Origin of the sequence: Gordonia sp. PvP123, from assembly GCF_040547295.1 — a bacterium.
GTDB classification, from domain to species: Bacteria; Actinomycetota; Actinomycetes; order Mycobacteriales; family Mycobacteriaceae; genus Gordonia; species Gordonia terrae.
Map to the genome: position 1 here is coordinate 1 of NZ_JBEPPN010000013.1, position 112748 is coordinate 112748.

Sequence of the window (112748 nt, forward strand, 5' to 3'; positions counted from 1 at the left end):
AAGCGGTTCCTAGACAGCTCCACACCTCACTCGGAGGTCTTCCCTATGTCACGCCGACTCGCCGAACGCCGTACCTAACGTCCCGGGTCAGTACACCTAGTCGTCGGTGAGTTTCGCGCCAAAATCCGCTGCTACGCAATTGGTTGACAGTCCCGAATGATATTTACATGAGGCGTCACGAACCAAAATAGGAGCGCGCTGGCACCCGTCGGTATCCGTCTAGTCCAGTAGACGGGTCGAACCCCGCTGCGTCAACCGATACGCGAAACTCAGGGCCGGTGGATCTTCACATAAAAACACCATCCTGTCCATCGCCGGGAGTGCCGGTGCGCTGACCGACATCTTTGAAGGGTCGCATTGCACATACTGACGCCCGGTTCGCCACTCGACGTGGGTCACGGGATGCATCCGTCAGTCGCCCTTAGACGTGAAGAGACTGCGACGGCGATCGTCGTTGCGCTTCTTTGCGTGCTCGACCGGACTGCGACGGTCATGGTGGGGAAGTACGACAGCGAATGCATCGCAGAATGCAATGAGTCGGCGACAGCCGCGTTCAAGCTGACCGAACGCTGACGGACGCGGGAACCGATGCCGCCTGACCTCGAGGTCACTGGGGGGCGTTCGGGGGCTGCCGCGGCCGATCCGTTCTGCATGGCTCATAGCTCTCGCCGAATGGCTCCCGGATGCTGACTTGTTGCCGAGTTTCACGCCGGCCGCAGGACCGCCACGAGGAACTCTGACTTCTCGGTGAACGGCCGGACGTCCCAGGACTCCAGAAGCAAGTCCTGAACGAAACCGGCGGTGGCGGCGTTCTCGAGGAACTCTTCGAACGCATAGTCACGGCCGGCGCCGAATCCAATGACCGCGCGACCATCGTCGCGGAGGTGTGCGCGAAGTCGCTCGAGGACTGTGACGCGAGTGCTCGGTGCGAGGAACGCCATCACGTTTCCGGCCGAGACGATGAAGCCGAACGGTTCATAGATGCCGCGGGTGGGGAGATCGAGTTCGGCGAGGTCGTTCACCAGCCAGCGCGGGCCAGGATGGTCCTCTTCGGCAGCCTGGATGAGTACTGGATCGACGTCCACGCCGACAACGTCATGTCCGACCTCGGCGAGGTAGGCACCTACGCGGCCCGGGCCGCATCCGGCATCGAGAATGCGAGATCCGCGTGCGGCCATCGCGTCGACGAGTCTCGCCTCTCCGACCAGGTCGTTGCCCTCCCGAGCGAGGTCACGGAAACGTTCGACATACCGGCTCGAGTGGTTGGGATCCTCGGCGACCTTCTGCATCCAGATGCTCTGTTCGACCATGCCCGCATTCTGCCAAACGAAACATAGGAATCGACCGTACTAGTGGCGGCGGAGCACTGGTATGGATCGTGTTCGACGAACTGTAAAGAGCAAGTCCATGCGTAACGGCCAGCAGCGTGCTCGGAGGCTCCGGATCTACTTCGGAATCTGGTCGATTGTGGCGCGTAGGACCGCTTCGGCGTCGCCACACACTTGCGCAGTAGGAGGCGGGGTTGAGTCGACCAACGACACACTGGTGGACACGATCGCGCGGCCAGACTCGACAAGAACAGCACATTCTCCTTGACCGAACGAGTTCACTAGAACGGGGCGACCGTCAATCTCTATATCTGGAAGCCAAGTCGCGGCCGCCGAGTTCGACTCGCGATAGCCATTCAGGCCTTCGTTTGGGCGCTGCATGTTCCCTACATACTGGGAGACGGCGGACAGTTCGTCGTCGATGAACTCCCATTCGCAACCCCTGACCGTCTGAAAGTCAGACCCTGCTGCGTCTTGCACCGATTCCGGGTTCAGTCCGAATCGAACGAGAATTTTCTTTGACAGGGCGGTGCACGGTTCATAGGTCGTACCGTCGTTGTTAATACTCCACCGGTTCGGAAATTTGTTCTCGAACGGAAGTTTGCGCCCCACATCATCTGTCTGCCTAATGCTCGGACCGGCCGTGGACGAAGATGACTGATGGACCGTCGGGATAGGTGAACCGGACGTGGCGCAACCACCCACCGTCAGACTGACGACTATTACCGCCGCCAGCGACGCCGCACTTGTCCGCATACTCACGCTTCGAGTGTCTTAGCGCTCCGGTTGTCCGTACCTTCTAGCAGATCGGCAGCGCGTTGACACTGATCGCTAAGGTCTGCCGCGGTTGCGGCGTTGAGACGCCACTGTTCAGCCAGGGTCGAGACTGCCAGTTCGAGGGACGCTGCGAACCGCTGGCCTTCCACGCATTCGCCAAAGTAGTTAAATCGACTCGTTTTCGAAAGCAGGCGGAACGCTGTCGCCAGCTCGGTCGCGGCGTCTGCGGCAGCGGCTGAGCGTCGTTCCCACTGCGCGCGCTCCGAATGAAGGACATGTTGGTTACTTGTGGAGCTGACGGGGCCGGGCGCGCGAGAGCCCAGCAACAAAGAGTCGCCCCCAGGCAATGGTGTGGTCAACAGTCTCCCTCCCGACGGCGGTACCGACCAGCCATCCCCGTTCGGACAGACTAGTACGGCGCGACAGCTTCGCAAGGCAACTGTCAGCGGAAGACTCCCCTGTGCACACCAACGCGAGAACTCCCGCTTCATGATCTAGCATCAACCGGCACGGTGATGACTGCGGGGGAGTCCGGTGATGACGACATATGTCGGTGAGGTGCGGGCGTTTTTGTCCGGTTTCGGTGATCCACCTCGGCTCTATGATGCCCTCCGCGATGACACCCTCGCCGTTCCGCTCGATCTCGACGGGCGACTGTTCACGCTGGTCGAAGCCGGTATCCCGTGGATGCTGGCGTTCACGACACCGGAGCGTCTGCGAGATTTCGCCGAACTCACCGACAGGAACCCAGACGAGGTCCGCTACCTCGACGTTCCCGGTCACGCGCTCATCGACCGCGTCCTCGACCAGGCGCCCGAACCCACTGGCCTCGTCGTCGACCCCGCGACGCCGTCGACGATGACGTTCCCGCCGAGCCGCGAGCTGACGCCTCACTGCTACTACGACGACGAGGGCGAGGTAGTCCGATGACCGACAATCTGAGAGTCGACCCCGCCGACCTCACCAAGGCCAGCACCGGCATCAACGGCGTGATCGACGGGCTCGCCGACACCGGCGTCGGTTCGGACTACAGCGCCGCGCTCGGTCGGGGATACGGCGACCTCGACCTCGACGGCCGCACGATCGGGCACGCCGACCCGAAGAGCGGCCTCGAAGAGTACTGCGACCGCTGGGAATGGGGTGTGCGGGCGCTGGTCACCGGCGCGGCCGAGATCTCGAAAGGCCTCGGACTCGGAGCAAGCCACTACGAGCGTGAAGAGAAGTGGGCGGGCGACCAGATCAAGAACTACGCGATGGACATATTCGGCGACCCCAGCCTCACGCCAGACGAGATCAAAGACATGTCGTGGGGTGATCTGTGGGAGCACAACAAGAACGCCATCACCGACCCGCAGTGGGCCCTGACGCCTGAGGAGATGGCAGAACACCAGAGGTTGGGCCAGGAACTCAGAGGCACATTGATCGAGGACCTCGAGACCATCGCCCGTCACCAGGTCGACCCGTCGACACTCGTCACCGACACGATGGACGGGTTCGAGCGGGACGGATTCACCGCCGACTCGCCGGACACGGGGCCTCAGACCAGGCCGGGTGCACGGCCTGAGGCCAACTGAATGGGCCTCTTCGACGCCTTCGAAGACGGCAAGGAGTTCGTCGGGGGACTGGTCGACGGTGCTACCGAGATACTCGGCGGCGGTTTGCGCGCCGTTGGCCTCGACAGCATCGCAACCGGCGTCGAGGATTTCGGCGACGACGTCGCAAACTCGCTCGGCGCCATGCCCGACGAAAAGAACCTCGACCAGACCAAAGACCCGAAAGAACTGATCCTTGGCGACCCTCCGGGCATCACCGCCCTCGCCGACAAGTTCACGGGTTTCGCCAGGCAACTTTGTCGCTGCCGGTGAGGGTCTGCGTGGCATCTCAGTGGGCACCTGGTCGGGCACCGGCGCGGTGGAGTTCCGTGACGCCTCAGGCCGCCAGGTTCCACAGTGGTTCGCCGCTGGCGACGCAGCTTCGAAAGCTGCTGCAGCGCTCACTGGTTGGGCTGGCGTTGTGACCTTTGCGCAACAGAAGGCCGCCGAGGCCGTACGCATCTGGGAAGAGGGCGAGCGCAAACGGGACGAGTGGGTCACCAAGGCCAACATCTACAACGACGAGCTCGACGATTACAAGAACGATCGCCGCGACACCCCGCCCACACATCCGGGGCCCGATCCATGGCCCGCATACAAGGCCGAGGCGGAGCGGGTCCTGAAAGTCGGACGTGACCACCGCAACTCGTCGGCGCCGGGGGTCAAGGCCGAACTCAGCGGCGCCGCGAACATGGCACCACCCATGCCGTCGGCGTTCGACCAGGCGCGCATGACGGCCAGCGACGTCGGGACTGCCGGGCTCACCGGCTTCAACCACTTCGAAGCCGGTGTCATCGGGTCGGTCACCGAGGTCGTGAAGGGGCTCAACGCGCTGAGCCCGCAGAATCCGTACAACATCGCCAATCCTCATCAGTACATGCGCAATTCGGCAACCATGGTGGCGGGGATCGTGCACCAGGTCGCCCATCCCGACGAGGTCGTGCGGAACTTCGCAGGGGCCGGATGGTCGACGGATCCGTCGCAGGCGCTGGGCAACGTCATCGGCAATACGGTGATGATGATCGCGCCGGGGCCTAAGGGCGGCGGCGCGTTGACCAGCTTGCTGAAAAACACCCGCCACGTCCCGACCCCGTCGCCATCTCCGCACGTCGGCCCGACTTCGTTTCGCCCCGACGCCCCGCCCGCGCCACCACACCCGCCGACTGCCCCGCACGGATCGTCGCCCAACACACCTGGTGCCAGTCCCAGCGCCGAGCTGCCTGGGCGGCACGGTCCCGACATCCCCGTCGATCACGACGCACCTCCAGTCCCTCGAGCTGACGGCCCCACCCCGGAGGCCCCGGCGGCCAACCCTCCGTCGCCCGACGGCTCGCCGAATCCGGCTCCCGCGCCCGACGCCGGTGCACCACCGTCAGGCGTCGTCGACCCGCCGCCCACCGGGGGAACACCGGAACCTCCTGCACCGCGTCCCGACGCAGCCTCGCCGGATCAGCCCGTCGCCGGCGGACCTGTCGATGGCCCCGGCCCACACGCCCCCAATCCCGACGCCCCGGCCGCCGCGCCCAAACCCGAGCCGGCGCCGTCGCCTGTTTCAGACGGGCCGGGATCGCCGACGCCGGGCCCCGCGGACACTCCGACGGGGCCACGAAACCCGGGCGACGACGACCCGCCCGGACCCGACCGCGGCGACACCACCACGCCCGCGGCCGCGCCCGGTGGCGACCACTCACCCGGCCAGTCCACCCCCGGCACCAACGCCGTCGACCGCGACGGCGCACCGAGCCCGACGCACCACGAACCGTCGCCGGCCAAACCCGACGAGCCCGTCGTCGACCGGGCCCCGACAAAACACGACGAGCCGACGGGCGGACACCCACCCAGGCCCGACGAACCCACCACTCCCGCAACACCTCACGTGCGACCCGACGCAGACGCGCCTGGCCCACGTCCACTCGGTCCGCTGCATCCCGATGCGCCCACTACTCGACCCGACGCCGTCGAGACCCCCACGCGTACGCCCGACCATGCCGACACACCCGCAACCGGACCCGTCGCGCCGGTCGCCGGCCACCACCCGGTGTCGACGCCGCATGCCACACCGGATGCTGCGCAACCGAAGCCGGGCGCGACGCCGACCACTCCCGGCGCTCCGAGCCGGGCGGATGCCCCAGCGGCACCTCCGCGCACTCCCGACCACACCCCGGACCGCACGCCTCCTGCGCGCACCACGCCAGAATCCACCACACCGCGCGACGTCGACCGCGGTCGTCCGGTGCCGACAAACACCCATCATGTGCCCGAACCCGCCGTTCGGAACGCGCCGGACTCTGCGCCTCACCCGCCTCGCACCGGCCCCGACGATCGGCCGATCCCACCGACCGTGGTCCCGGACCGCCCGTTCACACCGGATCGCCCCTCGGCGGCCAACCCGCGCCCGGCGAGTCCGGACTCGACGTCATCACCGCGCGACCCCGGTCCGTCGAACCGACCTGACGGCGACAACTCGGACGGCTCCAACTCCACTCCCGACAACGACTCCGGCCAACCACACGACGCCGGGCAACCCGACCGCACCGACTCGGGCTCGACCGAACGCGCCGACACCAGCGAAGGCAACGAAACTCCCGAGCAGTGTCGCAGCAACGGTGAGCCGGTCAACGTTGCCACCGGCGAGTACTTCCTTCCGCTGACCGACGTTGACCTCCCGGGTGTACTGCCGCTCCGCCTCACCCATCGCCATCGCTCGCGGTACCGGTGGGGACGCTGGCTCGGACCGACGACACCGTCCACGTTCGACGCCCGCGCCATCGTCGCCGACGACCTGGTGACCATCGTCGACGCCGACGGCACCATGACGAATTTCCCCAAGCCGCAGGCGGACTCCGTGTCGCGAAGCGTGAAAGACACCGACTGGGAACTGCGCGCAACGGCGACAGACGGCTACCAGTTGACCCATGTTCGCACGCTCATCAGCTGGTTCTTCATCCCGGTTCCGAAGCTGGACGGCGTCGACGTCGCGGCCGGGAGCATCGCTGTCTCCGCCATGACGGACCGGCATCACAACCGCATCCGTTTCGTATTTGACGAGCACGGAAGGCCCTCGGCAGTCGAGCATTCCGCCGGCTATCGCGTCGATGTGCAGTGCGACGGCGCTCGAATCCTCGGGTACCGCCTGGTCGCGGGGGTCGACGGCGTCCCCGTCGACCACCAGCTGTGCACCTTCACCTACCACCGCGGCCATCTCGCCGCGTCGACCAACGCCGTCGGTGCGACAACGCATTTCGGCTACGACGCCGCGGGGCGAATGACCTGGTGGCGGGACTCGATCGGGATGGAGTACTGGAACCGATACGACGACCTCGGCCGTGTGACCATCCAGTCCGGCATGAACGGAGTCTGGTCCGGGCGGTTCGATTACCAGCTCCGGACGGCGGGTTCCGGGTCGATGACGACCTACACCGACGCCGTCGGCGCGACGACGCTGTACGGCATCGATGCAGACGATCGGGTGCGGCAGGAGATCGATCCGCTGGGCCGGATCATCCGGACCGATTACAACGACAGTCGGCAGCCGTTGGTGCTCACCGATGCGGACGGCGTCTCGACGCGGTTGCACTACAACGCCTTCGGTGATGTAGAGCGGATCGTCGGTCCGGACGGCGCGGCGACCGAGGTGAACTACGCGGGTCCGGGTCGCCCGGACAGGATCGTCGAACCGGGACCGATGACGACGCGTATCACCTATACCGACAGCGGAAATCCGCTGACGGTGACCGACAATGCCGGCGCGGTCACGTCGTACACCTACGACGAACATGGCGCGCTGACGTCGCATACGGATCCCGACGGCGTGGTGGTGCGGTACCGCAACAACGCCGCGGGATTGCCCACCGAGATCATCGACGTGCTGGGCAACTCGATGGGGATTGCGTACGACGCGTTTGGACGGCCGGTCGAGGTCGTCGACGCCGAGGGTGCCAGAACCGTTGTCGCGTACGACGCGATGGGGAACCGGACCAGGCTCGTCGCTCCCGATGGTGGACAGTCGCGGTGGGAGTACGACGGCGAAGGTAACTGCATCGCTTATTTCGATCCCGTTGGTGCGACGACTCGTTGGGAGTACGGCCACTATGACCTGCCGGTGGCGCGGGTCGATGCGGACGGATCGCGAACCGCGTTCACCTACGACACCGCCCGCCGGCTCGTCGCGGTCACCAACCCCGACGGTCTGGTGTGGAGCTACTCCTACAACGCCGACGGTTCGTTGCAGTCCGAGACCGACTTCAACAACGCGACAACGACGTACACCTACGACGCGGGCCGACGACTCGCCACGCGAACAAACGCGGCCGGACAGACTGTGGCGTTCGAGTACGACGCAGCCGGTCGCGTTGTCGCCGAACGCAGTTCCGACCCGCTGAACCCTGACTTCGACGGCGAGATCACAGAGTACAGCTACGATTCCGCCGGCCGGCCAGAGAGTGTCGTGGGTGTGTTCGGGCGGTGGCACTCGACGTACACCGCGGCGGGTATGCCGCAACTGACCGGCGTGAACGACGGCTTCACCGACTGGGTGATCGAGTCGGGGTGGACCGGCGCGGGCCGCATGGCGTCGGTGACGACGCCCACCGCAGTGCGTACGCGTTACGGCTACGACCCGCGCGGCGTGCTGGACTTCATCTCGTCGGCGGGTCGTACCTGCGACATCACCACCAGCGCCACAGGGCGCGAACAGCGTCGGCGCTTCGAGGGCACGGCGATCGACTCGGTGTGGGACCCGGTCGGTCGGCTCATCGGCCGGTCGGTTGCGACGGTCTCGGCCAATCCGGCGACGCTGAACTTCGGGTCTGGCGGCGCGGCTGGCGGGGGACCGGAACGAACTGTCGCACGAGCTGAGTACACGTACCGCCCTGATGGCATCCTGACCGCTTCTACGACGACGCTTGCCGATCGCGGCCGGACTGACTATCAGGTCGATGTGCTTGGACGGATCACCGCGGCGGTCGGTGTCTCCGGCTCGGAGCAACTGACCTATGACGCAACCGGCAACATCACCGTATACGGGATCTCAGCGGCCACGTCTCCTGATGCGCAAGATGCCAGCCAACCTCCGTCCCCTGAGGTGCGAAACGGCAGTCAGTCTCCGTTCCCTGAGGTGCGAGGCGCTAGCCAGTCTCCGCTCCCTGAGGTGCGAGGCGGCAGTGAGCCTCCGTTCCCTGAGGTGCGAGGCGGCAGTGAGTCTCCGTTCCGTGAGGTGCGAGGCGCTAGCCGAGCCTCGAAGGGTCCCCGCTGGCGATACTCCGGCACACTTCTTGTCGACGGCGGCCGGACGTCGTACCGGTACGACCCCGCGGGTCGCCTCACTTCGATGAGTCGCAGGCGACTGTCGCGGAAACCCGATGTGTGGCATCACGTCTGGGACGCTCACGACCGACTGCGCAGCGTGACCACTCCCGACGGGACAACGTGGACTTACACCTACGACCACTTGGGACGGCGACTCAGCAAGACCAACACGGCAAGCGGGGCGGTCACCCGGTTCCATTGGCACGGCGAGCAGATGGTCGAGCAGACGGAGTCGGCGCCTGGTACGTGGGCAGCCGCGTCTAACGCTGGCCTCGCGGTAACTACCTGGGCGTTCGCGCCCCACGCGTACACGCCTTTAGCTCAAACTCGCAGCACCGAATCAATCACGGCGTCGGACAGCGTTGACTTCGAGGACGGCGCACCTGATGGGGAAGTGAGCCTCAACCTGGGTACACGGGCGCCCACGCCGCATGCACCGCGCGACTGGACGCAGGCCGAAGTCGACCGAGAGTTCTTCGCGATCGTCACTGATCAGATTGCGTCTCCTACAGCACTCGTAGACCCAATCACCGCCGAGATTGCCGGGCACTCGGCGAGGACTTTATACGGCGGGAGCACGTGGGTCGGCTCCTCGACGCCGTGGGCGTTTCCCGGTCAATACGTGGACCCCGAAAGCGGTCTCCACTACAACCGCTACCGGTACTACCAACCGGGGACCGGAAGGTACCTGAGTTCGGACCCGCTGGGACTGGCACCCGCGCCGAACCCGCATACCTATCCGGACAATCCGGCGGTGGGCGCGGATCCTTTGGGGCTCGCGCCAACCGATTGTTCGACCGTCAACGACAACGGACCTGCGAACGACAGACCGCGGTTCGTGGTCAGCTCGGACGGTACGGTTATGCCGACCAGCCGGGCTGACCTCGAAGACGGATTCAGACGAGCCGGTTTCCCGGCAAGCCCGACGAGAAACTACGACGGCATGGAGTACGTGATGCCCGATGGCAGCAGAGTCCGAGTCATGGACGCCCAGACCACCCAAGGGGGTGCCGGTCAGAGGGCGTCTTTCGAGAATGCAAACGGGCAGGCAGTCGGAATCGACGGCAAACCCGTTCAGCCTCCCCGCGGACTGACCAAACCTGAGCGTAAGGCGTTTGTCCGCGAACGAACTCACGTGGAGCTGCACTGATGTCCACACTCGCAATCGCGCGCCATGCACTGCCATTGCTTGTTTCGAGCTGCGAATTGATGGAGTTCAACATGAACTTCGCCGGCGAGGGCTGGCATCTGAACGCCACGTGCGACTTTCAAATCGAGGTCGCCGGTCACATCTTCACTGACGAGTCCGCACCGGAAGAGTTGCGGGAAATAGAGCGCAACGCAGTAGGCAGATCGATCATCTCTATCGAGTCGAACCCCGATATGGACGACCCGACGTTCTACCTAGACGACGGCACCCGGATATCGCTCAAGGCCGATCCGGACGACCCATACGAACCCTGGACAATGCGTATCCCGAACATTACGTTGCTGGGGAGTTCACCAGCCCAGGTCGACGCCGCTAAGTCAGATCAGGCTGCACTCGCACCCGGGGAATTGACACACCTGGGCGACGTGATCAGCGTCCAGACCTTCCCGCCCGGATGGTCCATGTCGGGCCGCAAGTGGCACCTCGTCGTATCGTGCCCATGGCAACGCAGCTTCGACGGTACAGCGTCTGACGTCCAGTCAGGTGACGTTCCTGAGCTATACCTAGGGAGGCGACTCGATCGCTTCGAGTACGAAACCCACCGATGCGCACTAGAATTCGACGACGGATCGCGAATTGATGTAACCGCTGACGACGGTAGACAGCCCTGGTTCTTGAAGTTCGGCGACGACAACCTTTTGATCGTGGGACAGCCTATACAGCGCGAGTCTTGACCGAGGCGGCTGTCGTGTCGCCCCGTACGACTCATCCTGACGCTCAAACGATGTCCGGCGAAGCAGGTTTCGACGAACCCGCCTCGCCGGATGTCGCTTCAGACAAGGCCCCGCCTACGCAGGCAGCGCAGTCCTGCTGGTCTCACGAATGGCGAGGAGCGTGACTGTGCCGATCAGGCATACGCCGACGACCCAGTAGGCGGGCGACATGGCGTTCCCGGTCGATTCGACGAGCTGGGCCGCCACGTACGGCGCGGTCCCGCCTGCGGCGATGGTGCCGATGTTGAACCCGAGCGAGACACCGGTGTAACGGGTGGCCCTGGGGAACAGCTCGGTGAACAGCGGGAACGCAGGCACCTGTACGACACCGTTGAGCGTCATGTAGACGAAGTAGACGAGTCCGACGACCACGATGCTGCCGGTGGCGCCGAGGATCATGAACGCGGGGAACGCGATCACGATGTAGGTGAGGTACCCGAAGAGCAACACGGGTCGGCGCCCGAAGCGGTCGGTCATCATGCCGCTGATCGGGAACGTGGCGCACGCCAACGCGATGGCGATCGCCGAGGTCCAGTAGACGGAGTCCTTGCTGAAGCCGAGGTCGTTGATCAGGTAGACGTTGAAGTACGTCAGTCCGATGTACCCCGACCCGTTCATGGCGATCGCGATGCCGACCACCTTGAGGACCGACCTCGGGTTGTTGCGCACGACGTCGAGCAGCGGGCTCTTGGCGACCTCCTGCTTCTCGGCCATTTCCTCGAACTCCGGTGTGTCCTCGAGCTTCATGCGCACCCGGAGGCAGATCAGGGCGAGCGGGAGTGCGAGGAGGAACGGGATCCGCCATCCCCACGACTCCATCTGCTCGTCGGTCGTCAGGAGGGTGACGAGACCGACGACAGCTGCGGCGACGGCAAATCCGAGCGTCGAACCGATCGGGGTGAAGGAGCCGAAGAAGCCGCGACGGTGCGCCGGGGCCGACTCGGCGATGTAGGTGGCGGCGCCGCCCACCTCACCGCCGGCGGAGAATCCCTGAGCCAGACGCACCAGGACCAACAGGATGGGCGCCAGGACTCCGATCGACGAATGGGTCGGCAGCAGACCGAGAATGCCGCACGCAATACCCATGCACACGACGGTTGCCACCAGGGCCGAGCGCCGCCCGCGGCGGTCGCCGAGACGGCCGAAGAAGATGCCGCCCAAGGGCCGCGCCACGTACGCGACACCGAACACCGCAAGCGTTGCGAGGATCGACGTACCAGGACTGTCCGACGGGAAGAACAGTGGCGCGATCACCACGGCGAGGAAGCCGTAGACGGCGAAGTCGTAGTACTCGATCAGGGTTCCGACGCCGCCAGCGATCGCGGCCCGCCACGCCATGGCCGGCGACTTCTGCGGCTCCCCGGCTCGATGCGGTTCCGGCATCGGGGCGCCGGCGGGTCGGTCGTCGGCCCGGATGGGCTTCTCCACGTTGGTCATCAGGGCTGTCCTTGTCGTGCGGGGGAGTGTTCGGCGAGCAGGAGCTGGTAGGAGCCACCCGCTTCGATGATTTGAATCGTGCGGGGGTTGGGTGGGGTGCCCACGAGTTCCTCACCGGCGGGGGTGCGCAAAGTTGCGGCACGCCAGTCGAGAACGATCGGCTCGTCGACCGATACGGCCGACGACACCCCGGGAATCGTGATCAGCGGCATGCCGTTGAACGTCTCGCCCCGCCAGAAGCCGGGGGAGAACGATTCGGCGACGATTGCCGAGATCCCGGCATTGCGCAGTGCCACCATCGGCGGGTAGTGCGGATGCCCGTACCCGAAATTGCGTCCGCCGACGATGATGTCGCCAGGGCTCACCCGATCCGCGAAGCCGGGATCGTACGCGCTCATACACACCGAGCGAAGGTGGTCGGGATCGTAGGACTTGATGTTGGAGACGCCGACCACCAGATCGATGTCGAAGTCGTCGCCGAAGATCCACGCAACCTTGCCCTCGATCAGCTCGGGTGGCGGCGGGTAGCTGCTCATCGGACCGACTCCGCGATCGAACCGCTGACGGCACTGGCGGCGACGGTGTACGGCGAACCCATGTAGATGTTCGCCTCCGGGCTGCCCATGCGCCCGTTGATGTTGAGAACGCCTGTCGAGATGCAGTTCTCACCGGGTTGCAGCGGCTGCTGATAACCGAAGCAGAAGTCGCAACTCGACATGGCGATCGTTGCGCCCGCCGCGCGGAGGACGTCCAGCAGGCCCTCCTTCTCGGCCTGGTCCAGGACCTCGCGTGACGTGGGAACCACGTTGAGTTCGACGGTGGGCGCGACCTTCCGACCGTCGAGGACCAGTGCGGCCGCGCGAAGATCCTCGATCCGGCCGCTGGCACACGAACCGATGAACGCGCGTGTGATCGGCGTGCCTTCCAGTTCGCGGGCGGTGGCGGTGTTGGCAACCCGCGCCGATCCCGGTCGAACCACCTTGGGCACGAGTGCATTCAGATCGATGGTGTGCCGAGCGGCATAGACGGCATCGGGATCGGGGTGGACGGGTTCGAAATCCGTTCGCGCGACCTTCCGCGCGTAGTTGAGAGACAACTCGTCGGGCTCGAACACCGCCGAGACCGCACCCGTGAACATCGCCATCCCACACAGGCCTTGGCGATGGTCGATCTTCATGGCCCGGGCTCCTGGCCCGCCGAACTCCATGACCTGGTGGGCGCAACCGTCGGCCCCGACCATCTCGATGATGGTGTGGACGAGGTCGCGGCTGTCGACGCCCTCGGGGAACTCCCCGACGAGGTCGAATCGGGTGGTCGCCGGAATGTCGAGGTGGATCTGCCCGGTCACCCACGCCTCGATCAGGTCCCGTCGGATGCCCCAGCCGAGTGCGTTGAACGCTCCGACGCCACTGATGTGACCGTCGAAGTGGACGAGGAAATCACCGGGGATCGCGAGCCCCAGCTCTGCTGTGAGCTGGTGCCCGATGCCCTGCGCCTCGTGCAGCTCGATGCCGTAGAACGCACACCAGTCGCGCGTCACCTGATGGACCTCGGCCTCGCGTTCGTTGCCCTTCGTCAGCATGTGATCGATGAACACGACATATCTGCTCGGGTCCTCGAGCTCGGTGATCCCGAAGTCGTCGCGCATCTGCTTGAACATGACGTCGGTGTACCCGGGGAAGTCGTAGGCGATCATGCGTGACGGCCGAACCGCGTGATTCTCTCCGGCGCGCGCGGACTCGAGACCGGTGGCGCGGGCGAGGATCTTCTCGGTGATCGTGTGGCCCATCGTCATCACCGCGCTGCCGGGAGGTATTTGCGCTGCATCGCCTCGACCTCGCCGAACCCGATCAGATCGACGAACTCGTGGTGCGGAAGCGCGTCGGCACTGACGTCGGCGGGAGCTTCGCCGGCGGCGAGTCGTCGCAGCGTGTTCTGGGCGGCGCCGGTGACCGCCATCAGAACCTGGGTGGGCAACAGTGCAAGTCGAACACCGATCTGGCCGAGCACTTCTGGGGTGAACTCGCGTTCGGTCCAGGTCGACGCGGTGAGAGTTGCCATCAGCGGCACACCGACTTCGGAATGGCACCGCTCCCATTCTTCGACGGTCTCGAACGTCTTGGTGACCGGCATGATCATGTCGGCGCCGGCCTCGACGTAGGCGTGCGCGCGACGCATCGCTTCGTCACCGCGCGCGTCGGTGCGTGCGATGAGCAAGACGTCTGCCGGACTCGCGTCGCGTACCGCCCGGATCTTCCCGGTGGCCTCCTCGACGCTGATGAGGTCGACCGGGTCGCCGACGCAGATCGGGCACGACTTCGGCGAGACCTGGTCTTCCATGAACATCCCGCCGACACCGGCGTCGACGAACTTCGACGCCGTGCGCGCTGCGTTGACCGCATTGCCGTAGCCGGTGTCGATGTCGGCGACCAGCGGGAGCGTCGAGGCCGAGCGAATCGTCCGGACGGCCTGAAGGTTCTCGGTCATCGTGTAGAGCTCGGCGTCGGGCAGACCCAATGCGGCCGAGACAGCGAAGCCCGACGCACAGAGCGCGTTGAATCCAGCCTGCTCGGCCAGGCGTGCGGTCAGACCATCCCAGACACCGGGGGCATAGACGAGACCGCGTGACGTGAGTTCCTTGAGCGAGGGTGCGCTCATGCAAATCATCTCCGTTTCGTTATGCGGAATGCATATCGTAATACGTAACGAGACGCTAAGGTGGTCTGAGTCACATGTCAAGAAGCCTGTACAGAGTTGTCTTCGTAAGATGTCGGAGACGGTCGCCCTACTACCCGGAAGCGAGACACCGTTCGTGGCAACGTTCGCCGATTCCGAGACCCCCTCGAGCCGGGAGGTCGTCGGTGCCGTGCTGAAGGCCTGCACCCTGCTCGAACACTTCAGTGCCGACCGGCCGTCGTGGACCCTGAACGAGCTCACCTCGGCCAGCGGGATGAACAAGACGACCGTCCACCGGCTCATGGCCACCCTCATTCACGCCGGGTGGATCGAGCGCACCGACGGCGGCGCCTACCGCGTCGGCCTGCGGGTCTTCGAAGTCGGCTCAGCCGCCTTGAGTGACCTCGACATTCGCTCCGCGGCAAAGCCGTTCATGACCGAACTCGCCGGCGACTTCGGAGACACCGCCTACCTCATGGTGCCCGCGGAGCAGGGCGCGGTCTGTATCGACCTCGTGGAGGGGAACAGCTCACTCGTGGTCGCCGGCATCTCGGTGGGCACCGTCCTGCCGTATCACGCGGCAGCTGGACCCACGGTGATGCTCGCGATGTCGGATACGTTGCGCGCCAGATGGATCAACGATCGGCTGCCCGCATTCACCGATCGGACCCTGACCGACGCGGCGGCATTGACTCGCCACCTCGATCGCATTCGCGAAATCGGCTACTCCGTGAGCGACTCGGACTACCTCGATGGGGTGGCAGCCGTCGCCGCGCCGATCACGGACCGATCGGGTGATCTGATCGCCTCGATCAGCATCGGCGGTCGGATCGAGGGTTTCGCCGGAGATGCGCTGGCAGCAAAAGTCAATCGAGTCTGCGACGCCGCAGCTCGGATATCCACAGTGCTGCAATCCGTTCCGCGATGAATGTGGTGCCATCTCGGACAACGACAACGATCCCACCGGCAAGAGCCGGTGGGATCGTGTGTGCTGCAGGGTCAGGCAACCGTCACGGATGCACGCCGCGCTTGTTGAGCCACGCCTGCGGATTGATTTTGGTGCCGTTGGCATCCCAGACCTCGTAATGGAGGTGGGGACCGGTGGACTGGCCGCGGTTGCCGACGGTCGCGATCTTCTCACCGGCGCGGACCTTCTGGCCTGGGTGCACGAAGCTTTCGTTGACGTGTCCGAAGACGCCGACGGTGCCGTCGTCCTGCTTCACGCGGACCCACTGGCCGAAGCCGGAGGCCGGGCCGGACTCGAGGACGACGCCGTCGGTCACGGCGTAGATGGGGGTTCCGACTTTGTTGGCGATGTCGACTCCGTTGTGGTGGGTGCCCCAGCGCGGGCCGTAGCCCGAGGTCACGGTGCCACTGACCGGCTTCACTGCCTTCTTGAATCCGGGGAGGTCGGAGCTGCCCGGGCCGAATGCCGACGGCGGCAGGACGTCGCGAGCGAGGTCGTCGATCTCCGGCGGCAGGACCAGACCGGCCGGGAGCTTCACGTTGTCGGGCAGAGCGATCTTCGGCGCAGGCGGGGGAGCGGGCTGCGCCGTCGCCTGCGCGGCGGTTCCGGCAGTCAGGCCGACCGCGCCGACGAACGCGGCCAGAGCGCCCGTGTGCAGCGCTGTGCGGGTGGCAGAACGCGAGGTGGCACGATGGCGTCCGGGGCGCCGAGTGCTCGACGTCGAGTCGAACAGTGCGCGGGTGGCGGGGCGCGTCGCAGAGTCGGTGTTCAGTCGGTGAAGAGGCAAAGCGTTGTCCATCTCAGTTTGGGTAACAGTTCGGTATCGGCAAGGACACGGCGAGGTTACCCACGGCGACTTAAGCAGACCCTGAGAAGTCACGATCAGTGCGTACAGAACCACTGCTCACACGGCCTGAGAGATCCGGGTCACAGCACCCGAGATGGTCGTGGCACGGTGGAAACATGCCCGAACCCGAGCACACCCCGGACGGCCACCACATCATCGTCAACGGCCGGAAGTGGCGAGCGACGGATCCACTGATCCCGGACGACCGCCGGTCCGAACTCCAGTCGATCCTCATGGCGTGGCGTCGGGACGTGAAGCGGACGAACGGCGCACCCGAGTCACGTCGGGGCGTCCAGGCGGCGAAGGTCGCGCTCGGGGAGCGCGGAACCCCGTGGTGGGAGCAGACCGACGAGGAGCGTCGCGAGCGGTGGGAGGCCGACGTCGCGCGACCTGAGGACTGAGTCCTATCGCGGCAGCAGCGACTCCGCGGCATAGCGGCCGGCCCGCTCGAAGCTCTCGCTCACCTCGAAGCCGGGATCGATCTGCCAGTACCGCATGCTCGACACATAGATGGCAGCCACCATCTGGGCGAGGAACTCCGGCGGGTGGTCGGTGCGTACATCCTGCTGTTCGACGCCGCGCTCGATGAGCCGCAGTACCTCCGAGGTGAATACATGGCTGCGTTCGCCGAGTGTCCCGGACATCGACGAGATCCGTTCGATCTCGCTCGTCACCGTCCGCATGTAGTCCGGGTCGGCGACCGACGACCGCGCGAAGTCGACGAACACACCCACCACGCGCTCATACGTGCTGAGCGGCTTGCCGAGCATGGCGTCGACGACATGCGAGAACGTCCCCATCAGCTGCCCGTACAGCTCGGTGAGCAGATCGTCCTTGCTCGGGAAGTAGTTGAAGAACGTCGCCCGCGACACCTCGGCCCGCTCGGCGATCAACTCCACTGTTGCGGCGCTCCCGTCGGACGCCAGCAGTTCGCGCGCAGCGATCAGCAGGCGCTCACGCGTCTGCTGCTTGTTGCGTTCCCGGCGGCCGATGGCCGGAGCTTCGGTCAATGTGGTGCCTTCCGTACGAGCGGGGCGACCCCGACCGACCAATTCTTGCATTCCGCCACCAAAGTTTGGATGGTCGTCTAACTTTTGCCTCTGAGTCCAGAGTGAGTTCGCCGGCAGCACGTCGACGAGGCCACGCGAGTCGACCGCGGGGGGTCTTCCGGTGCCGGACCGACGATCGATGCTGCCGTGCGCATGGATCGCCTCGAAGGCCGAGACTCATTGCAGGACAGATTATTTCGAAACCATCCAGCGACGACGACCCGACGGTTACAGTCGCCACCGAGTCATCAAATCCGACATTTCGTCCCATCTCCACACCAGGGGACGGCGTCGTGTCGAATCACGATCGAAGGGGATCGCATGAAATCACCCAGTTCACTCAGGCGTGTGCTTCGGACCGCGACGGTGATCGGCTGTTCCGGGGTGCTCGCGCTCGGAGCGCTCACGGCCTGCGCCGACGACAGCTCGGAGAGCTCGACTGCGGGCGAGACCAGCCAACTCCCCAGCAATCCGGCGACGGGCGACCCGGTCAAGGTCGGCCTGATCGTCCCCGAGGGCGGTGCGGTGACGACGCCGATGGTGCGCGAGGGCAGCGAAGCCGCCGTCGAATACCTGAACAACAACGGTGGCGGCATCGGCGGCCATCAGATCGAACTGGTGGTGTGCAAGCAGCAAGAAGAGCCCGCCTCGGCCACCAAGTGCGCGAATCAGATGGTGGAGCAGCAGGTTTCGGTTGTGGTCTCGCCGCTGGGCGCGCAGGGTGCGGTCATGCTGCCGATCATCGCGGGCGCCAAGATCCCGTTCGTCGCGCAGGCTCCGGTGTCACAGGCCGAGATGGCGACCCCCGGCTCGTTCATGCTGTCCGGCGGGATCGTCGCCGTTCTCGCGGGACAAGCCGCCACCGCGGCCAAGGACGGACTCAAGAAGGTCACCCTGATCATCGGCGACTCCGGTGACGCAGCCGCATCGGTGAAAGCGCTCGGCGACCCGATGTTCCAGCGTGCCGGTGTTGCTCTCAACGTCGTCACCGTGCCGGTCGGCGCCGCCGACCTGACACCGCAGATCACCGCCGGTCTCGCCGACAACCCGGATGCGGTCAGCATCCTCGGCGACACCCGCCAGTGCATCTCGGTCCTCAAGACGCTGCAGACCGTCGCCCCCGACGCCTCGAAGTACCTCATCGCCAGCTGCCTCGACAAGCCCGTTCTCGACGCCGTCGGCAACGAAGCGGTCTCCGGCGCCAAGGCGTTCACCACGGTCAACCTCAGCTCCGACGACCCGAGCGTCACCCAATACCGCAGCGTGATGGCGCAATACGCGCCCGACACCGACCCGGCGGGCCTCGCCTACATCGGGTACCAGGTCATGACCGCTCTCGGCGAACTGACCGGGCTCGAGGGCACCGTCAGCGCCCAGACGTTCACCACCGCACTGTCGCAGGCGAAGAACGTCCCGCTGCCGGCCGCACCCGGCATCACCTTCACCTGCGACGGCAAGGCCTTCCCGCCGCTGACGTCGCTGTGCAGCAAGGCGATCCTGGTCAGTGACGTGACCTCCGACGCCAAGCTCGAGAACACCGTCGTCACCAACAACTAGTTCCTCTCCAGATCGGGGGTCGCGTCCGCGCGACCCCCGATCCCCGCACTTCCCAGTGGGAGTTCCATGACTGACCATCTCGCGTTCCTGGTCCTCGGCCTCGGCAACGGCGCCGTCTTCGCCGCCCTCGGCCTGGCGCTGGTGATGACGTTCAAGAGTTCCGGCGTCGTCAACTTCGCCACCGGAGCCGTCGCCCTGTACGCCGCGTACACGTATGCGTTTCTGCGCCAGGGGGAACTCCTCAACCCGATACCCGGTTTCCCGGCGACCATCTCCCTCGGCTCCGACCTGGGAGTTGCTGGGGCGCTGCTCATCTCCGTCGTCGTCGCAGCGATCCTCGGAGTCATCCTCTACCTGCTGGTGTTCCGCCCGATGCGCGCCGCCCCGGCCCTGGCCAAGGCCGTCGCCGCGATCGGTCTGATGCTCGTCATCCAGGCACTCATCGCGCTTCGGGTCGGCGAGAACGCACCGAGTGTCGGCCCCATCTTCAAGGTCGACACGTTCACGATCGGCTCCAGCGCGGTTCCGACGGACCGTCTGATGCTCGCCGTGGTCATCGTCGGCCTTGCCGTCTGTGCGGGACTCGTCCTGCGCTACACACGCTTCGGCGTCGCGACCGAGGCTGCCGCCGAATCCGAGAAGGGCGCACTGGTCACCGGACTCTCGCCGGGCCGCATTGCCGTCGCCAACTGGGCGCTGTCGTCCGCCACCGCGGGACTCGGCGGTGTACTGATCGCACCGATTGTTCCGCTGAACCCGGTGGCCTACACCATGTTCATCGTGCCGGCCCTCGCGGCGGCGCTGGTCGGCAACTTCACCGCGATCTCGATCACCGTCGGCGCCGGACTCATCATCGGCATGCTGCAGTCGGAAGCCACCAAGCTCCAGACCACCTGGGACTGGATGCCCGACGCCGGTGTGGCCGAGGCAGTCCCGCTCATCCTCATCATCGGGTTCCTGCTCATCCGTGGACGTCCACTTCCCGGTCGGGGAGCGGTGACCCGCAACGACCTCGGCCGGTCGCCGCGTCCCGATCACCTGCTGATCCCGGGAATCGTCGGTGTCGTCGTCGCGGTCCTGGCGCTCGTCACCACTTCCGGCAGTCTCCGCCTGGCAGTCATCGCCACGATGATCTACGCGATCATCGCGCTGTCTCAGGTCGTCGTCACCGGGTACGCGGGCCAGGTGTCCCTCGCGCAGCTGACCCTCGCCGGTGTCGGCGCCTACGCGCTCAGCCGACTCACCGACGACCTGAACATCCCGTTCCCGCTCGCACCGCTGCTCGCCGCCTGCGCTGCGATGGTCATCGGCGTCATCGTGGGCCTGCCCGCGCTTCGGGTCCGCGGGCTACCGCTCATGGTCGCGACCCTCGCGCTCGCCGTCTTCTGCGAAGCGTTCTGGTTCCGCAACCCGTCACTCAACGGCGGACTACAGGGTGCGCCAGTCGACGCGCCGTCGATGTTCGGCATCGATCTGGGAATCGGTGCGGGCGAGGGCTATCCGCGCATCGCGTTCGGCGTCCTGTGCCTCGTCGTGCTGATCCTGGTCGCGTATGCGGTGGCAGTTCTGCGCCGCAGCGGACTCGGCGCGTCGATGTTGGCCGTCCGCGCCAACGAACGGTCCGCGGCCGCGGCCGGGATCAACGTCGGCGCAACCAAACTCATCGCCTTCGCGATTGCGTCCTTCCTCGCCGGCCTCGGCGGATCGCTGCTGGCCTACCAGCAGACCCTCGCCACCGCGGGCAGTTACGCCGTCTTCGCCGGGATCGGACTCTTCGCGGTCTTCTACATCGCAGGCGTGACGTCGATCTCCGGAGCGATCCTCGCCGGGATCATCGCCCCGGGCGGGGTCATGTATTTCGCCGCCGACAAGTACGCCTCCTTCGGCGACTACTACATGTTGATCAGCGGAATCCTGCTGGTACTCACCGTGGTCACCAGTCCCGACGGCATCATCGGATACCTGCACAAGATCCCGCTGCCGGGTCGACGCCGCCGCCCGTCACCGACGCAGGTCGACGATCAGTCCGTCGCGACTGCGCCGGTACCTTCGCCGACCAACGGCAAGGTGCTCCTCTCGGCCCGCGACGTCACGGTGCGCTACGGGGCGGTGACCGCTGTCGACAACGTCAGCTTCGACCTGCGTTCCGGCGAGATCGTCGGCCTCATCGGTCCCAATGGTGCCGGCAAGACGACCCTGATCGACGCCATCAGCGGTTTCGCGACCGCGGACGGAACCGTGACCCTCGGCGGCACAACCCTCAACGGCCTTGCACCGCATCGTCGCAGCAGGGCGGGGCTCGGTCGGACATTCCAGGACATCGAGCTCTACGGCGAGCTGTCGGTCGCCGAGAATCTGGCGATCGCCGCACGTCGCGCACCGGGCGACACTGCGGACAACGTCCGCGACGTCCTGGCGATGCTGGAGATCGGTCACCTCAGTGAGGTTGCCGCGGCCGACCTCTCGCAGGGACAGCGTCAACTCGTCGCAGTCGCGCGGGTGCTCGCCGGCCAACCCGAGGTCGCGTTGCTCGACGAGCCGGCCGCCGGGCTCGACAGCACCGAGAGTCGGTGGCTGGGGGACAGGTTGCGCGCTGCCCGGGCGCACGGTGTCTCGATGGTCCTCGTCGATCACGACATGGATCTCGTACTCAGCCTCTGTGATCGGGTCATCGTTCTCGACCTCGGCGCCGTCATAACTGAAGGCACCCCCGACGAGATCCGACGGTCACCGGCGGTCGTCACCGCCTACCTGGGCACGCCGTCATCGGCGGCTGCGGGAATCGGCGAGCCCGATGAGCTCTCGCCATCGAACGGCGCTGGCTCCGAACCTCATTCGACGACCAAGGAGATGACGCCGTGACTGTGCTCGAATGTCGCGGGCTCGACGCCGGGTACGCGCGCGGCAAGGCCTGCGTCCACGGTCTCGATCTGTCTGTCGAGGCGGGCGAGATCGTCGCGCTGCTCGGTCCGAACGGAGCCGGAAAGACGACACTGCTCACGACGCTGGCCGGTCTTCTGCCGCGCCTCGGCGGCGAGGTCAGCGTCGCCGACCAGTCCGTACGTGCGGGGGAGGCACGCGCAGCGGTTCGCGCCGGGCTCGTCCTGGTGCCCGACGACCGGTCGCTGTTCAAGCAGCTGACGACACGACAGAACCTGCAATTGGCCATTCGACGACGCGGCGCGGCTCGGACCGAAGCGATCGACCGGGTGCTCGACCATTTCCCCGCCCTGCGTGCGCGATTGAAGGTCGCAGCCGGGGAGCTGTCCGGGGGAGAGCAGCAGATGCTCGCGATTGGTCGCGCCCTGTTGCAGCAACCCAAAGTGCTGCTCATCGACGAACTGAGCATGGGCCTGGCGCCCATCATCGTCGAATCGATTCTGCCGGTCCTGCGGAAGGTCGCCGACACCGACGGCGCCGCAGTCGTTTTGGTTGAACAGCACGTCCGGCTGGCGCTGGACGTCGCCGACCGGGCGGTCGTCCTCGTCCACGGCGAAATCGCGCTCGCGGATTCCGCCGCCGCCCTCGCGAATGACATCGGACGGATCGAGGAGGCGTACCTCGGGACTGCCCGGGCATAGGTGGCACCTCAATCGATCACACCCGGTGACGATGGACCACGGTCGCGAGTCGTTCGAGGGTGTCGGTCATGCCCGCCCGGAGATCGGACTTCCGATCCGGCAGACCATACAGCGGGCCTATCACGAACCATCCGAGCAAGCTCAGCGGCCGGGTCACCTCGTACGATTCGGTGACTCTTGTGCCGCCCGCCTCGGCCTCGAACCGATACCTCCATCGAAGCGTGCCGGCGATCTTCTCAGTGCGTTCGAAGGTGAATTCGCGGCCGCGGTCCGCCACCGTGACAACGGGTTCGTTGTGCCAGTCCGGTCCACGGCCCGCGGAGTTCCGGGCACGGAACCGCGCTCCCACCGCTGGACCCGTGGCTCCATCGAGCCACTCCACATGCGCGATCTCCGCCGACAGCTCGGGCGTCCGCGTGACGTCAGCGACGATGTCGTAGAGGTCTTCCGGGTTCGCGTCGATGTGACGCGACACCGAATCACTCGTGAGTTCTTGCCGCATGACAGTTCCTTTCCTGGTGCCCGAGGCCGGCTCAGGGCGAGTGGTGATGCACCCACATTCGTAGGGCGTCGTCGAGTAGTCGGGAGAAAACACCCGACTCGAAGGTCGCGTCGGGTTCATTCGACATCTGCTGCGAACCGATGCCCGACACGACTGCGGTGAGGAGGCGGAAGGCGTCCTCGGAGTCGGCGGTCGGGCCCAATTCGCCGGCCGAGACCGCGGTCGCCAAATCCGCACGGGCTTGGTCGACGATGGCCCGAGCGGGAGCGAAAGCTGCCTCGCTCGGCTCGAATCCCGGTATGGGACGCCAGAACAGCAGCGCCGCCAGCCCCGGTTCCTGCACCGACCACCGGACTATTGCCCTCGATTGTTCGAGGAGGCGGTCGAGGCCGGGGTCGCGGTCGACGCGGGCGGCGTCCACATACCGGATCAGTTCCAAATTCCCCGTCTCGAATAGACGGTCGTACAGGGCATTCAGCGACGGGAAGTACTTGTACAGCGATGGTGGTCGCATTCGCATGCGCCGCGCGATCTCCGATATCGACACGGCACCGGCGCCCTGCTCCGCGACGATATCGCGGGCGTGACCGATGGCCTCGTCGATGGTGGTCTGTCGACGGTCAAGCCGTCGAGAGGAGCTATAACCCGTAGCCATGGCTAAATGGTATAGCTTTCGCTCATCGAGGGACAAGAGGTTGTTCGATCCTTGTCTCGGCTTTCTGGCGACGCGTCAAGTCGGCAGGCTCCCGATCGTTGACATGCAAGCAGCCGCTTGCCTATCGTCAGGTGTGGCCGATGTGTTCCATGCGCTCGATGACTCGACGAGGCGGGCAATCCTCGACGAACTCGTCGAGCGTGACGGTCAGACGCTGTTCGAGATCTGCGGACGTCTCACATCTCGGCGTGGGCTGAACCTGAGCCGGCAGGCGATCTCGCAGCACCTGGGCGTGCTGGAGACGGCTGGACTCGTCCACACCGAGAAACGTGGACGCTCCAAGTACCACTACTTCGACCCCGCACCGCTCGACGAGATCGCCGACCGGTGGCCCGCCCATCGAAAGGACCTCCCATGAGGCTCACATTGATGTCCGTCTTCGTCGACGACCAGCGCAAGGCGCACGAGTTCTACACCGAGATACTGGGATTCACTACGCGGCACGACATTCCGATGGGGGAGGACACGTGGTGGCTGACGGTCGTCTCCCCTCAAGACCCAGAGGGGATGGAACTCCTCCTCGAACCGTCCGGCCACCCCGCGGTGAAACCCTACCGGGATGCGCTCATCGAAGACGGAATCCCGCTGGCGCAGTTCGCTGTCGACGATGTGCAGGCTGAGTACGAGAGGCTGCGCGGACTCGGCGTCGAGTTCACCCAGGAACCCACCGACATCGGCCCCGCGGTCGTCGCGGTGTTCGACGACACGTGCGGCAACCTGATCCAGATCGCCGCTACGAAAGACGCGGCCCCGCAGTGACTATCGCGGGGTGACCAGCGGCGGTGCCGTGGGGACCGACGCAGCCGGAGGTTTCGGCGCGGTGACCGGTCGCTCGAGCGGAGGAATCTCAACCGCGCGGACCGACAAGTCCTTGATCAGCTCTTCCCACGCGCCGATGTTCGTCGCCCTCTTCTTGCGCGACCCGACATCGTCATTCCACCGAGTGAGCGCAGGCGCGGCTATATACAGCGGCCTTGCAGGATCATTCTTGTCCGCCTCGAGCAATCGCGACTGACCCTTGTGACGCACGGTTTCTCCGCGCATCCGCAGCGGGCCGAAGGCGAGCTTGACGATGTTGACGATGCGGTACGCGGCGTTCATCGACTTGTTGGTCGTGTACCTCTCGTTCGACGGGTCGATGGGGAAGCTGATGGGCGTGAATCGCTTGTAGCAGAACTGCAGGCCGGCAAGGTCCGCCTCGCGCACCATCCAGGACAGACTCAGTTCCGAGGGTTCAGTGACCACCAGACCACCGCCGATGTCGGAGTGGACCCCCTCGAACCACACCTGTTTGACGTCGATCTTGCCCTCATCTGCCTTGTCGACTTCCCAGACGCAGGGATCGAATGTCAGCCGACGTTCGTCGATGGCGAGCGCCTGTCTGGCCACTGCGACGTTCTTGCCGAGCTTCACGTCGTGGAACTTGTGCTTGACGCGGGTGATGCCGGGAACGCCGAGGGCACCGACGGTGTCGAACACACCGATGAACTTGACCGGCACCGGGGCGCCTGGGGTCTTCGCCGGACGATCTTCCCGCTTCATCCGGTAGTACCGCAGGACGGTTTCGAAGAGGTTCTCGGTCGGATGCTGCGCGAGTTCGAGCGGTGAAACCAGCCCGACCTGCCAGATCATGCCCCCAAGACTCCGTGCGGTGTACGCGCCGCGACTGAACCCGAAGACGAAGATCTCATCGCCGGGCTCGTAGTTCAGAGCGAGGAATCGGTAGGCATCGACCAGGTTGGCATCGAGGCCGCGACCGAACGCCCCGCCGATGATCCGGTCCGACCAGCCGGATCCGGTTCCGACTCCGTTGACATAGTGAACGAGTTGGACCGTCCCGTCGTCGGCATCAGTGGTGACGGCCCGGGCGATCTTCTCCACGTTCGAAATTCTCGGGTCCTTCGACGACTTCCACGTACCGTCGCAACAAACCACCAGACGCTTCTTCATTTTTTCGACCCTCCACAGGCTCGCACGCGGCCCACCCGACGATGACGATAGTCGCTTCGCGCAGACGGGTGCAGCAGTTGTCGGTCGTACGGTTTACTGCGGTCATGAGCTTTCTGGACGTTCTACCGCGCCGATTCGCGATCGTCTGTGCCACCGTCCTCGGGGTCCTGGTCGTCGCAGCGTTCGGCGCCGCGCCGGCCACCGCCGCTCCGCCGACAACGGGCCTCGACCCGGTCCTGGCGACGGCCTATCAGCAGGCGTCGAATGCTGCTCGTGCACAGGGGGTTCCGTTGTGGATCACCTCCGGCAAGAGAACTCACGCCGAGCAACGTCAGATGTGGCGGGATGCGATCGCGACCTACGGAAGCCCCGAAGCCGCCCGACGGTGGGTCCTGCCACCGGAGCAGTCGAGCCACGTGCACGGTCGGGCCATCGACGTCGGACCGCGGGAAGGCGCTGCCTGGCTGGAACGCACCGGGTACCGATGGGGACTGTGCCGGACGTTCGCGAACGAGTGGTGGCACTTCGAGATCGCGACCGTGCCCGGCCTGACGTGTCCGGCGATGTGGCCCGATGCCGCTGTTCGCGCCGATCGCGGCGGCGACCCTTCGTGACGGCCCTCCGCAAGCTCCGGGCCTCCTCAGGGAGCAGTACAACCGCCCTCCGCAAGCTCCGGGCCTCCTCAGGGAGCAGTACAACCGCCCCCCCCGCAAGCTTCCGGGCCTCCTCAGGCGAGAACGACCGAAAGATCTCTGCCGAAGATGTCGAATGGCGCACCGCGAGGTCGTCATCACTGCACACGGACCGATGAGCGGCCCGACGAACGAGAGGTCAGACCATGCATTACTCACTGCTCCTGCACTACCCGGAGATGGACGCGTCGACCCTCGGTGACGAGGCCATCGCACAGGGAGAAGCTGCGTTCGCGGCCTACACCACTGCCCTCCAGAAGGCAGGCGTGCTCGTGAGCGCCGAAGTGCTGCAACACTCGGACGTCACCACGACACTGCGCAAGGTCGACGGTCAACTCGTGGTTCAGGACGGTCCGTTCGCCGACACCAAAGAGCAACTCGGCGGAACCGTCGTCATCGATGTCGGCAACCTCGACGCCGCCATCGAGTGGGCGCGTCAGGCGCCACCGATCGAGTGGGGAGTCGTCGAGATCAGGCCCGGCGCCACTTACACCGTCGACGGTGCCTGGACGCCCAACGCATGACCCGACGAGAAGCGCACACCGCCGCCGAACATGCCGCCCGAGCGTCATATTCGCGGTTGGTGGCGCTTCTCGCAGCTTCCTCGGGCGACCTCGCTCTGGCCGAGGACGCTCTGGCAGCCGCCTTCGAACGGGCGCTCGTCACCTGGTCCGCCGACGGGGTGCCCGCGAAACCCGAGGGATGGCTACTCACGGTCGCGCGCAATGAGCAGCGCGACGCCTGGAAGTCGGCGGCGCACCGCACGTCGACCGTTCTCGACGACACCCTTTCGCCAGGAGCCACCGCCGTGACCCCCTTCGACGATGTGGACCCGGACGCCATCCCCGACAGGCGACTCGAGCTCCTGTTCACTTGTGCGCATCCGGCCATCGACGCAGCAGCCCGAACCCCGCTCATGATGCAGTCGGTGCTCGGCTTCGAAGCGACCGACATCGCTGGTGCGTTCGCAGTCGCGCCGTCGGCGATGTCGCAACGTCTGGTTCGTGCGAAACGTCGCATCCGCGACGCACGCATACCGTTCGTCGTTCCCGACCGCGCGTCGATGCCCGGACGCCTACCCGCAGTCCTCGAGGCCGTCTACGGATGTTTCGCGATCACGTGGAACGACGCGGACGGCGCCGACCCCGACACCGTCGAATCGATGGCGGGGGAGTCACTGTACCTGGCCGTCACGCTGGCCTCGCTGCTCGACGACCCGGAGGCCTGGGGTCTCGCCGCGCTCATCGCGCTGTCGCTGTCGCGGGCTCCGGCGCGAATCGGGCCTTTCGTTCCGCTCGAGGAGCAGGATCCGTCGACCTGGGATGAAGCGCTGATCCGCGATGGCGAGGTGATGCTTCGACGCGCCTCGTCGTTCGGCCGACCACACGGCCGATTCCAGCTCGAAGCGGCCATGCAGTCCGTTCACGCCGACCGCGCACGCACCGGTGTCGTCGACTGGGCTGCACTGCGGTCGCTGTCGTCCGCGCTGGTGTCCGTGTCGCCGACGCTCGGTGCACGGGTTGCTCACGCCGGGATCGTCGGGCGTGCGAGTTCTGCTCTGGGCGGACTGTCCCTGCTCGACGAATTGAGCAGTGATGCAGCGGATTTCGGACCGTTCCACGCTGCGAAAGCGGATCTTCTGGTACGGGCCGGGCACTGCGACGCGGCGCGCGAGCACTTCGAACGTGCGGCGGTGCTCACCGGCGACGAGCGCGCACAGGACTACCTTCGACGCCGTGCGGGTGAGGTGTCGCAGGACCGTCGCGAGTGAGCCGCAGGGTGCTGTCGGGCGACGCAGAGGGAATCACGACCGACCAGCGGAGAATTCTCCGCTCGCTGAGCTCGGACCCCAGTCGACGGGTCGCCGGCGGGTCTCACCCAAACCGCGGGAATGCCTGAATCTGGCAACACGGACGACCTAATGTGTGACGCGAGACACAACAGTGCCGACCCCTCGACGAGGGAGTTCACAACGGGTCGAGTCCGCTCGACGAATGGGAGGCAGTCATGACTGCAAGTGCCGACGTCACCAGCAATCTGACGACGGAACCGTACCGCTCGCGCCGCAATCACTGGAACAACCAGGTGCGCCGGCACGCCATGATGACCCCGGAGAAGACAGCGATCACCTACCTCGACAAGAACACCAGCTGGAAAGAACTCGACGACCGGTCGCACGCCTTCGGCGCGGCCCTCCATCGGCGTGGCGTCCAGTTCGGGGATCGGATCCTGATGGCCTTGCTCAATCGCACCGAGTACATCGAGGCGATCCTCGGGGCCACCCTCATCGGTGCCATCCCGGTGCCGGTGAACATCCGCATGAGTCCGGCCGAAGTCGCGTACCTCGTCACCGACAGCGGGGCGAAGGTCGTCGTCACCGAAACGCTGCTCGCGCCGATAGCCGACGCAGTCGCCGGATCGACCGGCCAGATCGACACCATCATCGTCGTCGACGGCAGCGACAACGACGCCCACCTCGACTTCGAGACCCTCCTCGCCGAGGATGCATCGGACCTGCCGGAGGTCGACGTTCCGGAGGACACCGTCGCCGCCATCATGTACACGTCGGGCACCACGGGAAAGCCCAAGGGCGCCATGCTCACCCACCAGAACATCCAGGCGCAGGCCGTGACGACGATCGCCACGGCCGGGGCACAGTCCGGTTCCGATGACGTCGCGTCGATCGTGCCGCCGCTGTTCCACATCGCGGGGATCGGCGGCTTCGCACCGATCTTCTACCGCGGGGTGCGCGCGGTACTGCACCCGCTCGGCGCCTTCGATCCCGACACGATGCTCGACACCCTCGAACGCGAAGGCGTCACCTCGGTGTTCATGGTGCCTGCGCAGTGGCAAGCGGTATCTGCGGCACAGAAGGCGCGACCCCGGGACCTCAAGCTGCGCACCATGAGCTGGGGCGCAGCGCCGGCCTCGGACACTGTGCTCAATGCCATGAACGAGTCCTTCCCGGGAGCCGCGAACATGACCGCGTTCGGGCAGACCGAGATGTCGCCGGTGACGACGATCCTGGAGGGCAAGGACGCGCTACGCAAGCTGGGTTCCATCGGCAAGGTCGTCCCGGCGGTCACCGCACGGATCGTCGACCCGCTCATGAACGACGTCAAGCCCGGTGAGGTCGGGGAGATCGTCTACCGCGGACCCAACATGATGATCGGCTACTGGAACAAACCCGAGGCGACCGCAGAAGCGTTCCGCGGCGGGTGGTTCCACTCGGGCGACCTCGTCCGACAGGACGAGGAGGGGTTCCTCTACGTCGTCGACCGTGCCAAGGACATGATCATCTCGGGTGGCGAGAACATCTACTGCGCCGAGGTCGAGAACGCGCTGTACGGGCACCCGAGCATCGCCGAGGCGGCCATCATCGGTCGTGCGGACGAGAAGTGGGGCGAGGTACCGGTCGCGGTGGTGGTGCTCGCCGAGGGCGTCGATGATCTCACCCTCGCCGAACTCGAACCGCACCTCAACGAGAACCTCGCCCGGTTCAAGCACCCGAAGGACCTGGTGATCATCGACGAGTTGCCCCGCAATGCGGGCGGCAAGGTCGTGAAGCCGAGACTTCGGGAAGCCTACGGCAGCAAGGACGCCGGCCTGTCCAACTGATCCGATGCCGGCCCGGGCGGGCTACAAAAGACTCCGCACCCGAATCCGAAACAAGCGTCCCCCCTGCTCCCTGAGGAGCGCCCGGAGCTTGCGGAGGGCGCGTCACGAAGGGTCGTGGCGAGATGCGTCGCCGACCCTTCGTGGCAGTGAGAATGGGTGTGGTGGTCGTCATGGGTTGAGGCCTGACCTGCTTCGTGGCTGACGGTGCTGTCATGGACGAGATCTGTCGGCCTCACTGCGCTGGCGATCACCGCAACACAACGACCTTGGGAGACCGGGGCGGGTGTGACCTAATAAGGGCCGTGTTCGGGCTTGAGCCCGTGACTCCTCACTGTCGTGTCCACCCGCCCCGGCGAGGTCATCCATCACCGCAGTGAAGGAGACACCGCCAGAATGACCGAGACAGCAACGGCTACGCAAGTGGTCGTACTCGGGGTTGATACCCATCAGCAAACCCACCACGCAGCGATCATCGACACCCTCGGCCTGCCGTTGGCCGATCTCGAATTCCCCGCCTCGGCTGCCGGCTACCAGCAGCTGCTGGACTGGGCCCGCACCCACGGTCGCCTCGAACAAGCCGGGGTCGAATCCAGCGCCTCATACGGCGCCGGACTCACCCGAGAGTTGACCGCCGCCGGTATCGAGGTGATCGAGGTCAACGCCCCGGACGTACGGGCCCGCCGAGCCCAGGGCAAGTCCGACCAGCTCGATGCTTACGCCGCGGCGATGGCTGTACTCACCGGGCGGGCCACTGGCCACGCCAAAGACACCACAGGCGTTGTCGAGTCGATCCGAATGCTGTACGTGGCACGGAGAATGGCGGTCGATCACCGCACCGAACTCGGTGACCAACTCCGTGACCTGTGCACCACCGCACCCGATGAGTTCGCTGATCAACTCAAAACCCGCACCACCACGCCTCAACGACTCGCACTGGTCGAATCACTCACGGCCCCGGCATCGTTGACCGATCCGCGCGCGGCGTTTGTGTTCGCGGCGAAGTCCATCGCCGGGCGGTACCGGCAGACCCACCGCGAGGTCACCACGTTGACCCGCGAACTCAACAAGCTGTTGAAACCATTGGTGCCTACCGTGCTGGGCCTGCCTCAGGTCGGCCCGATCACCAGCGCACGGCTATTGATCACGATCGGGCACAATGCCGAACGCATGCGCACCGAAGCCACCTTCGCCAAACTCGTCGGTGTCGCGCCGTTACCGGCATCGTCGGGCAAGACCGTGCGTCACCGCCTCAACCGTGGCGGTGACCGGGCGGCTAACAGCGCATTGCACATGATCGTCGTCGGACGGATGAAATCCCACGACCCCACCCGCGCCTACCTCGCCCGACGCGGCAACGAGAAAACGAAGAAGGAAATCATCCGATGCCTCAAACGCTACGTCGCCCGCGAACTCTACAAAGCCTTCACCACCGACCTCGGAGCGCTTGACAATCTATAGGACCATCTCGTCGCTAGCGCTCCTCGCACCTCAGGGACCAGGGGTCATACGGTTCCTTCGGATCAGGGACCAGTGCTTTTGCGGTTTCTTCGAATTGGGGAGCTTAGATTGACACAGGGCCGGGGTCCGGTCACTCCGGGTCGGCGAAGCTCGGCTCGCGCCGCGCCATCCCAGCGTGGACGGCCTCCATCTGATTGGGCGAGCCCATCAGGCCGACCTGGAGTTCACTCTCCAGCATCAGGGCCGCAGCCGGATCCGTGCCCGCCCACGACTCGTCGTAGAGACGTTTGGCGGCGCGGACCGCGTGCGGCGACTTCGACGCGATCTCGTGGGCCAGCTCGAGCGCAGCGGTGAGCGGATCATCGACGACGCGCGTGACCAGGCCGAGCCGCTGGGCCTCCGCGCCGTCGATGATGCGCCCGGTGAACGTCAGTTCCTTTGCGACGTCCGCGGACAAGAGTCGCGGCAGCGTCTGCGTGATGCCCATGTCGGGCACCAGACCCCACTTGACCTCCATGATGGACAGGCGCGCATCAGGGGTCGAGTAGCGGATGTCGGCGCCCAGCGCGATCTGCAGGCCACCGCCGAAACAGTTTCCGGTGATGGCCGCGATCACCGGCGCGGGGATCCGGCCCCAGTCCAGCGACACCCGCTGCGCGTGGTTGCCGAGCACACCCGGTTCGCGGTCCAGCAGCGAGTTCACGCCGCCACCTTGACCCAGGCTCGACACGTCGAGTCCGGAGCAGAAGCTCTTGCCCGAACCGTGCACGACCACGGCCCGGACGCGCTTGTCGGCGGCCAGGCTGCCCGTCACGTCGATGAGGGCTTGAAACATCGCCGGGTCGAGCGCGTTGTGCTTGTCGGCTCGATTGAGGGTTGCGGTGGCAACGCCCGCATCGTCGATGTTCACGATGATCCGCTGCTCGGTCATGAGGTCATTTCCCATCTGTTGCAGGGTGTTTGATCTGGTCGAGTTGACGACCGCGGCGCCGGTAGCGCCAGATGAAGTAACCGACCCCGATCGCCAGAACGATTCCGATGACCACGCCCCATGCGGTGGCGGCTCGAAAGCCGGGCGCGTCGACGTCGAAGATCCGTTCACCGGCGTGTGCGCCGTTTCCGCCGCCGGCGACCACGGTGAGGGTGAGCAGATTGGGGATCGCGATGATCACGCCGAGAACGGCGAACATGATCGTCGGGACGTTCTTCATCCGGCTGCGGTTGACGAACGCCAGGGTGAAGAACAGCACGGGCAGGAAGGTGCAGACGATCCCCAGCACCAGCCCGGTGCCGATGCCGCGGCTGAACGATCCCTCGACGCGCTGTCCGATCTGACCGGCCCACCAGCGCGGGAGGAACGCCTCGAGGATGAAGTACGTGACCACGAGCAGGGCGGCGATGACGAGACCGATCACCACCTTCTTCACGACGGCGTTCGCACGCTCGCCGGCCGTCGGTCTGGCCGGCGGCGCGTCCGTCGTCGATCCATCCGGTGGCACCGCACCCGGGGTCTCGACGGGATACGAGGTGGCCGGCGGAGTTGTCCCGGGTGGCGTATGTCCCGGTGGGAACGCACCTGACGGAGTCTGTCCCGGCCCGCCCGGCGTCGGGTGGCCGGAGGGATTCGCAGAGAACGGTTCGTTGCTCATGCGCCGAGTCTATGCGCGGTCGCCACCCTGTCCGCCGGGATGAGCGACACGGTCACCGGGGCTTCCGGATGCCGCCGTAGATCCCGCGCCGGACGATCCACGGTTGCAGGATCGTGTCGACCGACCACGCCGGAAAGCGGAACGGACGACCGTTGGGCGCGAAGACCTGGAGTCCGTCGGCCTGCACCCCGAGCACCGAACCCCACCGACGCCGTGGGGGAACGTAGCGTCGCGCCCGGTCGGGCCGCCCGCCGAGGTCGGCGCGGATGTTGTGTGCGAGCAGACGATCGGCACGATTGCGAGCCGAACTGCGCAGATCGTCGGTCGCCGCGACGTCGCCGATGGCGTACACGGAATCGACCCCGGGCACCCGCAGTTGAGCAGACACACGGACGAATCCCGATTCGTCGAGCACGTCCGCAGGCAGCCAGTCCGTGTTCGGCGCGACCCGGCCGATGGCCCACAGCACGGCGTCCGCCCCGACCGCCGACTGGCCGGTCGAGAAACTCACCGGACCGGGCGTGATCTCGTCGCAGCTGAATCCGTCGGGCACGACAGCGCGATGGCCGCCGTGGACACCGACCCCGAGCCGACACAGTCGGGCGCGGACCGTGGCCCAGGTACGTGGATGATGCTGCGGCAGGGCGCGATCGCCCGGGTGGTAGAGGTCGATCTGCTTGTCCCGCCAGGTGGCGGCCAGGTTGGCGGCGGCGCTCACCGCCGCCGCACCGCCACCGATCACGGCAATGGAGTCGGCGTCGGCGAATCGCCGATGCGCAGAACGCAAGTCAGCCTCGATGTCGGCCGCGGACTGTAACCCGGGTTGTCGCCAGAAGCCGTTCCGTACCCCGGTGGAGATGACCAGCGCGTCGAAGCCCTCGACGGTCGCGGCGCCGGCGGCATCGACAACGGAGACGGTGCGGTTGTCGAGATCGGCGGCCGTCAGCGTGCCGTGGACGGTCCGGATGCCGTCGAGTTTGCGGAAGCGCCCGAACGGGATCCGATAGTCCCGGGCCCACTCATCGGGCCGGCTGATCCGGAGGCCGAGTTCCTGACCGCTGACGAGTCCCGGCTTCGACGAGATGCCGACGACATCGGCATGCGGAGCGAGGTGGATCGCGGTCAGCAATCCGGAATCACCGAGACCGGCGACGACGACGCGGGGTCGGCTCACGCAGTGACCTGATCCGGTGGATGGGCGGCCGAACGCGGCGGCCGGGGGATGAACCGCGGCACCCGGTCGATGACGTCCTGGTAGCCGGGACGTCGCTCGAGGCTTCGCTTCTCCATCATGGGGATGCTGGCGCCGAGGAACATGGCGAGCATCAGCACCGCGCCGACGAACAGCCACCACCAGTCACCGGGTGAGGCGGCGAGACCGAACAGGGCCATCGACACCCAGAACATGACCTCGCCGAAGTAGTTCGGGTGCCGCGACCACGCCCAGACGCCGGTGTCGAGGACGGCGCCCGGCGTTCGGTGTGCGGCGAACCGGCGCAACTGTCCGTCGGCGATGTACTCGAGCGCCGTGGCGGCCAGTCCCACGACAGCAGCGACCGCCGTCAACCATGCCACCGCGCCGGTGTGGGTGACGGCGACGTAGATCGGGATCATGCCGAGGAACACCTGGAAGGTGGGGAAGACGTGGATGGCCATCAGATCGACGGGCAGCTCGGCGCGCCCGGCACCGGACTTCAGCATCGGGTAGCGCCAGTCCTCGTGCTGCAGTCCCGGCCAGCCGATCGCCCAGTTCGCGGTGAGTCGGATCGCCCAGGCGCCGATGACGACGGCGATGACCCAACAGTGCACTGCGTCTATCCCGACGTCGCCCGCCGCCCACCAGTAGAGGAATAGTGCGGGCGGTACCACACTCCAATAAGCGTCGTAAAAGCTGGAATTGGCGTAGTACCGGCTGAACCCGAAGATGACCAACGTGGCCAGCAGGTCGGCGATGAGGGTGTCCAACCACAGGTACGCGGTGGTCGGACCCCAGATCAGCCAGGCGGCAGCGACTGCGAAGGCCAGCAAGTACGCGATCGTGATCCGGGCGAACGAACCGGTCCGACTGTAGGTGCGCTCGGTGTTCACAGGGTCACCCATCTCGTCACAGCTGTTCTTCGATGGACCCGGCGAGCTTCTCCGGCTTCGTGGTCGGCGCATACCGCGCGACCACCGAACCGTCCCGCCCGATCAAGAACTTGGTGAAGTTCCACTTGATGCGGCCGCCGAGCACGCCGGACTTCTGGTCCCGCAACCAGGCGAACAACGGGTGTGCCTCCGGCCCGTTCACGTCGACCTTCGCGAACATCGGGAACGTCACGTCGTAGGTCAGCGAACAGAAGTTCTTGATCTCCTCCTCGTCGCCCGGTTCCTGATGTCCGAACTGATCGCACGGGAAGCCGAGTACACGCAGCCCCTTGTCGGCGTAGTCCCGGTGCAGGGCTTCCAGACCGCGGTACTGCGGGGTGAATCCGCACTGCGAGGCGGTGTTCACGATGAGCAGGGGACTGCCCTGGAAGTCCGAGAGTTCGACGGGTGTGCCGTCGATGCCGGTGGCGGTGAAGTCGTACGCGGAGGTCATGCCGCTACGCTACTTCCCAATCAAGCACTTGCTCGGGAGAATCGGCGAAGGATCCGCCGATCACTCCCCGAACCGCTCCGTCCGGATGCGGGTGCGATCGTGTCCGGCGTCGACCATCCATTGAGCGCAGCTCTCGACGAACCGATTGGGACCGCAGATGAACACGGTCGGCGACGTCGCGGGATCGAGTGTCAATCCGGCGAGCTCCTCGGCGGTGAGACGTCCCGCAGGTCGTGTCGCATCGTCGGGCGCCACCCGGGTGTGGATCAGGTGGACGTCCATGCGCCGGTGTTCGATCAACTGCCGCAGCTCGTCCCGGTAGTAGACGCGGTCGGGGCTCCGGACCGAGTACACGAGGGAGAACGGCGTCTGCGGGGCCTCGACCTCGCGGCCGCGGATCATCGACATGAGCGGCGCGATGCCGGAGCCGCCGCCGATCAGCTGCACGGGCCGGTCGTCTCCGGACGGCCAGGTGAACCAGTATCCGTGCGGATCGCTGATCTCCAGCGGGTCGCCCACCTCGACGACGTCGACGAGGTACGGCGACACCTCACCGTCCTCCAGGCGTTCGACGGTGACCTCGACCGAACGCGTCTCGCGGACATCGGACAGCGAGTAGGCGCGTGCGGTGGAGTACCCGTCCTCCGCGGTCAGCCGGATGTCGACGTGCTGACCGGGTAGCGCGTGGACGGCCTCGGGGAGAGCGAGACGCAACGTACGCGCGGTCGGGGTGATGTCGACGACCGAGGTGACCGTCGTGAGATGCCAGGTCGTCACGAGTAGCGCTGCTCGCGCCAGGGATCGCCGTACATGTGGTATCCGCGTTCCTCCCAGAACCCAGGCGCGTCCTCGGTCATGAAGCGAAGTCGCCGAACCCATTTCGCGCTTTTCCAGAAGTACAGGTGCGGCACCAGGAGTCGGGCGGGGCCGCCGTGCTCGGCGGCGAGCGGCTCGCCGTCGTAGGTGTCGGCGATCCAGCCGCGGCCGTCGACGAGATCGGCGAGCGGCACATTGGCGGTGTACCCGCCGTGGCAGTGCGCCATCACGAACGGCGCCGGCTCCCACGGCAACGCACGTAGCAGCGTGTCGAAGGAGACCCCACGCCACCGGGTGTCGAACTTCGACCACCGTGTGACGCAATGGATATCGGTGGTGATGTCCTCGTGGGGCAGATCCTGGAACTGCTCCCACGTGAACGTGGCCGCCTTGTGGTCTGCCGACTGCACGGCCAGCATCCAGCCCTCCGGGGCGACCGCGGGCGTCGGCTCCGACGAGAGGACCGGGAAATCGAGGGTCGTGTACTGGCCGGGAGGGAGACGCCGCGCGTCGCGGTCGCGGCGCCCCACGAACCCTCGGTTGACGATCGCCATGATCGCGGAGTCTACGCGGCAGGTCATCATTCGGCCCGCTCGCTCCGCTCCCGGCGCCGGCGCATCATTCGGCCCGCTCGCTCCGCTCCCGGCGCCGGTGCATCATTCGGCCCGCTCGCTTCGCTCCCGGCGCCGGTCCGGTCAGGCGAAGTCGAACAGCGGCGGCACCGCGACGACGACCGCGGCCGCCCAGAGTCCGAACACCGGCAGGTAATCCGTCTGCCACCGCTCCGTTGCGTCGAACCCGCGGCGCCGACGCACGAAGCCGAAGAGCAGATACGCAGCCCACGACAAGTTGACCAGCAGAACGAGGTTGAGACCCAGGGCCACGGTCTTGTTGGCGGTGAATCCGAACTCGGCGATCCGCGAGGCCATGATCGTCAGCATGACCGCGTCGACCGCGAGCGCGGTGACCACCAACACCAGCTGCAGCCGGTCGAAGAGTTCCGGTCGCAGATGCGGATCGCGCGCCGAGATCGCGTACAACAGCAGGCCGAGGACGACGACGAGGATCAGGTCGATCAGGATCAACAGCTCACGATCGACGTCCACGACGTCGCCACTGGTCACCATGGCGACCAGCAACACGACGAGCATCACCGCGGTGACCGGGGTGAACACCTTGGTCAGCACCGGCGCGATGTTCTCGACCACGCTCTGCTTCGCCTCGACCAGCCACGCGGCGAGCAGCACGATGCCGGTCGCTGCGATCGGCGCCAGCCACTGACTGATCACGGTGTCCACGTTGATGTCGAGGGCACTGAAGGCGCCGGCGGTCAGCCCCGTGAGCACCGCCGCGCCGAGACCGAGAAGCGTTGCGTACACGACCCACTCACCGGTGAAACGGATGAAGTCCATGCGTCTGGGTCCCGACCGCCACCGACCGCCGACGTACGTCACGCCCACCAGGAACCACAGCACGATCGGCGCGTGGATCGCGACGATGGCCTGGGTGGGCCCGTCGGCGACGAACGGGTACATGTTGACGATCACTGCGGTCCCGACGAACGCGGTGGCCACCGCGACCGCGATGCGTGGCGTGATCCCACGCTTCCATCCGAAATACACCGCCAGGAACGGCAACACGAGAATCGTCGCGTTGCGGACGAGGACCCATTCGGGCATGACTTCCAGCGCGATGCGGACCGTCGCGGCCGCTGCGACGACGAGACCGATCACCACACCGAGTTCGTGACGCCGCCGGCCCAGGCCGTCGGTCGGTTCCGCGGTCAGAACCAGCTGTTTCCACAACCTGTCGGAATGCTCGCGGGCGAACTCGCGCGAGAGCGCATCGACCCGTCCCATCCGCTTGACGGCGACCAGGAACGCCTCGTCGTCGTCGAGACCGCCGGCGGCGAGGTCGGCGATCTGACCGCGCAGGTGATCTTCCATCTCGTCGGCATCGGTGGTGGCGATGGCCTGATGGCGCAGCACATAACCGCGCCACCGGTCGATCTGGTTCTCGAGTTCGGTGCCCGCGTTCACGTCAGGCCCTCCGCAGCCGGCGGCAGGGCGACCGTCCGCCACACCTGATCGAGCGCGTCGGCCACGACCTCCCACTGCGACCTCCGCTCGGCGAGCGCGGCCAGCCCCGCGGCGGTGATCGTGTAGTGCTTGCGACGCCGTCCGGTGTCGGCCCTGCCCCACGACGCCTCGACGTGACCGGCGCGTTCGAGACGATGAAGAAGTGGATAGAGCATCCCGTCGGTCCACTCCATCCGACCGCCGGACATCTCCCGGACGCGCTTCAGGATCGCGTAGCCGTACGACTCGCCCTCGGCGAGAATCCCGAGCACCAGCGGGGTGGCAGAAGCGGCCACCAGGTCTTTCTCGATATACATAGAACCCCTATACCTAGAGCTGCTAGTAGCATAGCAGTTCTAGGTATAGAGGTGGTCGAGCCAGGGGAGAGCTACTTCTTCGAGAGGGACGACTCCTTGTGGGCTGCCTTCGAGCCCGTCTTCGACGACTTGACGATCCAATACGGCTCGTCCTCACTCGCCTTGAACTTCTGCCCCTCGAAGGTGAATTCCTTCGTCCGCTTCTCCTCAGCGGTCCCTTCGGTCTCGCCCTGAGAGGTGTTCCAGCGCACGGTGTCGTTCTTCTTGATCGCCATGTCGGCAGTGTGCCCCGCCGATGTCGACGGTCAAACCTCCTCCGCCCCATCGGTCGCTGTGGAACGATCAGCACGTCGTGTCGAGCCGGAGGTACGTCATAAGCGTCGAACGTTCCGACAGTCGTCGGGGGGCCGATCCGGCCATCGATGTCCGGAACCTGCGAAAGTCCTTCGGCAAGTTCGAAGCACTCCGCGGACTCGACCTCGAGGTCGCCCGCGGCGAGGTCCACGGCTTCCTCGGACCCAACGGCGCGGGCAAGTCGACGACGATCCGGGTCCTCCTGGGTCTACTGAAGGCGGACGGGGGAGAGGTCCGGCTCCTGGGCGGCGGCGATCCCTGGCGTGATGTCGTGGAACTGCACCGTCGACTGGCGTATGTGCCCGGTGACGTGGCGCTGTGGCCGACGATGACCGGCGGCGAGATGATCGACCTGCTCGGCTCGATGCGGGGCGGACTCGACGACGCGAGACGCGCCGATCTCGTGGCCCGATTCGAACTCGACACCACCAAGCGTGGCCGGCAGTACTCCAAGGGCAACCGGCAGAAGGTCGCGATCGTGGCAGCCCTGGCATCGGATGTCGAGTTGCTCATCCTCGACGAGCCGACGTCGGGCCTGGACCCGTTGATGGAGAACGTCTTCCAAGAGGTCGTGGGCGAGGCGACCGCCCGCGGTACCACCGTGCTGTTGTCGAGTCACATCCTCGCCGAGGCCGAGACCCTCGCCAACCGGCTCAGCATCATCCGCGACGGGGCCGTCGTGGCGACCGGGACGTTGGCGGAACTGCGCGGCCACACCCGCACTTCTGTTCGCGCCGAACTGGATTCGCTGCCGGGTTCGGATCTGCTGGCGCAGTTGCACGACGTCGACGTCCAGGGCCTCGACGTGCACGACACCGGTTCCGGTGGTCATCGCCTGAGCGCGACGGTCGATTCGGCTCGGATCGGTCCGGTGATGTCGGTGCTGTCCTCCTGTGGCCTACGCTCACTCACGGTCGAACCACCATCGCTGGAGAGTCTCTTTCTCTCGCTGTACGAGGGGGCCGACCAGCCCGCGGGAGAACGGTGAGGTCATGACGGCGTCGACGATCGGCACCGCCCCGCTGGTACGGGTCTCCCTCCGCCACGAAGGTCGCGGCTTCGCCCCGTGGATCGTATTGCCGACCGCGCTCACCGTGTCGTCGGTCATCGCCTATCCGCTCCTGTTCCCCGACGCCGCGGAGCGCGCCGCCTTCGCCGCGACGATCGGCTCGAACCCGGCGCTCGGGTTGATCTTCGGACCCGCCTACGACCTGTCCACGGTCGACGGGTTCGTCGCCTGGCGCAGCCTTGCGCTCGGTGGATTCATCGCTGCCCTCGGCGCGATCTTCATCGTGGTCAAAGCCGCTCGTGGTCAGGAGGATTCCGGCCAGGCCGAACTCCTCGCCGCCGGGGTACTCGGACGCGCCGCACGGTTGTCGACCGCGCTGATCATGGCCGGAGTGTGCGCGATCGCGATCGGACTCGTGGCGGGCCTGGCGACGTCCCTGTGCGGTGGGGAGTGGGAATCGTCGTTTCTGCTGGGAGCCGGGTTCACGGTCACCGGTTGGATGTTCGGCGCCGTCGCGGCGGTGAGTGCCCAGGTGGGTTCCGACGCACGGGCCGCCACGACGATGGCCGTGTCGCTTCTCGGTGTGCTGTTCGTGTTGCGCGGCTTCCTGTTCTCGGTGGAGGCGCCCGCGTGGACCACGTGGATCAACCCACTCGGGTGGGTTCAGGAGACCCGCCCGGCAACCGGCGATCACTGGTGGCCTCTGCTTCTCGGGCTCACCTTCACGGTCGTCGTCGGAGCGGCCGCCTTCGTGTTGCAGCGCGCGCGGGACTTCGGTCAGGGTCTCGTGCCGGCACGTCCGGGGCCGGCACGGGGTGGCATCGGCTCGCCGCTGGCCCTGGCCATCCGCCTCAACCGGGCTCCGATCGGCTCGTGGGTACTCGCGTTCGTCGGACTCGGCATCATCTTCGGCTACTTCACCAGGTCGGTTCGCGGCCTGCTGACCGCGAATCCGGCGATGGCCCAGATCTTCGCCTCCGGTGCGGCGTCACCTGCAGACCTGGTGTCGGCCTTCGTCACGACGATCCTCGGCCTGGTGGGGATCATCGCGTCTGTCGCCGGGGTGCAGATCGTCAACCGTATCCGCACCGAGGAACTGGAGGATCGCGCGGAAGCGGTGCTCGCCACCGCGGTCAGCCGTCCGAGTTATTTCGGTGCCGTCACCGCAGTCGCCCTCGTCGTCCCTGCGGCGCTCGTCGCCGTTGCCGGGCTGGTCATCGGCATTTTCGCCACGACGGCCGATCTCGGCCTCGGCTTCGGCGACGTCGTCCTCCAGTCGATCGCCACCATCCCCGCGGTGTGGGCCGTCGTCGGGATCGCCGTCGCCGTCATCGGCGCCCGACCCCGCGTGCGGCCCGCGATCTGGCTGGGAGTCCTCGTGTCGTTCGTGCTGACGATCCTCGGCCCCAGCTTCAAACTCCCGGAGTGGGCGTTGGGATTCAGTCCGTTCCACCACGTGCCCGATGTGTCTGCCGCGCAGCACGATTGGTGGGGACTCGGCGGAGTGGGGGTGGTCGTGGTGGTGCTCATCGCACTCGGATTCGCCGGCTTCCGCAGACGGGACATCCCGTAGGCACATCGCGCCCGGAGAAGTGAGCTTGCGAGCCCGACCCTCCTCAGGGAGCGACAGGGCGGCGACCCCCGCAAGCTCCGGCCGCTCGGCGAGGAGCAGAAACTCAGCCCAGGGCTGCCGCGAGGCGGCGCCACTGCTCGCGCGGGAAGCCCCGGTGGTCCGCCTGCAGGACCTGCACGCACACATGGTCGGCGCCGGCGGCTCGATGCTCGTCGATCCGCTTCAGGATCGCGGTCTCGTCACCCCAGACGATCAGGGCGTCGAAGAGTCGATCGCTCACCGACGTCAGGTCGTCCTCGGAAAACCCGAGGCGGCGGAGATTGTTGGCGTAGTTGGGCATTGCGAGGTAGCCCGTGAGCCACTTCGTGCCGACCGCCCGTGCTTCGTCGCGGTCGGCGGCGATGATCGCGGTCTGCTCGGGCGCGAGGAGCGGCCCGTCGCCGAGGGTTTCGCGCGCGATCTTGGTGTGGTCCGGGGTCACCAGGTAGGGATGGGCGCCTGCGGTCCGGTCGGCCGACAACTGGAGCATCTTCGGTCCGAGCGCGGCCAGCACTCGAGCATCGCTCGGCACCGGTTGCGGCGCGTCGTCCAGTCCGTCGAGGAACGCCTTGGTGGTCGCCAGCGGCTTCTTGTAGCGTCCCGCTTCCTGGGCGTCGATCAGCGGCGCGTGGCTGATGCCGAGGCCGAGGAGGAAACGTGCACCGTGCTGCTCGGTGAGGCGGGCGTGTGCCGCCGCGACGTCGTGCGGCTCGTGCATCCACATGTTGAGAATTCCGGTGGCGACGACGGCGTTCTGAGTCGCGCCGAGCAGGTTCTCGACCGAGTCGAGGACCGGACCACCCACGTCGGGGATCCACAGTGCCGTGTAACCCAATTCGTCCAGCTCGGCCGCGGCTTCGGCGGCCTCCCCGGTGTCTCCGTACCGTAGCGGTGAACTCCAGATTCCTACGCCGTCGAGGTTCATGCCGTCGACACTACCGATCGAGCGATCGGGCCGCGCCGACTGCCGGGTCCGCTCAGCCGTGTGCCGGTCGGCCCGACTGGGCCTCCAACCGCGCGTCCATGGCGGCCGTCATGCGCTTGAACACAGTGATCGCGACCACGCCCGCGACGATCAGAGCGACTCCGGCGACCGAACCGAGGGAGTCGGTGACCAGTCCGGAGATGCCGATCGCGAGAACGTAGATCGGCACCCACCCGAACAGGTGCAGGATGCTCTCGGGCTTCTCGTCGGTGGCCCAGCCCTCTCGAACCGCAGCCCGATAGGTGGCGTAGTCGGGATAGAACTCGGTGAACGCGATCGCGAAGATCGTGCCGCCGATCTGGATGATCCATCCGGTCCAGAAGTTGTTCGGGTCGTCGAGCACCAGATCGCCGAACGCGCCGGAGATCGCGGCGACGCCGAATCCGGCGACCCACGCCCAGGTGATGACGTAGTTGATGTGGATGAACAGCGGGCTGTCCCAGAATTCCTTCTCGGTGGTCTCCCGCGCGTACTGGAGGGTGAACGGCTGGCGCACGAGGATCGACCCGAGCGCGAAGGCGACCAGCGCGATGTTGGTCATCTCCCCGCCCCAGCGCTCCAGCCAGTCGATGACGCCGTCGGAGGCGAACAGGGCGATGATCGCCATCGTGCCGAAGTAGGTGACGTCGAAGACTTCGAGGAGTTTGACGCTCGTGCCCCGCTTGTGACCGCCGATCACCAGCAGGAGTGACAGCGCGAACGCCGACGCCGCGGCCTCTTCGAATCTGCCGGGCCCCGCGAGGAGCGCCATCAGGATCCACGGGGACATGCCCGCGAACGGAGAGTTGAGGAACAGCGTCAGTGCGTGCCGTGCGCCCGACGTCGGTGGTGGGTCGGTCCGCGTCGAGTCGGCCACCGGCGGATTCGGGTCATCGCTCATGGCTGAATTGTGAGGCGCGCGGCGGCATTCCGCAGCAGACTGCGACAATCCGGACGATCTCGAGCAACCGGGCGGTGCGTGCCGGAGATGGTCGGCAGGTGCGTACCCGGTGCGATGCGGCCCCGGCGGGTCGGCCGAGGCCGCATCGCCTCATCAGGTCGTCAAGACCCTCACGCATGGGGCGCGAGAACGACCGCCGCGTTGTGTCCGCCCATTCCGAGTGAGGTCTTCAACGTCAGCCCGTGCTCGAGATGGGTACGCCCGTCGAGCAATTGCGGGATGACCGCGTCGGCGACCCGCGGTGTCGCGGGGACCTCGCCGCGTTCGTAACCGAGCAGCGACGCCGCGAGTTCCACGGCCCCGGCAGCGCCCTGGCAGTGCCCGGCGAGCGGCTTCACCGAGAACACCTCGGCATTGGGCAGCATGGTGTCGGCGATCGCCGCCTCGGCGCGGTCGCACTGCCGGGTTCCCGGGCCGTGCGCGTTGAGATACCGGATGCGCTCGCCGCTGACGCCGGACATCGTGAGCGCCTGCTCCACACACGACCGCACGCTTGTCAGTTCCGGATCGATCGACGTGACGTGGAAGGCGTCATGAGACATCGCCCCGCCCAGCACATCCGCATACCCGTCGGCGCGACGGTTGGTCATCGTGAACGCGATCGCCGCCTCGCCGAATGTGAAGCCGCGGCTGCCCTCCTGGAACGGTCTGCACGCATTGAGCGCATCGGTGTCGGTGATCGCGACTCCGAGTTGAACGAACATCGTGACCACTTCCGGTTTCGCCGAGAGATCTGTCGCCACCACCACGACGTCGTCGACGAGGTCGGAGTCGAGCCACGATTTCGCGGTGACGATGGCCGCCGATCCCGAGGTGCACATCGCCGACACGTTGATCGCGGGCCCGTGGAATCCGTATTCCTGCATGAGCAGCGACACCGGGGTCGACGGGGTCACCGAGAGGTACTGCCGTCCGCTGTACCGTCCGACCCCCGACGTCACCATCGGATACATGTCGAGGTCACCGAGGACGCAGGCGTGTACGAGGCCCACCCGTGCGCCCGGCGTCCGGCCCCGTGCCATCGCGTCTTCGATGGCCTCCCGTGCCGCGGCACGCATCGCCCGAGAGAAGCGTGTGCGTCCGTCGGACTGTTCGCCGCCCTCGGGTACCCGCACGATCCACCCGGGTCCGTCCGACGCGGGCAGTCCGGCCCCGCCGGCATCCTGGCCGACCGACGGCCCGCCGCCGAAGCCGAAGCCGTGGTGCAGCGCGGCTGCGGACTTGCCGGACGCCAGACCGTTCCACAAGGCCTCTCGGCCCCAGCCGTAACCGGTGACAGCTCCCAGGCCGGAGATGGTCGAACGCTGAATAGTCATGATCGTGAACTTTCTGTGGGATATGCGATGACGGAGGGGTCATCGCGGCCACCCAGGTGGGTGGTCCGCCCTCAGGATCCCGCGCAAACCCGACATTCGGCCAGTTCACGCGGGTATTCGTCGGGTGCAATATCCGTTTTGGCGCACTCTTGCATCTCGCAGCGCGCCCTTTTCGATGACTCGTAGGGGAGGATGAACGGTGGGGGATGACGGTTCGAGGGGGTGACGCAGTGGGACGACCGAAGGACGACGGCGACGACCGCCCCGGACTCGTGGCACCGGACGCCGAGCCGATGGCCCGTCCCAGCGACGCCGCGGTTGCCGAACGCTATCGCCTTCTCCTCGAGCTGAGCCCGGACGCCATCGCGGTCCACCAGGACGGTCTGATCGTCTATGTGAACTCCGCCGCGCTCGCATTCGCGCGTGTCGAGGACCGCAACGCGATGCTCGGTCGTTCGATCGCCGAATTCGTCCATCCCGACGAACTGCCGCAGATGATCGAGCGGATCATCGGGATGGGCGACGAGGCCGGTGCCTCGACCACACCCGAAGAGGTCGTGATGGTCGACGCGCAGGGCGTCGCCCGCCCCATGGAGGTGACCTCGGTCCGCACGGTCTGGCACGACCTGCCCGCGTATCAGGTGATCCTGCGCGACATCACCGCACAGAAAGCCGTCGAATCCGCTCTGCGTCGACAGGCGGCGCTGTTGGATCATGTGAGCAACGCGGTGATCGCGGTCGACGACCAGATGACGGTGCGCTCGTGGAATCCGGCCGCGGAACAGATGTACGGCAGGGGAGCGGCCGACGCGATCGGACGGAATCTCGACGAGGTCGTCGGAGCGCACGTCGACCCGCATGCGGCGGTCTCGCTGGGCGGCACCGTCGATCAGCTCCACCGCCGTTCCGACAACGGACGATCATTTCTGGCGCACACGTCGGTGACGACCATGGACGACGGCTTTCTCGTCGTCGCCGAGCCGACCCGTCGCCCCCTGATCGAACGGCTGGGAACGATCCTCGCTGCACTCCATCAGGCGGTGATCGTCGTTCGGGAGGACGGCGACATCGAACTCGCCAACCCGGCAGCCGGAACCATGCTCGGTCCCGAGGCGATCCCCGGCGCCAGTGTCCACCAGCTGCCGCTCGACTTCGTCGGTGACGAATCACCGATCGCGCGCTGCCTGCGCACCCGTGAAGCGGTCACCGACACGACCGCGACGATCACCACGCCGACCGGCGAACGCTGGCTGTCGTGCAGTTGCCGCCCGATCGACGACGACGGCACCGACGTGGTCGTCCTGGTGTCCTTCGTCGACATCACCGATCGCTACCGGGAGCGCACCCAGCTCGCGTGGGAGGCCGTGCACGACCCGTTGACCGGTCTGTACAACCGATCCGGCATCATCCGCGAACTCGAATCCCACATGGCCCGGCTCGACGCGGAGCACGACGCCTGCTGCGTCGCGATCTTCTACATCGACCTCGACAACTTCAAGCTCGTCAACGACTCGCTCGGCCATGCCGTGGGTGACGAGGTGTTGCACGCCGTCGCACAACGATTGGCCGCGGCGACGCCCGCCGAGGCGGCGGTGGGCCGGATCGGCGGCGACGAGTTCGTTCTCGTCGCGACCCTCGGTATCGCCTGTTCGGCCGAGGAGATCGAGCAGCAGATCGACGGTATCCGCGGCACGGTCTACGAGCCGATCACGGTCAGCACCCGCAGCGAACCGCTCAAGGTCGAGGCGAGTATCGGTGTCGCCACGGTGAAAGCCGGTGACGAGTACACCGCCACCGACCTGCTGCGCGACGCCGACATCGCCCTCTACCAGGCCCGCAAGGCTTCTCGCGCACGCTACGTCCGGTTCCAGACGCAGCACCGCGAAGAACTCCAGCGCCGCCAACGCATCGAGGAAGAGCTCCGGCGCGTCCTCGACACCGACACCGAGCAGCTGGAGATCCACTACCAACCCATCGTGTCGACCGGCGACGGCACGCTTGTGGGCCTGGAGAGCCTGTTGCGCTGGCGTCACCCGGAGTTGGGATCCATCTCACCGACCGAGTTCATCCCGCTCGCAGAAGGATCCAATCTCATCGACCGGGTGGGAAACTACGTCCTGGAGACCGCCACCGCCGAGGTGGCCGCCATTCCCGAACTGCGTCGGGTGATGTTGTGCATCAACGTCTCCCGGCGAGAACTCACCAACGGTCAGTTCCCCGAACGGCTCCTGGACACGATGACCCGGTCCGGGATGGACCCCGCCGCGTTCTGCCTGGAGATCACCGAAAGCGCGCTCGACCCGCTCGACGGGGACCTGCTGACCCTCTTGGGCAACGTGCGCGACCTCGGAACACAGGTGTCACTCGACGATTTCGGCACCGGAGCGTCGTCGCTCAGTGAGTTCTACCGCCTTCCGGTGAGCGTGCTGAAGACCGCCAAATCCTTCGTCGACGCCCTCGAGGAACACCCCAGTGCGAAGTCGATCCTCGCCGGCATCGTGACGATGGCCCACGCCGCCGGGATGCGGGTGGTCGCCGAGGGAGTCGAGACCGAGTCGCAGGCCGCCATCGTCGCCGAGGTGGGGTGCGACCTCGCGCAGGGGTATCACTACGGCCGCCCCGCCCCGCTGGCGGAGGTGATCGCGTCCGGAGTCCGGATCCAGGCGAATCCCGGTGTCTGGGAGACCGCCTGACCGGTGCCCGGATCCGTCGACCGCCGCGGCCACCCGACACGACGCCTCCCGGCGCGTGCCTGCGATCCCAGCTCGGCTGTGTCCGATAGCGTCAGGCTCGGCGGCTCACGCGAGTAGATTGAGCGCCACGTCGATTACCCGGCGTCCATGCAACCGGACAGCGAGGTCACGGACATGACACACATTCTGCGGTGGACTCCTCCGACGGTCAGGACGACGCCATGACCGACGCGCAGCGCGAAGTCGCCGAACAGCACACGGCAAAGGTCATCGGGGTCACGGTCGCCGCCGCGGTCGGCGGATTCCTGTTCGGTTTCGACAGTTCGGTCGTCAACGGCGCGGTCGACTCGATCGAGGCGGACTTCGGACTCGGCAAGCTCATGACCGGCTTCGCCGTCGCGATCGCGTTGCTGGGCTGCGCGCTCGGCGCGTGGTTCGCCGGCCGGTTGGCCGACGTCTGGGGCCGCAAGCGCGTGATGTTGCTCGGCTCGGCGCTTTTCATCATCTCCGCGATCGGGACCGGCTTCACCCAGACGATCCCCGACTTGCTCCTGTGGCGCGTCCTCGGCGGCATCGGCATCGGCATCGCGTCCGTCATCGCGCCCGCCTACATCTCCGAGATCGCCCCGGCCCGGTATCGCGGGGCGCTCGCCTCGATGCAGCAGCTGGCCATCACACTCGGCATCTTCGCGGCACTGCTCTCCGACGCCCTGCTCGCCGACAGTGCCGGCAGCGCCTCGAGCGACTTCTGGTGGGGACTGGAGGCGTGGCGGTGGATGTTCCTCGTCGGCGTCGTGCCCGCGATCGTCTACGGCGTGCTGGCCCTGCTGATCCCTGAGTCGCCGCGATACCTGGTGGGCCGCAACCGCGACGCCGAGGCGGCGCGGATCCTGCAGGAGGTCACCGGCGAGGAGAACCCGCTCGAACGGGTCAAAGAGATCAAGCTGACGGTCAAGCGTGAGGCGAAGTCGTCGATCAAGGACATCACCGGGCCCTCGTTCGGCCTCCACCCGCTCGTCTGGGTGGGTATCTGGCTGGCCATCTTCCAGCAATTCGTCGGCATCAACGCGATCTTCTACTATTCGACGACGCTCTGGCAGTCGGTCGGTTTCTCCGAGGCCGACTCCTTCAAGACATCGGTGATCACCGCCGTCATCAACGTCGCGATGACCTTCGTGGCCATCCTGTTCGTCGACCGCATCGGACGCCGGAAGCTGTTGCTCGGCGGATCGGTGGGCATGTTCATCGGCCTGCTCATGGCGTGTATCGCGTTCACCCAGCAGATCGGTGAGGGCGAGAACATCACGCTTCCCGACCCCTGGGGCGTGGTGGCGCTGATCGGCGCCAACCTGTTCGTGGTCGCGTTCGCCGCGACCTGGGGCCCGGTGATGTGGGTGATGCTCGGTGAGATGTTCCCCAACCGAATCCGCGGTGTCGCGCTGGGCGTCTGTACCGCGGTGAACTGGGTCGCCAATTTCACCATCTCGATGCTGTTCCCACCGATGACGGAGGCCGTGGGACTGGGGATCATCTACGGCTTCTTCGCCTTCTGCGCCGCGGCGTCGTTCTTCTACGTGCTCCGCAAGGTGGAGGAGACGAAGGGAATGGAGCTCGAGCAGATGGACTCGGTGGCAGAGGCGAGACTTTCGCAGTTCACCGCCGTCCGCGCGGCGAAGGACAAGGCCTGAATGTTCGACCTGCGTGAGCTGTCCAGACGCGTCGTCGCCGCTCCCATGGCCGGTGGTCCGACCACCCCGGAACTCGTGGTGGCGGCGGCGTCGGCCGGCGGCGTCGGCCAGCTCGCCGCCGGGTACCTGACGCCCGACAAGGTGCGCGCCGACATCGCGGCCGTGCGGGCGTCGCGCACCGAGGCCTTCGGCGTCAACATCTTCGTCCCGGAGTCCGAGCCGATCGATCGAGACGCCGTCGCCCGCTACCGCGCCGAACTCGTGCCGTACGCCCGTGGTCTCGGGGTGACCCTCCCGGAAGTGGACGACCTGGGGGAGGACGACGACCACTTCGACGCCAAGATCCGGCTGATGTGCGACGAGCGAATCCCGCTCGTCTCCTTCGCCTTCGGGTGTCCGGCGGCCGATGTCTTCGACGAGCTGCACCGGCACGGGTGCAGTGTCGGGGTCACGGTGACCACTGCCGCCGACGCCGACATCGCACAGCAGGCCGGCGCCGACTGGCTCTGCGTGCAGGGCCCGGACGCCGGCGGACACCGCTCGGTCTTCGACCGCCGGACCAGCCCTCCCACGCTTCCGCTCGACGAGCTGATCGGCGAGGTCGTCGAGCGGGTGCCGCTGCCGGTCGTCGCCGCGGGCGGGATCTCGACCCCGGCCCGTGCCGAGGAGGTCCGCTCGCTGGGACCCGTTGCAGTGCAAGTGGGTACCGTGCTCCTGCGGACCGACGAGGCCGGTACCAAACCCGCGCACGCGGCGGCTCTCGCCGATCCGGACCGAACCGAGACAGTGGTCACGTGGGCATTCAGCGGGCGGCCGGCACGAGCGCTGCGCAATCTGTTCACCGACAGGTTCTCCGCAGCGGCGGTGGCCGAGTACCCCGCCGTCAACACGCTGACGGGCGGCATCCGACGCGCCGCCGCCAACGATCCCGACGGCATCAATCTCTGGGCCGGAAGCGGATACGGCGACGCGGTGGAGGAATCCGCGGTGGAGACCATTCACAGGCTCGGTTGACGGCACCCTTCGTGGCTCGTCGCTAGCGCTCCTCGCACCTCAGGGAGCATAGGGGGGCGCTTCTTTCGGATTAGGGAGCAGAGGGGTCACGCTCCTCGCACCTCAGGGAGCAGAGTGGTCGCGCTCCTCGCACCTCAGTGCGGGTCATGGTCGTTCAGCGTGGCCACGACGCCGGCGTAGTCGCCGCGCGCCTCGCCCCAGCGCAGGAACTTCACCCGCTCGACGAGTAGCTCGGTGGCGTCGGGTTGCGTGCCGACGAGGTCGATCACCTCGTCGGCGAACTCGTCGAGCGGCATGGCGAAGTCGCTGTCGCGCTGTCCCGGCATCAGATCGGTGCGTACCGCCGGCGGCACGAGTTCGATGACCTCGACCGAGGTACCGGCGAACTGCAGCCGCAATGACTCGCTCAGCATGTGGATGGCGGCCTTGGTGGCGTTGTAGGTCGGTGTCACCCGCAGCGGGGCGAACGCCAGGCCCGAGGACACGGTCATGATCGTGGCGGCTGGTCGCGTCTGCAGATGGTCGATGAATGCCGCGACGAGCCGAATGGGACCGAGAAGGTTGGTCGTGATGGTCGCTTCGGCGGTGTCGAGAAACCCTGCCGGGGACGACCAGTCCTCGGCGCGCATGATCCCCGCCATCGCGATGAGGACGTCGAGGTCCGGATGCTCGGCGATGACCTGTCGGGCCGCCGCGTCGACACCCGCCGGGTCGGCGATGTCGATCGCGACGGTGTGCAGACCGGGGTGGTCCTCTCGAATCCGGTCGAGGAGTTCGGTGCGCCGCCCGCCGACGATGACGGTGTTGCCCTTGTCGTGCAGGCGGGTGGCGAGCGCCAGGCCGATCCCGCTGGTCGCGCCGGGGATGAAAATGGTGTTTCCGGTGAGGTTCATGCCTTCGAGTCTCCGATTTGCTGGCAAGCCGATCCAGAGTGCGGTCATCGGGGGATCGCCGATCCCTGGCAACGTGGTTTCCGTGCCGCGATACTGGCCAGATGGATCGTGATGCGCTGGCCGGTTTCCTCGTGAGCCGACGCAACGGGCTGCAACCGTCGGATGTGGGTATCCCGACAGGCGCCCGCCGGCGGACAACCGGTCTTCGTCGCGAAGAGGTGGCACAGCTGGCAATGATGTCGACCGATTACTACACCCGGCTCGAGCAGCGGCGTGGACCCCAGCCCAGTACCCAGATGCTCGCGGCGCTGGCCCGCGCCCTGCGGCTCACCGCCGATGAGCGCGACTACCTGTTCCGCGTCGCCGGGCACAGCGCACCGGATCGGATGGTTGCGTCGGACCACATCGCTCCCGGGCTTCTGCGCGTTCTGGACCGCTTGGCCGGGACGCCTGCCCTCATCCTCTCCGCCCTCGGCGAGACCTTGATCCAGAACGACTGCGCGCGAGCGCTGTTCGGCGACAACGGCCATCTCACCGGAATGGATCGCAGCGCCATCTACCGGTGGTTCGTGCACCCCGACGACGAGCGCAGCCGCTATCCGGCCGACGACCACGAGCGGCAGAGCCGGGCACAGGTCGCCTCACTGCGGGCCGCGTACGGCGTGATGGGCGCACAATCGCGTGCCGGGGCGATGGTCGCCGAACTCCTCCGCCGGAGCAGCGAATTCGCCGTGCTCTGGGACACCCACATGGTGAGTCGACGCTTCGAGGACCACAAGATCCTGCTCCACCCCGAGGTCGGCGCGATCGAGGTCGATTGTCAGGCCTTGTTCACCGAGGACGAGACCCAGGTGCTGCTCGTGCTGACGGCGGCACCACGGACCGATGCGGCCGGCAAGATCGAGTTGCTCAACGTACTCGGAACACAGCAGCTCGGACTCGGCCCGCGCTGACGGTCCGGCAGATCCGGACTACGCCGTCCCGGCGGGCCGGGTGTTGATCCGACGCCCGATCGCCGACACCTGCCGGAGCTGCGCACGCGTCAGCCGATCGACGACGAGTTCGCGCACATTGGCGAGATATCCGGGGGCGGTGGCGACCACCTTCTCCCAACCCGACTCGGTGAGAACGGCATTCGTGAACCGTCCGTTCTCCGGGCACGGGTGACGTCGAACCCAACCCCGCTTCTCGAGCCTGGAAACCACGTGTGACAGCCGCGACAACGAGCCATAGGACAGCTCCGCGAGCTGGCTCATCCGCAGAGTGCGCTCGGAAGCTTCGGACAGCGCAGACATCACCTCGTACTCGAAATGGGTGATCTGGGCGTCGCGGAGGAGCTGGGCGTCGAGCGCGTGGGGCAGGTGGGCGAGCGCCGTTGCCACCTGAATCCAGGCGTCCATCTCCTCGTCGTCGAGCCAGTTCGGCTCGGGGGCAGTGGACATCTGCGCAGTGTATACGAAGTGAACACGTCCGCGATCAGGTTGACGCATCAAGTGTGACCACCTAGCCTTCACTTGATACTTCAAGTCAAACCCACCTAGTAAGGCGGCTCAGTCATGACCAACCCCATCGTCCGCAGCGCGGGCATCCTCATCGGACGCGTCGCTCTCGGCGTGATCTTCCTGGCTCACGGCCTGCAGAAGTTCCAGCAGAACGGCTGGACGGGACCGCAGACCGGGTTCGACATGATGGGTGTGCCGGCCGCGTCGTTCTCGGCGTTCGTGGTCACGTGGCTCGAGATCCTCGGCGGCATCGCCCTGATCGTCGGGGTGCTGACCCCGATCATCGCCGCGCTGTTCGTCATCGACATGGTCGGCGCGCTGTTCATCGCCCACGTCGACAGCGGGATCTGGGTCTCCGACGGCGGATACGAGTTCGTCCTCGCACTCGCGGCCGGTTCGCTGCTGCTGGCGGTCGTCGGCGCCGGCCGGTTCAGCGTCGACGCCGCGCTGGGCTCGAAGGTGAATTGGCTCGCCACCGACGATTCCCGCTCGGGTGAGCTCGCCGGCACCTCTCGCTGACGCCCGCATGACGCCACGCCCTGGTCCATCGGCCAGGGCGTGGCGTCGTTCGCCTAGAGTCGCCATAGACCCCGAGCGGAACGAGAGACATGACCTGGCTGATGCTGATCGCGGCGATCGCCTCGGAGGTGGCGGCGACGTTGTCGCTGAAGGGTTCAGAGACCGAACCGGCGCTGTATGCGGTCGTCGCCGTGGGCTACACGATCGCGTTTGCACTCCTCGCCGGAGTCCTCAAGCGCGGCATGGGGATCGGCGTCGCCTACGGGATCTGGTCGGCGTCGGGGGTAGCCCTCACCGCGATTCTGGCGACCTGGATCTTCGACGAACCCTTCGGGATCGTGATGGGGATCGGCATCGTGTGCATCATGGTCGGGGTGGTGCTGGTCGAGACCGGCCACCGGCGACCTGTCGACGCCGGCGCACCGGAGGCCTGACCGTGGGCTATCTCTTCATCGTCGCGGCCATCATCGCCGAGGTCACCGGCACTCTCGCACTACGCGCCGCAGCCACCGGAAGTCGGCGTTTCTACGGACTGGTCGTGGCCGGGTACCTGACCGCGTTCGTCGCATTGACACTCGGACTGAGACACGGTGTGCCCCTTGGTGTCGCCTATGGCATCTGGGCGGCCGCCGGGGTCGCGGCCACGGCGGTCGCCGCACACTTCCTGTTCCGCGAACGCCTCAACCGCCGGATGGTCACCGGAATCGGCGTGATCATCGTGGGTGTGCTTCTCATCGAGTTGGGTGCGCTGCACTGACATCCGGGCTTCGTTCACGAGGCCGGGTCACCGGGTGGCTTCGACTCGACGCCTCGACCTCGACACGCTCCTTCGTCGCTCGCTCGGCCCGGCGGCTGCGCTCGGTGTCGGCTCGATCAGCGGGTGGGCGCGCGCACGTGACGCGTGAGCGGTCGTCTCACTCACGCGTCCGCGGGTCCTCCAATTCGGCGTCGGAGTCGACGTCGCGCGGGTTGTCGAAGGAGACATCGATCTCCTGGAAGCCCTTGTTGCGCTGCGCGAGAACCTGTGCGGCGTATGCCGCCTCATCACCCTTCGTCAAGCTGACGTTGTCGGTGAAGGGGGTCAGCAGCGACCGCGGGTAGAGGCGATCGACACGGACCGCATTGGTCTCGAGACAGAACACGATCACGATCGACGACACGTACAGAAACGCCAGCAGGCCGAGCACGATCGCGAAGACCCCGTTGGTCGAACTCGCGTTCCCGATGACGTGCTGCACGTAGACCGCGCCGAAGGTCTGGATGATCTGCCAGCAGACCGCTGCGCCGAAAGCTCCTGGCAGAACGTTCCGTACCGACACGTCACGGGCGGTGCCGATCCGGAACGCAATCGTGAACACCAACGTACTCAGCGCCACCGACGCCAGGATGGCAAGCCAACGGCCCACGATCCCCAGCTCGAATGCCGCCGAGACGCCGTTGACAATGGTCAGGCCGATCACCGCGACGCCGATGGTGGACAGCAACAACAGCCCACGCAGACGGGCGAAGATCGGATCGGGGCGCTCATTGCGCGGGACCGCCCAGATCGTGTTCATCGCGTTCTGGGCGGCGACGGCGACACCGAGGCCGCCGTACAGCGACACCACGATCCCGATGACGATCGCAGTGACCCCGCCACTGAGTTTCTCGGGTTCCTCGAGTTGCCCGCCGATGACCGGGATCTGACTCATCGCCGAGTCGAGGATTCGTTCCTGCAGGTCGGGGTTGTCGGCCAAGACGATCCCCAGCACGGTCGCGAACAGCAGGAGCAGCGGGAACAGCGAGATGAACGCGTAATAGGCGCACAGCGCAGCGAGATACGCGCCCTGATCGTCGACGAACTTGTAGATGACCGCGAGCGGAAAGCCCGTCGCGGGATGACGCCGCTGGAACCGGTCGACCCGCTCGGTCAACGACACCCGATCATCCCCTTCCTCGACGGATCGTCATTCGTCACCCGCTCCGTCGAACGAGTCGCTCACCGGGGGTTACCACGGTGCTGCCGACTCTAACCCGGGGGCTGACGAATCCATCGCTACGTCATCGGATCGGCGGTTCACCGAAGTGGATCAGCGCCGGGGATGCCGAGTGCGCGAAAAGGTCGGCCGAGACGCCAGAACGCGAGGCCGGCGAGACCGCGCGGAAAGAACCGCTCCGTGGTCGTGATCTCCACGACGCCGGCCGTCCCGGCCGCATCATCGATCTGATGCTCCCGATACGATCTGCCGAATCGATTGTCGCGGAGTCGTACTCGAAGGAGATCGGGACGTCGGGCGAGCGCGATCTCGCCTCCGTGCCGCGCCTGCCGTTCGAGCCGGTCCCAGACCGTCGTGGTGCTGGCGCGCTCGCTGGTGCGGGTGACCCGCTCGAAGATCTCCTCACCGGCCCAGTCCGGGTCGGTGGGAAGGGGTTCGGCCGGAGACACGTCGGCGGAGGCATTGGCCCACGAGGCCCGGCCGTCACCGCGCGCAGACCGCTCGAGGGTGCGGGCCACCGCCTCCGAGTAGGGGGTCAGGCCGCCCTCCGGCCGATCGATGATCGCGTCGACCGCCCGGTCGCGACACACGGCGTCGCATTCGAGAGATTCGATCAGCGGCCGAGCGATCTTGCCGCGAATGGGCGTGACGAACCGGACCCATCGACTGGCCAGTGCCGGAGTGAGATAGGGAAGCACCACCATGATGCGGGGACGGAGGCCGGCGACCTCGGCGTACACCTGCATCATGCCGCCGTACTCCAGGACGTCCGGTCCACCGATGTCCCACGTTCGTGACGACGGGACCATGGCGGTGGCCGCCTCGACGAGGTAGTGCAGCGCATCGTCGACCGCGATCGGCTGGATCTTGTTGTGGACCCATCGAGGAGTGGTCATCGCGGGCAAGCGCTCGGTGAGGTGCCGGATGAGTTCGAACGACGCCGATCCCGAGCCGATCAGCGTGCCCGCCTGCAATGCGACGGTCTCGATCGGCGAGTCGATCAGGATGTCACCGACCTCGGCTCGGGACGCGAGATGTTCGGAGAGATCGGTGCCGGTGGGGTGCAGGCCACCCAGATACACGATCCGGGCGACCCCGTTCTGCTGGGCCGCCGCGACCACGTTCTCCGCAGCGCGCCGCTCCTCCGCGGCGAAGTCGGCGTCGGTGCTCATCGAATGCACCAGGTGGTAGACGACGTCGACTCCGGCGAACGCCTTCACCAGTGAGTCACGGTCGGAGAGGTCGCCTTCGACCACCTCGGCACCCGGATCGGACAGCCACGGTGCACCGGACAGCTTGTCCGGCGTCCGCGCCAGCGCGCGGACGCTGTGTCCGCGTGCCAGCAACCGCGGCGCCAACCGACCTCCGACGTAGCCGGTTGCTCCGGTGACCAGACAGGTTCGCGACTCGTCCACCTGACTCCTCTGCTCGGGGTTTGTCCCCAGGTTAGGAGCGCGTTGGTGTCATGTCGTCCGGTCGGAGCGGTCGGTGCACGATCGTTCTCTGCGGCCACGATTCAGTAACGACAAGGCGGACCGGCGCAGCTCACCGCGCTCGATCGGCGCTGCTCGTCGACTCCCGAACCCGGTTCGGACGAGGCAGACCAAGATGGTCGCGCAAGGTAGTTCCTTCGTAGCCCTCGCGGAACAGGCCCCGTGTGCGCAGGATCGGCACCACGGTCTCGGCGAACGTGTCGAACCCACCGGGGAGGTACGGAGGCATGACGTTGAAGCCGTCCGCGGCACCGGCATCGAGCCACTCGACCATCGTGTCGGCGATCTGTTCGGGCGTGCCCGCCACGACCCGGTGTCCGCGCGCCCCGGCGAGGCGGTGCAACAACTGCCGCAAGGTGGGGCGTTCGCGGCGGACGATGTCGGCGTAGACCTGGGTGCGCGATTTCTTGTTGTTCGTAACGTCCCCCGCATCGCCGAAGGCCTCGATCGGCACCGGTGCGTCGAGTTCGAGGTCATCGAGGTCGACGTAGGCGAAGTCCTTCAGCTGCATCAGTCCGAAGGCCGGGATGGTCAGCTCGTTGAATTCGGTCTCGAGTCTGCGTGCCTCGGCTTCGGTTCCGCCGATGAACGGACTGAGACCGGGCAGGATCTTGATGTGCTCGGGGTCGCGACCGAGCGCGGCCGCCTTGCCCTTGACGTCGGCGTAGAACGCCTGCGCGTCGTCGATGCGCTGCTGGGCGGTGAAGATCGCCTCGGCGTGACGCGCCGCGAACTCCCGGCCGTGATCGGAGGACCCGGCTTGCACCAACACCGGGTGTCCCTGCGGCGGACGCGGAGTGGTCAACGGCCCGGCCACGTTGACGTGTGGACCGCTGATGCGAGGCGCCGTGATGCGGGTGGGATCGGCGTACTGTCCTGCCTCCCGATCGATCCGGACTGCATCGTCGTCCCACGAATCCCACAGCGTGAGAACTGCTTCGACGAACGCATCCGCTCGTTCGTACCGCGTGCCGGCATCCGGATTACCGGGTAGTCCGAAATTGCGGGCCGCGTCCGGGGAGTCGGTGGTGACGATGTTCCACGCCGCGCGCCCCCGGGACAGATGGTCGAGGCTCGAGAGCGCGCGGGCGAGGTGCCACGCGTAGGAGTACGTGGTCGACGCGGTGGCGATGAGGCCGATGCGCTCGGTGGCACCGGCGATCGTGGCCAACGTCAGCAACGGGTCGAGTCGGCCGGCAGCGTTGAACTCGATGTTCGCGTCGAGTTTCGGGATGTCGGCGAGGAACACCGCGTCGAAGGCTGCTGCCTCGGCCGATCGAGCCAACTCGGTGTAGAAAGCGGGGTCGAACATCCGCTCCGGCGTCGAACTGGGGTGACGCCAGGCCGCCTCGTGATGCCCGGAAGACAGAATGAACAGATTGAGATGGAGTTGGCGACGATCAGCCATGGGGGACGCGGTGTTCCTTTTCGGAAGTGATGACTTGGTCAGAAGTACGTGTTGTCGGGCAGGGTCGTGTCGTTGACCAGCAGGTCACCGATCGCGCGGTTCTTGAATCGAGTGGGGTTGTGCGACGCGACTGTCCGGATGTTGCGCCAGTGGCGGTCGAGATTGACCGATCGTTTGACGGCCGACGCACCGCCCACGTCGAACAGCAACGTCGCGGCGCGAAGGGCCAGGTCGTCGACGACGACCTGGGCCTGTGAGGCGCGCAGCGCTGCTTCGTGCACCACGGCATCGTCGGTTCGACCGTCGACAACCGTGCCGGGGATCCGGGCGAGATCATCGGCGACGTCGAGGACAACCGAACGCGTGGCCTGTGCCAGCGACGAGATCTCACCGACGACCTCGAGCAGCACCGGATCCTCTCTCGGTACATCTGCGGACCCGTGGGTGAAGCTGCGTGTGCGACCTCTGAGGAGGTTCACCGCGTCATCAACGACCGCAAGGGCGTTCCCGGCGACGACGGCGTTGAGGTAGTGCTGGTAGAAGGGACCGAGGTGCCAGCGTGGGATCGTGCTCAGGTCCTCCGGAGGGAGGGTCACCTCGTCGGCGAGAACACTGACTCCCTCGAAACGGGTTGTGCCGGTACCGGTCAGGGACTGGCCGAAGCCGTCCCAATCGTCCTCGACGATGATCCCGGGCCGATCGAGCGGTATCAGTGCCTGCACGGGCACGCCGCCCGGGGTGACACCGGTGACGAAGGTGTGCTCGGAGTACAGCGTGCCCGTCGAGTAGTACTTGACGCCGTCCAGCCGATAGCCGTCGCCGTCGGGCGTGAACGTGGTCGACTTGGCGAAGTCCCCGGCATCCCTGCTGCTCAGTTCGTTGTTCCCGTTGCCGATCAGCTCGCCGGCCGCGACCCGCTGTAACCACAGCTCACGGCGCGGAGAATGCGGCCACAGCAAGATGTCCTCGACGGTGCCGTAGTGCGCCCGGAGCAGATGGCCGAGGTTGGAGTCCGCGCGACTGAGCCGGATGACGAGATCGAAGAGTTCGCGGACGGTGGCACCCCCGCCGCCGTCGGCGGGCGTGAGCCGATAGGCGCCCAGTTTTGCTGCCTTCAGCCACCGCACCTGTTCGTGGGGTGCGGTCCCGGTGTGCTCGCGCTCGAAACTGCCGTCCGCGATCCGGTCCAGCAGGGCGTCGAGTTCGATCGAGCCCGGGCGGACCGGGACCTGGGTGGGATCTGCGGAGATGGTCATCGGACGTCTCCCGCCCGCGCCAGGAGGTCGACCACGCCGTCCGCGATGGCCTGTGGCTGTTCCTCCTGGACGAAATGCACACCCTGGCCGGCGGCCCGGACCTCGAGATCGGCGATATGTGCGGTCGCCCAGGACAGGATGTCCGGCGTCAGAAGGAATCCCGGCTCGAAGGTCAACAACAGCTTGGGAACTCCGGAGCTGCTCTCCAGCCATTCGACACTGCGGTCGAGGAACTCGACGGTCCCGACAGGGTTCCCGTCGATCGGCAGATTCCGGGGGAACCGGATGAGGTGCGCGCGGCCTTCCACGGTGGGGAAGGGAGCGAGGTACACGTCGAGATCTTCCTGGGCAGGCCGTTCCAGGAACGCGCCGGGGAAGACCTGGGTGAGGAACTGGTTGTCCTCGACCACGAACTTCTCCCCGTCACCCGGGGTCCGGATGAGTTGCTGCGCCTGCACGAAGGGCTGGGGCAGATCGGCCGAAGCGATGTCACGAAGCACCGGCTCGGCGAGAAGCACCGCCTTCACACGATCAGGATGCCGTGCCGCCCAATCGATCCCGAATGCGGCGCCGTAGTCCTGCAGAACGAGCGTCACCCGGCTCAGGTCCAGGGCCTCGAACCAGGCGTCGAGGTATCGAACGTGGTCGTCGAGCTCGTAGGCGATGTCCGGTCGGCCGGAATCACCGAAGCCGATGAGGTCGGCGGCGATCAGACGTCCGCGTCCGGTGAGGCGGGTGAAGACGTGACGCCACAGGTACGAGCTCGTCGGGCTGCCGTGGAGGAACACGATGGGGTCGCCGTCACCGTGCTCGACATGGTGGATGTGGGAATCCAGGACCGGGGTGTCGACGCTACGGGCGTCGGGTCCGAAGGCGCCGAGCGGAATCGCTCGAGAAGTCTGGGTCATCGAAGATCCTTGTCGAGATGTGGCATTGCTGCCGATGGGGGTCGTCGGCACAAGTTACCCAGCGCGAGACATGCCCAGATCGTTGCGCGATGCGGGTGACGACGGTCTCCCTCCGAACCGAGGACGAGAACCCGCGCGCGGGATGAGGGCGCACCGGTCGACGGATCAGTGAACTGGGACAACACAAGTGAGGCACGCATGTGACACGCGGCCGGACGCCCCGTTGCCGACATCGTCAAGGTCCACGAAAGATAAACCTCTACAGGTTTTAAGTCCCGGAGATCGGCGACCCGACGCCCTCGGCACCGCGACTCGGCCGCGCGTCAGCTACCTTCTGTGCCCGCGGGGGAGTTCTCGAACCACAGGCACTCTTCCACGAGCCCGGAGCTCTTCCAGCCGTCGGGTGTTCGGACCATCGTGTGGTGGTAGTTACCACCGCAGGTGCTGAGTTCGGGCATCCCCACGAAACGCATCGGGTTGTAGAACATCGCCCGCACGCCGGCACGGTCACCCGTGCCGTCGTGGTCGAAGGTGCACTCGATGTTGGTGATGAAGTGCTGGCTCACCGACACGAATGCGAAACTCTCCTCGAGCCAGGCCGCGATCTCGTCGCGCGTGCCCGCCTGACCGAACGGCGTCGACGAGTAGTCGACCACCGCCTCCGGGGTGAACACCGAGCGCCACAATTCCCAGTCCTTGGTGTCGACGGCGCGTGAGTACCGGTACAGCGTGTCCGCGATGCCGAACCGGTCGCTGATCTCCTGCAGGTCCATCGTTCTCCAGTCCGTCGAACTGCGGTCCGGGGCGGCCGTGACGCAGCGTCCCATGGCCGCGATCCGCCTCGTCGCCGACTATAGACACCGGTCCAGACGAGTGTCAGGGATTTCGGGACTGCGCGGCGTCGGGTCGCGGTCCCCGGATGCCCGGGCTCAGCCCGGCGCCACGGTGTCTCCCAATCCGAGTCATCGAGAAACCGTCGAAGCGAGCGAAGGATCAGGCAGTGGGCCGCGCCGTGGACGCACCGGAAACCGAGATCGCCCCCGCGGACGGTGCGGTGCGAGCAGACCGGTGGTTCGCGAAGGGGTGCGCGACGGGGTGTAGAAAAGGACCCGAGTCCAGGAAGGCCACGGGAGGAGATCGTGATGTCGGTGGTGTCGTATGTGATCGCCGGGTCGGAGGCCAGCGGGGGAGCGGGCATCCAAGCCGACCTGCGCACGTTCGCGCAGCTCGGCACCTACGGGGTCGGGACCATCACCTGCATCGTGTCCTTCGACCCGAACAACGGGTGGGCACATCGATTCGTACCCGTCGAGTCCGCGGTGATCGCCGATCAGATCGAGGTGGCCACCGTCGCGCATGAACCCGACGTCGTGAAGATCGGCATGCTGGGCACGCCGGCCACCATCTCGACCGTCGCGAAGGCCTTGGCCGCGCGTGCGTGGCGCGACGTCGTCGTCGACCCGGTGCTCATCTGCAAGGGCCAGGAACCCGGGGCGGCCCTCGACACCGACAACGCGCTGCGTTCGGAGATCCTGCCGCTGGCCACCGTGGTGACCCCCAATCTGTTCGAGGCAGCAACCCTGGCCGGCATGGACGAGCTGGCGTCGATCGATGACCTCGCCGAAGCGGCGCGTCGAATCCACGACCTGGGGCCTCGGGTGGTCGTCGTCAAGGGCGGGGTCGGGCTGCCCGGCGACGAGGCGGTCGATGTGGTCTTCGACGGCACCGAGGTCACTGTCTTGCGCGCCCCGAAGGTGGGTAACGAGCGCGTCTCCGGGGCCGGTTGCGTGTTCGCCGCCGCCACGACCGCCGAACTCACCAAGGGCGTCGAGGTTCTCGACGCGATCCGGACCGCCAAGCAGTTCACCCACGACGGCATCGTCGGTCGTCTCGCCTCGCGTGCGCCGTTCGACGCCGTGTGGCACGGCTCGAAGTAGTCCCGGTAGCGCGCCCGCGGGGAACGCCCGCACGACGCATCCGGTCGGTGCGCGCGATCGTTGGTCCCGAGCCGTCTCGCTTCCCGTAATCTGACGCGCATGAGCGGCGAGGACGTGTTCACCACGGTCGCGGTCGGGTTCGAGGCTGTCGGCGCATTCGCGATGATCGTCGGCGCGATCATCGCCTGCGTGCTGGGGGTCCGGTCACTCCGCCGCGGGGAGGGCGGAGGGACCGCCTTCTCCGTCCTCCGCAACACGCTCGGGGCGGCCATACTTCTCGGCTTGGAGGTACTGGTCGCGGCCGACCTCATCCGGACGATCACCTCCAAACCCTCGATCGAGGACGCACTCATCCTCGGGATCATCGTCCTCATCCGGACCGTGCTGTCCATGTCCATCCAGATCGAGATCGAAGGTGTGGCACCGTGGCGTCGTGCGCTCGTGACCAGCGGCGGACGCCTGCTGGGCGCGGCGGTCGCCCAGGACTCGGCAGCGGCGCGTCCAACGGCCGAAACACCAACTCACCCGGCTGACAGGTGAGTCCAGCACACCAGCACAGCGGAACGACGGATGTGCGGCATCCTGGATGGGCACCGTACGGGGAGTATGACCGAAGGAGAATCGGGTGACGACCACGCCACACGAAGTCGATGTCCTCATCGTCGGGGCCGGGATCTCGGGCATCGGCGCGGCGCGCTGGGTGCGGACCGAGCATCCCGGCAAGTCGATCGTCGTCGTGGAGGCCCGGGAAAAGGCCGGCGGCACGTGGGACCTGTTCCGCTATCCGGGTATTCGGTCTGACTCGGACTTGCACACCTTCGGTTACGACTTCAAGCCCTGGACTGATCGACAGGCCATCGCCGATGCCCCGCGCATTCTCGACTACCTCCACGAGACGATCGACGAGAACGACCTGGGATCTCTGGTCCGGTACGGACATCGAGTCGTGTCCGCCGCCTGGTCGTCCGATGCGGCTCGGTGGCTCGTCGACATCGAACGCGCCGGCACCGCCGAACGGGTGCAGATCAGTGCCCGGTGGATCTTCTGCGGCTCAGGCTATTACGACTATGACGAGGGATTCTCGCCGGAGTTCAACGGGACCGAGCGGTTTCGCGGCGAGATCGTTCATCCGCAGCACTGGCCCGAGGACCTCGACTACACGGACAAGCGAGTCGTGGTCATCGGCAGCGGCGCCACGGCGGTCACACTGCTGCCCGCGATGGCCGGTCAGGCGGCACACGTCACCATGCTGCAGCGAACCCCGACCTACATCATCCCGCTGCCGCGCGAAGACGCGATCGCCAACGCCCTGAAGAAGGTCTTCGGCACCGAACGCGGTTACGCACTGACCCGGCACAAGAACGTCGCGCAGCAACGGGTGTTGTTCGAACTGTGTCAACGGTTTCCATCGGTCGCACGCCGGATGATCCGCAAGATCAACGAATCACAACTGCCTGACGGTTATCCGGTGGACACCCATTTCAATCCGCCCTACAACCCATGGGATCAGCGGTTGTGTGTGGTCCCCGACGCCGACCTCTTCCGGACCATCCGTGCGGGGGAGGCCTCGATCGTCACCGATCGGGTCGACACCTTCACCGAGACCGGCATCCGGACCGCCGGCGGCGAAGAACTCGAGGCCGACATCGTCGTCACCGCAACAGGATTGAACATCAAGATCATCGGCGGCATCGAGCTGACGGTCGACGGTCAACCGGTGTCGCTTCCCGACACCGTCGTCTATCGCGGGATGATGCTGTCCGGGGTCCCGAACTTCGCGCTGGCGATCGGCTACACCAATGCGTCGTGGACCCTCAAGATCGGCTTGCTGTGCGAGTACTTCTGCAAGCTGCTCGCACACATGGACTCCCAGGGATACGACAGCGTGTGGGCGGTGGCCGACCCGGAGATGCCGACGCGGCCGCTGCTCGACTTCGGGGCCGGATATGTGCAACGGGCGTTGGACACCCTGCCCAAGCAGGGCCCCGAGGAACCGTGGGTCATGTCGATGAGTTACTACGCCGACCGCCGGTTGTTCCGGGGCGAGGTCGACGACGACAGACTGCGTTTCGCACGGGCCAGAGATCGGGCGAGGCCGGGAATCGGGGAGTCGGCCGGACGCACCACGAGTCACACACCCCGGAACTGCCGCCGATAGTTGGCCGGTGACGTCGCGAACGCGGCGGCGAAGTTCTGGCGCATCGTGACCGCGCTGCCGAAACCGCAACGGCGAGCGACCGTGTCGACCGCGAGATCAGTCGTCTCCAGGAGGACACGGGCCGCATCGAGGCGTTGGGACAGCACCCACTGCGCGGGGGTCGTTCCGGTTGCGACCTTGAACTTGCGGACGAAGCCGCGCGTACTCATACAGGCCTGCGCCGCGAGTCGGTCGACGGTCAGCGTCTCGTCGAGATGCTCCAGCGCCCAATCGATCACATCGCCGAGCGGGTTGCCCGTGTGCGTCTCCGGAACGGGACGGCGCGTGTACTGGGCCTGGCCACCGTCGCGGTGCGGGGCGACGACCAGGCGCCGCGCGACGTCGTTGGCGATGTCGGCGCCCAGCCGGTTCCGCACCAGATGCAAACAGGCATCGACTGCGGAGACCGTGCCGGACGACGTCATCACGTCACCGTGATCCACGTAGAGAACCAGCGAGTCGACCTCGATGTCGGCGTGCCGCTCCCTGAGGGCGTCCATGGCCGCCCAATGCGTCACCGCGGGCCGTCCGGCGAGCAGACCGGAGTCCGCGACGGCGACCGCGCCCAGGCACAACCCGACGATCGTCGCACCCCGCTCGTGCGCACCGCGCAGGACTTCTCGAAGAGCGTCATCGAGCGCGGGAAGATGTTCAGGCCACGAGGGCACGACGACGATGGTCGACATCCAGAACACGTACTTCGACGGCCCGCTCGCCATCCAGTACCCGCCGAGAGACACGAGTCTGTCGAACATCACCCGGATCATCGACCACGCCGAAGCCAATGGCATCCCGGTGGCCGTTGTCCAACACACACTGCCGGCAGAAGCTCCGGTCTTCGCCGAAGGCAGTCCGGCGTGGGAACTTCATCCCGACGTGGCCGGCCGCGTCACGCCGTCGTGGAAGTCGGTGCACAAGAGCGTCGGCAGCGTCTTCGGCGGTACCGACCTGGCGGACTGGTTGCGAACTCGGGACGTGGACACGATCACGCTCGTCGGTTACATGACCAACAACTGCGATCTGGCATCGGCGGCGGGCGCGGAGGAACTCGGCTTCGGCGTGGAGATCATCTCCGACGCCACCGGTGCCATCCACCTTGCGAACGCTGCCGGGAAGGTATCTGCCGAAGACGTCCACAACACCCTCATGGCACTGCTGAACTCGAATTTCGCCGCGGTGGCCACGACCGACGCGTGGATCGAGGCCATCACCTCCGGCACCGGGCTGGACCGGGACAACCTCGTGAACTCGGCGATCGAGGGACGAAACGCGTTCGGCGCGTGAGTGATCGGCGGTGCGATTCGCGGGGACTCACATCCGCGCGAATCGCACCAGCCAGTAGCAGTACACGCCGTAGGCGGCGATACCCACTGCCGCCAGCACCATCAACACCTGACCGGCAGGCAGTCCGGACAGCGATTTGACCGCGCCGTCGATTCCCGTGGCCTTGGATGGGTCCGCGGTCACGACCGCCACGATGACCAGGATGCCCGTACCGGCGAGGACGACGCCTTTACCGCAGTAGCCGATCACGCCCGCGATGGTCGCAGCCTTGTCGTCGGAGATCTTGAGATCGTCGAGGAACGAACGGCTGGCACCCTTGTACACGTGATAGATCCCGACTCCGATGATGATCAGACCGGCTGCCACGAGAACGACCTTGCCGCCACCGGACTGCAGAAGCCGCGCCGTCAGACCCGCGTTCTCCTGACCACTCGACTTTCCCTGGCCGGTGGCGAAACGGATTGCCGACCACGCGAAACCGACGTAGACGACGGCCAGCGACAGTGCTTTTCCGCGGTCGAACCACTGCTCGGCGCCGTCACTGTCCTCACCCGGCTCGGTGGCATGAGGGCCCACGATGGCCTCGGCGAGTCGCCACAGTGCGAGAGCGGCGAACGCGACCGCGGCGACCCACAGCACGAACCGGCCGCCTGCTGAGTCGGCGAAGATGCCCAGCGCCCCCGATTGATCGGCGTTTCCACCCCCGCCGAACGCGAGGCGCAGAATGATATAGGCGATCAGCAGATGGAGCAGACCGCTGACCCCGTGTCCGGCACGCGCAAGACGCTCGAACCATGGGCTGTCGGTGGCGCGGTCCACCGCGCCGGTCACTTGATTTCGGCTCATCGTGCCACGTTCCTTCCGCCGATCGACCGAGCTCGTGCCAGGTCGGTTGTACTGACGTTACGGGGTACCGCCCCGCAGCTCAGTTCCCTTGCGACTCGCGAAGCGCGCGCGCCTGTTCGATGAACTTCTGATCCTTCTCGTCGTTCTTGTCCGACGCGGTGGTGTCCCGCGGCGGCAGCTGCAGGTGCTCCTCGGCGGGCATGCCCGCCTGGAGTTGCCGGCCGCGTTCGAGTTCCGAATCGAATTCGGCGCCGAAGAGCAGTGCGAGGTTGGTCAACCACAGCCAGAGCAGGAAGACGATGACCCCGGCGAGGGCTCCGTAGGTCTTGTTGTAACTGCCGAAGTTCGAGACGTACAACGCAAACGCTGCCGACGCGACGATCCAGGTGATGATGGCGAGGACCGCACCGGCGCTGATCCAGCGGAACTTCGGCTGCTGCACGTTCGGCGTTGCCCAGTACAGGATCGCGACGATCAGGACGACGAACAGCAGCAGGATCGGCCAGCGGACGATGTTCCACACGGTGAGTGCGGTGTCACCGAATCCGACGACGTCACCGATGGACTTCGCGATCGGCCCACTGATCGCGAGCATCAGTGCCACCGCCGCCGCGAGGACGAGAGCGACCAGTGTCACCAGCAGCATGATGGGCCGGAGCTTCCAGATGGGTCGGCCCTCGTCGATCTCATACATCCGGTTCATCGCACGGCCGAATGCTCCGACGTAACCGGACGCCGACCACAGGGCGCCGACCAGACCGAGGACGAGCGCGAAACCGGCGCTGGGGGCGGACACCAGCTGTTCGACGGGGCCCCGCAGGGTGTCCACTGCCGAGGACGGTCCGAGGTCGTCGACCATCTGCAGGACGGCGTCGGTCGTCTTCTCGCCCTGGCCGAACACACCGAGCAGGGACACCAGCGCGAGGAGGGCCGGGAACAGCGACAGCACCGAGTAATAGGTCAACGCGGCAGCCAGGTCCGTGCACTGGTCCCGCGAGAACTCGCGCGCCGTCTTCTTCAGGACGAAGACGATCGACGGCTTGGTCAGATCTGTCGGCGAGTCCGGCTTCCTCGGGTCGTCGGGATCGGCGGAATCCGGATCGTCGCGGACGTCCCGGTCAGATACGGCCGTGTCTCGTTCAGCTGGATCGGCGGCGTCATCTCGTTGCATCTCCTGCGCTTAACCCTGGGGCGCGCAAGCCAAACCCGATCGGCGTCGTCACCCGGGCGGACCCTGAGTCAACGGACCTGGCTGCACGCGTCGTCGACCACCCCTTGCAGATCCCGCTGGATCCATCGGGTGACCGCCGCAGGCGTGTCGTCCCGCCGCGCAGCGAGGTCCACCGGATCACCCAACGCGACGACGGGGCGCCCGCCTCCGTCCGGATAGGCGATCCCCGCGGAGATCAACCACACCCCGACGTCGTCGCGAAGCGCCCGATGGGCGATGTGGCCGATCCCGGTGCCGAGTCGTTGCACCTGTGTGGGGTCGCCCTCGTTGCACGTGCCTTCCGGAAACACGGCGATGCTGTCACCGCGCGCCATCCGTTCGACGCACACGCCGATCATCTGACGACCCGCATCCGCGGCGGCGCGCACCCCATGGTCCTTCCCGCGGAAGACGGGGATCCCCCCGAGGGCGTCGATCTTCCTGCGTTGCTCGGCATCGGCGAACAGCTCGTCCTTCGCGAGGACCCGCAGATTGCCGATCCGCCTCCGCAGGGGCGACCGGAATCCGGCCGCGGCGAGCACCAACGGATCCCGTTCGGAGACGTGGTTGGCCGCGATCAGCAACGGTGCACCGCTGCGGACAACGCGCGTGAGACGGTCCCGGGAACGGAGGCGCACGACCGGTCGAATCCGGGCGGCCAGCACTCCATACATCAGCCGCGCCCGGGTTCGATCCTGCTGATGCGTCAGGTAGTGCTCGTACACAGCCTGGGATTCGGACAGGTCGACCTTCACCTAAGTTACGGTACCGTAGGTTAGGTGGGCGCGGGACGGTTGGGGAATTCTCGCCGACGGCTCGATGTGCGTCCTGCGGACGTCAGTCGGGAATCACGACCGCCCGTCCGCGCAGCTCGTTCGCAGCGAGCCGGCGATACGCCTCGAGCCCGTCGTCGAGGGAGAACTTCTCGACGGCGACCTCCAGGACGCCGTCACGGGCGAGGTCGAGGACCTCGATGAGTTCGTCCCGGGCACCCCAGTACGGTGCGCGTACCGACACCTCATACGGCTGCGAGAAGAACCCGACCTTGGCGGCCGCGACCCCGTCACCGATGCCGACGATCACGACATCGCCCATGGTGCCGACGACTCCCATCGCGGTGTCGATCGTCGGCTGCAGTCCGACGAAGTCGAATACGGCTGTGGCCCCGTCATTTCCGGTGATCTTCCGAACATTCGCGACGGCGTCGGCATCGCTGAGGACCGTCTCGTGAGCGCCCACTTCGCGCGCGAACGCGAGCTTGTCCTCGCTGACATCGAGGGCGATGATCCGCGCCGGGGTCAGGTGCCTCAGCAGCTGAATCCCGATGTGCCCGAGACCACCTGCGCCGATCACGACCGCGGTGGTGCCGCCGACGAGCTTTGGCAGCGACGGTTTGATCGCATGGTAAGGAGTGAGTCCGGCATCGGTGAGCGGTACCGCCGCAACCGGGTCGAGATCACCGAGCGGCACGAGATGCCGAGCATCGTCGACGATCATGTACTCGGCCATCGCACCCTCGTTGCCGAGTCCGGGCGGGGCGATGCCGAGTTCGGCGGCGCGGGTGCAGTAGTTCTCGAGGCCCCGCGAGCAGAAATGACAGACGCCGCAGCCCCACGGGCCGTAGACCGCGACCGCGGTTCCCTCGGTGAGTGATGTGACGCCGCTACCGATCTCGGCGACCACGCCTGCGCCCTCGTGCCCGAGCGTCATCGGCAGCGGATAGGGAAAGCCCTCGGCGGGCATGTTGAGCACGAAATCGTCGGAGTGGCACGCACCGGCGGCGGTCACCTTCAGCAGCACCTGCCCCGGTCCGGGTGTCGGCTTGTCGACCTCGCGGAGTTCGGGCGGATTTCCTGGCTTGACGATCTGGATGGCTTTCATGCCGGACACCTCTCGGTTCGAGTCGTTGCGTGCTCTACCGCCCTCCGGTCTACCCGCGTATGGCCACACGCGCATATGTCGGAGGCGAACCGGACACGAATTCCTGGTCCCTCCTCACCACCGTCTCGACGGACTCCGCGCCGCGCATCGCACGCACTGCCGGGCGGCCGGTAGCACTTCGAGTCGCTCCGCACCGATTGGCGAACCGCAGGTTTCGCACCGGCCGTACGAGCCGGAACCGACTCGATCCAGGGCAGCACCGATCTCGTCGAGCCGGACCCGTGAGCGTTCCAGCTGGGCGACCAGATGTCCGCGTTCGACCGCCAGGGTCGACCCCTCCGGGTCGTGCTCGTCGTCGGCCGCGGCGTCACTCGTCGCCTCGACGACAGCGGCCAGGCGGCTCGACAAGGACTCGATCAGTGCGGCGGTGCGTTCCCTCTCGGCGAGCAGTGCCTCGCGGGAGTCGACGTCCTCACCGGGGTTCACGAGTCCTCATCCGACGGTCTCGCTAGGTGCCGCAGAAGGTCTGGAAGGAATCGCTGAAGGCCTGCGGGGCCGGCGCCGCGTAGTGCGCCCACTGGGTGCGACGTTCGAACGGATGCGTGACGGCCGCCAGCAGCCGACCGAAGGGTTCCAGATCTCCCTCGGTCGCTGCGCGCAGGGCTGCGTCGACCTGGTGATTGCGCGGGATGTACACGGGATTGACCCGATCCATCGTCGAGGCGACCGCCGCGGGTTCGCGGCCGGCTGCGGCCAGCGCGGCTCGCCACCGGTCGAGCCACGGACCGATGTACTCCCGCGGTAGGAGACTGGTGATCGGGACCTGATCCCCGCGGAGCTCATCCGCGAGCGCGCGGAAGGTACCCGTCCAGTCGGCGCGATGCTCGCGCATCAGGGTCAGGAGGTCGGCGATCAGGTCGGGGTCGGCGGACGCATCTTCCAGACCGATCTTCGACGCCATGCCGGTCGCGAAGTGGCGCTCGTACCGCGCCTCGTAGGAGTCCAGCACCTCGGTCGCCGCAGTGATCGCCTCATCGGGCGTCTCGGCCATGAACCTGAGGAGGGTCTCGGCGAACCGGGCCAGATTCCACTTGAGGACGGCCGGCTGATTTCCGTAGGCGTACCGACCCGCGTGGTCGATCGAACTGAACACTGCCGACGGGTCGAACGCGTCGAGGAAGGCGCAGGGCCCGTAGTCGATGGTCTCACCCGAGATCGTGGTGTTGTCGGTGTTCATCACCCCGTGCACGAAGCCGACCAACATCCACTGGGCCACCAGAGCGGCCTGACGTTCGAGGACGGCTTCGAAGAACTCGAGGTAGCGGTTGCGACCGGACTCCGAGTCCCGCGCGAGCTCCGGATAGTGACGATCGATCGCATAATCGGCGAGCTGCTGGGTCAGATCGGTGTTGCGCACCGCGTACTCGAAGGTTCCGACGCGGAGATGGCTCGCGGCGATCCGGGCGAGCACCGCGCCCGGTTCGGCACCGGTCCGCTGGATGTCGCGGCCGGTCGCCACGACCGACAGCGAACGCGTCGTCGGAATCCCGAGCGCGTGCATGGCCTCGCTGATCAGATACTCACGCAACATCGGCCCGACGACTGCGAACCCGTCGCCGCCCCGGGAGAACGGCGTGCGCCCGGATCCCTTGAGTTGCAGATCGACTCGCCCGCCATTGCGGTCGACCAGCTCGCCCAGCAGCAAGGCCCGCCCATCGCCGAGAAGTGGGGAGTAGCCGCCGAATTGATGACCGGAGTAGGCGGTTGCGACGGGAACCGCGTCGGCCGGGGCGGCCGCACCCGACAGGAGCGCGACGCCGTCGTCGGTTCGGAGCGCCTCGACGTCGAGCTGCAGGTCGGCGGCGAGTGACTCGTTGACGACGAGCAGCCGCGGGGCGGGCGCGTCGGCCCCCTGCCACGGCACCGTCAGGGGCGTCAACGCATCGACGAAGGTGCGCTCGAAGCCGGTGATCGCAGCACTGGTGCGTGCGGGGGAATCGGGGGAGGCGGACACCCTTCCGAGGGTAACCAGTTTCGCCCTCGGCAAACCGGGTGCGCATCCGGCACGAGACGGAGACTCCCCGAGTCACCCCGGATGGCGCTCAGACAGCCACTGCCGCGCCGCAGATCCCGCAGGCCTCGAAGTTGCGCCGATTCCACCGGGCGATCGGGATGAAGAAGACGGAGAACTGCGAGTACTCGCGCATCCGCGCCCACTGGGTGGTGTTGTGGCAGCGGGGACACGCGCGGGTCTGACCCGCCCCGAGATGCTTCTGTCTACGGCCATATCCGAACAAGAAGAACACGCCGCCATGGTAGAGATCCCGGCACGGCCGACCGCCCGGCATCGTTCGTCGCTGTCACCGGCGTGGGATCATGAGGTCGTTGTCCATACCGAAACCGCATCGCTCGTAGAGGCCCACTGACCGTTCGGTTGGTGAAAGGACCGTCTTGGCGTATCCGCGATCGTCGGCAGTGCCGGTGGCATGCCGGATCAGGTCCCGTCCGATCCCGGATCCGCGGAACGCGGGGCGCACGTAGAGGTGGCCGAGATAGCCCCAACGGCCACCGGCGGCGCGGCGAGGACTGGGCATCCGGACGTGTTCGGTCAAACACACCATTCCGACAGCGAGATCACCGGCACCGGCGGTCCAGACCGTTCGGCGATCGTCGTCGAGCCAGGCCGTGACCGCTGCGATGAACGCACCATCGGCCCGCCACGGCCCGACGCCGGGATCGGCCTCACGCGCCCATTCCCAGCGGAGCTCGGCCACGCGCGTCCCGCTGTGACTGCCCAGTATCCGGATTCCGCTGCCATCGGTCACCTCACAAGGGTGACCGACGGCTGCGTCGGCCGTGCAGCGCGGCATCGATCGTGATGGTCACCTGCATTCGTCACCGGGTCGAACACGCAATCGCGGATTCAGGTCCTCGACGAGAATGGTCAGCGCGTCGGCGCCGCTCGTCGACCGGGCAGCGGCCCGATGGTCATCGGTACGCTCGGTGGTGTCCGAATTGTCGGTTGGTGACGACCGGCATGCCGCGGACACGCGAAACCGGAGGGAAGCATGGAAGCACTGATCTTGATCGCCGTCATCGTCGTGGTCGTCGTCGGGGTGGTGGTCTTTGCCCAGCAGCGTTCCGGCGCCAACGCGGCCCGCACCCTCGACGACGCGAAGGCCGATGCGCGACAAGCCATCGAACGACTCGGGGGACAGGTGTTCATGCTGGTCGGCGACGGACCGGCGTCGAAGCAGGCGCTGGCCGACGCGGGGGAGCGGTACACCGCGGCCGGCTCGCAGATCGAGCAGGCCAACTCCCCGACGCAGGCCCGACTGGCGAAGCAGACCGCCATCGAAGGTCTGTACTACATCCGGGCGGCCCGCGCCGCGATGAACCTCGACCCCGGACCGGCGATTCCCGAACTCGATGGCCAGAAGAGCGCCGGCGCGGTCACCGAAGACCGCACCGTGGAGTTCGAAGGACGGCAGGTCGCAGCCTCGCCGAACCCGTCCGAGCAGACCCCGAACTACTACCCGGGCGGTCGTGTCGCAGGGCGACCGGTGCCCGCAGGCTGGTACTCGGAGCCATGGTGGAAGCCGGCATTGGTCGCCGGCGCGTGGGGACTCGGTTCGATGTTCCTGTTCTCGGCGATGTTCTCCGGCATGGCAGGCGTGCCCTACGACGCGCAGGGATTCGAGAGCGGCGCCGGTGACGGCTCCGACACCGGCGCGCTCGACGGCGGGGACTCCGGGGACTTCGGCGGCGGCGATTCGGGAGACTTCGGCGGTGGGGGAGACTTCGGCGGTGGGGGAGACTTCGGCGGTGGCGGCGATTTCGGCGGTGGCGGCGACTTCGGCGGCGGGTTCGACTTCTGACCGTCCCCCGAACTCACCCCGTGCAGCCCACGGACTCGATCAGAGCGCCGACGGCGCTGCGACGACAGAAAGCAGTCGGAGTTTCTCCGAACTCGCGCTGCCAGGGGTCGCGGTGTAGGCGAGCAGCGAGTGCGAACACCGCGGGTCGACAAGGATCTGGCAATTCAACTCCAGGAACCCGACTTCCGGATGCACGTACCTCTTGAGGTCTCGCGGGGCGATTCCCACCTCGTGCCGGGCCCAGATGTCGCGGAATTCCGGACTCTCCCCGCGGAGTCGTTCCGCCAGCGAGGCCGCGTGGGATTCCGGGCCACGGAGCGCCAGCACACCTCTCAGGCCCGAAACGTACATGCGCGAGTAGAACTCGTGGTCCTCGACAGGATGCAACCGGCGAGAACCGGAATCGGTGAACCACCGGTACCCGATACTTCGCGCGGGACCATCGAAGCGCATGAGGTCGCCGACAAGGGCGACACCGAGTCTGTTCTGGCGCAACGTCTCACCGAGTTCGGTGACTATCTCGGCAGGAGTGTCGGTGAGACGGTCGAAGATGCGCATCATGCCCGGAGAGACGTGCTCACCCTCGGTTCCCCGCACCGGCGGCTGGTGGCCGGCGAGAAGGAACAAATGATCTCGCTCCTCGCGCGAGAGGTGCAGTCCTTGCGCTATGGCCGCGATCATCTGCGGCGACGGCTGCGGGCCGCGCTCGCGCTCCAACCGGGAGTAGTAGTCGGTGGACATGTGGCTCAACGCGGCGACCTCCTCGCGCCGGAGTCCGCCCGTGCGACGGCGTTTCCCGCGCGGCAGCCCCACGTCCTCTGGCTGCAGGGCGCCACGCCGCACCCGGAGGAAGTCGGCGAGGCCGGCACGATCGATCATGCGGGTCATTCTTCCGCGGACGGGTGGCGCGCAGCCACGGATCGACAGGTCGTGGTTAAAGGTTCGACACCACGCGACACTCGGAACACGTGGGAACGAACCCGACCCGACGAGGAGCTCCGATGTCACGAGGCAGCAGGTATGACCTGACCATCCCAGATCTCACCGGTCGACGAACGGTGGTGACCGGCGCGAGCGACGGTGTCGGGTGGGAGATCGCGGCAGCTCTGGCCGGCGCCGGCGCCGAAGTGGTCATGCCGGTGCGCAATCCCGGCAAAGGTGCGGCGGCTGCCGAGCGTATCCGGGAACGTCATCCCGCGGCCACGCTCGCTGTCGAAGAAGTCGACCTGGCTGTCTTGTCTTCCGTGGAGGCATTGGGCGCGCGGCTCCGGACCGACGGCACACCGATCAGCATCCTCGTCAACAACGCCGGCGTCATGACCCCGCCGGAGCGCATGACCACTGCCGACGGATTCGAGCTCCAGTTCGGCACCAATCACCTTGGGCATTTCGCTCTCACCATCGCCGTCCTCCCACTGCTCCAGGCAGGGAAGGCGCGGGTCACCTCGCAGACCAGCATCGCGGCGAGACGCGGCGCAGTGCGGTGGAACGATCTCAACTGGGAGCGCGACTACGACGGGATGAGCGCATACCGCCAGTCGAAGATCGCTTGCGCCCTGTTCGGGCTCGAGCTGGGACGCCGAAGTCGCGCCGCCGGCTGGGAGGTGACGAGTACGATCTCGCACCCTGGCGTCGCTCCGACGAATCTCCTCGCGGCGCGACCGGAGGTCGGCAGGACGGTGCCGACCGGTGGCCGCCGGGTGGTCGAGTGGTTGTCGAGACATGGTGTCGGTGTGGGCACCGTCCAGACGGCGTCTCTCCCCGCACTGATGGCTGCCACGACGCCGGGTGCGGTCGACGGCGCGTTCTATGGGCCTCAGTGGCCTGGCCATGCGGGCGGACCGCCCGGCGCGCAGACACCGTGGATGCCGTTCCGCGACCGCGAAGCGGCAGAACGTCTCTGGGATGTGTCCGAGCAGCTGACCGGGGTGCGAGCGGGCTGACCGTCAGACATCGGCTGCCGAGCCGGCCGATTCAGTGGTGTGTGCCACCTGCGGACCGAAGTCAACGCAGGTGACACACCGGCAAGGAGCACTTGTGGTGCTTTCCACTCGAAGTCTGGCGGCGTACGAATCAGGGGAAGAGCGTGAGGAATGTGGCGGCCGAGGTCACGCACAGCAGCGCGGCGATCGTCATCCCGGCGTACGCGTGGTCGGCGATCGGGACCTCACGCGCGGAGGTCGACGTGTGTGCCGGGGTGTTCGCCTGAGTCACTGGTTTTCCCTCCGAAGGCCCGTTACCGTCCCTCAGAACATTAGGGCCGCGAACGATCTCGATCGTCCCGCCATTCACCATCGAGGCCAGTCCGATGCTTTAGGTCACGAAAAAGTAACGGTCGGCTTCTCAATGGTTTGACCCGCGTCGAAGCGCCTCACCCCCATTCCGGGCTCTGCCGCACTGTCGATGACCGTTCGCACGCATGTGCGACAATGGCGCGGTGAGTTCACAGACAAAGGCCGGACTGACTCCCGGCGACCTCGAGTCGCTGTCCGCTGCACTCGCTTCCGGAAAGCGGGTCACCGTGTACCTGCGGGACGCGATGCCGTCGTTGAATCTGGAGGCCGGCGCCTCGGCACGGGTCGTGTCGATCGATGGTTCGACAGTGACAGTGAGCCCCAGGGGCGTCGACGATCAGTTGCCGTTCGAGGCCGACGAGTTGCGGCGGAATCGAACGGCGCCCGCGTCGGCCGCCGGCGGACGAACCTCGAAACGGCAGCCCGCGCAGGACGTTCCCGTCCCGGTCGCCAAGCCCGCCACCACCGAATCGAGTCCGCGCCAGACACCCAAGAGGGCGCAACCCGTCGCCGACACTCAGTCCAGAGCCGGGGAGCCGGCGCCCTCGCCCGCCACGAGCAAACCGCCGCGAAAGACGAAGGCGCCGACCGCTCCGACGACCGTGACCATCACCGCGGCCGGAGAGAGCACCTGGACGGTGGCAGTGTCACACGGCACCAGGAAGCAGGGGAGACCCACCGAGGTGACCGCCGACCGAGTGGCCAGGGCCATGCGCGAACTGGGCGACGAGACCGCGATCACCGCGGTCGACACCGTCATCGAGTCGGCACGCTCGGCCGCTCAGCGTCGCATCGAGGAACTCAGTCAGGAGCTCGAAGCCGCGCGGGCCGCCCTGGCGCACCTGGACGGTCCCGTCGGCGACGACTGACCAGTGGGCTGAGTCCGCTCAGCCCTGTCGGTCCCGAAACCGATACATCGCGCGTATGTCCCGCGTGATGGCCTTGTCCCGCTTGCTTCGCTTGCTCGCCTGGCGGGCATCGCCCCGGGCCGCCGACCATTCGCTTTCGCGAAGCAGTTTGCGGTAGCGCTCCAATCGACCCTCATCAATCCGACCGTCTCGAATTGCTTCCTGCACCGCACATCTGGGCTCGCTACGGTGCTCACAGTCGCGGAATGCGCAGTCGTGTGCCAGCTCCTCGATCTCGGCGAAGGTCTGACCGGCCGCGTCCGCGACATCCTGGACCCCGATCCCGCGCAGACCAGGAGTGTCGATGAGGGCTTTGCCTCCGGGAAGAATCAACAGCTCACGGTGCGCCGTGGTGTGTCGTCCCTTACCGTCGACGGAACGGATCTCGTTGGCCGCCATGTGATCACGTCCCAGCAGCGCATTGGCCAGGCTCGACTTGCCGGCACCAGACGAGCCCAGCAGAACGGCGGTGCCGGTCATGGTGGCCGCGAGCGCGTCGACACCGACACCGCTGACCGTGCTCGTCACCACCATCTCGGCGCCCGGGGCCACCGCGGTGACCGCGGCTTCGCCGGCGACGATGTCGTCGACCAGGTCCGACTTGGTCAACGCGATCACCGGTCGCGTGCCGGCGTCGTAGGCCAGCGTCAGCAGGCGTTCGATCCGGCCGAGGTTCACCCGGTTCGCCACCGACACCGCGATGATCACCGTGTCGACGTTGGCAGCGAGCACCTGCCGTTCGGACGTCCGATCCGAACTCGCCCGCGTGATCGCCGTCCGGCGCGGCAACACGTCGACGATGTGGGCCGGCTCGTCATCGCGGCGCAGCACGACCCAGTCGCCGGTGCAGACCGTCCGCTCGCGGTCGGTGCCGAGTCCGGAGCCGCGGATCGCGCGAACCGGACCCGTTGCGGTCAGGGTGTCGCACCCGCCGCGATCCACCCGCGCGACGCGCGCGGGCACGTCGCCGTCACGGGCGTGATCGGCGAACAGAGTCGAAAAATAGTCGTCCCAGCCGAGCGTGGTCAGCTCGATACGGCAGGACGAATGATCTGGAGAATTCACTGTTGAGACCTTCGGATGTGCCCGCCGCCCCGGAAGCGCAGCCGATCCGCGACTCAGTCGCATGCACGGGAACAGCTTTCGAGGGTCAGAGACGGGCTGGAGGAATGGGGATGGTTCGGATGCTGTGGGCGACAGCGATCTCGACGGCAACCATCGACTCACCTCCAGGTCTCGCGCTGTCCATCATCGAACAGCGCGGCTCACGCTAGCACCGGCCGAAAGGGCCCGCCACTTCTTTTTCCGACGAGGCACGGCCACCCGGCACTATCTCAGCCCCAACTCGACGCCCTGCGCCAGGATCTCACGACGCGAGGTCATCCCCAGTTTGGACAGCACCGCCGAGACGTGGTGGTCCGCGGTCTTCGACGAGATGTACAGGCGCCCGGCGATCTCGGTGTTCGACAACCCCTCGGCCACCAGACGTGCGACTTCCAATTGCCGGTTCGTCAGGCCGCCGGGATTCACCCGCGTCGCCGGCCTGGGTCGCTGGGGGACAGAGGCGCAACCTCGTTCGCGCAGCATCGCCCGTGCTCGATCCGCGGTACGCACGGCGCCGAGTCCGTCGAGCATCGTCACACCGCGTCCGGGATCGTCGGAGTCCAACCAACACAGCGCCGACGAGAACGGATCACCCGCGTCCGACCACCATCGCGCGGCGTCGGCGTGCCGGCCGTCGAGCGACAGCCGATACGGTTCCGCGATCCGGCCGGTCTGTGTCGGCAGACCCAGCCGGGACCGCCACACGGCGAGACTTCCCGACCCCCACTCGGTTCCGTCGTCGTCGAGGGTGTCCGACGCGACGACCCGAGCATCCTCGATCCCGGTCATCCAGCTGATCTCCGCGAGCGCGGTCAGAACCGCGAGTCGCCGTAGGGGTTCGTCGATCTGGCTGGCCAGCGTCCACGCGTTCTCGATCTCGGCGGCATCGAACGGGGCACCACGGCGAAGTGGCACCAACACCGTGACCAGGAGCGGCCACAGCGTGGCGATCGGCATCCCGTCGGCCTCGATGACCGCACCGGCGTCCTCGAGGGCACCGTTCCAGTGGCCGCGCGTCAACTGCAGCCGGCTCCGGACCGCCGTCTGCCAGTGGCGACAGATCTGGATGTCCCGTTCGACCGTGAACGGGAGTCCGACGTCGAGAATCCGGTCGGCAGCACGGTATCTGCCCTGTTCGACGTCGAGGCTGGCCACTTGTGAATAGACGGTCGACGCCAGTTCGTCGAAGCCGCGTGCGCGCGCGGTCTCCATGTGCGCGAGAAGCCTGCGGCGCGAATCCTCCTCACCACCGGACAGCGCGGCCGATTCCGAGACGACCCGAGTCCACATCTGGAGTTCCTCATCGGGAGCCGAGGCGGTGTCGGCCAGTAGGGATGCGGTACCCGTCACGTCGCCGCGCATGAACGCCAGGAACGCGCGCTGGATCTGGGCCTGGCTGTACACCGTCGTGGCGCCCGTGCCGTACGCGATCTCCGCCGCACGGGTCAGGTGCGACTCGGCACGCTGCCGGTTGGCGCTGTAGTACTCGTAGACCCCGACGGCCACATGCGCTGTCGCCAAACCGGCGTCGTCGCCGAGCTCGGCCCACAACGGGAACGTCTCGTCGACGCTGGCTATCGCATCGCGCAGTCGGCTGACCATGTACTGCTCGTTGGCCAGCGCAAGCAGCAACTCCGCACGCTCGCGCGCAGAAGCGTTGCGCTGATGCTGCTTCGCGATCTCGTAGTAGGCGACGGCCTCCGTGTGTGCGCCACCGCGGATGGCGTCCTCGGCCGCCGCGAACGCATGACGGATGGCTCGGCCGGAGTCTCGGGCTGCGACGGCGTGATGGGTCAGCACCGACGGGTGCACGGTACCCAACTGTTCCAGCGCGTCCAGGAGCTGCGCGTGCAGATGTGCGACCCCACCCGGTGGGATCGTGGATTCGATTGCCCGCCGGGCCAACTCATGTCGAAAGACGATGCCATCGGGTCGCCACTCCAGCAGCCCGGTGTCGGCGAGCCGCTGGAGTGTGGGGTAGTCGATGCGCAAGGCGGGCAACGCGCTGTCGGCGACGCGTTCCGGCGAAGCAGCTATCAGCTGGAGCGCCTCGAAATCTGTCGCGCTGACCTTCGTCGTCCGTGCCAGCACCGCGTCACGCACCGAGGACGGGATCGGCAGATCGGGTTCACGAGAGACCTCGGTCGCGAAATAGGGGTTGCCGCCGGTCGCGGCATGCACACGCGCGGGATCGAGACCTGTGCCCTCGACCAGCTCTGCGATCGCCGCGACGCTGAGCGGCGGCAGTTCGATCCGACAGACGTCTTCGGCGAGAAGTGCACGCGCCGCCGCCTGCGGTTCGAGATCTCGATGAGTCAGCAGCAAGAGCAGCGGCACCGACTCGATCCGGCGACACAAGAACCGCAGCACATCGGTCGAGGCGGCGTCGACCCAGTGCAGATCTTCCACCACCAGCAGCGTCGGCTCGGCGCCGAGATGGGCGAAGGCGGCCTCGCAGACGTCGGCCAGCATCATCGGCTCGCGGCCGATCCCGAGATCCTTCACCGGTCCCAGTGGTCGCGGGGTGTCGAGCGGATCGCAGGCCACCCGCAGGACGCGCACATCTGCAGCGGTCGCACAGATCTGCGCGACCAGCGTCGTCTTGCCCGCGCCGCTCTCGCCCGTGATCGAGAACGCCGAGCCGGTCGGGAACCGGGCAAATGCCGCGCTGATCTGCGACAACTGCTCGGTTCTCTCCAACAGACGCACCGTCCGAGTGTAGGCCGCGAGACGGCCGAATAGGTGGGTCTACCCATTCAAGGGCAGGACGCTCGACGAAAGATGGGAGGTCCTCACCGATGTGGCCCGCATGCCCGGTGACCGACTGTTGTGGTGCGCCGGTACCGACATCGGTCACCGACGGCCAGTCGTCCCACCACACAGAATGGACAATCCAATGACGACATCCCTCTCCCCGGACCTCGTCTCGTTGCGCGACAAGCAGCAGAAGGTCTGGAGCAGCGGCGATTACAACCGTATCGCCGCGCTGACCGTGCCGGTCAACGAAGCGACCGTCGCCGCGGCGTCGGTCATCCCCGGCGACCGTGTTCTCGACGTCGCGACCGGCACCGGCCACTCGGCACTCGCCGCAGCCCGGCAGGGCGGCGACGTCACCGCGATCGACTATGTGCCTGCGCTTCTCGACATCGCCCGCAGTCGTGCAGCCGCAGAGCATCTCGACGTCGAGTTCATCGAGGCCCCCGCCGAGATTCTGCCGTTCGGCAACGGGGCCTTCGACACCGGCATCTCGACGATCGGCATCATGTTCGCCGCCGATCACGAACAGGCGGCCCGCGAGCTGACCCGCGTCGTCCGACCGGGTGGGCGGATCGTCGTCACGAGCTGGACTGCGGACGGTTTCGTCGGCGGGATGCTCGCCGCCGTCGGCCGCCACGTGACGCCACCTCCCGGAGCTCGTCCCGCCACTCGTTGGGGCGACCAGGAGTACGTCGCCTCGCTGCTCGGTGACCGTGTGCAGTCGCTGGACTCGCACACTGCCGCGCTGACCGTGAGGTTCGTCGACGCGTCCGCGTTCGCGGACTTGTTCCTGAGCCATTACGGGCCGACGTTCACCGCCGCGTCGAAGCTCGACGACGACGGTGAGCAGGCACTGCGAGCCGATCTCATCGCACTCGCAGAGTCCCACGAGCAGCCGGTCCCCGGCGGGATCTCGATCGACTGGGAGTACCGCGTGGTCGAGGCGGTGCGGTCGTGAACGCTTCTCGCAGACACCGCAAGGTCATCACCCGCCTGGCTTCGGCGGTGGCGATCGCCGCTGCCGTCGGGGTGGCGGCACCGCTGGCGACGACGGCATCGGCAGCGCCCGCCCGCACACCGGGCGCGACTCTGACGATCGTCGATCAGAACATCACCGGCGCCGGCAAGAACCGCATCATCATCCAGGGTCTGTATCCGATGACCCGTGCGGACGCCGTCGGGTTCGTCACCCACATCAACGATCGGGGCTGTGGTGGCATGCACTACATCGTGCTGGGAGACGACGGGAAGGAGCACTACCTCTACGATCGCAACTTCCCGGGCACCTCGGTGAGCACCGACGGATTCCTGCGTGCATCGGACCGTGGACTCGAATATCTTCGCCAATTCGTGGTTCCCAGTTCGGTTCTCGATGAGGACCGGGACGGTGCCGACGAGGTGTTCGTCCGGGTCCGGTTCACCGACGGTGACTGCCGGGCGCGCGTCCAGACCACCAACGTGGTGGTCGGCAGGTTCTGACCCGGCAGCGCCCACCCGGCAGCGCCCACCCGGGCTCGACCGGGTGGGCGAGTGCCGGACTACGTGCGATCTGCGGGTTCGAGGTCGGTGTCGATACGCATGGCGGCCACCAGCTCGCGATAGAGCTCGTCCGTGGCGAGCAGGCTTCGATGGTTGCCGACAGCGCGCACCCGACCGGCCTCGAGGACGACGATCTGGTCGGCGTCCATGATGGTCGAGAGCCGGTGGGCGATCGTGACGACGGCTCCGCGGGTCGCCTGTCGTCGGATCCCCTCGGCCACCGAGGCCTCGGTGAGCCCGTCGAGCTGGGCGGTCACCTCGTCGAGCAGGAGGAGTTCGGGGTCCACGACCAGCGCCCGGGCGAGTGCGATCCGCTGCCGTTCCCCGCCGGACAGGGTGGACGTGGTGACGTCGGTGAGGAGACCGTCCGGCATCGCACGGACCCGGTCATCCATCCGAACAGCCGCGAGTGCGCGCCAGACCTCGTCGTCCGAGGCCTCGGGTGCCGCATAGACGAGGTTGTCGCGCACGGTTCCGGGTACGAGCGGGGTGTCCTGTTCGACGTAGGCGATCCGGGCTCGTAGATCGTGGAGTGTCCACTGATCCAACGGTCGGCCGTCGAGCACGATCTCGCCGCGATCCGGCCGCAGGAACTTCAGGAAGAGGGAGAAGATCGTCGTCTTCCCGGCACCCGACGGTCCGACGATGGCGGTGTGCCCTCGGCGTGGAATCGTCAGGTCGATTCCGTCGAGCGCGGCGGGAGCATCGGGCGCGTAGCGGTACACCACATCGCGAAGTTCGAGCGCGGCAGCTTTCCGGTCGACACGGGCCGGCGCGGGCTCGGTCACCGCGTCGTCCGATTCCGTTCTGAGATCCGAGATCTCGGAGATCCGAGCGGCAGCGGCCAGTCCGGACTGCAGTGCGGTTACACTCATGGTGAGCAGCGAGACCGGCATCATCAGCTGGAACCCGTAGAGCAGGAAGGCGATCAGGGTACTGACGGTCATCGAGCCGTCCGCGACGCGCCAGGCACCGAACGCCAGCACGATCATCACCGCGAGGTTGATCCCGGCACCGGTGATCGTCCAGGCCCACGCCTCGATACGGACGGCCCGGATGCCTTTCCTCGCCGACCGATGCGCGAACTCGCCGATCCGGTCGGACTCACGTGCCTCGGCGCGACTCGCCTTGACGGTGCGGATCGATCGGAGAATCCCTTCCAATCGTCCACCCAGGTAACCGATCTCGGCCTGCGCGTCTTGCTGCGCCTTGGCGAGACCGGGCATCAGGACTGCTGCGGCGACACCGACCATGATGATGACGACCATCGTGGTCGCGAAGAGCGGGAGGTCCAGAACCGCCATGAGTACCAGCGCGCCGGCCATCCCCACGAAGCCGTTGACCCCGTTGACGATGCTCGATGTCGTCGCTTCCCGGATCAGTAGAGTGTCGGCGGTGACGCGGGCGACCATCTCGCCGCTCGATCTGCGAGCGAGTTCGGGGACCTCGACGCGGAGCAGGTGGCCGATCAATCCGGTTCGGGTGGCCAGGATGATGCGTTCGGCCAGCGTGCCCAACATGATCGTCTGGATCAGACCGATCACGGATCCGGCGACGAGCAGCACGGCCAGAACCGTGATCGGCGCCGTAAGGGACTCGGACACCGCGAGACCGTCGAGTACCCACTTCGTGACCAGAGGAGTGGCGAGTTCGGCGGCGGTGCCGAGTAAACCGAGGAAGACACCCAGGGCGAGGAGTCCCCGGTACGGGCGCATGTACCCCCACAGAATCGCCAATTCGGTGCGCATCGGCATGTCCGGGGTCTGCCCGGGGTCGGCCGTGGATACCGAAGTCGTCATCGAGTCAGCCCTCCCGAGCGGAACATTCAAGATCTAGAATGACACATCAATGTCTCATTTTCAACGCATGATGTTGCTGTGGTCACCGCGCGGTGGATAGTCTCGGCCATGTGAACAAAGCGCCGGAGCCGGCCGCCGTCTCGGGCGTGCGCCTGCGCACCCGACAGGCCATAGTGTCAGCCGCCGTCGCGGCATGGGCAAGTGATTTCTCGACGTCGCTCGGCGACATCGCCGACCGGGCCGATGTCAGCCGGAGCACTCTGCACCGGCATTTTCCCGACCGTCAGTCATTGGTCGATGCCGCCCTGGTGGAAGCGAGCACCATCCTCGATCGACAGTCAAAGGAAGCAGTGGACGGCTGCGAATCAGCTCGCGCAGAACTGGAGTCGTTGATGCGCGTCATTCTCGGCATCGGCGACATCATCATGTTCCTGTTCTCCGACCCGAACCGATTCGAGGGCAACCCGGAATGGTCTGAGGAAGAGGACCAGATGCTCCCCGAGATCCTCACCCGGGCACAGAAGGAGGGAGCCATTGCCGACGACCTCGAGACGCGATGGTTGGTCGGGGTGTTCTATTCGCTGTGCTTCGTGGGTGCGGTCTCGATCGCGACCGAGGGGATGTCACGGCGTCGCGCCGCCGATGTCGCCCTCCGGACGTTCTTCTCCGGAGTCTCTGCCGACTGATTTCGTCCGGTGTCTGCGTGTTCGTCACCGCCCGGGGAGTCGGCGTCGGCGATGACTTTCGTCCCGTGGTGTGGTCACACTTCGCACAGACACACGATCGGATGAGACATGAGCAATGTGAATGTATGGGCTTGTGCGGTGGCAGTTGTCGCGGCATTCGCGGCGAGCGCCGTGTACTACGGCATTCTCGGCGCACCTGCTGCCACGGAGGTTCGCCGACCGGCTTGGGCGACGCCGATTGTGGAGTTGGCGCGTAACGCGTTGCTCGTCGTGCTCGTCGCCGCCCTGGTCTCGCGCCTCGATCCGGGTTTCACCGGCGCACTGCTGCTCGCCGCGGGACTGTTCCTCGTCCCGCTCGTGCTGCTCGCGGGTGCCGTTTTCCACGAGGGAACAGCGATGTCGGCGGCGGCGGTACACCTGGGGGACTGGCCACCGGCGGTGATGCCGCTACGACCGGTCACAGGTGACCCTCAGTCGGTCGGCCTAGCTGTACTAACCACGGACGTTAGGTACGGCGTGGCGGGATGACATGACGAAGACCTCCGAGTGAGAGTGCGAACTGCCTAAGAAGCGCACCCGCTCAACCGGAGGTCTTCGTGTCCCACCGTAACGCCCCACTGACCGAAACAGGTCGTCTGCGTCTGGCCAAGTGCATCGTTGAGGACGGTTGGTCGATCCGCCGTGCCGCTGAACGCTTTCAGGTCGCCCCAGCGACCGCCCAACGCTGGGCCCGCCGCTACCGCGGCCACGGGCCGGCCGGGATGGTCGATCGCAGCAGCCGCCCCCATCGCAACCCCAATCGCACACCGACCCGCACCGAACGACGCATCATCAAAGTCCGCGTCCTGCGCCGCTGGGGACCCGCACGCATCGCCTACCTGCTCGGCCTGAACCCCTCGACTGTGCACCGAGTGCTGTCTCGCTATGGCCTGGCTCGTTTGCGCTGGCTGGATCGCCCCACCGGGCGGGTTATCCGTCGGATGGAGTCGGCAACCCCAGGTGAACTGGTGCATGTTGATGTCAAGAAACTCGGCAAGATCCCTGCCGGCGGTGGCTGGCGCAAACTCGGCCGCACCGCCGGCCGCCGTAACAGTCGCGCCGACAAGAGCAGCGGGAAGCAGAACAAGTACCGCAACCCCGTGCGCGGTTATCACTTCCTGCACACCGCCATCGATGCCCACTCACGGTTGGCGTACTCGGAGATTCTGGCTGATGAACGCAAAGAGACGGCCGCTGAGTTCTGGCTGCGTGCCCAGCACTGGTTTGTCGAGCGCGGTATCGAGGTTCGGAAAGTGTTGACCGACAACGGTTCCTGCTACAAGTCGTATGCATTCGCCGATGCGCTCGGGCCATCGATCATCCACCGCCGAACCCGGCCGTATCGGCCGCAAACCAACGGTAAGGTCGAACGGTTTCACCGCACCCTGGCCGACGAATGGGCCTACGACCGGCTCTACACCAGCGACACCGAACGCTGCGCACAGTTCCCGATCTGGCTGCACCACTACAATCACCACCGCGGTCACACAGCACTCGGAGGAAAACCACCAGCCAGCCGCGTACCCAACCTCTCAGGTCAGTACACCTAGCCCGCCTAGCGCGGCTAGCCATCGCGACTGCCTCAGCGATCGCTTCGGCGTCGGTGAACTCACCGCGCGCGGCGCGGGTCAGAAACTCGATGTCCTCGCGTTGCGGGTCCCACCCCTCGAGGACGTTGTTGTCGATTGCCTGGACCACTCCGCGGACCTGGGTGTCGGTGAGGCCGGCGAACAACTCGGGCCAGCGCTTGATCCACCTCGAATCGGTCATCGAAAGCACTCCATTCCTTGGGCCTCGCGTCAGAACCCGTTGGGGATCGTCGCGCTCAGACCGACGAGAGGATGGCGGCGTAGATGAATGCGAGAACGCCGAGACCGGCCGCAGCCCGGTAGATGGGTTGCGGGTCACGAACTTTGCTCTGCCACTGTCCGAGCAGCGTGAGTCCGACCGCGATGAGCAACAGCACAATCGTGGGGCCAAGGATCATCAGTGTGGGCATGAACCTCTCTCTATCAGGGAGGTCTGTCAGAACAGGGCGATCTGGTCGCGGGCCGCGAGTTCAGCGGCACGCTGGTGGGCTTGGTCGGCGGCTCGTTTGACGACGACTTCGGGTAGGGCGAGGTCGTGGGCGATGTCGGCCCAGCTGCGCCCGTGCTCGCGCATCTCGGCGGCGAGGTCCTGGACTTCGCGGTCCTGCGCGTCAGGATCGTCGTCTGTCATCACGATGGCCGTGCCTTTCCGTTCAGATGCGGGCGAGGGTGTCGCGGATGGCCAGCCACCGGGTCTCGGCGGCTTGTTGATGTCCGGTGAGAGCCGTCCAGTGGCCGGCGAGTTCGGCGGTCGGGCGCTCGGCGGTCACTTGGGTCATGCGGGCCAGCAGCGCGCGGTAGCCGCGGCGGTACCAGCCGTCGATGAGGGCCGCGGCCAGGTGAGGCAAGTCGGCGCTGTCGGCGACGGGGCGACCGTGCCGCGGCGAGGCGATCTCGAGCATGACGCTACGGGTGCGGGTGGTCAGTCCTCGATCGGCAAAACGTGCATTGACCAGAACCGGTGTGGCGGGGCTACCTTCGTCGAGCAACGTCACCGCGGTGTTGAACACGTCCTGATGCACGGCACTGAGGAACACCACACTGCTGGCGGGAAGCACAGTGCTGGTGGTGCCTGCGTCACGGTCGGCGCGCGACCCGATCAGCGCCTCGACGACCTGGCGGGCCCGGGCCGGTGGCGCCCACAACAACGCGGTGAGCATGTCCAGCTCCAGGGCCAGGGTGTTGTCGACCTCGGCGGTGTCCTCACCGACAGCGCCGGTGAGGGTGAGGTCATCTGCGGCTGTGACGGTTTCTAGCTCCGGCAGCGGCTCGATCGCGGTGGCCGGCGGCTGCGGCACATCAGGGGGTGCGACCTCGGGGTTCTCGGCCATGACGATCACCTGCTGTCTCCTAGTTGGTATCGGCGGTGTCAGGCGACGTCGCTACGGACGCCGGTGAGGTCGTCGTACGCCCACTGTTCGTTCTGGGCGGCCAGTTCGGCGAGCTCGTCGCCGTAGCGAGGATCACCCTCGGCATAGGCCTGTTCGGACTTCACCCAGTAGGCCACGGCACGCTGTGCGTAGTCGGTGGAAGGCATTGGTCTCGTGGTCCTTTCGGGTCAGGCGGCCGCAGCGCCGAGCGCCTTGATGTGGTCGGGTCGGAAACCCGACCAGTGCTTGTCGCCGGCCACCACGACGGGGGCTTGCAGGTAGCCCAAGCTCATCACGTAGTCACGGGCCTCGGGGTCCTGCGTGATGTCGACGATCTCGTAGGACAGTCCCGCTCTATCGAGAGCCTTGTAGGTGGCGTTGCACTGCACGCACGCGGGCTTGGTGTAGACGGTGATCGTGGTGTTCTCGCTCATCTTCCAACCTTTCTTTCATCCGCATCGCGAGCGGTGTTTCTTGCTTCCATTGTAGGCTGTATTATGTTGCCGCGCAACCTATTTCGGCTGTTCAACGCCGTTTCGGCGAGTGAGTTTAGGCGCGGTGGGGGCGGTGGCGTTCGATGTCGGTCCAGCGTCCTGGGGTTAGTCCTTCGGCGGCGTCACCGGGTTGGCAGGCGAGTTCGGCTGCGGCGGCGAAGATCTCCCAGAGTTTGGGGCCGGGGTGATGGTGGTGGTCGCGTTCGTGGGCGATGACGGCTTGCTGCCAGCTCATCCATGCTCCAGGGGAACCGTGGCGTTCAGGGGTGAGTAGGGGATTGCTGGCTGCTGCTGCTCGGCGGGCGGCCGCGCCGGCGGCGTGGTGGGTCTTGATGAGGGTGCGTTCGCGGCGGGGGTGGTGCTCGATGAGGGTGTCGAGTGTCCAGGTGAGCAGGTCGACGTCCAGGAGCATCCGGTGGCCCGCGCGGCGGCGGGTGTCTGCTGCGAGGTTCGCAGCGGTCCAGAGAAAGCCGGCTCGGGTGGCGGCGTAGTCGGCGGGCACGGCGGCGGGGGTGTAGATGTTCGGCGCTGTGAGTGTTGCGGTCATGTCGGGTTGCCCTTTCGTGGGTGGGGGAGGTCAGTGGTCGCGGGCTTCGCGCCCCGGCTGGCGGCGCGGTCCTGGCGGTTGGCCTGGCGCTTGGCGGCGCGGATGGTGTGCGGGCTCTGGTGGCTGCGGCTGGCGCGGCTAAACACGTCGCGCTGGGTGCCGTTGCGGGTCTGACGTGCCATCGGGGTTCCTCCCGCGGCCGGGTGGTTTGTTTGACACCTGCCATCTCGTCGCCGGCGGGAGGTCGGTGCAAGGGTGTTCACAGCGAAAAAGTCATCCGGGGCGCAGCCCTGCAAACCCGTAGGGCGGATTAGTTTTTCGCGGCCCTTGTCGCCGGGCCGACCAGAGGTACGAGACTGGAAGGGGGCAACAAACAAACCCCTGCCTGTGCGGCGGCAGCCGCACAGGATTCGAGTCCGGCCCGTGGGCCGGTCCTTTGGGGTCGCCGGGCGCCAGCTCGGCCAACAGGTCTGTTCGGCGTAGCCGATCCGCTGGCCTGGCCGTTACCGTGAGGTATGTCTTCTTCGGTTGAGCGTGCTTTGGCTGATCTGTGGGTGCCGTTGGCGTCTGAGGTGCGGGCGGTGGTTGATGGTCGTTCTCGCGCTGCGGCTCCGCGGGTTGATCTGTGGTGGCGGGAGGCCATGCCCGAGGGTGTGGAGGCTCAGATCTTCTGACCTGAGCCTCCTGCCCTGCCAGGCTTAGGCGAAGTCCTCGGGGGTGGGGAAGTGGCCGCGGAACAGTTCGTCGGCGAGTTCGGCGGTCGGGATGATGGTGCGGAGCTCGTCGGGGGAGATGCCTGCCCGGATTGACTGGTCGAGTAGGCGGGCGAAGCTGGGGAGCTCGGTGTCCTCGGCGATGTGGTCGAGGATCACGTTGACCACCGATCCGTTCCCGGCGAAGTAGTAGCAGGCGGCGGCGAGGGTGAGCACGTTCGCACGGTCAGTGTCGCGCAGGGGTCGGGCGAGTTCGGTGAACACGGCGGCGGCGGCGGCCGGATCGTAGGCGGCGGTGCGCACGAAGGCGTCTCGGTAGACCAAGTGGCGGCCGATCATCGCGGCGACCTGGGCGGACAGCTCGCGCGGGATCTCGGTGGGCCAATTCACCATTGCCGATACGACAGCCTTGGCGGCGACGTCGGGCTGTAGCTCGACACCTGTGGTGTCGAGGGCGGGTTCGGTGGTGGCGGCGATGCTGGCCCGCAGGTCGGATCGCTGCTCTTGGATGGGCTGTCCGTCCATGACGCGACGGGTTGAGGCGAAGCTGTCGCGGTAGTCGCCGCTGATGCCGGTGTCTCCGGTGATGAGGTCACGGTAGGGTGCGGGCTGGTCACACCGGGTGACTACGGCACGGTGGTCGGTTTCGATGCCGTAGCTGGTGAGTGCATCGCTCATGAGGCGGACGGCGGCGCCGCCGGTCTCGTCGTCTGGGGTGATCGCGATGACTGCGGCGCGTGGGGTGTTGTGGGTGTTGAGGATGTTGGCGAAGTAGTTGGCGAAGTTGGCGTCTGCGGCGGCGATGTCGTGGCGTCCGGTGATGCCGATCTTGAGGCCGCGCTCGTGATCGGAGATACCGATGACTACGAGGGAGTCGGCGGGCACGAATCCGAGCAGGCCGGGGATTGCGGCGATGACGTCGGCGGTGGTGAGGATGCGCTGCATGGGTGTGGGTGTCCCTCCTGTGTCGGCCCTGGCGGGCCGGTGCTTTGCTTGACACCTGCCATCTCTTGCCGGCGGGAGTGCGTGGCAAGGGTGTTCACAGCGAAAAAGTCATCCGGGGCGCAGCCCTGAAACCCGTAGGGCGGATTAGTTTTTCGCGACCCTTGCTGCGCGCGACCAGAGGCGGGAGAATGGAAGGGGTCAGCAAAGCAGACCTGCGAAATACCGTGCGGCGTAGCCGCTCCGATCAGGTGACAGCGCAGCTGGCAGTCGATGACGGCGGATGCCGGCACCTCACACGAGACCGACCGTTGACGGCCAGCTCGACGGGACCACACCGGACGCACGTGGCAGTCGGGGATCTCAATGCGGGAACGCAAGTGCGCTCCCGGGTATCGGAGGGCCTTGTCCCGTTGAATCGATGTATGTCAATATTGACGGGTGTCGAATAAGAACTTGCTTCTCTTGCCAGGCCGCGGCCTGAGTGGTGACGAGACCGGAGCGGTTACCCCGCTGCTGAAGGCGCTCGCGGATCCGGTTCGGCTGCGGTTGCTGTCGGAGGTCGCCGCGCATCCGGGAGGTGAGGCGTGCGTGTGCGACATCTCCGGGCCGTTCGAGCTGTCGCAGCCGACGATCTCGCATCATCTCAAGGTGCTGCGTCAGGCGGGTCTGGTGACGAGCGAACGCCGCGCGACCTGGGTGTACTACCGTGTGAACACCGAAGCACTGCAACAACTGTCGGTCCTGCTGGGCGATCTCGCCATGGTTGTGGGGGAAACTCGTTCGTGCGAGGCCGACCAGTGACCACCACCGACACCGCGGTCGCGGCGAAGTTGTCGATGCTCGACCGGTTCCTGCCGGTGTGGATCGGCGCAGCAATGGTCGCGGGCCTGATGCTGGGCCGCACCGTTCCCGGCCTGGGTGACGCCCTGGCGGCCGTGGAGATCGACGGCATCTCGCTGCCAATCGCTCTCGGACTGCTGATCATGATGTATCCGGTGCTGGCCAAGGTGCGCTACGACCGACTCGACTCGGTCACTGGCGATCGTCGCCTGCTCCTGGGATCGCTCCTGCTGAACTGGATCGTCGGACCCGCGTTGATGTTCGCGCTGGCCTGGCTTCTGCTCCCGGACCTACCGGAATACCGGACCGGACTGATCATCGTCGGTCTGGCGCGCTGTATCGCGATGGTCATCATCTGGAACGACCTGGCGTGCGGCGACCGCGAGGCGGCTGCCGTCCTCGTCGCACTGAACTCGGTGTTCCAGGTGATCATGTTCGCCGTGCTGGGCTGGTTCTACCTTTCGGTGCTACCCGGATGGCTCGGCCTGGAACAGACGACCATCGACACCTCGCCGTGGCAGATCGCGAAGTCGGTGCTGATCTTCCTCGGAATCCCGTTGATCGCCGGCTATCTCACCCGCCGCATCGGCGAACGGGCCAGAGGCCGCGAATGGTACGAATCCTCGTTCCTCCCGCGATTGGGGCCGTGGGCCCTCTACGGTCTGCTGTTCACCATCGTCATCCTGTTCGCCTTGCAGGGGGAGCAGATCACCTCTCACCCGTGGGACGTCGTGCGGATCGCGCTGCCGCTGCTGATCTACTTCGCGGTGATGTGGGGTGGCGGATTCGTCCTCGGCGCCGCGATGGGGCTGGGTTACGCACGGACCACCACGCTGGCGTTCACCGCCGCCGGCAACAACTTCGAACTCGCCATCGCCGTCGCGATCGCGACCTATGGTGCGACCTCCGGCCAGGCTCTCGCCGGGGTCATCGGGCCACTGATCGAGGTCCCGGTTCTCGTCGCCCTCGTCTATGTGTCCCTGGCATTGCGGAAACGCTTCACAACTCCCACTGCTTCTAGCCTAGATGTGTCGAAGGAGCCTGCTCGCGATGTCTGAGAATGCGTTGGACGAACACCTACGTCGCGGTGAACACCGCGAGCAGCCCGAACTGTTGATGCCTCATACCGTGTTGGCCCGTACCGCCGCCGACTTGGCCGCCAAGTACGAAGGGGTGGTGTCTCGCCAGACGGTAGAACGCTGTGTCTTCGAGTCCTACACCGTGTTACGGCGTACCTCCCGGGTGCATACGCATCTGACGACCTTGGCGGGCCGGTTCGCGGCTGATCGGTTACGCGCCCTCGCCCAGGCTGAGGGCGCGGTGCCCAAGGATGTGCCCGAGGTTCTCTTCATCTGCGTGCAGAACGCCGGCCGCTCGCAGATGGCCGCAGGATTGTTGACCCATCACGCCGCTGGGCGGGTACACGTGCGCTCAGCCGGGTCAACACCCGCGCACTCGATCAACCCGACCGTCGTCGAAGCAATGAGCGAGATCGGCGTCGACTTGGGTACGCAGTACCCCAAACCGCTAACCGACGATGTGGTCGCCGCCGCCGACGTGGTCGTAGCGATGGGTTGCGGCGACGCGTGTCCGATCTATCCCGGTAAGCGGTATCTCGACTGGACGGTCTCCGATCCTGAAGGCCGTCCACTAGGCGAGGTTCGCGCCATCCGCGATGACCTTGATGCCCGGGTTCGCGAGCTCCTTGCCGAGCTCACGGCCGACCGTGTGTGACTTTCCGAGCTTTCCTCCACAGCTGAAAGGGCCTGTGTTTCATGTCTTCCTCTCGACCTAGCGTGCTGTTCGTGTGCGTCCACAATGCTGGCCGCTCACAGATGGCCGCGGGGTTCCTCACCGCTCTGAGCCAGGGCAGTGTCGAGGTCCGCTCCGCCGGATCTGCTCCCGCCGACTCAATCAATCCCGCCGCTGTCGCGGCGATGGCCGAAGTCGGTATCGACATCTCCGCGCAGTCACCGAAGATCCTCACCCCCGACACGGTCGAATCCTCCGACGTGGTGATCACCATGGGCTGTGGCGATGCATGTCCAGTATTCCCCGGCGTCAGGTACCGCGACTGGGCCCTCGACGACCCAGCCGGCCAAGGCATTGACGCGGTCCGCCCGATCCGCGATCAGATCCGCGGACTCGTCGAGGACCTCCTCGACGAACTCGTACCCGCCGACCAGCAGGTCGGCCGGTGAGCACGACACCGCAGGTGCTGTTCGTGTGCGTGTCCAATCGCGGCAAATCGGTGATGGCCGAACATCTCACACCGACAGTCACCGCCCGGATCACCCCATCCTCGGCCGGCACCAGCGCGAAGATCGGCGGCCAGGTCAACGACCTGTCCGCCCAGGTGCTCGCCGAAGTCGGCGCCACCGTGGACGGACATCAGCCGCGCCAACTCACCGACGAACTGATGCAAACTGCAGATCTCGTCGTGGTGGTCGGCACCGCCGACGTCACCCCACCCGACGGCGTCGCCCTCGAGGTGTGGAACACCGACGAACCCTCCGAACGGGGCATCGACGGCATCGAACGGATGCGGTTGACCCGCGACGACATCACCGCGCGGATCCGCGCCCTCGCCGACCGCATCGCGCGGTAGGCGGGAGCGCGGGCTGAACGTCGGGCTCAGCAGCAGGCCGTGCGCGCTTCGGCCGGTTCGGCGGCGCTGCCACCGCAGCACACCGAACCCTGCTCGGCGTCGTCGGCGGCGGCGTTCTGTTCCAACAGTTTCGGGCTGGTGCCGAAGGTGTCGGAGTCGGCGAGCACGGTGTAGACCTCCCACTTCTCGTTCGCCGGGCCGGTCACCCAGACCTTGTCCTGGGTTGCGAAACAACAGGTGGAGTTGATCTCCTCCTGCGTGAACAGGCCCTCCCCGGACAGCCTGGCGATCTCGGCGTGCACCTTCTCGCTCGATTCGACCTCGACGCCGAGGTGGTTGATCGTGCCGCCCTGGCCGGGGTTCTCTAGCAGCACCAGTTTCAGCGGCGGCTCGACGACCGCGAAATTGGCGTATCCCGGCTTGCGTTTGGCCGGGGTGGTGTTGAACAGCTTGGAGTAGAACTCGATCGCGGTATCGAGATCATCGACGTTGAGCGCCAACTGCATACGGGACATGACCATCACCTTCACCTGTGAGACATATATCGAACTGCGGTCACTCTGCAGCGTGCCCACCTTTTCGACATATGTCAAGTAGGGGCGTACGATCTGGTCATGCCGAAGCCCTTGCCGATGGTCGACATCAGCGCCCCGATCTGCTGCGCACCGGTATCGGCGGCACCGCTCGATGACGACACCGCGCTGCAGATCGCGTTGCGGCTCAAGGCGCTTGCCGATCCCGTTCGGATCAAGCTCGTCTCAATCCTGCTTACCGACACCGGTGACGGGACCTGCACCTGCGACCTCGCGACCGCGGTCGGCCTCACCGAAGCCACCACCAGTCACCACCTGGGGCAGCTCCGCAAAGCCGGCATGGTCACCCCCGAGCGCCGCGGCATGAACGTCTACTACCGAGCGCAACCGGACTCGTTGGAAGCACTACGCAACGTTCTCAGCGCTACGACGGGTTGCTGTTGAACGGCGACGGCACGAACTGAGCGAGCCTTATCCGGGTGTCCTTTTGGCAGGCCAACTCCGGTGTCTTTCAGCAGGTCAGCGAGCATGGCGAGCAATCCAGCTCGGCTGGTGGCGGGCAGATCGGATCGGTGATCACGGCGTGGCCGGCGCCAGCGAGGGCGGTGATGCGGGCGGCGACGCTGACCGCGTGCCCGAACAGGTCTCCGTCGCGGACGACTGCGCTGCCGTAGTGGATCGATCCCGGCGCGTAGGGCGATGAATCCGTCTTGACCGGCGGCCGCGGCCGCGGGGGCGGTGATCGTGGCGAGGATCACTTGGGGGGCGTCGGCGGTGAGCATCACCGCATCGCCGATGGCCTTGACCAGCCGCGTGCCCGGTCGTAGAGCCTGCCTGCCAGGTCTGAGAGGCCAACCGTATGGCCAGTTCTGCGGCTTCCTGGTCGCCGCAGAACTCGGTGAACACGCTGTATCCGGCGAGGTCGACGAACGCCACCGCGACGTCACGCTGCTCGAGCTCGGCGAGCTCGTCCGAGGGAGGGCCATGGTGATGCCCGTGCAGTGGTGGCGTGGTCATCGGTCACCGGCACGGCGGGCACGGAACCGGGCGAGCGCAGGGTTCTCGCGGACCGTGATGTCGGTCAGAGGCAAAGACGTCAGGCGCAGGCGGAGTTCGCCACGGGGGATGAACCGGTGCGGTGCCCCTTCGAGGTTGTGCAGCAGCCGCGCCGGTGCGCTGCCGAGCAGGTCGTAGCCGACCAGCATTCCGCCGGGCGCGAGCACTCGGGCGGCCTCGGCGAGTGCGCGTTCCCAGTCGATGACGTGGTGCAACATGATGAACGAGACGACGGTGTCGAAGCTTCCGTCCTCGAACGGCAGGGCTGTGGCGTCGGCGACCTGGGCGTGAGCGCGGGCCCCGAAACCCTGCAGCCGATCGCTGGCGGCGGCGACCATGACCGGGTCGAAGTCGGTGACGGTCACATCCACGAGTTCGTCGGGGTTGGTGGTGAGGATCTGTTCGGTCATCGCGCCGGCGCCGCCACCGATTTCAAGGACCCGGCCTCGGGGATGGATGCCTTGCAGCGCCCACGGGAGTACCCACCTGCCGGTGGCCGCCTGCCACGGTGCGCTGCGGCAGAACAGAGACTCGATCGTCGACATCGACGGCATACCAACAGCTCCCACCATCTCGCCCGGCCGCGCCTGCTGCCACTTCTTCGTGATGATTCGATTACAGCACACAATGCCGCTATCATCGTCATATGACGATGAATGAGTGCTCGGTGGCGACTAGGGCGGACCTCGATCCCGCGGTGGCGTTGTTCCACAGCCTCTCCGATGGGACCCGTCTGGCAATCGCAACCCGCCTCGCGCACGGTGGCGAGGCCCGGGTGGCGGATCTGATGGCGGAGCTGGGGTTGGCGCAATCGACGGTCTCCGCGCACGTGGCGTGCTTACGGGACTGTGGGCTCGTCGAAGGCCGCCCGCAGGGGCGGCAGGTGTTCTACAGCCTGGCCCGACCGGAGCTGATGGACGTGCTCGCCGCCGCCGAAACCCTCCTGGCAGCGACCGGAAACGCGGTTGTGTTGTGCCCGAACTACGGCACCGAAGCCACCACCTCCTGCTGCACAACGGGCGACACGAAGGCGGGGGTGCGGCGATGAGCGACGCATGCGGATGCGGGCACGACGAACCGGCCAGTGAGGACGAGCAGGCTCCGGAGCACTGGTGGCAGGTGCGGGAGCTGCAGGCTGCCGCCGCGGCCGCGGTGTTCCTGCTCGCCGCGTACATCACCAGCTGGTCCGGCGGCCCCGAACCGGTCGCGCTCGCCCTGGAGTGGGTGGCGCTGCTGATCGGGGCGTGGACATTCGTCCCCTCGACCCTGAGCCGGTTGGCGAAGGGCAAAATTGGCGTCGGCACCCTGATGACGATTGCTGCGGTCGGCGCGGTGATCCTCGGCGAGGTCGGCGAAGCCGCGATGCTCGCTGTGCTGTTCTCCATCAGCGAAGGCCTTGAGGAGTACGCCGTCGCCCGCACCCGCCGCGGGCTGCGGGCGCTACTAAATCTGGTCCCGGACTCCGCGACCGTGCTCCGCGACGGCACCCCGGTCACCGTCTCCCCGGCGGAATTGGCCGTCGGGGACCAGATGTTGGTCAAACCCGGCGAGCGGATCGCCACCGACGGCACCATCACCGAAGGCCGCACCGCACTGGATGTTTCGGCGATCACCGGCGAATCCGTGCCTGTCGAAGCCGGACCCGGCACGCAGGTCTACGCCGGGTCGATCAACAGCACCGGCGCCCTGAGCGTGCATGTCACCAGCACGGCGGAGAACAACTCGCTGGCCAAGATCGTGCAGATCGTCGAGGCCGAACAGTCCCGCAAGGGCGACGCGCAACGCCTCGCCGACCGGATCGCCAAGCCCCTGGTACCGGCGATCATGATCTTCGCCGCCGCCATTGCGATCCTCGGCTCCCTGCTCGGTGACCCGGCCACGTGGATCGAACGGGCCCTGGTCGTGCTCGTCGCCGCGTCGCCGTGTGCGCTGGCGATCTCTGTGCCGGTGACCGTGGTCGCGGCGATCGGCGCCGCCAGCAAGATCGGCGTCCTGGTCAAAGGAGGTGCCGCCCTCGAAGCCCTCGGCCGGGTCCGCACCGTCGCCCTCGACAAGACCGGCACTCTGACCGCGAACCGGCCCACCGTCGTCGACATCGCCACCACCCCCACCGACACCGCTGCTCCTAGCACCGGGAGCAGCCTGGGCGACCGCACTCCGGGCCAGGAGCGGGTGCTCGCCGTCGCCGCGGCGCTGGAAGCGCACAGCGAACACCCGCTCGCCCGCGCGATCCTCGCCGCCCACGGCGAGACCACCGCCGCGCGCGATGTGCAGGCTGTTCCCGGGGCCGGCCTGACCGGCCTCGTCGACGGACGGCCCGCGCGGCTGGGCCGTCCCGACTGGATCGAGCCCGGCCCGCTCGATGAGCGGGTCGCGGCCATGCAGGCCGACGGCGCCACCGCCGTCCTGATCGAACACGACGGTCAGGTCATCGGCGCGGTCGCCGTCCGTGACGAGCTTCGCCCCGAAGCCGGCGCGGTAATCGAGCACCTGCACCGCATCGGCGCCACGGTCGCGATGCTCACCGGCGACAACACCGCCACCGCCAACGCGCTGGCGAAGATCGCCGGCATCGACGACGTACACGCCGACCTCCGCCCCGAAGACAAGGCCCGCATCATCGGCGACCTCCGAACGAACTCGTTCACCGCGATGGTCGGCGACGGCATCAACGACGCTCCCGCCCTGGCCACCGCCGACCTCGGCATCGCCATGGGCGCAATGGGATCGGACGTAGCGATCGAAACCGCCGACGTCGCCCTCATGGGCGAAGACCTCCGCACCCTCCCGCAGGCACTCGATCACGCCCGCCGCGCCCGGAAGATCATGCTGCAGAACGTCGGCCTGTCCCTCGCCCTGATCGCGATCCTCATCCCTCTCGCGCTGTTCGGGATACTCGGCCTCGCCGCCGTCGTCGCCGTCCACGAACTCGCCGAGATCGTCGTCATCGCCAACGGAGTCCGCGCCGGCCGGGTCAAAGCGCTAGCCCGGGCGAGGACCGGAACTGGCCAGCGGACTCCGTCCGTAGTGACGGTCGGGCAGTGATCACCGCGGTTCCGGTGGCGCACCGCCGCGTACGCCTCACACGGCGGTGCGGGCTGCTGGCCGTCGCTGTCGGACTCGCGGCCACCGATCTGGCCGTCAAGGCATGGGCCACAAGCGCGCTCGCGGACGGCGCAGTCATCGGAACGGGGCCGGTGCAGCTGCGGCTGGCATTCAATCCGGGCGCGGCGTTTTCGATCGCCGCCGATGCCCCGGCATGGGTGCTGCCCACAGTCACCGGAATCATCACCTTCATCGTCGCGGTCACCTCCTGGCGGATGGCGCCAGGCACCGGGCACCTCGGGCGGCTGGGGTTAGCAGCGATCCTCGGCGGGGCAAGCGCCAATCTCATCGATCGGTTCCCCGACGGAGTGGTCACTGACTATCTCCACACCGGTTGGTGGCCAACGTTCAACCTCGCTGACACATTCATCGTCGGCGGCGCTGCCATCTTGATCACCCTCACCGCATTCAGGAGTCCCGACGAACGAGCGCAGCATTCACCCGAGCGCTGACCCCCCCCGATCCGGCGCAGGGCCCGGCTGGCCGCGCTGGTCACTGCCCGGCTCACCGTCTGCCCGGAGTCTCGATGGTCCGCTCCCAGAGGAAACGCCAGAGACTCCTCGCTGCCGGATACAGAATCTGATCCGCTTGTAGCGCGCACCCATGAAGACTGAGAACAGACATCAGGTTCATACATTCCGGGCGCTACCCCGAAGGCAACCCCCGGCCTGATGAGACCGATCCTCATTCCCGCCGACATCGCCTCTACGTTGAACGTATGACCAGACCAACCAAGTTCGCGTGGGCGTTCTTCGTAACCATTATCGTCGGTATCGGAGTCGCCGTCCTCGTCGATCAGGACACTTCCACACCCGCCCCGTCCGATACCGCCGCGGTGTCTGATCTGGTGGCCCGGCCCGACAGTCATCGGCTGACGTCGCCTGCGCAGAGCCGGGCGCAATTCGTCGAGTTCCTGGACTTCGAGTGCGAAGCCTGCGGAGCCATCTACCCGGTCATCGAGGATCTGCGGCGAACCTACGGCGACCGCGTTACGTTCGTCGTCCGCTACTTTCCGATGCCCGGACACTTCAACGCCGAACGTGCTGCTCGCGCGGTCGAAGCCGCCGCCCAGCAGGGGCGGTTCGAGCAGATGTACCAGCGCATGTTCACCACCCAAACCCATTGGGGCGAACAGCAAGTCCCCGCTGACGACCTGTTCCGTAGCTTCGCCGTCGACCTCGATCTCGATATGGCGGCCTTCGACACGGTCTACAACAGCCCGGCCACGCTCGAACGGATCCGCGCCGACGTCGCTGACGGTCTGGCTCTCGGGGTCCAAGGCACCCCCACATTCTTCCTCGACGAGAATCGGCTACAACCGAACACGATCGACGACCTCACCGCGGCGGTGCGTGCAGCGGCGTCTGAATGATCTCAGGGGCTAGGCGGCAGCCTCCGCGATGGGCGGGCCGGCGCCCCTCGGAGTCCATTCTCGGCCATCACGGATGAGTGCCCACACAACATCAATCAACCGTCTGGCCAGCGAGATGAGCGCATGCACGTGAGAGCGGTTCTCGCGTCGTTTGCGCTGGTAGAACTCCCGTGATGGTCCGTCGCGTTGCGAGCTGTTGAGTGCGGCCATGTAGAACACCTTCCGCAGACCCCGGTGGTAGCGCTGCGGTCTACGCAATGTGCCCCGCCGGTTACCTGAATCATGCGGGACGGGAGCAAGACCGGCGTAGGCAGCCAGTTTGGCAGCCGAGCCGAACGACGTGAGGTCGCCACCAGTGAACGCGATGAGTTCGGCACCACTTCGGGTGCCGATACCGGGTACGGATTCAAGAATCCGGGCGTGGCGGTCTCGGCGGAACACCTCGGCGATCTGTTTATCCAGGTAGGTGATCTGGCGAGTGAGCGCCATCAGCGAGGTAGCCGCCTGCTGCACCAGCAATGCCGTGGTCGCCTCACCAGGCAGAGCGACGGTCTGCGCGGCCGCGGCGGCACGCGCCTTGCTGATCATCTTCGGGATGGTCGGCCGGCGGACTCCTTGACCGCGTAGGTGGTCGTAAATCTCCTCGTCGGAGACCCCATCAATCGCCGACGGTGTGGTGAAGCGGGTGACGAACGCCAAACCAGTCAACGTCGAGTAGTCGAAGCACCGTTCGAGACCGGGGAAGATGCGGGTCAGCAGGCCGCGCAGTCGATTGATGCCTCGTGTGCGTTCGGTGACCAAGTCGCGGCGATGCCCGGTCAACAGGTCGAGTTCGATCGCGACGTCATCAGGGACCGCGACCGTCGCGAGATCACCACGCAGGCGCGCGGTCTGGGCGATCACCACCGCGTCGCGGGCGTCGGTTTTGCCTTCGCCGGCGAAAGCGCCGGTCATGCTGTGCACAACGCGACCAGGTACATAGCGAATGTGTTGGCCGCGGCGGGACAACACCCCTCGGAGGAGGGCCGATTCCGGCGCGGTCATGTCGATCGCCCACACCACCGATTCGACACGGCACGCCTGGTCCACAATCGCTTCGATGGCCGCCTGATCGTTCGGTACCCGACGTGACCACAGCACCGTCCCCGCGTCGTCCACAGCGGCGGCGTGGTGTGCGTGACGGCCGACATCGATTCCTACCCAGATTGTTTCGACCACATGAACCTCTCTGCTCGAACCTGTTGACCTCGTCAGGGGTTGTTTCGCCGGCGCACCTTTACACAGCGACAAGTTCGCGAACACTTCTCAATCAGCGGCCGAAACGACCCGTCACGGTCCGGGGTGGCCTTCCACGCCGAGCCACCGAGGGCACACAGGTGATTGTCGAGCCACGCCCCGAACCGCGGACGAGCGTCCGAGGCGACCGCCCCGGACGTACTCCAACGTAAAGGTGATTGTGCGGGAGCGACGCGGGCCGCGGTAGGGCTCGGTGTCGCGGCAGCACAACGTCGTCTTTGAAAGTGGGCGCATCTCGTGGCGCTCACGCCCTCGTGGTGGGTGCGGCGGCGGATGCCGAGTCGATCAGTACTGACGTAGAAGCCACGGCGGGTGGCCTCGAAGCTCAGTGCGGATACCTGGCCTACCCAGACTCCGATGAGATCGTGACACCGGACGGCAAAGGTCGCTTTAATTCGTTTCAGAATGGCTCATTTACCCCACAACTGGCGCACATCCTGTCAACGAACCTATTATGGACATTTGGGCGGATGCTGGATATGAAGCCGGAAAGTGGGGTTAGCCCATCGCCGCACCGGTCATCGACCGCATCAACAACAAGGTCTTTAGGGTCCTCTCCGAAATGCTCGGCCATCAGAGGTAGCGCGGTGGATCGACCGTAGGGTCGTCGTCGATGGTGTCGACGTGCGGGTCGGCGAGAATGTTGGTAACCGCAAGGGAGCTGGCACCGAAGGTGGCGAAGTGCGGGTTGACGTCTCTGACGACACTCCGTGCACGGTCCGCCGGCCAAACGAACGCCGGGATCGGCCAAGAAGACCCGAACGGCCCGCGGCGTGGTTGTCGTCCCACGCGGCCAGATCAGCCTCGCCTCGCACAGGTAGTACCGACGGACGCTATGCCGCCGCTGCTCGTTATTGATGTTGATCCTCACGGCACCGGTTCGCCCGCACAGGGTCTCGACATGACTGACCAACGGCCCTCGTGAATTAACCCCTGGCTCAGTGGGTGACCGGTAGTAGCACTCGTCGCGAGTGGTGGTGTGCTGCATTCGAGCGAAGTTCTGTACACCGCGAGAAGCGCCTGAGACAGTGAGCGGGTGAGCCCGTCGTGAACTCGCCCCGGCCGTGCATGGTCGGAAGAACGTGCTGAGCGTCGACGAACTCCAGCCAGGCGGGGGCGCCTAGGTGTCTGCGTTGCCGTTCTTCCATTGTGGCCACGGGATGTTCCAATCGCCGAGTCCATCAACTCCCGGCAGTGTGTCGGCGTTGGTGTTCTTGACCGTGACGGGGTCACCGCGCAGGGTGTTCTTCACGAGCCATTCCGCGTCAGTGGGACTCAGGTTTGGGCAACCGTTGCTGACGTTGCTGCTGCCTTGCGCCGACATCGACCACGGTGCGCCGTGCATGTAAATGCCGCTGTAGGACATTTGCACCGCCCATTGAACGGGTGTGCGGTATCCCGCTGCGGACTCGACAGGCACTCCGTAGGTGGACGAGTCCATGATGATGTGCTCGACGCGATCTCCGATCATGTAGATACCGCGGGGCGTCGGAGTGCTGTCTTTGCCGAACGAGGTCGGCATCGTGCGGATGACCTTGCCGTCTCGTTTGACGACTATCGTTTTGGTGTTGTCGTCGGCAACGATTTCCTGAGCTCGGCCAATCGTGAAGTCGTAGGACAAGTTCTCGTCGCCGTAGAGCCCGTCGCCGAGGTCGACTCCGTAAATGTTGACGGCGACACTGACTTTGGTGCCCGGCGTCCAGAAGCGTTCGGGCCTCCACCGGACTTCGGAGTCGCTGATCCAATAGAACGCACCCCGCATCTGGGGGTCAGACGACACGGTGATCGCCGCCTGTGCCTTCTTTCGGTCGGGGATGGGATCGGCGAACCGCACCCCGACTGTGTGGGCGATCCCGACGGTTTTCTCGCCGAGGATGGCAGCGCTGGTCAGTGACTCCGGTGAGGTCGTGGTGAAGCGCTGCGAGACGACCGATCGACCGCCCACGCCCACGGCCTCGGCTTGAACGGAATACCGCTTCGAATATCCCAGGGGTTGGGTGCTTGTCCACGTTGAGCCGTCCTCGCTCAGTGAGCCCGCCAAGGGACGGCCGCTGGCTGTGGGGATACGGACGTTTGTCAACGCGCCGCGGCTGGCCGTGACAACAATAGGAAGCCCAGGTTCGACAACCGCGTTGGGCGCGAGTCGACCGCCACCTTCGGTGGCCACAGCAATGGAAGGCTGTGCGATGTCGGCGAAGCTGTCAACGGCCTGAATCTCGTTGCTGTAGGCGGCGCCTCCGGTTGAGCTGCACGAGGTCAATAACATCACCACAGCCGTCAGGGCTGCGAGCATCAGCAGTCGCGGAATACCTGCCCGGACCGACCCGCGGCATCCACGAGCGCTCGAGCACTGCGGCTGCGCACCGTAAGCCGCCAAGAGATCACGTGGCTCTTCGATAGCTCGAGTCCTTCTTACGCGGCCCATCGATTGTGGCGAACCCTCTCACTCGGCGCCTGGACTAGGTTTACTATCCACGATAGTAGTTGAATGCTGTGCGCTCCTCTACCCGCTGCACAGCGCGAGAGAAGGTTCGAAACGTCTTCGTGGTGGGCGACCGCCGAGCGGTCACGTCGACCTCATTATTGCCGTGTGGCGACACCCCACAGGTAGTCCCCGCCGATGCGTGTTCGCCACCGCTCGCCGACGTCGAGGCCGTGGTGCGACAACTCTCGCGACACCTGCGGGACCACTCGTCCTCATACCTCCCGCGCGCCGATAAGGCGGGTCGTCCGACGACGTAGACTCCCCGGGTTCTCAACCACGGTGCAGGATCGAGTTTGGGTCCATCTTGCTGCCACACCTTGTAGTGCAGGTGTGGGCCGGTGGAGTAGCCGCGGTTTCCTACCGTTGCGATCTGCGCGCCGGCCAGGACTCGCTGCCAGACGCTCACCAGTGTCTCGCTGATGTGCCCATACACGCCGATCGTGCCGTCGTCTTGCAGCACTCGCATCCACAGCCCGAAGCCGGCGGCCTTCGATAACCGTCCCCGCCCAAGGCGATCTTTGAGGTCGCGGGTTCGGTGTGCTCACGCAGCTGTGACACGCGCAGCAAGTTCGTGGGGTAGTCGGGGCTGCTCGTCTCATCGATAACGACAGTGACGTCTTCGAAGACGTGGCGTTTCTGGGTGCCGTCAGGTGGTCGAGAGTGACCACCCAGGTCGGCCGGGTGCCACCGTCTGTCAGATCCTGCTCGTGGAGTGGGTGGAGTGGACGTGATCAAAAGCGCGTCCGGATCTGAGTCGCCTCCTTCCTTCGTTGCTCCACACGAGTCCGTTAGCTGAGCGTGTAGAGCAATTGTTCGTTTGCGGCGTATGCATTTTCGGCGTTTCTGGCGACCAGCGCGTTGACACTATTGATGGTGCTGCGTTGTTCCCAGTGTGTGCCGTCTGGGCTGCGCCAGACGGTGTCGGCGGTGTCGATGCCCCAGAGCGTGCCATCGGGTGCGGCCGCCAGGAGAGCTAGGGCCGGCGCATCGGGAACGGTTGTGAAGGTCTGGGCGTCGTCGGTGCTGTGTTGCAGGCCATCTGGGGTAGTCGCCCATACGCCGCGGTCGGTGATCGCGAGTGCTGCTGCGGCCAGGGGCGCGCCGGGGGTCCAGCTTCTCCCGTCATCGGTCGATACGAGCAGGCCGTTGATTCCGTCGAAGCCTACGAGTAGTTGTCCGTTGGTGGCGAGCGCGTGGAAGTCGATGTCGCCGGCCACCGATCTCGGTGTCCATGTCTGCCCGCCATCTTCGCTGGCGACGAGTCCCAGCGGGTTGGGTGCCGAGCTCCGCGGGCCGGGATGGCCGGAGGCGAAGATCCGATCAGAGCCGGTTACCCCGGCCAGTCCCATGAAGTCGTCGTCGGAGACGCCGACCCGGCTGGTGGTTCCATCTGCGGTGAGGGCGATTACGCCGGTGTGAGTTCCGGCGAGGATAGTGCCGTCGGCGCGGATGTGCAGGGCGTGGAGGTGGTCGAGTTCTGGGGTCAGTGTTGCGCTCTCTGCTGAGGTTGCCGACGGTGGTGGGGATGTGGGTTGTTCCCGGGTGGAGCAGCCGGTTAGCACAATCAGCGTGGCGATGACTGCGAGGACGACCGCAGCGGTGCGGTTGGACGGGTTTGAGGCAGGCAAGCGGCTAGGACTTTCGTGTGGGTAGGACTGAGTTCGGGCGTGGGTGGTGTGGTGATCGGGGTGGTGGCGAGACCGGGTAGGAGCCGCCCTAACCCTCTGGGGGTGTCGTGGTCACGACTTCTGGATGGGGGTGGAAGGCTGTGAAGGCTTTTGGCCGCAATGCTTTTGGAGGACGAGGGAGATGAGGACGTTGCCGAGGTGGTGACGTGCCCCGGAGAGGTCGCCGATCGCAGCGAGGTGGCGGACGAGACCGATGTGTGCGGCGAGGTGGCGGCGTCGGTTCGAGGTGACGCTGAGGTGGTGGGCGCGGTGGAAAAACTGGTGGGTCGAGTATGGCGTGGGTGCTCGGTAGACGTCTCGCATGGCATGCAGATACTGACGACGGTGGTCGTCGGGGGGCGAGTGCGTCTCCTTCGGGTTCTCGGTCACGGCGCATTCCTCGGACTGGTACGCGCAGGCCGGGTCAACCCGCGTCAACTAACTACTATAAAACCTAGTAATTGGCGGCGCGGTCGGTGCCTGAGTTGCGGCGTCACCGACGAACTTCTGGGGCATACTGGCTGGTGGTGCAGGTGGTGGGTCGCCGGGAAGGTGTGTTGAGTGTGGGTCTCAGCGAGCTGACGGCGGGGCGTCGAGGATCGAGGCGAACGATGGGTGAGCATCCATGAGTGCAGCGGTGGTGTTAGTTGTTGCCGCGGGTGTGCTGGGCTGGTTGTGGCCTCGATGGATGGTTCGGGTGCAGGGCCGTATCGATGCTCGTTGGGTGTTGGTGGCCTGGCCGGCCGCGCAGGTCGTGTTTGCGATGTTGTGGGTGGGAGCTGTTGTGACGCTGGCGGTTCCCGGCCATTTCGGCATCCATTCGTTGTCCGAGGTGGTGTCGTGTCTGCGGGTGTTGTCACACGGCGCATCCCCGCGGGTGGAGGCGATCTCCGGTGGCGTGCTGGCGGTGGTGACCGGGGCAGCGATTGTCCGAGCGGTGACGATCGCGGTGCGATCGGCGGTGCGGATGCGTGGTGCTCGTGAGGAGTATCTGCAGTCGTTGCGGTTGGTGGGCGCCCGCAGTGAGCGCTATCCCGACGTGTGGTGGCTCGCCGACGGGCGGCCGATGGCGTTTTGTCTGCCGGGTAAGGATGCCGGGATCGCCGCCACGACTGGGTTACAGGCGGCGTTGTCCGGTGAGGAACTCGATGCCGTCGTTGCCCATGAGCGCGCGCACCGGCGGCAACGTCATCACACCGTGGTGTTGGCGGCCCGCGCTCTCGGGCGTGCGTTTCCGCTGATTCCGTTGTTCAGCCGCGCGGGCCGTGAGGTCGCCGGCTTGGTCGAGCAAGCCGCCGATGCCCGCGCCGCCCAGCTGGTGGGTGCGCGGGCGGTCTGCTCGGCGTTGGGAACGTTGGCCCGTTCGGGGCCCGTGGCGGGCCCGGTGGGTGTGTTGTCGATCAGCGATTCGTCGTCCGTGGGGCCGCGGCTGAGCCGCTTGGACTCCGGTCACCGGTGCCGGTCGCGGCGTCATCATGTGGGTGCCGCCGCGGCGGTGGCTGGTGTGGTGGCGGTACCGACCACGCTGGCGGCATCCGGTGTCGTCGCGGCGATGGTGATCGCGATGTGTGTGTAGCCGAGGCAAACCCGGGCGGGTCGGGCCGCTAGGGGTTGTTGAGAAGCTGCTGCATCCTGGCGATTTCACTTTCCTGGTCAGTGACGATCTGGCGTGCCAGCGCGATCGCCTCGGGCGATTGGCCGTCTTGAATCTCGGTCTTGGCCATGGCGATGGCGCCGCGGTGGTGTTCGATCATCTGGGTCAGGAACAGGCGCGACGCCTCGGCGCCTTGCGCGTCGCGTAGCTGCTGCATCTGTTCTGGCGACATCATGCCCATCATCGACGGCATCGGGGAGGTACCCGGTGCCATCGAGGTACCCATGTCCATGTTGTGCCCCTGGCCCTCGAGTGGGGCTCCCCATTGCTTCAGCCACGACTGCATCTGCTCGATCTCGGGCTGCTGAGCGTCTTTGATCTGCTGGGCCAGACTGACGACCTGGGGGTTGATGTTGTCCTTCTCCAACAGGATGTCGCTCATCATGATCGCCTGGGTGTGGTGCGGGATCATCTGCTGGGCGAACGAGATGTCCGCGCTGTTGTGTTCGGCAGTGGCCGCCGCTGAGGATTCGGTACTGGCCGCGCTGGTACCCATCCCCGACATCGAGGAATGATCCTCAGTCGAGGTGTCCGAACACGCGGCCACCACTGTCAGAACAGCCGCTGCGGCAGCAACGACGACACCGGTTCGTGTGGCTCTCATCGATCTCCTCCTCAAGGGTGCTACTTCGCCACCGCCCGGCGGCGCTTCGATAACGATTCTACTAACGCCGATAGTAGTTACTCGCCTGTCCGGTGCCGGGAAAACGGGCTGTGAACTGCGCAAACAACGCCGCTAATGCCCGATTAGTTCGCTTCGTGGCGGGATGTTGTGTGACTGGTGGGGCACAAGTGACTTGTGGTGTGATCTCGCGGGTACACGCATGGCACTAGTGCGTGGGTCTACGACGTCCGTGGGGAAGGTGCGACCGCATGCAGATGGTGTTGACATCGCTACGGGTCAAGGCGGGGCAGCGGTGGGGCCCCAAGGCGCTGGGGGTGGCGGTGGCGGTGTGTGTGGGCGTTGCGCCTGTGATCGCCACCGCACCGGCGGCGGCCTCGACCGATGGACATGTGGCCGGGGAGTTGATCGCGATCGTGCAGGACTCGGTGAAGGCCGCATTGGGTGGTGCTGCAGCGGCGAGTTTGGGGGAGCCGATCACGCAGGCGGCGTCCTGCCTGGGCGCTCAGGCCCAGTCGGGCAGTGTCGGCGATGCGGGCAGTGTGGCCGCGCTGCAGTGCTTCGGAACGTTTTCGCGCATCGATCCGATAGACGGGTTCCGGATCATCGACGCGTTACCGCTGGCCCGGCTGGTGGCCACCCTGATCGCCGCGATCGTGCCGCACGATCCGAACGAGCCGCATGGCCCCCAACCGCAGGAACCCGGAACGCCGACGCCGCTGCTGCCCGGTAGTGGCGGCGCGGTGGCGCCGACTGCGGGTGAGATCACGTCCACCTTCGGTGACGGACGGGGCCATCAGGGCATTGATATCGGTAATGATCTGGGTGCGCCGATTGTCGCTGTGGCTGACGGGGAAGTCATCACCTCCGGACCCGCTGAGGGGTTCGGGTTGTGGATGCGGATCCGCCACGATGACGGCACGATCACCACCTACGGCCACAACGACGAGAATCTGCTCGAGCAGGGCGCGCGAGTACGGATGGGGCAATCGATCGCCACGGTGGGCAACCGTGGGGTGTCGACCGGCCCGCATCTGCATTTCGAGGTTCTCGATCCGACGGGAGTCAACGTTGATCCGGCACAGTGGCTGGCCGATCGTGGGGTGGTTCTGGCGATGGCCGCTGATGCCGACGCCCCCGCGCCGGGGCCGGTGGTGCCCCAGTGGGTCGGCGAACGACGCCTGTGACGAGCCAGCGCGGTGTGGTGGGTCAGGAACGAACGAGGCGAGCGATGGCCGCCGAGGCTTCAGCGATCTTCTCCTGTGCCTCGTCGCCGCCGGAGTGGGCGGCATCGAGCACGCAGTGGGTGAGGTGGTCGTCGAGCAAGCCCAGCGCCACCCCCTCCAGTGCCTTGGTCAGCGCCGAGATCTGGGTCAGGATGTCGATGCAGTACTGCTCCTCATCGACCATCCGGTGGATACCTCGGGATTGGCCTTCGATGCGCTTGAGCCGGGCCAGGTATTTGCCCTTGTCGCTGATGTAACCGTGGGAGGAGTGTTCCGGTGCGGAGGAGTTTCCCGGGGCGGAGGCAGTGGTCATGGACTCACCTTCTCAGTGGATCGCGGTCGGTTGTGCTGCAGTGCACGCACTGTACTCGCGCCTGGGTGCAGGTCGAGTCGGCGCAGCAGTTGCGCGTTGAGTGCGACCACGACCGTCGAGGCTGACATCAGGATCGCTCCGACCGACATCGGCAGGACGAACCCGATGGGCGCAAGAATTCCAGCGGCCAGCGGTACCGAGATCAGGTTGTATCCCGCTGCCCACCACAGGTTCTGCTTCATTTTTCGGTAGCTGGCGTCCGACAGCTCGATGACCGACAGCACCGAGCGGGGGTCGTCGCTGGCGAGGATGACCCCGGCCGAGGCGATCGCGACGTCGGTACCGGCCCCGATCGCGATGCCCACATCGGCTTGGGCCAAGGCCGGGGCGTCGTTGACGCCGTCGCCCACCATCGCCACCTTGCGTCCTTCGTGCTGCAACTCAGCCACCTTGCTGGCTTTGTCTTCCGGGCGTACACCGGCGAACACCCGGTCGATACCGAGGTCGTGAGCGACGGTGTGCGCGACCGCTTCAGCGTCGCCGGTGATCATCACGACCTCGACCCCGCGGGCGTGCAGCGCCTCGACGGCTTGGCGGGATTCCCCACGCACCTCGTCAGCGAGTTTGACAGCTCCGATCAGCTCAGTGTCGCGGGTGACATGCAAGATGATTGCGCCGTCGGCGCGCCAGCGATCAGCGATGGCCAGTTCCTGATGGCCCTGTTCCTCGAGCATGCGGGGCCCGCCCACCCGCACCGTGGCACCCTCGACGCGAGCGGTCACACCAACCGCCGGTGACGAGGTGAAGTCGGTGGCCGCGGGAACCGGCTGGGCGCGGTCGCCGGCCGCTGCGACAATTGCTCGCGCCAGCGGGTGCTCGCTGTCGGCTTCGGCGCTAGCTGCCAGGGTGAGCACGGTGTCCTCATCGACACCGTCGGCGCCCGCGATCTCGATGACGGTGGGCTCACCCTTGGTCAGGGTTCCGGTCTTGTCGAACAGCACCGCATCCACAGTGCGCATGGCCTCAAGTGCCAACCGGTCTTTGACCAGCACGCCGCCGCGGGCGGCGCGTTCTGTGGCAATGGCCACCACCAGAGGGATAGCCAAACCGAGTGCGTGAGGGCACGCGATGACCAGCACGGTGATGGTACGAATCACCGCCTGGTCGGGTTGACCGATGACCGTCCACACGATGGCGGTGATGATCGCTGAGCCGAGCGCGAACCAGAACAGCAGCGCTGCGGCGGAATCGGCCAACCGCTGGGCGCGGGAGGTGGAGTTCTGCGCGTCTGCCACCAGGCGCTGAATCCCGGCCAGCGCCGTGTCGTCGCCGGTGGCGGTGATCTGGACCCGCAGCCCCGAGTCGGTGGCCACCGTGCCGGCCACCACCTGATCGCCGATGCCGCGGCGCACCGTGCGCGATTCTCCGGTGACCATGGATTCATCGAGCTCGGCCGAGCCGTCCACGACGCGACCGTCGGCCGGGACGCTGGCCCCGGGGCGCACGATCACCACATCTCCGACCTGCAGCTCACTGGGAGCAACGGTGGTGATGTGGTCGCCCTCGACGCGTTCGGCCTCATCGGGCAGCAGCGCGGCCAGCGAGTCCAGGGCCGAAGTTGTCTGGGCCAACGACCGCATCTCGATCCAATGCCCCAACAGCATGATCACGATGAGCAGGGCCAGTTCCCACCAGAAGTCCAGTTCATGGTGCAACACACCGATGCTCGCACCCCAGGACGCCACGAAGGCCACCGTGATCGCCAAGGCGATCAACAGCATCATTCCCGGTGCGCGCGACCGCAGTTCTGCAGAGGCGCCTACCAGGAACGGCCGCCCACCCCAGCAGTACATCACCGTACCCAGCACCGGTGAGACCCACTGCAGCACTTGACTATCGGGTAGGTCGTAGCCGATGAGCATCGCGAACATGGGTGAAAAGGCTACGACCGGCACAGCCAGGGCACCCATGATCCAGAACAGCCGGCGGAACTGCCCGACGTGATCACCATGGCCCGCATGCCCGCCATGCCCAGCGTGATCATGTTCGGCGTGATCATGGTCTGCGCGGGCGCGCTCAGCATGGTGATCGTGGTGGTTGTGTGACGCTGCGGCGAGTTGGCCGTGGTGGCGTTCGTCGGCGGCGTCGTGACCGGCGTGCTCAGGGGAAGAGTGCTCGGAGGAGGAGTGCTCGTTCATACCGTCACCTTATACCCCTGGGGGGTATACGTCGAGGGGGTGGTGGATGGAGTTGTGGTCGATGAGTGGGGCGGGCTGGTGAAGGCGCGTAACCGCAGGCTGTTGCTGACGACGAACACGCTGGACAACGCCATGGCGGCGCCAGCCAGCATGGGGTTGAGCAGTCCCAGCGCGGCCAGCGGTATCGCGGCGATGTTGTAGGCGAATGCCCAGAACAGGTTCATTTTGATCGTTTTCAGAGTGCTGCGTGCCAAGGCGATCGCGTCGGCGGCAGCGTTGAGGTCGCCGCGGACCAGGGTGATGTCGGCGGCATGCATGGCGGCGTCGGTGCCGGTGCCCATCGCCAGCCCGAGATCGGCGTGGGCCAGGGCAGCGGCGTCGTTGACGCCGTCGCCGATCATGGCCACAACCTTGCCTTCGGATTGCAGATCGGTGATGACGGCGGCCTTGTTGGCCGGCAAGACGTTGGCGATGACGGTGTCGATCCCGACCTCAGCGGCGACGGTGTCGGCGACGGTCTGGTTGTCGCCGGTCAGCAGGATGGGCGTCATACCCAGTGCGGTGAGCCGGGCGATGGCGTGTGCGCTGGTGGGTTTGATCGCATCGGCGACCGCCAGGACCGCATGAGCGCGGCCGTTCCAGCCGACGAGTACGGCGGTCTGTCCGGCTTCCTCAGCGGCGGCCTGTGCCTCGTTGAGGTGGGGGTCATCCACGGCGATGTCGTGTTCGGCCAGCAGCGTCGGACGCCCGACGGTGACAACTCGTCCCTGGAC

At 66.4% G+C, this 112748-nt stretch carries 114 protein-coding genes and 2 pseudogenes (1 of these 116 running past the window's edge); 51 read left to right on the top strand and 65 right to left on the bottom strand.

Annotation, left to right across the window (positions count from 1 at the left end):
* Positions 1-704 precede the first annotated feature (704 nt).
* Positions 705-1310, bottom strand: a complete 606-nt coding sequence (locus ABIC25_RS21755) for a class I SAM-dependent methyltransferase (protein WP_354563120.1) — start codon at positions 1308-1310, stop codon at positions 705-707.
* A gap of 135 nt (positions 1311-1445) precedes the next feature.
* Complete coding sequence (locus ABIC25_RS21760) at positions 1446-2084, bottom strand: DUF3558 domain-containing protein (RefSeq protein ID WP_354563221.1); 639 nt, start codon at positions 2082-2084, stop codon at positions 1446-1448.
* Positions 2085-2642: 558 nt separating this feature from the next.
* Here ABIC25_RS21760 and ABIC25_RS21765 point away from each other — a divergent pair.
* From ABIC25_RS21765 to ABIC25_RS21785, 5 genes are read left to right on the top strand one after another with little or no spacing between them, the layout of a single operon-like run.
* Positions 2643-3035 carry an SseB family protein gene (locus ABIC25_RS21765; protein ID WP_354563121.1) on the top strand — a complete coding sequence of 131 codons (393 nt, stop codon included), beginning with the start codon at positions 2643-2645 and terminating at the stop codon, positions 3033-3035.
* Positions 3032-3679: a hypothetical protein gene (locus tag ABIC25_RS21770; protein WP_354563122.1), complete on the top strand. Its 648-nt coding sequence runs from the start codon at positions 3032-3034 to the stop codon at positions 3677-3679. Before ABIC25_RS21765 ends, ABIC25_RS21770 begins: the two co-directional genes overlap by 4 nt.
* Positions 3680-3970: a putative T7SS-secreted protein gene (locus tag ABIC25_RS21775; RefSeq protein ID WP_354563124.1), complete on the top strand. Its 291-nt coding sequence runs from the start codon at positions 3680-3682 to the stop codon at positions 3968-3970. It abuts the gene before it with no gap.
* Positions 3971-3989: 19 nt separating this feature from the next.
* Complete coding sequence (locus ABIC25_RS21780; protein WP_354563125.1) at positions 3990-10154, top strand: putative T7SS-secreted protein; 6165 nt, start codon at positions 3990-3992, stop codon at positions 10152-10154.
* Positions 10154-10888, top strand: coding sequence for a hypothetical protein (locus ABIC25_RS21785; protein ID WP_354563126.1), 735 nt, complete (start codon positions 10154-10156; stop codon positions 10886-10888). The genes ABIC25_RS21780 and ABIC25_RS21785 overlap by 1 nt, the downstream gene beginning before the upstream one ends.
* A 114-nt stretch (positions 10889-11002) precedes the next feature.
* Here the strand turns inward: ABIC25_RS21785 and ABIC25_RS21790 are convergent, their stop codons facing one another.
* Genes ABIC25_RS21790 through ABIC25_RS21805 form a run of 4 tightly spaced genes read right to left on the bottom strand, consistent with a single transcriptional unit; the run spans position 11003 to position 15022 of the window.
* Positions 11003-12364, bottom strand: coding sequence for an MFS transporter (locus ABIC25_RS21790; protein WP_354563128.1), 1362 nt, complete (start codon positions 12362-12364; stop codon positions 11003-11005).
* The gene (locus ABIC25_RS21795; protein WP_354563129.1) at positions 12364-12900 is read right to left on the bottom strand and encodes a 3-isopropylmalate dehydratase small subunit; all 537 of its coding nucleotides are present in this window, start codon (positions 12898-12900) and stop codon (positions 12364-12366) included. Before ABIC25_RS21795 ends, ABIC25_RS21790 begins: the two co-directional genes overlap by 1 nt.
* Positions 12897-14153 carry a 3-isopropylmalate dehydratase large subunit gene (locus ABIC25_RS21800; protein ID WP_354563131.1) on the bottom strand — a complete coding sequence of 419 codons (1257 nt, stop codon included), beginning with the start codon at positions 14151-14153 and terminating at the stop codon, positions 12897-12899. Before ABIC25_RS21800 ends, ABIC25_RS21795 begins: the two co-directional genes overlap by 4 nt.
* A 5-nt stretch (positions 14154-14158) precedes the next feature.
* Positions 14159-15022 (bottom strand): isocitrate lyase/PEP mutase family protein, encoded by an 864-nt coding sequence (locus ABIC25_RS21805; protein ID WP_354563133.1) that lies wholly within the window; start codon positions 15020-15022, stop codon positions 14159-14161.
* Between the two features lie 109 nt (positions 15023-15131).
* On the opposite strand from ABIC25_RS21805, the gene ABIC25_RS21810 reads away from it, so the two are divergent.
* A complete protein-coding gene (locus tag ABIC25_RS21810; protein WP_354563135.1) occupies positions 15132-15968 on the top strand; it encodes an IclR family transcriptional regulator in 837 nt (278 codons plus the stop codon).
* Between the two features lie 82 nt (positions 15969-16050).
* Here the strand turns inward: ABIC25_RS21810 and ABIC25_RS21815 are convergent, their stop codons facing one another.
* A complete protein-coding gene (locus ABIC25_RS21815) occupies positions 16051-16806 on the bottom strand; it encodes a M23 family metallopeptidase (protein ID WP_354563137.1) in 756 nt (251 codons plus the stop codon).
* A gap of 164 nt (positions 16807-16970) precedes the next feature.
* Between ABIC25_RS21815 and ABIC25_RS21820 the strand changes: the two genes are divergently transcribed.
* Positions 16971-17255, top strand: coding sequence for a hypothetical protein (locus ABIC25_RS21820; protein WP_354563139.1), 285 nt, complete (start codon positions 16971-16973; stop codon positions 17253-17255).
* Positions 17256-17258: 3 nt separating this feature from the next.
* Here ABIC25_RS21820 and ABIC25_RS21825 read toward each other — a convergent pair whose 3' ends face one another.
* Positions 17259-17864, bottom strand: coding sequence for a TetR/AcrR family transcriptional regulator (locus tag ABIC25_RS21825; protein ID WP_004018549.1), 606 nt, complete (start codon positions 17862-17864; stop codon positions 17259-17261).
* 360 nt (positions 17865-18224) lie between these two features.
* Here ABIC25_RS21825 and ABIC25_RS21830 point away from each other — a divergent pair, with 360 nt between their 5' ends.
* From ABIC25_RS21830 to ABIC25_RS21840, 3 genes are all read left to right on the top strand, one after another.
* Entirely contained in the window at positions 18225-19460 is a 1236-nt protein-coding gene (locus tag ABIC25_RS21830; RefSeq protein WP_101822950.1) for an ABC transporter substrate-binding protein, read from the top strand.
* A 66-nt stretch (positions 19461-19526) separates the two neighbouring features.
* Positions 19527-22322: an ABC transporter permease subunit gene (locus ABIC25_RS21835; RefSeq protein ID WP_354563141.1), complete on the top strand. Its 2796-nt coding sequence runs from the start codon at positions 19527-19529 to the stop codon at positions 22320-22322.
* Entirely contained in the window at positions 22319-23041 is a 723-nt protein-coding gene (locus tag ABIC25_RS21840) for an ABC transporter ATP-binding protein (RefSeq protein ID WP_354563142.1), read from the top strand. Before ABIC25_RS21835 ends, ABIC25_RS21840 begins: the two co-directional genes overlap by 4 nt.
* A gap of 16 nt (positions 23042-23057) precedes the next feature.
* Here ABIC25_RS21840 and ABIC25_RS21845 read toward each other — a convergent pair whose 3' ends face one another.
* Positions 23058-23543, bottom strand: coding sequence for an SRPBCC family protein (locus ABIC25_RS21845; protein WP_354563143.1), 486 nt, complete (start codon positions 23541-23543; stop codon positions 23058-23060).
* 31 nt (positions 23544-23574) lie between these two features.
* The gene (locus tag ABIC25_RS21850) at positions 23575-24198 is read right to left on the bottom strand and encodes a TetR/AcrR family transcriptional regulator (protein ID WP_354563145.1); all 624 of its coding nucleotides are present in this window, start codon (positions 24196-24198) and stop codon (positions 23575-23577) included.
* Positions 24199-24301: 103 nt separating this feature from the next.
* Here ABIC25_RS21850 and ABIC25_RS21855 point away from each other — a divergent pair, with 103 nt between their 5' ends.
* Together ABIC25_RS21855 and ABIC25_RS21860 are read left to right on the top strand one after the other, a co-directional pair.
* Positions 24302-24616 carry an ArsR/SmtB family transcription factor gene (locus ABIC25_RS21855; protein WP_354563146.1) on the top strand — a complete coding sequence of 105 codons (315 nt, stop codon included), beginning with the start codon at positions 24302-24304 and terminating at the stop codon, positions 24614-24616.
* On the top strand, positions 24613-25017 hold the full coding sequence (locus ABIC25_RS21860; protein WP_354563147.1) for a VOC family protein: 405 nt from the start codon (positions 24613-24615) through the stop codon (positions 25015-25017). Before ABIC25_RS21855 ends, ABIC25_RS21860 begins: the two co-directional genes overlap by 4 nt.
* Here the strand turns inward: ABIC25_RS21860 and ABIC25_RS21865 are convergent, their stop codons facing one another.
* Positions 25018-26208: a T6SS phospholipase effector Tle1-like catalytic domain-containing protein gene (locus ABIC25_RS21865; protein ID WP_354563149.1), complete on the bottom strand. Its 1191-nt coding sequence runs from the start codon at positions 26206-26208 to the stop codon at positions 25018-25020.
* Between the two features lie 104 nt (positions 26209-26312).
* Between ABIC25_RS21865 and ABIC25_RS21870 the strand changes: the two genes are divergently transcribed.
* From ABIC25_RS21870 to ABIC25_RS21890, 5 genes are all read left to right on the top strand, one after another.
* Positions 26313-26822, top strand: coding sequence for a M15 family metallopeptidase (locus ABIC25_RS21870; RefSeq protein WP_354563151.1), 510 nt, complete (start codon positions 26313-26315; stop codon positions 26820-26822).
* A gap of 224 nt (positions 26823-27046) precedes the next feature.
* A complete protein-coding gene (locus tag ABIC25_RS21875; RefSeq protein WP_004018557.1) occupies positions 27047-27424 on the top strand; it encodes a YciI family protein in 378 nt (125 codons plus the stop codon).
* Positions 27421-28671 carry an RNA polymerase sigma factor gene (locus ABIC25_RS21880; RefSeq protein WP_354563152.1) on the top strand — a complete coding sequence of 417 codons (1251 nt, stop codon included), beginning with the start codon at positions 27421-27423 and terminating at the stop codon, positions 28669-28671. The genes ABIC25_RS21875 and ABIC25_RS21880 overlap by 4 nt, the downstream gene beginning before the upstream one ends.
* 236 nt (positions 28672-28907) lie before the next feature.
* A complete protein-coding gene (gene fadD5 / locus ABIC25_RS21885; protein WP_354563154.1) occupies positions 28908-30518 on the top strand; it encodes a fatty-acid--CoA ligase FadD5 in 1611 nt (536 codons plus the stop codon).
* A 393-nt stretch (positions 30519-30911) separates the two neighbouring features.
* Positions 30912-31976 carry an IS110 family RNA-guided transposase gene (locus ABIC25_RS21890; RefSeq protein WP_354563156.1) on the top strand — a complete coding sequence of 355 codons (1065 nt, stop codon included), beginning with the start codon at positions 30912-30914 and terminating at the stop codon, positions 31974-31976.
* A gap of 130 nt (positions 31977-32106) precedes the next feature.
* Here ABIC25_RS21890 and ABIC25_RS21895 read toward each other — a convergent pair whose 3' ends face one another.
* From ABIC25_RS21895 to ABIC25_RS21940, 10 genes are all read right to left on the bottom strand, one after another.
* On the bottom strand, positions 32107-32907 hold the full coding sequence (locus ABIC25_RS21895; RefSeq protein ID WP_354563223.1) for a crotonase/enoyl-CoA hydratase family protein: 801 nt from the start codon (positions 32905-32907) through the stop codon (positions 32107-32109).
* A 4-nt stretch (positions 32908-32911) separates the two neighbouring features.
* Positions 32912-33625 carry a hypothetical protein gene (locus ABIC25_RS21900; RefSeq protein WP_248645495.1) on the bottom strand — a complete coding sequence of 238 codons (714 nt, stop codon included), beginning with the start codon at positions 33623-33625 and terminating at the stop codon, positions 32912-32914.
* A 52-nt stretch (positions 33626-33677) separates the two neighbouring features.
* On the bottom strand, positions 33678-34799 hold the full coding sequence (locus tag ABIC25_RS21905; RefSeq protein ID WP_354563158.1) for an FAD-dependent oxidoreductase: 1122 nt from the start codon (positions 34797-34799) through the stop codon (positions 33678-33680).
* The gene (locus tag ABIC25_RS21910; protein ID WP_354563159.1) at positions 34796-35725 is read right to left on the bottom strand and encodes a DUF1295 domain-containing protein; all 930 of its coding nucleotides are present in this window, start codon (positions 35723-35725) and stop codon (positions 34796-34798) included. Before ABIC25_RS21910 ends, ABIC25_RS21905 begins: the two co-directional genes overlap by 4 nt.
* 4 nt (positions 35726-35729) lie before the next feature.
* Positions 35730-36206 carry a glutathione peroxidase gene (locus tag ABIC25_RS21915; RefSeq protein ID WP_004018565.1) on the bottom strand — a complete coding sequence of 159 codons (477 nt, stop codon included), beginning with the start codon at positions 36204-36206 and terminating at the stop codon, positions 35730-35732.
* Between the two features lie 60 nt (positions 36207-36266).
* On the bottom strand, positions 36267-36983 hold the full coding sequence (locus ABIC25_RS21920) for a ferredoxin reductase (protein ID WP_239398921.1): 717 nt from the start codon (positions 36981-36983) through the stop codon (positions 36267-36269).
* Entirely contained in the window at positions 36980-37576 is a 597-nt protein-coding gene (locus ABIC25_RS21925) for a sulfite oxidase-like oxidoreductase (RefSeq protein ID WP_101823234.1), read from the bottom strand. Before ABIC25_RS21925 ends, ABIC25_RS21920 begins: the two co-directional genes overlap by 4 nt.
* Before the next feature lie 141 nt (positions 37577-37717).
* Complete coding sequence (locus ABIC25_RS21930) at positions 37718-39061, bottom strand: permease prefix domain 1-containing protein (protein WP_248645499.1); 1344 nt, start codon at positions 39059-39061, stop codon at positions 37718-37720.
* Entirely contained in the window at positions 39058-39417 is a 360-nt protein-coding gene (locus ABIC25_RS21935) for a PadR family transcriptional regulator (protein WP_101823231.1), read from the bottom strand. Before ABIC25_RS21935 ends, ABIC25_RS21930 begins: the two co-directional genes overlap by 4 nt.
* A gap of 71 nt (positions 39418-39488) precedes the next feature.
* Complete coding sequence (locus ABIC25_RS21940) at positions 39489-39692, bottom strand: hypervirulence associated TUDOR domain-containing protein (protein ID WP_004018570.1); 204 nt, start codon at positions 39690-39692, stop codon at positions 39489-39491.
* A gap of 98 nt (positions 39693-39790) precedes the next feature.
* Between ABIC25_RS21940 and ABIC25_RS21945 the strand changes: the two genes are divergently transcribed.
* Both ABIC25_RS21945 and ABIC25_RS21950 read left to right on the top strand, forming a co-directional pair.
* Positions 39791-40759 (top strand): ABC transporter ATP-binding protein, encoded by a 969-nt coding sequence (locus ABIC25_RS21945; protein ID WP_354563224.1) that lies wholly within the window; start codon positions 39791-39793, stop codon positions 40757-40759.
* A 4-nt stretch (positions 40760-40763) separates the two neighbouring features.
* Positions 40764-42353 (top strand): ABC transporter permease, encoded by a 1590-nt coding sequence (locus tag ABIC25_RS21950; RefSeq protein WP_354563162.1) that lies wholly within the window; start codon positions 40764-40766, stop codon positions 42351-42353.
* A 103-nt stretch (positions 42354-42456) separates the two neighbouring features.
* Here ABIC25_RS21950 and ABIC25_RS21955 read toward each other — a convergent pair whose 3' ends face one another.
* The 3 genes from ABIC25_RS21955 to ABIC25_RS21965 form a co-directional block, all read right to left on the bottom strand.
* Entirely contained in the window at positions 42457-43317 is an 861-nt protein-coding gene (locus ABIC25_RS21955) for an LLM class F420-dependent oxidoreductase (RefSeq protein WP_354563164.1), read from the bottom strand.
* Positions 43318-43369: 52 nt separating this feature from the next.
* Positions 43370-44257, bottom strand: a complete 888-nt coding sequence (locus ABIC25_RS21960; RefSeq protein WP_354563166.1) for a hypothetical protein — start codon at positions 44255-44257, stop codon at positions 43370-43372.
* A 170-nt stretch (positions 44258-44427) separates the two neighbouring features.
* Complete coding sequence (locus ABIC25_RS21965) at positions 44428-45633, bottom strand: beta-ketoacyl synthase N-terminal-like domain-containing protein (protein ID WP_354563167.1); 1206 nt, start codon at positions 45631-45633, stop codon at positions 44428-44430.
* A gap of 293 nt (positions 45634-45926) precedes the next feature.
* Here ABIC25_RS21965 and ABIC25_RS21970 point away from each other — a divergent pair, with 293 nt between their 5' ends.
* The 3 genes from ABIC25_RS21970 to ABIC25_RS21980 all read left to right on the top strand — a co-directional run bounded on the left by ABIC25_RS21970 (position 45927) and on the right by ABIC25_RS21980 (position 51028).
* Positions 45927-48326: a sensor domain-containing protein gene (locus ABIC25_RS21970; RefSeq protein ID WP_354563225.1), complete on the top strand. Its 2400-nt coding sequence runs from the start codon at positions 45927-45929 to the stop codon at positions 48324-48326.
* Between the two features lie 221 nt (positions 48327-48547).
* Entirely contained in the window at positions 48548-50014 is a 1467-nt protein-coding gene (locus ABIC25_RS21975) for a sugar porter family MFS transporter (RefSeq protein ID WP_064570301.1), read from the top strand.
* Complete coding sequence (locus ABIC25_RS21980) at positions 50015-51028, top strand: NAD(P)H-dependent flavin oxidoreductase (RefSeq protein ID WP_354563169.1); 1014 nt, start codon at positions 50015-50017, stop codon at positions 51026-51028. It abuts the gene before it with no gap.
* A gap of 134 nt (positions 51029-51162) precedes the next feature.
* On the opposite strand, the gene ABIC25_RS21985 is transcribed toward ABIC25_RS21980, so the two are convergent.
* The gene (locus tag ABIC25_RS21985) at positions 51163-51921 is read right to left on the bottom strand and encodes an SDR family oxidoreductase (RefSeq protein ID WP_354563171.1); all 759 of its coding nucleotides are present in this window, start codon (positions 51919-51921) and stop codon (positions 51163-51165) included.
* 101 nt (positions 51922-52022) lie between these two features.
* Here ABIC25_RS21985 and ABIC25_RS21990 point away from each other — a divergent pair, with 101 nt between their 5' ends.
* Entirely contained in the window at positions 52023-52874 is an 852-nt protein-coding gene (locus ABIC25_RS21990) for a helix-turn-helix transcriptional regulator (RefSeq protein WP_354563173.1), read from the top strand.
* Positions 52875-52892: 18 nt separating this feature from the next.
* On the opposite strand, the gene ABIC25_RS21995 is transcribed toward ABIC25_RS21990, so the two are convergent.
* The gene (locus tag ABIC25_RS21995; RefSeq protein WP_354563175.1) at positions 52893-53363 is read right to left on the bottom strand and encodes a MarR family winged helix-turn-helix transcriptional regulator; all 471 of its coding nucleotides are present in this window, start codon (positions 53361-53363) and stop codon (positions 52893-52895) included.
* A gap of 114 nt (positions 53364-53477) precedes the next feature.
* Between ABIC25_RS21995 and ABIC25_RS22000 the strand changes: the two genes are divergently transcribed.
* The 3 genes from ABIC25_RS22000 (at position 53478) to ABIC25_RS22010 (ending at position 54699) form a co-directional block, all read left to right on the top strand.
* The gene (locus ABIC25_RS22000) at positions 53478-53942 is read left to right on the top strand and encodes a DoxX family protein (protein ID WP_354563177.1); all 465 of its coding nucleotides are present in this window, start codon (positions 53478-53480) and stop codon (positions 53940-53942) included.
* 89 nt (positions 53943-54031) lie between these two features.
* Positions 54032-54376, top strand: a complete 345-nt coding sequence (locus ABIC25_RS22005; RefSeq protein WP_354563179.1) for a DMT family transporter — start codon at positions 54032-54034, stop codon at positions 54374-54376.
* 2 nt (positions 54377-54378) lie between these two features.
* The gene (locus ABIC25_RS22010) at positions 54379-54699 is read left to right on the top strand and encodes a DMT family transporter (protein WP_004018584.1); all 321 of its coding nucleotides are present in this window, start codon (positions 54379-54381) and stop codon (positions 54697-54699) included.
* Between the two features lie 157 nt (positions 54700-54856).
* On the opposite strand, the gene ABIC25_RS22015 is transcribed toward ABIC25_RS22010, so the two are convergent.
* From ABIC25_RS22015 to ABIC25_RS22040, 6 genes are all read right to left on the bottom strand, one after another.
* Entirely contained in the window at positions 54857-55861 is a 1005-nt protein-coding gene (locus tag ABIC25_RS22015) for a YihY/virulence factor BrkB family protein (RefSeq protein WP_354563180.1), read from the bottom strand.
* 137 nt (positions 55862-55998) lie between these two features.
* Positions 55999-57333, bottom strand: a complete 1335-nt coding sequence (locus ABIC25_RS22020; protein ID WP_354563182.1) for an NAD(P)H-binding protein — start codon at positions 57331-57333, stop codon at positions 55999-56001.
* A gap of 130 nt (positions 57334-57463) precedes the next feature.
* Positions 57464-58819, bottom strand: a complete 1356-nt coding sequence (locus ABIC25_RS22025; protein WP_354563184.1) for an LLM class flavin-dependent oxidoreductase — start codon at positions 58817-58819, stop codon at positions 57464-57466.
* A gap of 38 nt (positions 58820-58857) precedes the next feature.
* On the bottom strand, positions 58858-60075 hold the full coding sequence (locus tag ABIC25_RS22030) for an acyl-CoA dehydrogenase family protein (protein ID WP_354563185.1): 1218 nt from the start codon (positions 60073-60075) through the stop codon (positions 58858-58860).
* Positions 60072-60983, bottom strand: coding sequence for a haloalkane dehalogenase (locus ABIC25_RS22035; RefSeq protein WP_354563187.1), 912 nt, complete (start codon positions 60981-60983; stop codon positions 60072-60074). Before ABIC25_RS22035 ends, ABIC25_RS22030 begins: the two co-directional genes overlap by 4 nt.
* A gap of 323 nt (positions 60984-61306) precedes the next feature.
* Positions 61307-61756: a nuclear transport factor 2 family protein gene (locus ABIC25_RS22040; RefSeq protein ID WP_354563188.1), complete on the bottom strand. Its 450-nt coding sequence runs from the start codon at positions 61754-61756 to the stop codon at positions 61307-61309.
* Between the two features lie 369 nt (positions 61757-62125).
* On the opposite strand from ABIC25_RS22040, the gene ABIC25_RS22045 reads away from it, so the two are divergent.
* The 3 genes from ABIC25_RS22045 to ABIC25_RS22055 all read left to right on the top strand — a co-directional run bounded on the left by ABIC25_RS22045 (position 62126) and on the right by ABIC25_RS22055 (position 65078).
* Complete coding sequence (locus tag ABIC25_RS22045; RefSeq protein ID WP_354563190.1) at positions 62126-62920, top strand: PfkB family carbohydrate kinase; 795 nt, start codon at positions 62126-62128, stop codon at positions 62918-62920.
* Positions 62921-63019: 99 nt separating this feature from the next.
* Positions 63020-63460, top strand: a complete 441-nt coding sequence (locus tag ABIC25_RS22050; RefSeq protein ID WP_004018594.1) for a DUF1622 domain-containing protein — start codon at positions 63020-63022, stop codon at positions 63458-63460.
* An 85-nt stretch (positions 63461-63545) separates the two neighbouring features.
* Positions 63546-65078 carry a flavin-containing monooxygenase gene (locus ABIC25_RS22055; protein WP_354563191.1) on the top strand — a complete coding sequence of 511 codons (1533 nt, stop codon included), beginning with the start codon at positions 63546-63548 and terminating at the stop codon, positions 65076-65078.
* Here the strand turns inward: ABIC25_RS22055 and ABIC25_RS22060 are convergent.
* Entirely contained in the window at positions 65051-65803 is a 753-nt protein-coding gene (locus ABIC25_RS22060) for a GlxA family transcriptional regulator (protein ID WP_435529120.1), read from the bottom strand. The two genes, ABIC25_RS22055 and ABIC25_RS22060, sit on opposite strands and share 28 nt — an antisense overlap.
* On the opposite strand from ABIC25_RS22060, the gene ABIC25_RS22065 reads away from it, so the two are divergent.
* Positions 65793-66401 carry an isochorismatase family protein gene (locus ABIC25_RS22065; protein WP_354563192.1) on the top strand — a complete coding sequence of 203 codons (609 nt, stop codon included), beginning with the start codon at positions 65793-65795 and terminating at the stop codon, positions 66399-66401. The genes ABIC25_RS22060 and ABIC25_RS22065 overlap by 11 nt on opposite strands.
* A 27-nt stretch (positions 66402-66428) precedes the next feature.
* Here ABIC25_RS22065 and ABIC25_RS22070 read toward each other — a convergent pair whose 3' ends face one another.
* The 8 genes from ABIC25_RS22070 to ABIC25_RS22105 all read right to left on the bottom strand — a co-directional run bounded on the left by ABIC25_RS22070 (position 66429) and on the right by ABIC25_RS22105 (position 73163).
* On the bottom strand, positions 66429-67247 hold the full coding sequence (locus ABIC25_RS22070; RefSeq protein ID WP_354563193.1) for a DUF1206 domain-containing protein: 819 nt from the start codon (positions 67245-67247) through the stop codon (positions 66429-66431).
* A 79-nt stretch (positions 67248-67326) separates the two neighbouring features.
* Complete coding sequence (locus ABIC25_RS22075; protein ID WP_248645517.1) at positions 67327-68418, bottom strand: YihY/virulence factor BrkB family protein; 1092 nt, start codon at positions 68416-68418, stop codon at positions 67327-67329.
* A 68-nt stretch (positions 68419-68486) separates the two neighbouring features.
* Positions 68487-69212, bottom strand: a complete 726-nt coding sequence (locus ABIC25_RS22080) for a lysophospholipid acyltransferase family protein (RefSeq protein WP_354563194.1) — start codon at positions 69210-69212, stop codon at positions 68487-68489.
* 82 nt (positions 69213-69294) lie between these two features.
* Positions 69295-70338, bottom strand: a complete 1044-nt coding sequence (locus ABIC25_RS22085) for an NAD(P)-dependent alcohol dehydrogenase (protein ID WP_101822444.1) — start codon at positions 70336-70338, stop codon at positions 69295-69297.
* Positions 70339-70452: 114 nt separating this feature from the next.
* On the bottom strand, positions 70453-70824 hold the full coding sequence (locus tag ABIC25_RS22090) for a TraR/DksA family transcriptional regulator (protein WP_354563196.1): 372 nt from the start codon (positions 70822-70824) through the stop codon (positions 70453-70455).
* Between the two features lie 22 nt (positions 70825-70846).
* Positions 70847-72352 carry a protein adenylyltransferase SelO gene (locus tag ABIC25_RS22095; RefSeq protein WP_354563198.1) on the bottom strand — a complete coding sequence of 502 codons (1506 nt, stop codon included), beginning with the start codon at positions 72350-72352 and terminating at the stop codon, positions 70847-70849.
* A gap of 88 nt (positions 72353-72440) precedes the next feature.
* Entirely contained in the window at positions 72441-72644 is a 204-nt protein-coding gene (locus tag ABIC25_RS22100; protein ID WP_033205967.1) for a zinc-ribbon domain-containing protein, read from the bottom strand.
* Between the two features lie 54 nt (positions 72645-72698).
* Positions 72699-73163: a GNAT family N-acetyltransferase gene (locus tag ABIC25_RS22105; protein ID WP_354563200.1), complete on the bottom strand. Its 465-nt coding sequence runs from the start codon at positions 73161-73163 to the stop codon at positions 72699-72701.
* A gap of 243 nt (positions 73164-73406) precedes the next feature.
* Between ABIC25_RS22105 and ABIC25_RS22110 the strand changes: the two genes are divergently transcribed.
* Positions 73407-74216, top strand: coding sequence for a DUF1542 domain-containing protein (locus ABIC25_RS22110; RefSeq protein WP_354563201.1), 810 nt, complete (start codon positions 73407-73409; stop codon positions 74214-74216).
* Between the two features lie 39 nt (positions 74217-74255).
* Here the strand turns inward: ABIC25_RS22110 and ABIC25_RS22115 are convergent, their stop codons facing one another.
* Positions 74256-75095, bottom strand: a complete 840-nt coding sequence (locus tag ABIC25_RS22115; protein ID WP_354563202.1) for a helix-turn-helix transcriptional regulator — start codon at positions 75093-75095, stop codon at positions 74256-74258.
* Positions 75096-75217: 122 nt separating this feature from the next.
* Here ABIC25_RS22115 and ABIC25_RS22120 point away from each other — a divergent pair, with 122 nt between their 5' ends.
* Complete coding sequence (locus ABIC25_RS22120) at positions 75218-76159, top strand: SDR family oxidoreductase (protein WP_354563203.1); 942 nt, start codon at positions 75218-75220, stop codon at positions 76157-76159.
* Positions 76160-76289: 130 nt separating this feature from the next.
* On the opposite strand, the gene ABIC25_RS22125 is transcribed toward ABIC25_RS22120, so the two are convergent.
* Complete coding sequence (locus tag ABIC25_RS22125) at positions 76290-76430, bottom strand: hypothetical protein (protein WP_180819487.1); 141 nt, start codon at positions 76428-76430, stop codon at positions 76290-76292.
* 205 nt (positions 76431-76635) lie between these two features.
* Between ABIC25_RS22125 and ABIC25_RS22130 the strand changes: the two genes are divergently transcribed.
* Positions 76636-77379, top strand: a complete 744-nt coding sequence (locus tag ABIC25_RS22130; RefSeq protein ID WP_248642647.1) for a DUF6319 family protein — start codon at positions 76636-76638, stop codon at positions 77377-77379.
* 18 nt (positions 77380-77397) lie between these two features.
* On the opposite strand, the gene rsgA is transcribed toward ABIC25_RS22130, so the two are convergent.
* Positions 77398-78483 (bottom strand): ribosome small subunit-dependent GTPase A, encoded by a 1086-nt coding sequence (gene rsgA / locus ABIC25_RS22135; protein ID WP_248642649.1) that lies wholly within the window; start codon positions 78481-78483, stop codon positions 77398-77400.
* A 264-nt stretch (positions 78484-78747) separates the two neighbouring features.
* On the bottom strand, positions 78748-81231 hold the full coding sequence (locus tag ABIC25_RS22140; protein WP_248642651.1) for an AAA family ATPase: 2484 nt from the start codon (positions 81229-81231) through the stop codon (positions 78748-78750).
* 187 nt (positions 81232-81418) lie between these two features.
* Between ABIC25_RS22140 and ABIC25_RS22145 the strand changes: the two genes are divergently transcribed.
* Positions 81419-82237 carry a class I SAM-dependent methyltransferase gene (locus ABIC25_RS22145; RefSeq protein WP_248642653.1) on the top strand — a complete coding sequence of 273 codons (819 nt, stop codon included), beginning with the start codon at positions 81419-81421 and terminating at the stop codon, positions 82235-82237.
* Positions 82234-82758, top strand: a complete 525-nt coding sequence (locus ABIC25_RS22150) for a hypothetical protein (protein ID WP_248642654.1) — start codon at positions 82234-82236, stop codon at positions 82756-82758. Before ABIC25_RS22145 ends, ABIC25_RS22150 begins: the two co-directional genes overlap by 4 nt.
* A gap of 59 nt (positions 82759-82817) precedes the next feature.
* Here the strand turns inward: ABIC25_RS22150 and ABIC25_RS22155 are convergent, their stop codons facing one another.
* Complete coding sequence (locus ABIC25_RS22155) at positions 82818-84617, bottom strand: ABC transporter ATP-binding protein (protein WP_248642655.1); 1800 nt, start codon at positions 84615-84617, stop codon at positions 82818-82820.
* A gap of 110 nt (positions 84618-84727) precedes the next feature.
* Here ABIC25_RS22155 and ABIC25_RS22160 point away from each other — a divergent pair, with 110 nt between their 5' ends.
* The 3 genes from ABIC25_RS22160 (at position 84728) to ABIC25_RS22170 (ending at position 86892) form a co-directional block, all read left to right on the top strand.
* Positions 84728-85303 (top strand): TetR/AcrR family transcriptional regulator, encoded by a 576-nt coding sequence (locus ABIC25_RS22160; RefSeq protein WP_248642657.1) that lies wholly within the window; start codon positions 84728-84730, stop codon positions 85301-85303.
* A 108-nt stretch (positions 85304-85411) separates the two neighbouring features.
* Positions 85412-85831, top strand: a complete 420-nt coding sequence (locus ABIC25_RS22165) for a hypothetical protein (protein WP_248642658.1) — start codon at positions 85412-85414, stop codon at positions 85829-85831.
* 68 nt (positions 85832-85899) lie between these two features.
* Positions 85900-86892 carry an IS481 family transposase gene (locus ABIC25_RS22170; protein ID WP_354563206.1) on the top strand — a complete coding sequence of 331 codons (993 nt, stop codon included), beginning with the start codon at positions 85900-85902 and terminating at the stop codon, positions 86890-86892.
* Between the two features lie 275 nt (positions 86893-87167).
* Here the strand turns inward: ABIC25_RS22170 and ABIC25_RS22180 are convergent, their stop codons facing one another.
* From ABIC25_RS22180 to ABIC25_RS22215, 8 genes are all read right to left on the bottom strand, one after another.
* Positions 87168-87341 (bottom strand): hypothetical protein, encoded by a 174-nt coding sequence (locus ABIC25_RS22180; protein WP_180819485.1) that lies wholly within the window; start codon positions 87339-87341, stop codon positions 87168-87170.
* A 26-nt stretch (positions 87342-87367) separates the two neighbouring features.
* On the bottom strand, positions 87368-87562 hold the full coding sequence (locus ABIC25_RS22185) for a hypothetical protein (protein ID WP_101822429.1): 195 nt from the start codon (positions 87560-87562) through the stop codon (positions 87368-87370).
* A gap of 22 nt (positions 87563-87584) precedes the next feature.
* Positions 87585-88271, bottom strand: a complete 687-nt coding sequence (locus tag ABIC25_RS22190; RefSeq protein ID WP_101822427.1) for a hypothetical protein — start codon at positions 88269-88271, stop codon at positions 87585-87587.
* 29 nt (positions 88272-88300) lie between these two features.
* The gene (locus ABIC25_RS22195; RefSeq protein ID WP_180819484.1) at positions 88301-88468 is read right to left on the bottom strand and encodes a hypothetical protein; all 168 of its coding nucleotides are present in this window, start codon (positions 88466-88468) and stop codon (positions 88301-88303) included.
* Positions 88469-88489: 21 nt separating this feature from the next.
* On the bottom strand, positions 88490-88735 hold the full coding sequence (locus tag ABIC25_RS22200; protein WP_101822425.1) for a redoxin NrdH: 246 nt from the start codon (positions 88733-88735) through the stop codon (positions 88490-88492).
* A gap of 115 nt (positions 88736-88850) precedes the next feature.
* Positions 88851-89342 (bottom strand): hypothetical protein, encoded by a 492-nt coding sequence (locus ABIC25_RS22205; RefSeq protein WP_101822424.1) that lies wholly within the window; start codon positions 89340-89342, stop codon positions 88851-88853.
* Positions 89339-89524: a hypothetical protein gene (locus ABIC25_RS22210; protein WP_101822422.1), complete on the bottom strand. Its 186-nt coding sequence runs from the start codon at positions 89522-89524 to the stop codon at positions 89339-89341. The genes ABIC25_RS22205 and ABIC25_RS22210 overlap by 4 nt, the downstream gene beginning before the upstream one ends.
* 516 nt (positions 89525-90040) lie before the next feature.
* A complete protein-coding gene (locus ABIC25_RS22215) occupies positions 90041-91000 on the bottom strand; it encodes a DUF4192 domain-containing protein (RefSeq protein ID WP_101822419.1) in 960 nt (319 codons plus the stop codon).
* A 438-nt stretch (positions 91001-91438) separates the two neighbouring features.
* Here ABIC25_RS22215 and ABIC25_RS22220 point away from each other — a divergent pair, with 438 nt between their 5' ends.
* Genes ABIC25_RS22220 through ABIC25_RS22240 form a run of 5 tightly spaced genes read left to right on the top strand, consistent with a single transcriptional unit; the run spans position 91439 to position 94448 of the window.
* The gene (locus ABIC25_RS22220; protein ID WP_020173050.1) at positions 91439-91801 is read left to right on the top strand and encodes an ArsR/SmtB family transcription factor; all 363 of its coding nucleotides are present in this window, start codon (positions 91439-91441) and stop codon (positions 91799-91801) included.
* A complete protein-coding gene (gene arsB, locus ABIC25_RS22225) occupies positions 91798-92898 on the top strand; it encodes an ACR3 family arsenite efflux transporter (RefSeq protein ID WP_005193688.1) in 1101 nt (366 codons plus the stop codon). Before ABIC25_RS22220 ends, arsB begins: the two co-directional genes overlap by 4 nt.
* Positions 92891-93574, top strand: coding sequence for an arsenate reductase ArsC (locus ABIC25_RS22230; RefSeq protein ID WP_006360545.1), 684 nt, complete (start codon positions 92891-92893; stop codon positions 93572-93574). Before arsB ends, ABIC25_RS22230 begins: the two co-directional genes overlap by 8 nt.
* Positions 93575-93615: 41 nt before the next feature.
* Positions 93616-94041, top strand: coding sequence for an arsenate reductase ArsC (locus ABIC25_RS22235; protein WP_006360546.1), 426 nt, complete (start codon positions 93616-93618; stop codon positions 94039-94041).
* A complete protein-coding gene (locus tag ABIC25_RS22240) occupies positions 94038-94448 on the top strand; it encodes an arsenate-mycothiol transferase ArsC (protein ID WP_248642660.1) in 411 nt (136 codons plus the stop codon). Before ABIC25_RS22235 ends, ABIC25_RS22240 begins: the two co-directional genes overlap by 4 nt.
* Positions 94449-94474: 26 nt before the next feature.
* Here ABIC25_RS22240 and ABIC25_RS22245 read toward each other — a convergent pair whose 3' ends face one another.
* Positions 94475-94963: an ArsI/CadI family heavy metal resistance metalloenzyme gene (locus ABIC25_RS22245; protein ID WP_174351863.1), complete on the bottom strand. Its 489-nt coding sequence runs from the start codon at positions 94961-94963 to the stop codon at positions 94475-94477.
* Positions 94964-95062: 99 nt separating this feature from the next.
* On the opposite strand from ABIC25_RS22245, the gene ABIC25_RS22250 reads away from it, so the two are divergent.
* Positions 95063-95425, top strand: coding sequence for an Rv2640c family ArsR-like transcriptional regulator (locus tag ABIC25_RS22250; protein WP_005193682.1), 363 nt, complete (start codon positions 95063-95065; stop codon positions 95423-95425).
* 569 nt (positions 95426-95994) lie between these two features.
* Here ABIC25_RS22250 and ABIC25_RS22255 read toward each other — a convergent pair.
* Positions 95995-96591: a class I SAM-dependent methyltransferase gene (locus ABIC25_RS22255; RefSeq protein WP_005193680.1), complete on the bottom strand. Its 597-nt coding sequence runs from the start codon at positions 96589-96591 to the stop codon at positions 95995-95997.
* A gap of 92 nt (positions 96592-96683) precedes the next feature.
* Here ABIC25_RS22255 and ABIC25_RS22260 point away from each other — a divergent pair, with 92 nt between their 5' ends.
* The 4 genes from ABIC25_RS22260 (at position 96684) to ABIC25_RS22275 (ending at position 100514) form a co-directional block, all read left to right on the top strand.
* The gene (locus tag ABIC25_RS22260) at positions 96684-97085 is read left to right on the top strand and encodes an ArsR/SmtB family transcription factor (protein WP_101822417.1); all 402 of its coding nucleotides are present in this window, start codon (positions 96684-96686) and stop codon (positions 97083-97085) included.
* Positions 97082-99082: a heavy metal translocating P-type ATPase gene (locus ABIC25_RS22265; RefSeq protein ID WP_005193676.1), complete on the top strand. Its 2001-nt coding sequence runs from the start codon at positions 97082-97084 to the stop codon at positions 99080-99082. Before ABIC25_RS22260 ends, ABIC25_RS22265 begins: the two co-directional genes overlap by 4 nt.
* Positions 99079-99594, top strand: a complete 516-nt coding sequence (locus ABIC25_RS22270) for a signal peptidase II (protein WP_005193672.1) — start codon at positions 99079-99081, stop codon at positions 99592-99594. The genes ABIC25_RS22265 and ABIC25_RS22270 overlap by 4 nt, the downstream gene beginning before the upstream one ends.
* A gap of 266 nt (positions 99595-99860) precedes the next feature.
* Positions 99861-100514, top strand: a complete 654-nt coding sequence (locus tag ABIC25_RS22275; RefSeq protein WP_006360542.1) for a DsbA family protein — start codon at positions 99861-99863, stop codon at positions 100512-100514.
* 9 nt (positions 100515-100523) lie between these two features.
* On the opposite strand, the gene ABIC25_RS22280 is transcribed toward ABIC25_RS22275, so the two are convergent.
* A complete protein-coding gene (locus tag ABIC25_RS22280) occupies positions 100524-101732 on the bottom strand; it encodes an IS110 family RNA-guided transposase (protein ID WP_005193666.1) in 1209 nt (402 codons plus the stop codon).
* Between the two features lie 335 nt (positions 101733-102067).
* On the opposite strand from ABIC25_RS22280, the pseudogene ABIC25_RS22285 reads away from it, so the two are divergent.
* A pseudogene (locus ABIC25_RS22285) lies at positions 102068-102312 on the top strand (hypothetical protein).
* Between the two features lie 618 nt (positions 102313-102930).
* Here the strand turns inward: ABIC25_RS22285 and ABIC25_RS22290 are convergent.
* The 4 genes and pseudogenes from ABIC25_RS22290 to ABIC25_RS22305 all read right to left on the bottom strand — a co-directional run bounded on the left by ABIC25_RS22290 (position 102931) and on the right by ABIC25_RS22305 (position 106352).
* On the bottom strand, positions 102931-104103 hold the full coding sequence (locus tag ABIC25_RS22290; RefSeq protein WP_006357614.1) for a L,D-transpeptidase: 1173 nt from the start codon (positions 104101-104103) through the stop codon (positions 102931-102933).
* Positions 104104-104539: 436 nt separating this feature from the next.
* Positions 104540-104782, bottom strand: a pseudogene (locus tag ABIC25_RS22295) (M23 family metallopeptidase); the annotation flags it as partial.
* 301 nt (positions 104783-105083) lie between these two features.
* Complete coding sequence (locus tag ABIC25_RS22300; RefSeq protein ID WP_035718240.1) at positions 105084-105923, bottom strand: F510_1955 family glycosylhydrolase; 840 nt, start codon at positions 105921-105923, stop codon at positions 105084-105086.
* 111 nt (positions 105924-106034) lie between these two features.
* Entirely contained in the window at positions 106035-106352 is a 318-nt protein-coding gene (locus ABIC25_RS22305) for a hypothetical protein (protein ID WP_010844644.1), read from the bottom strand.
* A 235-nt stretch (positions 106353-106587) separates the two neighbouring features.
* Between ABIC25_RS22305 and ABIC25_RS22310 the strand changes: the two genes are divergently transcribed.
* Positions 106588-107538, top strand: a complete 951-nt coding sequence (locus ABIC25_RS22310; RefSeq protein ID WP_006357618.1) for a M56 family metallopeptidase — start codon at positions 106588-106590, stop codon at positions 107536-107538.
* Between the two features lie 28 nt (positions 107539-107566).
* Here ABIC25_RS22310 and ABIC25_RS22315 read toward each other — a convergent pair whose 3' ends face one another.
* Complete coding sequence (locus ABIC25_RS22315; protein WP_035718242.1) at positions 107567-108220, bottom strand: DUF305 domain-containing protein; 654 nt, start codon at positions 108218-108220, stop codon at positions 107567-107569.
* Positions 108221-108489: 269 nt separating this feature from the next.
* Here ABIC25_RS22315 and ABIC25_RS22320 point away from each other — a divergent pair, with 269 nt between their 5' ends.
* Positions 108490-109425, top strand: coding sequence for a M23 family metallopeptidase (locus tag ABIC25_RS22320; protein WP_006357620.1), 936 nt, complete (start codon positions 108490-108492; stop codon positions 109423-109425).
* A gap of 22 nt (positions 109426-109447) precedes the next feature.
* Here the strand turns inward: ABIC25_RS22320 and ABIC25_RS22325 are convergent, their stop codons facing one another.
* The 3 genes in view from ABIC25_RS22325 to ABIC25_RS22335 are tightly spaced (each overlapping or abutting the next) and all read right to left on the bottom strand, a layout consistent with a single transcriptional unit that may run on beyond the window.
* Positions 109448-109777: a metal-sensitive transcriptional regulator gene (locus ABIC25_RS22325; protein WP_006357621.1), complete on the bottom strand. Its 330-nt coding sequence runs from the start codon at positions 109775-109777 to the stop codon at positions 109448-109450.
* Positions 109774-111975, bottom strand: coding sequence for a heavy metal translocating P-type ATPase (locus ABIC25_RS22330; RefSeq protein ID WP_035718243.1), 2202 nt, complete (start codon positions 111973-111975; stop codon positions 109774-109776). Before ABIC25_RS22330 ends, ABIC25_RS22325 begins: the two co-directional genes overlap by 4 nt.
* Positions 111972-112748: the 3' portion of a heavy metal translocating P-type ATPase gene (locus tag ABIC25_RS22335; protein WP_010844647.1), read on the bottom strand. 1578 nt of this gene lie beyond the right edge of the window; only the last 777 of its 2355 coding nucleotides appear in the window; its start codon lies beyond the right edge, outside the window — the gene reads right to left on this strand; it ends in the stop codon at positions 111972-111974. Before ABIC25_RS22335 ends, ABIC25_RS22330 begins: the two co-directional genes overlap by 4 nt.

Coding starts and splice junctions, on each gene's coding strand:
- ABIC25_RS22030 (WP_354563185.1), bottom strand. CDS start 60,075: ATGACCATCTCCGCAGATCCCACCCAGGTCCCGGTCCGCCCGGGCTCG.
- ABIC25_RS22045 (WP_354563190.1), top strand. CDS start 62,126: ATGTCGGTGGTGTCGTATGTGATCGCCGGGTCGGAGGCCAGCGGGGGA.
- ABIC25_RS22215 (WP_101822419.1), bottom strand. CDS start 91,000: ATGCAGCGCATCCTCACCACCGCCGACGTCATCGCCGCAATCCCCGGC.
- ABIC25_RS21915 (WP_004018565.1), bottom strand. CDS start 36,206: ATGACCTCCGCGTACGACTTCACCGCCACCGGCATCGACGGCACACCC.
- ABIC25_RS22115 (WP_354563202.1), bottom strand. CDS start 75,095: ATGATCGATCGTGCCGGCCTCGCCGACTTCCTCCGGGTGCGGCGTGGC.
- ABIC25_RS21855 (WP_354563146.1), top strand. CDS start 24,302: ATGCAAGCAGCCGCTTGCCTATCGTCAGGTGTGGCCGATGTGTTCCAT.
- ABIC25_RS21805 (WP_354563133.1), bottom strand. CDS start 15,022: ATGAGCGCACCCTCGCTCAAGGAACTCACGTCACGCGGTCTCGTCTAT.
- ABIC25_RS21990 (WP_354563173.1), top strand. CDS start 52,023: ATGGATCGTGATGCGCTGGCCGGTTTCCTCGTGAGCCGACGCAACGGG.
- ABIC25_RS21770 (WP_354563122.1), top strand. CDS start 3,032: ATGACCGACAATCTGAGAGTCGACCCCGCCGACCTCACCAAGGCCAGC.
- ABIC25_RS21970 (WP_354563225.1), top strand. CDS start 45,927: ATGGCCCGTCCCAGCGACGCCGCGGTTGCCGAACGCTATCGCCTTCTC.
- ABIC25_RS22130 (WP_248642647.1), top strand. CDS start 76,636: ATGTGCGACAATGGCGCGGTGAGTTCACAGACAAAGGCCGGACTGACT.
- ABIC25_RS21925 (WP_101823234.1), bottom strand. CDS start 37,576: ATGGCGATCGTCAACCGAGGGTTCGTGGGGCGCCGCGACCGCGACGCG.
- ABIC25_RS22035 (WP_354563187.1), bottom strand. CDS start 60,983: ATGACCCAGACTTCTCGAGCGATTCCGCTCGGCGCCTTCGGACCCGAC.
- ABIC25_RS21790 (WP_354563128.1), bottom strand. CDS start 12,364: ATGACCAACGTGGAGAAGCCCATCCGGGCCGACGACCGACCCGCCGGC.
- ABIC25_RS21865 (WP_354563149.1), bottom strand. CDS start 26,208: ATGAAGAAGCGTCTGGTGGTTTGTTGCGACGGTACGTGGAAGTCGTCG.
- ABIC25_RS22320 (WP_006357620.1), top strand. CDS start 108,490: ATGCAGATGGTGTTGACATCGCTACGGGTCAAGGCGGGGCAGCGGTGG.
- ABIC25_RS22310 (WP_006357618.1), top strand. CDS start 106,588: ATGAGTGCAGCGGTGGTGTTAGTTGTTGCCGCGGGTGTGCTGGGCTGG.
- ABIC25_RS22250 (WP_005193682.1), top strand. CDS start 95,063: ATGCCGAAGCCCTTGCCGATGGTCGACATCAGCGCCCCGATCTGCTGC.
- ABIC25_RS22325 (WP_006357621.1), bottom strand. CDS start 109,777: ATGACCACTGCCTCCGCCCCGGGAAACTCCTCCGCACCGGAACACTCC.
- ABIC25_RS22085 (WP_101822444.1), bottom strand. CDS start 70,338: ATGAAAGCCATCCAGATCGTCAAGCCAGGAAATCCGCCCGAACTCCGC.
- ABIC25_RS22315 (WP_035718242.1), bottom strand. CDS start 108,220: ATGAGAGCCACACGAACCGGTGTCGTCGTTGCTGCCGCAGCGGCTGTT.
- ABIC25_RS22165 (WP_248642658.1), top strand. CDS start 85,412: ATGAGCAATGTGAATGTATGGGCTTGTGCGGTGGCAGTTGTCGCGGCA.
- ABIC25_RS22065 (WP_354563192.1), top strand. CDS start 65,793: ATGGTCGACATCCAGAACACGTACTTCGACGGCCCGCTCGCCATCCAG.
- ABIC25_RS22195 (WP_180819484.1), bottom strand. CDS start 88,468: ATGCCTTCCACCGACTACGCACAGCGTGCCGTGGCCTACTGGGTGAAG.
- ABIC25_RS21995 (WP_354563175.1), bottom strand. CDS start 53,363: ATGTCCACTGCCCCCGAGCCGAACTGGCTCGACGACGAGGAGATGGAC.
- ABIC25_RS21910 (WP_354563159.1), bottom strand. CDS start 35,725: ATGGGTGACCCTGTGAACACCGAGCGCACCTACAGTCGGACCGGTTCG.
- ABIC25_RS21815 (WP_354563137.1), bottom strand. CDS start 16,806: ATGGACAACGCTTTGCCTCTTCACCGACTGAACACCGACTCTGCGACG.
- ABIC25_RS22330 (WP_035718243.1), bottom strand. CDS start 111,975: ATGAACGAGCACTCCTCCTCCGAGCACTCTTCCCCTGAGCACGCCGGT.
- ABIC25_RS22205 (WP_101822424.1), bottom strand. CDS start 89,342: ATGACCGCAACACTCACAGCGCCGAACATCTACACCCCCGCCGCCGTG.
- ABIC25_RS21890 (WP_354563156.1), top strand. CDS start 30,912: ATGACCGAGACAGCAACGGCTACGCAAGTGGTCGTACTCGGGGTTGAT.
- ABIC25_RS22245 (WP_174351863.1), bottom strand. CDS start 94,963: ATGTCCCGTATGCAGTTGGCGCTCAACGTCGATGATCTCGATACCGCG.
- ABIC25_RS21935 (WP_101823231.1), bottom strand. CDS start 39,417: ATGTATATCGAGAAAGACCTGGTGGCCGCTTCTGCCACCCCGCTGGTG.
- ABIC25_RS21775 (WP_354563124.1), top strand. CDS start 3,680: ATGGGCCTCTTCGACGCCTTCGAAGACGGCAAGGAGTTCGTCGGGGGA.
- ABIC25_RS21870 (WP_354563151.1), top strand. CDS start 26,313: ATGAGCTTTCTGGACGTTCTACCGCGCCGATTCGCGATCGTCTGTGCC.
- ABIC25_RS22060 (WP_435529120.1), bottom strand. CDS start 65,803: ATGTCGACCATCGTCGTCGTGCCCTCGTGGCCTGAACATCTTCCCGCG.
- ABIC25_RS22210 (WP_101822422.1), bottom strand. CDS start 89,524: ATGGCACGTCAGACCCGCAACGGCACCCAGCGCGACGTGTTTAGCCGC.
- ABIC25_RS21760 (WP_354563221.1), bottom strand. CDS start 2,084: ATGCGGACAAGTGCGGCGTCGCTGGCGGCGGTAATAGTCGTCAGTCTG.
- ABIC25_RS21860 (WP_354563147.1), top strand. CDS start 24,613: ATGAGGCTCACATTGATGTCCGTCTTCGTCGACGACCAGCGCAAGGCG.
- ABIC25_RS21950 (WP_354563162.1), top strand. CDS start 40,764: ATGACGGCGTCGACGATCGGCACCGCCCCGCTGGTACGGGTCTCCCTC.
- ABIC25_RS21965 (WP_354563167.1), bottom strand. CDS start 45,633: ATGACTATTCAGCGTTCGACCATCTCCGGCCTGGGAGCTGTCACCGGT.
- ABIC25_RS21755 (WP_354563120.1), bottom strand. CDS start 1,310: ATGGTCGAACAGAGCATCTGGATGCAGAAGGTCGCCGAGGATCCCAAC.
- ABIC25_RS21835 (WP_354563141.1), top strand. CDS start 19,527: ATGACTGACCATCTCGCGTTCCTGGTCCTCGGCCTCGGCAACGGCGCC.
- ABIC25_RS22145 (WP_248642653.1), top strand. CDS start 81,419: ATGACGACATCCCTCTCCCCGGACCTCGTCTCGTTGCGCGACAAGCAG.
- ABIC25_RS22005 (WP_354563179.1), top strand. CDS start 54,032: ATGACCTGGCTGATGCTGATCGCGGCGATCGCCTCGGAGGTGGCGGCG.
- ABIC25_RS21875 (WP_004018557.1), top strand. CDS start 27,047: ATGCATTACTCACTGCTCCTGCACTACCCGGAGATGGACGCGTCGACC.
- ABIC25_RS22200 (WP_101822425.1), bottom strand. CDS start 88,735: ATGAGCGAGAACACCACGATCACCGTCTACACCAAGCCCGCGTGCGTG.
- ABIC25_RS22275 (WP_006360542.1), top strand. CDS start 99,861: ATGACCAGACCAACCAAGTTCGCGTGGGCGTTCTTCGTAACCATTATC.
- ABIC25_RS22120 (WP_354563203.1), top strand. CDS start 75,218: ATGTCACGAGGCAGCAGGTATGACCTGACCATCCCAGATCTCACCGGT.
- ABIC25_RS22070 (WP_354563193.1), bottom strand. CDS start 67,247: ATGAGCCGAAATCAAGTGACCGGCGCGGTGGACCGCGCCACCGACAGC.
- ABIC25_RS22040 (WP_354563188.1), bottom strand. CDS start 61,756: ATGGACCTGCAGGAGATCAGCGACCGGTTCGGCATCGCGGACACGCTG.
- fadD5 (WP_354563154.1), top strand. CDS start 28,908: ATGACTGCAAGTGCCGACGTCACCAGCAATCTGACGACGGAACCGTAC.
- ABIC25_RS21895 (WP_354563223.1), bottom strand. CDS start 32,907: ATGACCGAGCAGCGGATCATCGTGAACATCGACGATGCGGGCGTTGCC.
- ABIC25_RS21960 (WP_354563166.1), bottom strand. CDS start 44,257: ATGAGCGATGACCCGAATCCGCCGGTGGCCGACTCGACGCGGACCGAC.
- ABIC25_RS22255 (WP_005193680.1), bottom strand. CDS start 96,591: ATGCCGTCGATGTCGACGATCGAGTCTCTGTTCTGCCGCAGCGCACCG.
- ABIC25_RS22050 (WP_004018594.1), top strand. CDS start 63,020: ATGAGCGGCGAGGACGTGTTCACCACGGTCGCGGTCGGGTTCGAGGCT.
- ABIC25_RS21975 (WP_064570301.1), top strand. CDS start 48,548: ATGACCGACGCGCAGCGCGAAGTCGCCGAACAGCACACGGCAAAGGTC.
- ABIC25_RS22110 (WP_354563201.1), top strand. CDS start 73,407: ATGGAAGCACTGATCTTGATCGCCGTCATCGTCGTGGTCGTCGTCGGG.
- ABIC25_RS21765 (WP_354563121.1), top strand. CDS start 2,643: ATGACGACATATGTCGGTGAGGTGCGGGCGTTTTTGTCCGGTTTCGGT.
- ABIC25_RS21980 (WP_354563169.1), top strand. CDS start 50,015: ATGTTCGACCTGCGTGAGCTGTCCAGACGCGTCGTCGCCGCTCCCATG.
- ABIC25_RS22075 (WP_248645517.1), bottom strand. CDS start 68,418: ATGCAACGAGATGACGCCGCCGATCCAGCTGAACGAGACACGGCCGTA.
- ABIC25_RS22260 (WP_101822417.1), top strand. CDS start 96,684: ATGACGATGAATGAGTGCTCGGTGGCGACTAGGGCGGACCTCGATCCC.
- ABIC25_RS22180 (WP_180819485.1), bottom strand. CDS start 87,341: ATGCCCACACTGATGATCCTTGGCCCCACGATTGTGCTGTTGCTCATC.
- ABIC25_RS21810 (WP_354563135.1), top strand. CDS start 15,132: ATGTCGGAGACGGTCGCCCTACTACCCGGAAGCGAGACACCGTTCGTG.
- ABIC25_RS22185 (WP_101822429.1), bottom strand. CDS start 87,562: ATGACAGACGACGATCCTGACGCGCAGGACCGCGAAGTCCAGGACCTC.
- ABIC25_RS21845 (WP_354563143.1), bottom strand. CDS start 23,543: ATGCGGCAAGAACTCACGAGTGATTCGGTGTCGCGTCACATCGACGCG.
- ABIC25_RS22025 (WP_354563184.1), bottom strand. CDS start 58,819: ATGGCTGATCGTCGCCAACTCCATCTCAATCTGTTCATTCTGTCTTCC.
- ABIC25_RS21800 (WP_354563131.1), bottom strand. CDS start 14,153: ATGGGCCACACGATCACCGAGAAGATCCTCGCCCGCGCCACCGGTCTC.
- ABIC25_RS21850 (WP_354563145.1), bottom strand. CDS start 24,198: ATGGCTACGGGTTATAGCTCCTCTCGACGGCTTGACCGTCGACAGACC.
- ABIC25_RS22265 (WP_005193676.1), top strand. CDS start 97,082: ATGAGCGACGCATGCGGATGCGGGCACGACGAACCGGCCAGTGAGGAC.
- ABIC25_RS22290 (WP_006357614.1), bottom strand. CDS start 104,103: ATGCTCGCAGCCCTGACGGCTGTGGTGATGTTATTGACCTCGTGCAGC.
- ABIC25_RS22235 (WP_006360546.1), top strand. CDS start 93,616: ATGTCTTCCTCTCGACCTAGCGTGCTGTTCGTGTGCGTCCACAATGCT.
- ABIC25_RS21785 (WP_354563126.1), top strand. CDS start 10,154: ATGTCCACACTCGCAATCGCGCGCCATGCACTGCCATTGCTTGTTTCG.
- ABIC25_RS21955 (WP_354563164.1), bottom strand. CDS start 43,317: ATGAACCTCGACGGCGTAGGAATCTGGAGTTCACCGCTACGGTACGGA.
- ABIC25_RS21880 (WP_354563152.1), top strand. CDS start 27,421: ATGACCCGACGAGAAGCGCACACCGCCGCCGAACATGCCGCCCGAGCG.
- ABIC25_RS21830 (WP_101822950.1), top strand. CDS start 18,225: ATGAAATCACCCAGTTCACTCAGGCGTGTGCTTCGGACCGCGACGGTG.
- ABIC25_RS21820 (WP_354563139.1), top strand. CDS start 16,971: ATGCCCGAACCCGAGCACACCCCGGACGGCCACCACATCATCGTCAAC.
- ABIC25_RS21795 (WP_354563129.1), bottom strand. CDS start 12,900: ATGAGCAGCTACCCGCCGCCACCCGAGCTGATCGAGGGCAAGGTTGCG.
- ABIC25_RS21985 (WP_354563171.1), bottom strand. CDS start 51,921: ATGAACCTCACCGGAAACACCATTTTCATCCCCGGCGCGACCAGCGGG.
- ABIC25_RS22155 (WP_248642655.1), bottom strand. CDS start 84,617: ATGACGACTTCGGTATCCACGGCCGACCCCGGGCAGACCCCGGACATG.
- ABIC25_RS22000 (WP_354563177.1), top strand. CDS start 53,478: ATGACCAACCCCATCGTCCGCAGCGCGGGCATCCTCATCGGACGCGTC.
- ABIC25_RS21900 (WP_248645495.1), bottom strand. CDS start 33,625: ATGAGCAACGAACCGTTCTCTGCGAATCCCTCCGGCCACCCGACGCCG.
- ABIC25_RS22230 (WP_006360545.1), top strand. CDS start 92,891: ATGTCTGAGAATGCGTTGGACGAACACCTACGTCGCGGTGAACACCGC.
- ABIC25_RS21940 (WP_004018570.1), bottom strand. CDS start 39,692: ATGGCGATCAAGAAGAACGACACCGTGCGCTGGAACACCTCTCAGGGC.